This window comes from Sphingomonas insulae, assembly GCF_010450875.1.
In the GTDB taxonomy this organism is placed as follows: domain Bacteria; phylum Pseudomonadota; class Alphaproteobacteria; order Sphingomonadales; family Sphingomonadaceae; genus Sphingomonas; species Sphingomonas insulae.
The window spans coordinates 2,205,001-2,320,343 of the sequence record NZ_CP048422.1 but is presented as its reverse complement, the minus strand read 5'-3'; the positions used below and the strand labels follow the sequence as shown (position 1 = coordinate 2,320,343).

The 115,343-nt window shown below is 66.0% G+C and carries 97 protein-coding genes, 3 tRNA genes, 2 rRNA genes, 1 pseudogene and 1 riboswitch (2 of these 104 only partly in view); of the genes and pseudogenes, 51 read left to right on the top strand and 52 right to left on the bottom strand.

What is annotated here, in order from left to right; translation table 11 throughout:
* From GTH33_RS12655 to hflX, 6 genes are all read left to right on the top strand, one after another.
* A protein-coding gene (locus GTH33_RS12655; protein WP_163958693.1) for a two-component system sensor histidine kinase NtrB crosses the window boundary here: on the top strand, positions 1 to 773 show its 3' portion. The gene continues 271 nt to the left of window position 1, outside the view; 773 of the gene's 1,044 nt are visible here — the last part of the coding sequence; its start codon lies beyond the left edge, outside the window; it ends in the stop codon at positions 771 to 773.
* On the top strand, positions 770 to 2,188 hold the full coding sequence (gene ntrC / locus GTH33_RS12650) for a nitrogen regulation protein NR(I) (RefSeq protein ID WP_163958692.1): 1,419 nt from the start codon (positions 770 to 772) through the stop codon (positions 2,186 to 2,188). The genes GTH33_RS12655 and ntrC overlap by 4 nt, the downstream gene beginning before the upstream one ends.
* Positions 2,189 to 2,279: 91 nt before the next feature.
* The gene (locus GTH33_RS12645; RefSeq protein ID WP_163958691.1) at positions 2,280 to 4,505 is read left to right on the top strand and encodes a sensor histidine kinase; all 2,226 of its coding nucleotides are present in this window, start codon (positions 2,280 to 2,282) and stop codon (positions 4,503 to 4,505) included.
* Positions 4,506 to 4,508: 3 nt separating this feature from the next.
* Entirely contained in the window at positions 4,509 to 5,882 is a 1,374-nt protein-coding gene (gene ntrX / locus GTH33_RS12640; RefSeq protein WP_163958690.1) for a nitrogen assimilation response regulator NtrX, read from the top strand.
* A 123-nt stretch (positions 5,883 to 6,005) separates the two neighbouring features.
* Positions 6,006 to 6,491: an RNA chaperone Hfq gene (gene hfq / locus GTH33_RS12635; RefSeq protein ID WP_163958689.1), complete on the top strand. Its 486-nt coding sequence runs from the start codon at positions 6,006 to 6,008 to the stop codon at positions 6,489 to 6,491.
* Positions 6,492 to 6,493: 2 nt separating this feature from the next.
* The gene (gene hflX, locus GTH33_RS12630) at positions 6,494 to 7,780 is read left to right on the top strand and encodes a GTPase HflX (protein ID WP_163958688.1); all 1,287 of its coding nucleotides are present in this window, start codon (positions 6,494 to 6,496) and stop codon (positions 7,778 to 7,780) included.
* A 3-nt stretch (positions 7,781 to 7,783) separates the two neighbouring features.
* Here hflX and mazG read toward each other — a convergent pair whose 3' ends face one another.
* The 8 genes from mazG to GTH33_RS12590 form a co-directional block, all read right to left on the bottom strand.
* The gene (mazG, locus tag GTH33_RS12625; RefSeq protein WP_163958687.1) at positions 7,784 to 8,512 is read right to left on the bottom strand and encodes a nucleoside triphosphate pyrophosphohydrolase; all 729 of its coding nucleotides are present in this window, start codon (positions 8,510 to 8,512) and stop codon (positions 7,784 to 7,786) included.
* Positions 8,513 to 8,552: 40 nt separating this feature from the next.
* On the bottom strand, positions 8,553 to 9,170 hold the full coding sequence (locus GTH33_RS12620; protein WP_163958686.1) for a retropepsin-like aspartic protease family protein: 618 nt from the start codon (positions 9,168 to 9,170) through the stop codon (positions 8,553 to 8,555).
* Positions 9,167 to 9,931, bottom strand: coding sequence for an MBL fold metallo-hydrolase (locus GTH33_RS12615; RefSeq protein WP_163958685.1), 765 nt, complete (start codon positions 9,929 to 9,931; stop codon positions 9,167 to 9,169). The genes GTH33_RS12620 and GTH33_RS12615 overlap by 4 nt, the downstream gene beginning before the upstream one ends.
* Positions 9,928 to 10,716 (bottom strand): TatD family hydrolase, encoded by a 789-nt coding sequence (locus GTH33_RS12610; RefSeq protein WP_163958684.1) that lies wholly within the window; start codon positions 10,714 to 10,716, stop codon positions 9,928 to 9,930. The genes GTH33_RS12615 and GTH33_RS12610 overlap by 4 nt, the downstream gene beginning before the upstream one ends.
* Positions 10,716 to 12,272: a methionine--tRNA ligase gene (gene metG, locus GTH33_RS12605; protein WP_163958683.1), complete on the bottom strand. Its 1,557-nt coding sequence runs from the start codon at positions 12,270 to 12,272 to the stop codon at positions 10,716 to 10,718. Before metG ends, GTH33_RS12610 begins: the two co-directional genes overlap by 1 nt.
* 40 nt (positions 12,273 to 12,312) lie before the next feature.
* Positions 12,313 to 13,287 carry a DNA polymerase III subunit delta' gene (locus GTH33_RS12600; protein WP_163958682.1) on the bottom strand — a complete coding sequence of 325 codons (975 nt, stop codon included), beginning with the start codon at positions 13,285 to 13,287 and terminating at the stop codon, positions 12,313 to 12,315.
* A gap of 19 nt (positions 13,288 to 13,306) precedes the next feature.
* On the bottom strand, positions 13,307 to 14,473 hold the full coding sequence (locus tag GTH33_RS12595) for a D-alanyl-D-alanine carboxypeptidase family protein (RefSeq protein ID WP_163958681.1): 1,167 nt from the start codon (positions 14,471 to 14,473) through the stop codon (positions 13,307 to 13,309).
* 71 nt (positions 14,474 to 14,544) lie between these two features.
* A complete protein-coding gene (locus GTH33_RS12590) occupies positions 14,545 to 15,573 on the bottom strand; it encodes a lytic murein transglycosylase (RefSeq protein ID WP_243848235.1) in 1,029 nt (342 codons plus the stop codon).
* 108 nt (positions 15,574 to 15,681) lie between these two features.
* Between GTH33_RS12590 and GTH33_RS12585 the strand changes: the two genes are divergently transcribed.
* Positions 15,682 to 15,771, top strand: a tRNA-Ser gene (locus tag GTH33_RS12585).
* Between the two features lie 45 nt (positions 15,772 to 15,816).
* Here GTH33_RS12585 and GTH33_RS12580 read toward each other — a convergent pair.
* A complete protein-coding gene (locus GTH33_RS12580; RefSeq protein WP_163958680.1) occupies positions 15,817 to 17,949 on the bottom strand; it encodes a prolyl oligopeptidase family serine peptidase in 2,133 nt (710 codons plus the stop codon).
* Positions 17,950 to 18,048: 99 nt separating this feature from the next.
* On the opposite strand from GTH33_RS12580, the gene GTH33_RS12575 reads away from it, so the two are divergent.
* Positions 18,049 to 19,446, top strand: a complete 1,398-nt coding sequence (locus GTH33_RS12575; RefSeq protein ID WP_163958679.1) for an MFS transporter — start codon at positions 18,049 to 18,051, stop codon at positions 19,444 to 19,446.
* A 103-nt stretch (positions 19,447 to 19,549) separates the two neighbouring features.
* Here the strand turns inward: GTH33_RS12575 and GTH33_RS12570 are convergent, their stop codons facing one another.
* Positions 19,550 to 21,295, bottom strand: a complete 1,746-nt coding sequence (locus GTH33_RS12570) for a DUF885 domain-containing protein (RefSeq protein ID WP_163958678.1) — start codon at positions 21,293 to 21,295, stop codon at positions 19,550 to 19,552.
* A 126-nt stretch (positions 21,296 to 21,421) separates the two neighbouring features.
* On the opposite strand from GTH33_RS12570, the gene GTH33_RS12565 reads away from it, so the two are divergent.
* The 4 genes from GTH33_RS12565 to GTH33_RS12550 all read left to right on the top strand — a co-directional run bounded on the left by GTH33_RS12565 (position 21,422) and on the right by GTH33_RS12550 (position 26,713).
* Positions 21,422 to 22,249: an alpha/beta fold hydrolase gene (locus tag GTH33_RS12565; protein ID WP_163958677.1), complete on the top strand. Its 828-nt coding sequence runs from the start codon at positions 21,422 to 21,424 to the stop codon at positions 22,247 to 22,249.
* Positions 22,250 to 22,339: 90 nt separating this feature from the next.
* Positions 22,340 to 24,277 (top strand): acetate--CoA ligase, encoded by a 1,938-nt coding sequence (gene acs / locus GTH33_RS12560; protein WP_163958676.1) that lies wholly within the window; start codon positions 22,340 to 22,342, stop codon positions 24,275 to 24,277.
* 193 nt (positions 24,278 to 24,470) lie between these two features.
* On the top strand, positions 24,471 to 26,525 hold the full coding sequence (locus GTH33_RS12555; protein WP_163958675.1) for a carbon starvation CstA family protein: 2,055 nt from the start codon (positions 24,471 to 24,473) through the stop codon (positions 26,523 to 26,525).
* On the top strand, positions 26,522 to 26,713 hold the full coding sequence (locus tag GTH33_RS12550; protein ID WP_338112522.1) for a YbdD/YjiX family protein: 192 nt from the start codon (positions 26,522 to 26,524) through the stop codon (positions 26,711 to 26,713). The genes GTH33_RS12555 and GTH33_RS12550 overlap by 4 nt, the downstream gene beginning before the upstream one ends.
* A gap of 292 nt (positions 26,714 to 27,005) precedes the next feature.
* Here GTH33_RS12550 and GTH33_RS12545 read toward each other — a convergent pair whose 3' ends face one another.
* Positions 27,006 to 27,449, bottom strand: coding sequence for a MarR family winged helix-turn-helix transcriptional regulator (locus GTH33_RS12545; protein ID WP_163958674.1), 444 nt, complete (start codon positions 27,447 to 27,449; stop codon positions 27,006 to 27,008).
* Positions 27,450 to 27,535: 86 nt separating this feature from the next.
* Here GTH33_RS12545 and GTH33_RS12540 point away from each other — a divergent pair, with 86 nt between their 5' ends.
* The 6 genes from GTH33_RS12540 (at position 27,536) to GTH33_RS12515 (ending at position 35,334) form a co-directional block, all read left to right on the top strand.
* Complete coding sequence (locus GTH33_RS12540) at positions 27,536 to 28,726, top strand: HlyD family secretion protein (RefSeq protein WP_163958673.1); 1,191 nt, start codon at positions 27,536 to 27,538, stop codon at positions 28,724 to 28,726.
* Positions 28,723 to 30,315, top strand: a complete 1,593-nt coding sequence (locus GTH33_RS12535) for an MDR family MFS transporter (protein WP_163958672.1) — start codon at positions 28,723 to 28,725, stop codon at positions 30,313 to 30,315. Before GTH33_RS12540 ends, GTH33_RS12535 begins: the two co-directional genes overlap by 4 nt.
* A 7-nt stretch (positions 30,316 to 30,322) precedes the next feature.
* Positions 30,323 to 31,756: an efflux transporter outer membrane subunit gene (locus GTH33_RS12530; protein ID WP_163960009.1), complete on the top strand. Its 1,434-nt coding sequence runs from the start codon at positions 30,323 to 30,325 to the stop codon at positions 31,754 to 31,756.
* Positions 31,757 to 32,002: 246 nt separating this feature from the next.
* A complete protein-coding gene (locus tag GTH33_RS12525; protein WP_163958671.1) occupies positions 32,003 to 32,932 on the top strand; it encodes an intradiol ring-cleavage dioxygenase in 930 nt (309 codons plus the stop codon).
* A gap of 39 nt (positions 32,933 to 32,971) precedes the next feature.
* Positions 32,972 to 34,399, top strand: coding sequence for a cysteine--tRNA ligase (gene cysS, locus GTH33_RS12520; RefSeq protein WP_163958670.1), 1,428 nt, complete (start codon positions 32,972 to 32,974; stop codon positions 34,397 to 34,399).
* Positions 34,396 to 35,334, top strand: coding sequence for a D-2-hydroxyacid dehydrogenase (locus tag GTH33_RS12515; RefSeq protein ID WP_163958669.1), 939 nt, complete (start codon positions 34,396 to 34,398; stop codon positions 35,332 to 35,334). Before cysS ends, GTH33_RS12515 begins: the two co-directional genes overlap by 4 nt.
* Here the strand turns inward: GTH33_RS12515 and GTH33_RS12510 are convergent.
* Positions 35,328 to 36,353 carry a M48 family metallopeptidase gene (locus tag GTH33_RS12510; RefSeq protein ID WP_163958668.1) on the bottom strand — a complete coding sequence of 342 codons (1,026 nt, stop codon included), beginning with the start codon at positions 36,351 to 36,353 and terminating at the stop codon, positions 35,328 to 35,330. The two genes, GTH33_RS12515 and GTH33_RS12510, sit on opposite strands and share 7 nt — an antisense overlap.
* A gap of 121 nt (positions 36,354 to 36,474) precedes the next feature.
* Here GTH33_RS12510 and GTH33_RS12505 point away from each other — a divergent pair, with 121 nt between their 5' ends.
* Complete coding sequence (locus GTH33_RS12505; protein ID WP_163958667.1) at positions 36,475 to 37,848, top strand: class II 3-deoxy-7-phosphoheptulonate synthase; 1,374 nt, start codon at positions 36,475 to 36,477, stop codon at positions 37,846 to 37,848.
* A gap of 77 nt (positions 37,849 to 37,925) precedes the next feature.
* Positions 37,926 to 38,000, top strand: a tRNA-Glu gene (locus GTH33_RS12500).
* Between the two features lie 78 nt (positions 38,001 to 38,078).
* Here the strand turns inward: GTH33_RS12500 and GTH33_RS12495 are convergent.
* Both GTH33_RS12495 and GTH33_RS12490 read right to left on the bottom strand, forming a co-directional pair.
* On the bottom strand, positions 38,079 to 38,921 hold the full coding sequence (locus GTH33_RS12495) for a DeoR/GlpR family DNA-binding transcription regulator (RefSeq protein WP_338054383.1): 843 nt from the start codon (positions 38,919 to 38,921) through the stop codon (positions 38,079 to 38,081).
* The gene (locus GTH33_RS12490; protein ID WP_163960005.1) at positions 38,849 to 40,351 is read right to left on the bottom strand and encodes a glycerol-3-phosphate dehydrogenase; all 1,503 of its coding nucleotides are present in this window, start codon (positions 40,349 to 40,351) and stop codon (positions 38,849 to 38,851) included. The genes GTH33_RS12495 and GTH33_RS12490 overlap by 73 nt, the downstream gene beginning before the upstream one ends.
* A gap of 113 nt (positions 40,352 to 40,464) precedes the next feature.
* Between GTH33_RS12490 and glpK the strand changes: the two genes are divergently transcribed.
* From glpK to uxuA, 3 genes and pseudogenes are all read left to right on the top strand, one after another.
* Positions 40,465 to 41,973, top strand: coding sequence for a glycerol kinase GlpK (glpK, locus tag GTH33_RS12485; protein WP_208404044.1), 1,509 nt, complete (start codon positions 40,465 to 40,467; stop codon positions 41,971 to 41,973).
* An 8-nt stretch (positions 41,974 to 41,981) separates the two neighbouring features.
* A complete protein-coding gene (gene tpiA / locus GTH33_RS12480; RefSeq protein WP_338054382.1) occupies positions 41,982 to 42,725 on the top strand; it encodes a triose-phosphate isomerase in 744 nt (247 codons plus the stop codon).
* 65 nt (positions 42,726 to 42,790) lie between these two features.
* Positions 42,791 to 43,968: pseudogene (gene uxuA / locus GTH33_RS12475) on the top strand (mannonate dehydratase).
* Here uxuA and nhaA read toward each other — a convergent pair.
* Positions 43,965 to 45,353: a Na+/H+ antiporter NhaA gene (gene nhaA / locus GTH33_RS12470; RefSeq protein ID WP_163958665.1), complete on the bottom strand. Its 1,389-nt coding sequence runs from the start codon at positions 45,351 to 45,353 to the stop codon at positions 43,965 to 43,967. The pseudogene uxuA and the gene nhaA overlap by 4 nt on opposite strands.
* Before the next feature lie 318 nt (positions 45,354 to 45,671).
* Between nhaA and GTH33_RS12465 the strand changes: the two genes are divergently transcribed.
* On the top strand, positions 45,672 to 46,184 hold the full coding sequence (locus GTH33_RS12465; RefSeq protein ID WP_163958664.1) for a Ros/MucR family transcriptional regulator: 513 nt from the start codon (positions 45,672 to 45,674) through the stop codon (positions 46,182 to 46,184).
* A gap of 53 nt (positions 46,185 to 46,237) precedes the next feature.
* On the opposite strand, the gene GTH33_RS12460 is transcribed toward GTH33_RS12465, so the two are convergent.
* The 4 genes from GTH33_RS12460 to GTH33_RS12445 all read right to left on the bottom strand — a co-directional run bounded on the left by GTH33_RS12460 (position 46,238) and on the right by GTH33_RS12445 (position 50,593).
* Complete coding sequence (locus tag GTH33_RS12460; protein WP_163958663.1) at positions 46,238 to 46,513, bottom strand: DUF1488 family protein; 276 nt, start codon at positions 46,511 to 46,513, stop codon at positions 46,238 to 46,240.
* Between the two features lie 659 nt (positions 46,514 to 47,172).
* Entirely contained in the window at positions 47,173 to 47,514 is a 342-nt protein-coding gene (locus GTH33_RS12455; protein ID WP_163958662.1) for an SWIB/MDM2 domain-containing protein, read from the bottom strand.
* Positions 47,515 to 47,642: 128 nt separating this feature from the next.
* Positions 47,643 to 49,286: a Na+/H+ antiporter gene (locus tag GTH33_RS12450; protein ID WP_208403990.1), complete on the bottom strand. Its 1,644-nt coding sequence runs from the start codon at positions 49,284 to 49,286 to the stop codon at positions 47,643 to 47,645.
* 53 nt (positions 49,287 to 49,339) lie between these two features.
* Entirely contained in the window at positions 49,340 to 50,593 is a 1,254-nt protein-coding gene (locus tag GTH33_RS12445; protein WP_249054890.1) for a S1 family peptidase, read from the bottom strand.
* A gap of 91 nt (positions 50,594 to 50,684) precedes the next feature.
* Here GTH33_RS12445 and GTH33_RS12440 point away from each other — a divergent pair, with 91 nt between their 5' ends.
* From GTH33_RS12440 to GTH33_RS18435, 3 genes are all read left to right on the top strand, one after another.
* Positions 50,685 to 51,152 carry a DUF3617 domain-containing protein gene (locus GTH33_RS12440; RefSeq protein ID WP_163958661.1) on the top strand — a complete coding sequence of 156 codons (468 nt, stop codon included), beginning with the start codon at positions 50,685 to 50,687 and terminating at the stop codon, positions 51,150 to 51,152.
* A gap of 459 nt (positions 51,153 to 51,611) precedes the next feature.
* Positions 51,612 to 52,187, top strand: a complete 576-nt coding sequence (locus tag GTH33_RS18440; protein ID WP_163958660.1) for a transposase — start codon at positions 51,612 to 51,614, stop codon at positions 52,185 to 52,187.
* Positions 52,088 to 52,522, top strand: coding sequence for a transposase (locus GTH33_RS18435; protein ID WP_420877070.1), 435 nt, complete (start codon positions 52,088 to 52,090; stop codon positions 52,520 to 52,522). Before GTH33_RS18440 ends, GTH33_RS18435 begins: the two co-directional genes overlap by 100 nt.
* Positions 52,523 to 52,548: 26 nt before the next feature.
* On the opposite strand, the gene GTH33_RS12425 is transcribed toward GTH33_RS18435, so the two are convergent.
* From GTH33_RS12425 to GTH33_RS12405, 5 genes are all read right to left on the bottom strand, one after another.
* A complete protein-coding gene (locus GTH33_RS12425; RefSeq protein WP_243848237.1) occupies positions 52,549 to 53,553 on the bottom strand; it encodes a rod shape-determining protein in 1,005 nt (334 codons plus the stop codon).
* Positions 53,554 to 53,747: 194 nt separating this feature from the next.
* Complete coding sequence (locus GTH33_RS12420) at positions 53,748 to 54,137, bottom strand: (R)-mandelonitrile lyase (RefSeq protein WP_163958658.1); 390 nt, start codon at positions 54,135 to 54,137, stop codon at positions 53,748 to 53,750.
* A 26-nt stretch (positions 54,138 to 54,163) separates the two neighbouring features.
* Positions 54,164 to 56,017 carry a glycoside hydrolase family 15 protein gene (locus tag GTH33_RS12415; RefSeq protein WP_163958657.1) on the bottom strand — a complete coding sequence of 618 codons (1,854 nt, stop codon included), beginning with the start codon at positions 56,015 to 56,017 and terminating at the stop codon, positions 54,164 to 54,166.
* The gene (locus GTH33_RS12410; protein ID WP_163958656.1) at positions 56,010 to 56,822 is read right to left on the bottom strand and encodes a glucose 1-dehydrogenase; all 813 of its coding nucleotides are present in this window, start codon (positions 56,820 to 56,822) and stop codon (positions 56,010 to 56,012) included. Before GTH33_RS12410 ends, GTH33_RS12415 begins: the two co-directional genes overlap by 8 nt.
* Before the next feature lie 22 nt (positions 56,823 to 56,844).
* Entirely contained in the window at positions 56,845 to 57,978 is a 1,134-nt protein-coding gene (locus GTH33_RS12405; RefSeq protein ID WP_163958655.1) for a Gfo/Idh/MocA family protein, read from the bottom strand.
* Between the two features lie 161 nt (positions 57,979 to 58,139).
* Between GTH33_RS12405 and yghU the strand changes: the two genes are divergently transcribed.
* Together yghU and GTH33_RS12395 are read left to right on the top strand one after the other, a co-directional pair.
* Positions 58,140 to 59,015, top strand: coding sequence for a glutathione-dependent disulfide-bond oxidoreductase (yghU, locus tag GTH33_RS12400; protein ID WP_163958654.1), 876 nt, complete (start codon positions 58,140 to 58,142; stop codon positions 59,013 to 59,015).
* Positions 59,016 to 59,071: 56 nt separating this feature from the next.
* Entirely contained in the window at positions 59,072 to 59,665 is a 594-nt protein-coding gene (locus tag GTH33_RS12395) for an FKBP-type peptidyl-prolyl cis-trans isomerase (RefSeq protein ID WP_163958653.1), read from the top strand.
* A gap of 24 nt (positions 59,666 to 59,689) precedes the next feature.
* Here the strand turns inward: GTH33_RS12395 and GTH33_RS12390 are convergent, their stop codons facing one another.
* The 5 genes from GTH33_RS12390 to GTH33_RS12370 form a co-directional block, all read right to left on the bottom strand.
* Complete coding sequence (locus tag GTH33_RS12390) at positions 59,690 to 60,265, bottom strand: class I SAM-dependent methyltransferase (protein ID WP_163958652.1); 576 nt, start codon at positions 60,263 to 60,265, stop codon at positions 59,690 to 59,692.
* Positions 60,262 to 60,912 (bottom strand): PIG-L deacetylase family protein, encoded by a 651-nt coding sequence (locus tag GTH33_RS12385; protein ID WP_163958651.1) that lies wholly within the window; start codon positions 60,910 to 60,912, stop codon positions 60,262 to 60,264. The genes GTH33_RS12390 and GTH33_RS12385 overlap by 4 nt, the downstream gene beginning before the upstream one ends.
* Positions 60,909 to 61,898 carry an acyl-CoA dehydrogenase gene (locus GTH33_RS12380; RefSeq protein ID WP_163958650.1) on the bottom strand — a complete coding sequence of 330 codons (990 nt, stop codon included), beginning with the start codon at positions 61,896 to 61,898 and terminating at the stop codon, positions 60,909 to 60,911. Before GTH33_RS12380 ends, GTH33_RS12385 begins: the two co-directional genes overlap by 4 nt.
* Positions 61,895 to 62,932, bottom strand: a complete 1,038-nt coding sequence (locus tag GTH33_RS12375; RefSeq protein ID WP_163958649.1) for a glycosyltransferase family 2 protein — start codon at positions 62,930 to 62,932, stop codon at positions 61,895 to 61,897. Before GTH33_RS12375 ends, GTH33_RS12380 begins: the two co-directional genes overlap by 4 nt.
* Before the next feature lie 108 nt (positions 62,933 to 63,040).
* Positions 63,041 to 64,444 (bottom strand): glycoside hydrolase family 28 protein, encoded by a 1,404-nt coding sequence (locus GTH33_RS12370; protein ID WP_163958648.1) that lies wholly within the window; start codon positions 64,442 to 64,444, stop codon positions 63,041 to 63,043.
* Positions 64,445 to 64,597: 153 nt separating this feature from the next.
* Here GTH33_RS12370 and GTH33_RS12365 point away from each other — a divergent pair, with 153 nt between their 5' ends.
* On the top strand, positions 64,598 to 66,130 hold the full coding sequence (locus GTH33_RS12365) for a L,D-transpeptidase family protein (RefSeq protein ID WP_249054888.1): 1,533 nt from the start codon (positions 64,598 to 64,600) through the stop codon (positions 66,128 to 66,130).
* 68 nt (positions 66,131 to 66,198) lie between these two features.
* Entirely contained in the window at positions 66,199 to 67,308 is a 1,110-nt protein-coding gene (locus tag GTH33_RS12360; protein WP_163958647.1) for an ABC transporter ATP-binding protein, read from the top strand.
* Here the strand turns inward: GTH33_RS12360 and GTH33_RS12355 are convergent.
* The 3 genes from GTH33_RS12355 to GTH33_RS12345 are packed head-to-tail and all read right to left on the bottom strand — an operon-like array spanning position 67,269 to position 70,257.
* Complete coding sequence (locus tag GTH33_RS12355) at positions 67,269 to 68,114, bottom strand: carbohydrate ABC transporter permease (RefSeq protein ID WP_249054887.1); 846 nt, start codon at positions 68,112 to 68,114, stop codon at positions 67,269 to 67,271. The two genes, GTH33_RS12360 and GTH33_RS12355, sit on opposite strands and share 40 nt — an antisense overlap.
* Positions 68,111 to 68,992: a carbohydrate ABC transporter permease gene (locus tag GTH33_RS12350; RefSeq protein WP_163958646.1), complete on the bottom strand. Its 882-nt coding sequence runs from the start codon at positions 68,990 to 68,992 to the stop codon at positions 68,111 to 68,113. The genes GTH33_RS12355 and GTH33_RS12350 overlap by 4 nt, the downstream gene beginning before the upstream one ends.
* Positions 68,989 to 70,257, bottom strand: coding sequence for an extracellular solute-binding protein (locus GTH33_RS12345; protein ID WP_163958645.1), 1,269 nt, complete (start codon positions 70,255 to 70,257; stop codon positions 68,989 to 68,991). Before GTH33_RS12345 ends, GTH33_RS12350 begins: the two co-directional genes overlap by 4 nt.
* Positions 70,258 to 70,432: 175 nt before the next feature.
* Between GTH33_RS12345 and GTH33_RS12340 the strand changes: the two genes are divergently transcribed.
* The gene (locus GTH33_RS12340) at positions 70,433 to 73,375 is read left to right on the top strand and encodes a TonB-dependent receptor plug domain-containing protein (protein WP_249054886.1); all 2,943 of its coding nucleotides are present in this window, start codon (positions 70,433 to 70,435) and stop codon (positions 73,373 to 73,375) included.
* A gap of 49 nt (positions 73,376 to 73,424) precedes the next feature.
* Positions 73,425 to 74,159 (top strand): glycosyltransferase family 2 protein, encoded by a 735-nt coding sequence (locus GTH33_RS12335; RefSeq protein WP_163958644.1) that lies wholly within the window; start codon positions 73,425 to 73,427, stop codon positions 74,157 to 74,159.
* Positions 74,160 to 74,190: 31 nt separating this feature from the next.
* Here the strand turns inward: GTH33_RS12335 and GTH33_RS12330 are convergent, their stop codons facing one another.
* The 3 genes from GTH33_RS12330 to GTH33_RS12320 are packed head-to-tail and all read right to left on the bottom strand — an operon-like array spanning position 74,191 to position 77,146.
* On the bottom strand, positions 74,191 to 74,949 hold the full coding sequence (locus GTH33_RS12330) for a TadE/TadG family type IV pilus assembly protein (protein WP_243848239.1): 759 nt from the start codon (positions 74,947 to 74,949) through the stop codon (positions 74,191 to 74,193).
* 11 nt (positions 74,950 to 74,960) lie between these two features.
* On the bottom strand, positions 74,961 to 75,521 hold the full coding sequence (locus GTH33_RS12325; RefSeq protein WP_212592670.1) for a TadE/TadG family type IV pilus assembly protein: 561 nt from the start codon (positions 75,519 to 75,521) through the stop codon (positions 74,961 to 74,963).
* A gap of 32 nt (positions 75,522 to 75,553) precedes the next feature.
* Entirely contained in the window at positions 75,554 to 77,146 is a 1,593-nt protein-coding gene (locus GTH33_RS12320) for a pilus assembly protein TadG-related protein (protein WP_163958641.1), read from the bottom strand.
* Between the two features lie 289 nt (positions 77,147 to 77,435).
* Here GTH33_RS12320 and GTH33_RS12315 point away from each other — a divergent pair, with 289 nt between their 5' ends.
* Positions 77,436 to 79,508, top strand: coding sequence for a M13 family metallopeptidase (locus GTH33_RS12315; protein ID WP_163958640.1), 2,073 nt, complete (start codon positions 77,436 to 77,438; stop codon positions 79,506 to 79,508).
* A gap of 142 nt (positions 79,509 to 79,650) precedes the next feature.
* On the opposite strand, the gene GTH33_RS12310 is transcribed toward GTH33_RS12315, so the two are convergent.
* The 5 genes from GTH33_RS12310 to GTH33_RS12290 all read right to left on the bottom strand — a co-directional run bounded on the left by GTH33_RS12310 (position 79,651) and on the right by GTH33_RS12290 (position 85,415).
* Positions 79,651 to 79,908: a hypothetical protein gene (locus tag GTH33_RS12310; RefSeq protein ID WP_163958639.1), complete on the bottom strand. Its 258-nt coding sequence runs from the start codon at positions 79,906 to 79,908 to the stop codon at positions 79,651 to 79,653.
* 256 nt (positions 79,909 to 80,164) lie between these two features.
* Positions 80,165 to 82,537, bottom strand: coding sequence for a TonB-dependent receptor (locus GTH33_RS12305; protein ID WP_163958638.1), 2,373 nt, complete (start codon positions 82,535 to 82,537; stop codon positions 80,165 to 80,167).
* A gap of 10 nt (positions 82,538 to 82,547) precedes the next feature.
* Positions 82,548 to 83,504, bottom strand: coding sequence for a FecR family protein (locus GTH33_RS12300; protein WP_163958637.1), 957 nt, complete (start codon positions 83,502 to 83,504; stop codon positions 82,548 to 82,550).
* Complete coding sequence (locus GTH33_RS12295) at positions 83,494 to 84,063, bottom strand: RNA polymerase sigma factor (RefSeq protein ID WP_249054884.1); 570 nt, start codon at positions 84,061 to 84,063, stop codon at positions 83,494 to 83,496. The genes GTH33_RS12300 and GTH33_RS12295 overlap by 11 nt, the downstream gene beginning before the upstream one ends.
* Entirely contained in the window at positions 84,060 to 85,415 is a 1,356-nt protein-coding gene (locus GTH33_RS12290) for a lipopolysaccharide biosynthesis protein (protein ID WP_208403992.1), read from the bottom strand. Before GTH33_RS12290 ends, GTH33_RS12295 begins: the two co-directional genes overlap by 4 nt.
* A 112-nt stretch (positions 85,416 to 85,527) precedes the next feature.
* Here GTH33_RS12290 and GTH33_RS12285 point away from each other — a divergent pair, with 112 nt between their 5' ends.
* Positions 85,528 to 86,751: a hypothetical protein gene (locus GTH33_RS12285; protein ID WP_243848240.1), complete on the top strand. Its 1,224-nt coding sequence runs from the start codon at positions 85,528 to 85,530 to the stop codon at positions 86,749 to 86,751.
* A 70-nt stretch (positions 86,752 to 86,821) separates the two neighbouring features.
* Positions 86,822 to 87,748, top strand: a complete 927-nt coding sequence (locus tag GTH33_RS12280) for a glucosamine inositolphosphorylceramide transferase family protein (RefSeq protein ID WP_163958636.1) — start codon at positions 86,822 to 86,824, stop codon at positions 87,746 to 87,748.
* Here GTH33_RS12280 and GTH33_RS12275 read toward each other — a convergent pair.
* The 4 genes from GTH33_RS12275 to GTH33_RS12260 all read right to left on the bottom strand — a co-directional run bounded on the left by GTH33_RS12275 (position 87,699) and on the right by GTH33_RS12260 (position 90,759).
* A complete protein-coding gene (locus tag GTH33_RS12275; RefSeq protein ID WP_243848241.1) occupies positions 87,699 to 88,802 on the bottom strand; it encodes a glycosyltransferase family 4 protein in 1,104 nt (367 codons plus the stop codon). The two genes, GTH33_RS12280 and GTH33_RS12275, sit on opposite strands and share 50 nt — an antisense overlap.
* Positions 88,799 to 89,890 carry a glycosyltransferase gene (locus tag GTH33_RS12270; RefSeq protein WP_163958635.1) on the bottom strand — a complete coding sequence of 364 codons (1,092 nt, stop codon included), beginning with the start codon at positions 89,888 to 89,890 and terminating at the stop codon, positions 88,799 to 88,801. The genes GTH33_RS12275 and GTH33_RS12270 overlap by 4 nt, the downstream gene beginning before the upstream one ends.
* Before the next feature lie 325 nt (positions 89,891 to 90,215).
* Positions 90,216 to 90,497 carry an avidin/streptavidin family protein gene (locus GTH33_RS12265; RefSeq protein WP_163958634.1) on the bottom strand — a complete coding sequence of 94 codons (282 nt, stop codon included), beginning with the start codon at positions 90,495 to 90,497 and terminating at the stop codon, positions 90,216 to 90,218.
* A complete protein-coding gene (locus GTH33_RS12260; RefSeq protein ID WP_163958633.1) occupies positions 90,487 to 90,759 on the bottom strand; it encodes a hypothetical protein in 273 nt (90 codons plus the stop codon). Before GTH33_RS12260 ends, GTH33_RS12265 begins: the two co-directional genes overlap by 11 nt.
* A gap of 314 nt (positions 90,760 to 91,073) precedes the next feature.
* On the opposite strand from GTH33_RS12260, the gene GTH33_RS12255 reads away from it, so the two are divergent.
* The 7 genes from GTH33_RS12255 to GTH33_RS12225 all read left to right on the top strand — a co-directional run bounded on the left by GTH33_RS12255 (position 91,074) and on the right by GTH33_RS12225 (position 101,724).
* Entirely contained in the window at positions 91,074 to 94,139 is a 3,066-nt protein-coding gene (locus GTH33_RS12255; RefSeq protein WP_163958632.1) for a family 78 glycoside hydrolase catalytic domain, read from the top strand.
* A gap of 110 nt (positions 94,140 to 94,249) precedes the next feature.
* A riboswitch (cobalamin riboswitch) is annotated at positions 94,250 to 94,471 on the top strand.
* Between the two features lie 128 nt (positions 94,472 to 94,599).
* Entirely contained in the window at positions 94,600 to 95,586 is a 987-nt protein-coding gene (locus GTH33_RS12250) for a DUF1852 domain-containing protein (protein WP_163958631.1), read from the top strand.
* A 29-nt stretch (positions 95,587 to 95,615) separates the two neighbouring features.
* A complete protein-coding gene (locus tag GTH33_RS12245; RefSeq protein WP_163958630.1) occupies positions 95,616 to 96,644 on the top strand; it encodes a methionine synthase in 1,029 nt (342 codons plus the stop codon).
* 527 nt (positions 96,645 to 97,171) lie between these two features.
* Positions 97,172 to 98,566: a serine hydrolase domain-containing protein gene (locus GTH33_RS12240; RefSeq protein WP_249054883.1), complete on the top strand. Its 1,395-nt coding sequence runs from the start codon at positions 97,172 to 97,174 to the stop codon at positions 98,564 to 98,566.
* A 69-nt stretch (positions 98,567 to 98,635) separates the two neighbouring features.
* On the top strand, positions 98,636 to 99,064 hold the full coding sequence (locus GTH33_RS12235) for a DUF2147 domain-containing protein (protein WP_163958628.1): 429 nt from the start codon (positions 98,636 to 98,638) through the stop codon (positions 99,062 to 99,064).
* A 58-nt stretch (positions 99,065 to 99,122) separates the two neighbouring features.
* Entirely contained in the window at positions 99,123 to 100,709 is a 1,587-nt protein-coding gene (locus GTH33_RS12230) for an alpha-L-arabinofuranosidase C-terminal domain-containing protein (protein WP_163958627.1), read from the top strand.
* 541 nt (positions 100,710 to 101,250) lie between these two features.
* The gene (locus tag GTH33_RS12225; RefSeq protein WP_163958626.1) at positions 101,251 to 101,724 is read left to right on the top strand and encodes an aromatic-ring hydroxylase C-terminal domain-containing protein; all 474 of its coding nucleotides are present in this window, start codon (positions 101,251 to 101,253) and stop codon (positions 101,722 to 101,724) included.
* On the opposite strand, the gene GTH33_RS12220 is transcribed toward GTH33_RS12225, so the two are convergent.
* On the bottom strand, positions 101,700 to 102,602 hold the full coding sequence (locus tag GTH33_RS12220; RefSeq protein ID WP_163958625.1) for an SDR family oxidoreductase: 903 nt from the start codon (positions 102,600 to 102,602) through the stop codon (positions 101,700 to 101,702). The two genes, GTH33_RS12225 and GTH33_RS12220, sit on opposite strands and share 25 nt — an antisense overlap.
* 96 nt (positions 102,603 to 102,698) lie before the next feature.
* Between GTH33_RS12220 and GTH33_RS12215 the strand changes: the two genes are divergently transcribed.
* Positions 102,699 to 103,532, top strand: a complete 834-nt coding sequence (locus GTH33_RS12215) for a helix-turn-helix transcriptional regulator (protein ID WP_163958624.1) — start codon at positions 102,699 to 102,701, stop codon at positions 103,530 to 103,532.
* A 21-nt stretch (positions 103,533 to 103,553) separates the two neighbouring features.
* Here GTH33_RS12215 and GTH33_RS12210 read toward each other — a convergent pair.
* A protein-coding gene (locus GTH33_RS12210) for an IS3 family transposase (protein WP_163957038.1) occupies positions 103,554 to 104,719 on the bottom strand; the annotation gives its coding sequence in 2 pieces (ribosomal slippage) (positions 103,554 to 104,458 and positions 104,458 to 104,719; 1,167 coding nt in all).
* A 200-nt stretch (positions 104,720 to 104,919) separates the two neighbouring features.
* On the opposite strand from GTH33_RS12210, the gene GTH33_RS12205 reads away from it, so the two are divergent.
* The 6 genes from GTH33_RS12205 (at position 104,920) to GTH33_RS12180 (ending at position 110,578) form a co-directional block, all read left to right on the top strand.
* The gene (locus GTH33_RS12205) at positions 104,920 to 105,267 is read left to right on the top strand and encodes a lysozyme inhibitor LprI family protein (RefSeq protein WP_163958623.1); all 348 of its coding nucleotides are present in this window, start codon (positions 104,920 to 104,922) and stop codon (positions 105,265 to 105,267) included.
* Between the two features lie 201 nt (positions 105,268 to 105,468).
* On the top strand, positions 105,469 to 105,684 hold the full coding sequence (locus tag GTH33_RS12200) for a glutathionylspermidine synthase family protein (RefSeq protein WP_208404291.1): 216 nt from the start codon (positions 105,469 to 105,471) through the stop codon (positions 105,682 to 105,684).
* A 332-nt stretch (positions 105,685 to 106,016) separates the two neighbouring features.
* Positions 106,017 to 108,386, top strand: coding sequence for a TonB-dependent siderophore receptor (locus tag GTH33_RS12195; protein ID WP_249054881.1), 2,370 nt, complete (start codon positions 106,017 to 106,019; stop codon positions 108,384 to 108,386).
* Between the two features lie 59 nt (positions 108,387 to 108,445).
* Entirely contained in the window at positions 108,446 to 108,697 is a 252-nt protein-coding gene (locus GTH33_RS12190) for a hypothetical protein (protein WP_249054880.1), read from the top strand.
* Positions 108,694 to 110,151 carry a PepSY-associated TM helix domain-containing protein gene (locus tag GTH33_RS12185; RefSeq protein ID WP_249054879.1) on the top strand — a complete coding sequence of 486 codons (1,458 nt, stop codon included), beginning with the start codon at positions 108,694 to 108,696 and terminating at the stop codon, positions 110,149 to 110,151. Before GTH33_RS12190 ends, GTH33_RS12185 begins: the two co-directional genes overlap by 4 nt.
* A gap of 139 nt (positions 110,152 to 110,290) precedes the next feature.
* Positions 110,291 to 110,578, top strand: a complete 288-nt coding sequence (locus GTH33_RS12180; RefSeq protein ID WP_163958621.1) for a DUF3325 domain-containing protein — start codon at positions 110,291 to 110,293, stop codon at positions 110,576 to 110,578.
* A gap of 289 nt (positions 110,579 to 110,867) precedes the next feature.
* Here GTH33_RS12180 and GTH33_RS18020 read toward each other — a convergent pair whose 3' ends face one another.
* Positions 110,868 to 111,224, bottom strand: a complete 357-nt coding sequence (locus tag GTH33_RS18020; protein WP_212592669.1) for a transposase — start codon at positions 111,222 to 111,224, stop codon at positions 110,868 to 110,870.
* Positions 111,221 to 112,297, bottom strand: a complete 1,077-nt coding sequence (locus tag GTH33_RS12175) for a transposase (protein ID WP_208404282.1) — start codon at positions 112,295 to 112,297, stop codon at positions 111,221 to 111,223. Before GTH33_RS12175 ends, GTH33_RS18020 begins: the two co-directional genes overlap by 4 nt.
* Positions 112,298 to 112,572: 275 nt before the next feature.
* Between GTH33_RS12175 and GTH33_RS12170 the strand changes: the two genes are divergently transcribed.
* Complete coding sequence (locus GTH33_RS12170; RefSeq protein ID WP_163957062.1) at positions 112,573 to 112,812, top strand: hypothetical protein; 240 nt, start codon at positions 112,573 to 112,575, stop codon at positions 112,810 to 112,812.
* Here GTH33_RS12170 and GTH33_RS12165 read toward each other — a convergent pair.
* The 4 genes from GTH33_RS12165 to GTH33_RS12150 form a co-directional block, all read right to left on the bottom strand.
* Positions 112,809 to 113,003, bottom strand: coding sequence for a hypothetical protein (locus GTH33_RS12165; protein WP_243848541.1), 195 nt, complete (start codon positions 113,001 to 113,003; stop codon positions 112,809 to 112,811). The genes GTH33_RS12170 and GTH33_RS12165 overlap by 4 nt on opposite strands.
* Positions 113,004 to 113,152: 149 nt before the next feature.
* Positions 113,153 to 113,229 (bottom strand) — tRNA-Met (locus GTH33_RS12160).
* A 145-nt stretch (positions 113,230 to 113,374) separates the two neighbouring features.
* A 5S ribosomal RNA gene (gene rrf, locus GTH33_RS12155) occupies positions 113,375 to 113,489 on the bottom strand.
* A 242-nt stretch (positions 113,490 to 113,731) separates the two neighbouring features.
* A 23S ribosomal RNA gene (locus GTH33_RS12150) occupies positions 113,732 to 115,343 on the bottom strand (it continues 1,206 nt past the right edge of the window).

Below are 115,343 nucleotides of genomic sequence, written 5' to 3'. Positions count from 1 at the left end.
CAATCGCGGACCATCCCGGCTGGCGAGCGATCACGCTCCACACCGCCGCCAGCACGCGGGCGTTGGGCCCGAGCGCGCGCGGGGCCAGCGCGCGCGCCGCAAGTGGTGCGGCGGCGATGCTGGCGCATGAGATCAAGAACCCGCTGTCCGGCATCCGCGGCGCGGCGCAGCTGTTGGGCGCGGGCGAACTCACCACGCTGATCGTTACCGAGGTCGACCGGATCGCCGCCTTGATCGACCGGATGCAGGACTTCAGCGATACCCGTCCACTGACCATCGCGGCGGAGAATATCTACCCGCTGATCGGGCATGCCCGCCGGCTCGCGCTCGCCGGCTTCGCGCGGGGCGTGACGATAGAGGAGCGGTTCGACCCGTCGCTGCCGCCCGCCGCGGTCAATCGGGACGCCCTGCTGCAAATCCTGATAAACCTTCTGAAGAACGCTCGGGAGGCGGCGCGGCTCGAACGCAATCCGCGCATCGTCATCACCACCGCGTATCGGCACGGCATGTCGGTGGCCGCCGCACCGGGCAAGCCGCGGGTGCCGCTGCCGATCGAGATCTGCGTGCTGGACAACGGTCCCGGCGCCCCCGTCGACATCGCCGATCACCTCTTCGACCCCTTCGTGTCGGGGCGGCCGGAGGGGCAGGGGCTCGGCCTCGCGCTGGTCGACAAGCTGATGCGCGACATGGGCGGCATCGTCCAATACGCCCGCGAAGGAAGTCCCGAGATGACGACGCTGCGCCTATTGCTGCCGCGGGCGACCGCCCCATGACCAGAATCCTCGTCGTTGACGACGATGCCGCGATCCGCACCGTCGTCGCCCAGGCGCTGCGCCGCGCCGGTCATGAGGTGCAGACGGCCGAGACGCTCCAGCAACTCGACCGGGCGCTGGCGACGCGCGTGCCGGACGTACTGGTCACCGATGTCATCCTCCCCGATGGCGACGGCATCGATCGGGTGAAGGAGATCGGCCAGCGACTGCCGCAACTGCCGATCATCATCCTGTCCGCGCAGAACACCCTGACTACGGCGGTACGGGCGGCGGAGGTCGGGGCCTATGAATACCTGCCCAAGCCCTTCGATCTGGACGATCTGACGCGGGCGGTGACCGGGGCGCTGGCGCGGGGCGCGATCATGCCGCAGCCGGAGGCGGGCGAGGATCCGGAGCTGCCGCTGATCGGCCGTTCGCCGGCGATGCAGGACGTCTATCGTATCATCGCGCGGGTGCTGTCGAACGACCTCACTGTACTGATCTCCGGCGAATCGGGAACGGGCAAGGAATTGGTCGCTCGCGCCATCCATGATCTCGGTGCCCGGCGGTTGGCACCGTTCGTGGCGATCAACATGGCCGCGATCCCGCGCGAACTGATCGAGGCGGAGTTGTTTGGCCATGAACGGGGAGCATTCACCGGGGCCGCGGTGCGGAATGCCGGGCGGTTCGAACAGGCTGCCGGCGGCACGTTGTTCCTGGACGAGATCGGCGACATGCCGATGGAGGCGCAGACGCGGCTGCTCCGCGTGCTCCAGTCGGGCGAGTTCACCACGGTCGGTGGTGCCCGCACGATGCGCGCCGACGTGCGTGTCGTCGCGGCAACCAACCGCGACCTGACGCAGCAGGTCGCCGCAGGCCACTTTCGCGAGGACCTGTTCTATCGGCTCAACGTCGTGCCCATCGCTTTGCCTGCCTTGCGCGAACGGCGGCAGGATATTCCGCTGCTCGCCCGCCACTTTCTGGAAAGCGCCGCCGCCCAAGGGTTGCCGCGGCGGCAATTGAGCAACGCCGCGCAGGCCTCGCTCGCCGCCCACGATTGGCCCGGTAACGTACGCGAGCTTGAGAACCTGATGCGCCGGCTCGCGGTGCTGGCCCGCGATGAACTCATCGATGCGCCGACGATCCGCGAGCTGCTGGGCGCGCCGAGTGCCACGCCCCCCGATCATGCGGACGCCGGCATTGCCGAGGCGGTTCGCCATCTGATCGAACGAATCGCCCGCGAACGCCCGGACGCGCTGGACGACGGCAGCCTCTACGATCGCGTCATCGGTGAAGTCGAACGGCCGTTGATCGAAACCATGCTTGCCCGCCACGGCGGCAACCAGCTGCGCGCCGCCCGCGCGCTGGGGCTGAATCGCAACACCTTGCGCAAGCGGCTGGATACCCTGGGCATTGCGGTTGGCGGCGACGACTGATCCCGCCACTCACCGGACTGTTACCACAAACCATCGCTAGCGACGAATTATGTGGTTTCCGTGCAACAATCCACGTTGTACGTAAGGGGTAATGACCGCGGGACCGACGCCCGATCTGTTCGACACCACACCGGAACGCCGCCTGCGCATCACGCCCGCGGTGGAAGCGCTGGTGGTGGCGCTCTGCATCGGTATCGCGGCAACGACGTATTTCATCATCGCCGGTACCAGCAAGCCGCAGGTACCGCTGTCGCCGCCGACCATCGCATCGTTGCTGGTCGCCAATCTGGTACCGGGCATCGCGCTGCTGATGCTGGTCGGGCGGCGGATCGCACGCCGCCGTGCCGCGGCCTCGCTGGTCGGGGGCGAGGGGGTGCTGCACGTGCGGCTCGTCGCGATCTTCTCGATCATCGCAGCGGTTCCGGCCTTGCTCGTCACGATCTTCGCCTCGCTGCTTTTCCAGATCGGGGTGGAATTCTGGTCGTCCGATCGCGCCAGCGGCATGCTGGAAAATGCGCGGACGCTCGTCGGCGAGAATTACCAGCGCGAAGCCGATCGCGTCGTCGCGCAGGTGCAGGCCATGAGCGGCGATCTGTCGGCGGAATTGCAGACCCACGCCGTGGACAGCAAGTTCTTCCAGCAATTCCTGGTGTTCCAGACCTACCGGCGCGAACAGTCGGAAGGCATGATCATCGGCCGGGGCGAGGCCGATCCGCTAATCGTCCTCAACCCCTATGACAAGCCGTTGCAGAATATCGTGACGCCGGCGATGGAAAAGGCGCTGGACGGGGGCAAGCCGTACGTCCTGATCCGCAGCGACGATCGCATCGGCGCGGTGGTGCCGCTCGCCTATGGCAAGGGTGCCTATCTCTATTCGGCGCGGATTTTCGACCCGCAACTCGCCAGCCAGATCCGGCGTGGCGATGCGATCATCCGCGACTATCAGAGCCTGCAGAGCCGGTCGCGTGCGTTGCAGCTCAAGTTCAACGCCGCGCTGCTGCTGGTGTCGCTGTTCATCGTCGCGGTCGCGGTGTGGGCGGCGCTGGCGGTGGCGGACCGGCTGGTGCGACCGGTCGCCGAACTCGTCGACGCGGCGCGCAAGGTCGCGACCGGCGACCTGACCGCGCGCGTCCCCGATCCCCGCCGCAGGGACGAGGTCGGCACGCTGGCCAACGCCTTCAACCAGATGACCGGCCGGTTGCAGGAACAGACGAGCGCGCTGGTGACGGCCAACGATCAGCTCGACAACCGCCGTGCGCTGATCGAGGCGGTGATGGCGGGCGTGTCCGCCGGCGTCATCGCGGTCGCCGAGGATGGCACGGTGCGGATCGCCAATCGCTCCGCCACCGAACTGATCGGCACGGGAGAGGATGGCCTAGTCGGTCGGCCGCTCACCCTGGTGGCGCCCGAATTCGCCGATCTGGTCGGTGGCCGCGAGCGCGAGGCGATCGTGCAGGTCGCGCGGGGCGGCGAACCGCGCACGCTCGCGGTGCGGATCGCGCGTACCGATTCGGGTCCCATCCTGACGTTCGACGACATCACCCAGCAGCTGCTGGATCAGCGGCGGGCCGCCTGGTCGGATGTGGCGCGGCGGATCGCGCACGAGATCAAGAACCCGTTGACCCCGATTCAGCTCGCCGCCGAACGGCTGCAACGTCGCTACGGCAGCAAGGTCGATGCCGACGATACGACGTTCTCACGGCTGACGGACACGATCGTGCGGCAGGTCGGCGATCTGCGGCGGATGGTGGACGAATTCTCGTCCTTCGCGCGGATGCCGAAGCCGGTGTTCCGGGAGGAATCGCTGGTCGATATCGGCCGCCAGTCGCTGTTCCTGCACGAGGTCGCCCACCCTGCCACGCGGTTCGAACTCGACCATTCCGAACCCGCGCCCATATTGGTCTGCGATCGCCGCCAGCTCAGCCAGGCCTTCACCAATATCGTCAAGAACGCGGTGGAAGCCATCGAAAGCAAAGGCAGCGGCGGTGGTGTGATCACCATGTCCGTACGCGAGGATGGCGACAGGATGATCGTCGAGGTCGCGGATACCGGCGTCGGCCTGCCACCCGATCGCGACCGCATCGTCGAACCCTATATGACGACGCGGGCGAGGGGGACCGGCCTCGGCCTCGCCATCGTCAAGAAGATCGTCGAGGACCATCACGGCTTCATGACGTTCGCCGATCGCGATGGCGGTGGCACCGTCGTTCGCATGACCTTCGACGCCGCAGCGTTGGCCGCACTCGACCAGGGCGCCGATGCGCCCGAACCGGTCGAGGACCGCCAGCTCGCAGCACTCACACGCAATCGGAATTAACTTATGGCGCTCGACATCCTCGTCGTCGACGACGAACACGATATCCGGGAACTGGTCGCCGGCGTCCTTGAGGACGAGGGCTATGATACCCGTACCGCAGCGGACAGCGACGCGACGCTGGAGGCGATCGCCACCCGCCGCCCGTCGCTGGTGCTGCTCGACGTCTGGTTGCAGGGGTCGCGGCTGGATGGCCTCGAACTGCTCGACGAGATCAAGCGGCGCGATCCGTCGATCCCGGTGCTCGTCATCTCCGGTCACGGCAACCTCGACACCGCCGTCGCCGCCATTCGCCGCGGCGCCAGCGACTTCATCGAAAAGCCGTTCGAGGCGGAGCGCTTGCTGCTGCTCGTCGCCCGCGCCACCGAAACCGAACGCCTCCGCCGCGAAGTCGCCAGCCTGCGCGTTTCGGCGGGGCGTGAAAGCGACCTGACCGGCAGTTCCGGATCGATCAACGGCGTACGCGCCACGCTGAAGCGCGTCGCCGCGACGGGCAGCCGTGTCCTGATCATGGGGCCGGCGGGCGTCGGCAAAGAGGTCGCCGCGCGCCTGCTGCACGGGTGGAGCAGCCGGGCGCAGGCGCCATTCGTGATCGTCAGCGCCGCGCGGATGACACCCGAACGCGTCGAGGAAGAGTTGTTCGGGGTAGAGGAGGGGGGCGATCTCGTTAGGCCCGGCCTGCTGGAACAGGCGCATGGCGGTACGTTGTTCCTGGACGAAATCGCTGACATGCCCGTCGCCACCCAGGCGCGCATCCTGCGCGTGCTGACCGACCAGAGCTTCAGCCGGATCGGCGGCACGCGGATCGTCAAGGTCGACGTCCGCGTCGTCTCCGCCACCTCGCGCGACCTGACGCACGAGATTGCCGAGGGGCGATTCCGCGAAGACCTGTACTATCGGCTGAACGTGGTCCCGGTGCTGATCCCCGCACTGGCAGAACGCCGCGAGGACATCCCCGCGCTCGTCGAGCATTTCATGGCCCATTATGCGACCGACCGCCGCGTCCCCACGCCCGAGATCGCCGCGGATGCGATGGTGGCGCTGCAATCCTACGACTGGCCGGGAAACGTCCGCCAGTTGCGCAACGTCGTCGAACGCACGATCATCCTCGCCCCGGGCGATCGCATCGGTCGTATCGACCTCGACCTGCTGCCTGCCGAAGTGCTGGGCGACCAGGGTGACCTGGGCGGGGGCGGGGGCGCGATCATGGGGGCACCGCTGCGCGAGGCGCGCGAGACGTTCGAGCGGGAATATCTCCGCGTCCAGATCCGGCGTTTTTCGGGCAACATCAGCCGCACCGCAAGCTTCATCGGCATGGAGCGTTCGGCGCTGCACCGGAAGCTGAAGTTGCTCGGCATCACCGACATGCGAGAGGATTGACCGCTGGACGTAGCCGGTCATCGTTCATAGATGGGGATCGTCCGTCCGGTCAGGGCGGGATCCGACGCCGGGAAACGGCGCGATAGCGGGCAAACGGCTCGCCAATAACACGAAAGGCTTTCCATGGCCGACAAGCAAGGGTCCCTCCAGGACCTGTTCCTGAACGCGCTCCGCCGTTCCAAGACCCCGGTCACCATGTTTCTGGTCAAGGGCGTCAAGCTGCAGGGCATCGTCACCTGGTTCGACAATTTTTCGGTGTTGCTCCGCCGCGATGGCCAGTCGCAGCTGATCTACAAGCATGCCATTTCCACGATCATGCCATCGGGGCCGATGGATATCGCCGCGATCGTCGATTCGGTGGGCGAAGCGCAGCGCAAGCAGCCGTTGTTGCAGGAAATCTTCCTGAACGCCGTGCGCAAGTCCGAAGATTCGGTGACGATGTTCCTCATCAACGGCGTCATGCTGCAGGGCCATATCGCCGGGTTCGACCTGTTCTGCATGCTCCTCCAGCGCGAGGGTATGGCACAGCTCGTCTACAAGCATGCCGTGTCGACCATCCAGCCGGCGCGCGCGCTCAATCTCGCCGATGAAGGCGAGACGGAAGAATAAGCGTGAGCACCGGATTCAACCGCGATCGGGATGAATTTGCCCGCGGGGGACGGGCGCTGATCGTCTTGCCGGACCAGGGTGACGCGCACCGCGACGCCGAGGCCCGGCTGGACGAGACCGCGGGCCTGGCTGCGGCGATCGGCCTGGTCGTCACCGACAAGGTGGCGGTGCGGGTACGCGCGCCCAAGCCTGCCACGCTGGTCGGCAGCGGGCAGGTCGAGCAGCTTGCCGTCCAGGTTCGGCAGGACGAGGCGGATCTGGTCGTGTTCGATGCCAGCCTGACGCCGGTACAGCAGCGCAACCTGGAAACCGCGCTGGAGGCCAAGGTCATCGACCGGACCGGGCTGATCCTCGAGATCTTCGGCGAACGGGCAGCGACGGCCGAGGGGCGGTTGCAGGTCGAACTCGCCCATCTCGATTATCAGGGTGGCCGGCTGGTGCGCAGCTGGACCCATCTGGAGCGGCAGCGCGGCGGTTTCGGGTTTCTGGGCGGCCCCGGCGAAACGCAGATCGAGGCCGATCGACGATTGATCCGCGATCGGATGGCGCGCCTGCGCCGCGAACTGGAGCAGGTCAGCCGCACCCGTGGACTGCATCGCGAACGGCGCCAGCGCGCACCATGGCCGGTCATCGCGCTCGTCGGCTATACCAACGCCGGCAAGTCGACGCTGTTCAACCGGCTGACCGGCGCGCACGTGATGGCCGAAAACCTGTTGTTCGCCACGCTCGACCCGACGTTGCGACAAATCGCGTTGCCGGGCATCGACAAGGCGATCCTGTCGGACACCGTCGGCTTCGTGTCGGACCTGCCGACCCAGCTGGTCGCGGCGTTCAAGGCGACGCTGGAAGAGGTCGTTTCCGCCGACCTGTTGATCCACGTCCGCGACATCGCGCACCCCGACACGGAGGCGCAGCGCAGCGACGTCGAGGCGGTGCTCGCCGAGATCGGGGTGTCGGAGATGACGCCGCGGTTCGAAGCGTGGAACAAGCTCGACCTGCTCGACCCGGAACGCCACGATGCGATGCTGGCGGAGGCCGAACGGCGCAACGACGTCGTCGCCTTGTCGGCGTTGAGCGGGGAAGGGGTCGATGCGCTGATCGATCGGGTCGCTGGCAAGCTGACGGCCGGTCATCGCCGCTACTGGATCACGCTCGATGCCGGCGACGGCGCCGGGGCCGCCTGGCTGCACGCGCATGGCGAAGTGCTCGGCCAGGTCAGCGAAGGTCTTGAAACGCAATATGAAGTGCGGCTGGCCGAGCGCGATTACGAACGCTTCCAGCAGCGCTGAGGTCTAACCCGCCTTCACGCGCTGCCAGAGCGCTTCCTGCTGCTCCAGATCCAGCGTCGGGAAATCGCCGCCTGCCAGCTCCTCCATCGCACGGAAACGGCGTTCGAACTTCGCATTGCCAAGGCGCAGCGCCGTTTCCGGGTCGATGCCCAAATGCCGCGCCCAATTCACGACCGCGAACAGCAGATCGCCGACCTCTTCCTCGACGTGGTCCGCGGAAGCGTCCTTAACCTCTTCCATCTCTTCGATAATCTTGGCGCGAGGCGCTTCATTGTCGGGCCAGTCGAAGCCGACGCGGGCGGCACGGTTCTGAAGCTTCACCGCGCGCATCAATGCGGGCAGACCCGCAGCGACCCCGGCCAGCGCGCTTGGATCATCCTTGACCGTACGTTCCGCGGCCTTGATCTCTTCCCAGCCGGGGCTGCGGTCGGCGGTGCCGAAGATATGCGGATGGCGACGCTCCATCTTGTCGCTGATCGACGCGACGACGTCCGCGAGCGTGAACGCACCGGATTCCTCGGCGATACGGCTGTGGAAGACGACCTGGAGCAGAAGGTCGCCGAGTTCATCTTTCAGATCGTCGGCATCGTTTCGGGCGATCGCGTCGGCGACCTCATAGGCTTCCTCGATCGTGTACGGCGCGATCGTCGCCCAGCTTTGCGCCGCGTCCCATTCGCAGCCATGCCGCGGGTCGCGCAGTCGCGCCATGATCGCGACGATCCGCTCGATCATCGACGCCCCCTCTTCGCATCCGCAAGATCGATAATATACATTATGTAAAATCCTGATGGTGGTGAGGTTCGAGGATCAGCGTGCTGCCCTCCACCCGCCACGATTTCAGTTTGGATAGAAAATTCATGCCGAGCACGTCCGTCTCGCCGAATGCCGGCGACACGACCACGGCCAGATCGCGGGCCGCGATGTCGCCCAGTCGCAATTCACGCACCGTCGCGGTCTGCGCACTGATCTGGCCATTCGCCGTGTTGAGGACGACCGGGAACATACTCTGGCGCGTATCGAGCGCGGCCGCCTGCGCGGTCCGGGTCGACACGGCGGTGACGGTCGCACCGCTGTCCACCAGCATCCGGCGTGGCACGCCGTCCAGCGTGACGCGCGCCCAGAAATGGCCGTCCGGCGCCATGCGGATGCGCGTTTCCCGGCCGACGACATTCTGGTCATCGAGCTTCAGCAGTCGCGCCACCCGCTGCAGATACGGGTCGAACGCCTGCCGCTGGGTGATGACGATGAACAGCAGTCCGGCGATGATGGCCCAGCTCGCGAGCGAAAGCAGCACGCGCAGGATCGGCACGCGGCGGGCGATGAGCGCCGAAACCGGCAGGATGAGTAACAGCAGATAGAGCAGCGCATGGCCGCCCAGATCGATGGTCATGGCGTGAATTCTAGCCCGTCGTAACCTGGTTCGACGCCCGGCGGCAGCTTTGCCACCAGCGTCGCATAATCCATGCTATGGTCCATGTGTATGAAGGCTGACCGACGCGGACGCAGCTCCTCGATCCAGCCGAGCACCGCCGGCACGTCCGGGTGCGTCGGATGCGGCGCATAGCGAAGGGCATCGACGATCCAGACGTCCAGCCCGGCGTAGAGCGATCGCATCGCCGGCGTCAGCTCATGGAAATCCGTGGCATAACCGACGATCAAGCCACCGGCCGAAAAACGCAGGCCGGCGGACTGGATGCTGCCGTGCGGCTGGTCGACCACGTCGATGGTGATGCCGCCGATCGTCAGTCGATCCGGCAGCGGGGCCGCGTCTACCGTCGGGGGATAACCCTGCCGTCCTGCGAAGACGTAGGTGAAGCGGTCCCGCAGCGCATCCAGCGTCGCCGGACGGGCAAAGCCCCGCACCGGATACCCCAGCGCATGGAAAATCTGTCGGACGTCATCGATGCCGTGGCAGTGATCGGCATGATCGTGCGTCCAGATGATCGCGTCGACCGCCGCGACATCGGCGGCAAGCAGCTGCTCGCGCATGTCGGGGCCGGTATCGACGAGGATCCGGGTTCCCTCGTGTTCTACGAGAAGGGACACGCGCGTACGGCGGTTGCGCGGCTCGTCGGGGTCGCAGGCGCCCCAGTCGTTGCCGATCCGCGGCACGCCGGACGATGTGCCGGAGCCGAGGATACGGACCTTCACTGCGCGCGGCTCCGATGCGCCTTGTCGAACAATGTGAAGAAGTTATCCACAGTTCCTGCCGCCAGCACCTCGATCGGCTCGCCGCGCAATCTGGCGAGGAATGCGGCGGTGTCGGCGACGAAGGCGGGTTCCCCCGGCTTGCCGCGGTTCGGCACCGGGGCAAGGAACGGCGCATCGGTTTCGATCAACAGCCGATCGATCGGCAGCCGGGCCGCCGTTGCCTGAAGGTCGTGCGCGTTCTTGAACGTCACGATGCCGGAAATGGAAATGTAGAAACCGAGGTCCAGCGCCGCATCGGCAAATGCACCGCTGGCGGTGAAACAGTGGATGACGCCCTTATAGGCCCCCTTCCCCATCTCCTCGCGCAGGATCGCCAGCGTGTCGTCCTCGGCATCGCGCGTGTGGACGATCAGCGGCAGGCCGGTCGCGCGACAGGCGGCGATATGGGTGCGGAAGCTGGCCTGCTGCCTGGGCCGGTCGGAATGATCGTAGAAATAATCGAGGCCGGATTCACCGATGCCGACGATCCGCGGATGTTCGGCGCGTTCCACCAGACGCGCGGTGTCGATGTCGGGATGCTGGTCGGCCTCGTGCGGATGGATCCCGATGGAGGCCCAGACGTCCGGCTCGCGTTCGGCGGTGGCGACCACCGCATCCCATTCGCTCTCCCGCGTCGAGATGTTGAGCATCGCGCCGACGCCGCGGGCGCGGGCACGGGCGAGGATATCGCCCTGTTGCTCGAACACCCCCTTGTAGTTGAGGTGGCAATGGCTGTCCGCGAACATCACGCCTCCACCGCCGCCGGCAGCTCCAGCCGCGGAAACACCGGCGATGGCGGTGCGATGGTGACGCCGGACGCCACCTGGCGCGCGTACCAGCCGTCGTCGTCGACCGCCGCATGGTCCCGCTCCGTCGCGCCGATCTGGTCGAGCACCCTGGCCGCCGAATCCGGCACGACCGGCAGGATCGTGATGCCCAGCATCCGGATGGCGCGCACCAGCGTGCCGAGCACGGCATGCATCCGCTCGGGATCGGTCTTGCGCAGCGCCCAGGGGGCCTGCGCGTCGATATATTGGTTGCAGGCGAACACACCGCGCATCCACGCCTCGATCCCCTGGCTGAGCAGCAGGTCGTCGAACGCGGTCTTGAAGCCGGCGCAGGCGACGACGACCTCCTCGATCAGCATCGCGTCGGCCGGGTCGGCGCGACCGGCGTCGGGGAAGGCGCCGTTCAGGTTCTTGGCGATGAACGACAGCGTCCGCTGCGCCAGGTTGCCGAAGCTGTTGGCGAGTTCGGCGTTGACGCGGGTGACGATCGCCTCGGCCGAATAGCTGCCGTCCTGACCGAAGCTGACCTCGCGCAGGAGGAAATAGCGCACGGCATCGACCCCGAAGGCATCCGTCAGCTCATCGGGGCTGACCACGTTGCCGACCGATTTCGACATCTTCTCACCCCGGTGGAGCACGAAGCCGTGCGCGAACACCTGTTTGGGCAACGGCAGGTCGGCGGACATCAGGAACGCCGGCCAATAGACGGTGTGGAAGCGGGTGATGTCCTTGCCGATCAGGTGCAGGTCCGCCGGCCAGACGCGTGCCATCGTCGCGGCATCGTCGGGATAGCCGGCGCCGGTCAGATAGTTGGTCAGCGCATCGACCCACACGTACATGACATGGCCGGGGCTGTCCGGCACCGGCACGCCCCAGTCGAAGCTGGTGCGCGATACCGACAGGTCGGACAGGCCGCCCTCGACGAAGCGCATCACTTCGTTGCGCCGCGCTTCCGGACGGATGAAGTCGGGATTGGCCGCGTAGAGATCGAGCAGCGGCTGCTGGTATCTGGACAGGCGGAAGAACCACGTCTCCTCCGCCGTCCATTCGACCGGCGTGCCCTGAGGCGAGAGTTTGACGCCCCCTTCCCCCTCGACCAGTTCCTTCTCGTCGTAGAACGCCTCGTCGCGGACCGAATACCAGCCTTCATAACGGTCGAGGTACAGGTCGCCCTTGTCGCGCATCGCCTTCCAGATCGCCTGGCTGGCGGTATAATGATCGGGCTCGACCGTCCGGATGAACCGGTCGTACGAGATGTTCAACGTGTCGGCCATCTGACTGAAATGGGACGACATTTCATCGGCGAAGGCTCGCGTATCGACGCCGCGGGCGCGCGCCGTCTGCGCCATCTTCAATCCGTGTTCGTCGGTACCGGTCTGAAAACGGACCTCGCGTCCCGCCTGTCGCTGGAACCGGGCGATGGCGTCGGCGCAGATCATCTCATAGGCATGGCCGATATGCGGGCGCCCGTTGGGGTAGTGGATCGCGGTGGTGATATAATAAGGATCGGCCATGCGCGGCGTCCTAGTCGATCACCATGGCAAGGTGAAGCCGCTAGCGCAGCGTCGCGACGATCGCCGCCATCTCGAACACCGTCGCCTGCGCATCGAGCGACAGGCCCCGTGCGGCGCCGGCAAGGTCGCGCGCGGCGACCTGCGCATCCAGCGCCTGCTTCAGCCGTGCGCCGGAACGCGTTCGCGCCTCGCGCGCGATCACCGCCGGCACGCGATCGAGAAACGCCTCGTATCGCGCTGCATTGCCCTTCCCCGCCAGCGCCCGCGCCAGCGCGGAGCGGCGGGCGTTCATCGGATCGCCGTCCGCGGCGATGGCCGCGATCGCGCTGTCGAGGCCATCGATATCGAGCCCCGCATAGCGGATCGCCCGACCGGGCGCGCCCTCGCCCTTCCGGACCAGGGCGCCGATCTCATCCTCGTCCGCGTCCGGCAATGCGCCGCGCAACGCACGCGCCATGTCATCGTCGTCGAGCGCACCGAACCGCAGCACGCGGCACCGCGAGCGGATCGTCGGCAGCAACCGGCCCGGCGCGTGGCTGACCAGCAGGAATATCGTGCCCGCGGGCGGCTCCTCCAGGTTCTTGAGCAGGGCGTTGGCGCCATTGCGCTCCAAATCGTCGGCGGCATCGAGAATTACCACACGCCGCCCCCCCATCGACGGCGTAGTCGCGAACATCGGCTGGAGCGATCGGACCTGCGCGATCGTGACGCTGCGTGCGATGTCTTGATCCGGCTTTTCCGGATCTTTCGGTAGTCTTCGGAGGATACGGAGGTCGGGGTGCGACCCGGCATTGACCAATGCGCGCGTCGGATGGCCATCCGGCACGGACAGACCTGGTGCGGAAACGCCGGTGGCGCTCGCTTCGGCAAGTAAACGAAGGGCAGCGGCTTGCGCAAAGCTCGCCTTACCGACGCCCTGCGGCCCGACGAGCAGCCACGCGTGGTGCAGCGCACCGCTGCACAGCGCCGCGGTGAACGCAGCCTGCGCGTCGGATTGGCCGAACAATTCGCTCATGCTGCGGTCCCGCCGCGGATCACCCGAATAGCGACGTCAGCCCCGCCCAGGCGCGACCGAAGAAACCTGCCTCCGTGACATCCGCCGCCGCCACCAACGGCAGGCGCTGCTCCGGCATCTCGGGTGCGCGAATGACGAGGTCAGCGATATGCTGGCCCGCCTTGATCGGCGCGCGGACCGGTCCTTCGTAAACCACCTTCGCGCTCATCTGCGGTACGGCGCCGGCCGGCAGCGTCACGGTCAATTGCTTGGGCGCGATCAGGCCGACGCTGCTCGCGCTGCCCATCTGCACTTCGGCGGTCGACACCTGCTTGCCCTGCGCGACGACCGGCTTCGCCTGCCACGCGCGAAAGCCCCATTCCATGAAGCGAACCGACTCCTCGGCGCGTCCTCTGAACGAATCCAGGCCGGCGACGACCATGACCAGCCGGCGGCCATTCTGTTCGGCCGAGCCGGTGAAGCCGTAACCCGCCTCGTCGGTATGGCCGGTCTTCAATCCGTCGGCGCCGGCGACACGGCCAAGCAGCGGATCGCGATTGGCCTGGGTGATGTCCGCGCCCGCCCCGAGCGTCTTGCCCCAAGTGAAGTTCGGGAGCGAATAGAAGCGCTTGTAGAGGTCGGGGAAATCCCTGATCGTTGCGGAGGCGAGATGCGCCAGATCGCGGGCGGTGACAAAGGTGACGCCATTGTCGGGCCATCCATTCGACGTGCCGAAATGGCTGTTGGTCAGGCCAAGCTTTTGCGCCTGCTGGTTCATACGGTCGGTGAAGGTCTGCTCGGTCCCCGAAATCCCTTCCGCCAGTACGACGCAGGCGTCGTTGCCCGACAGCGTGACGATGCCCTTCAGCAGATTCTCGACGCTGACGTTCTCGCCGGTCGACAGGAACATCGTTGATCCCGCCTGCGGGCCATGCCAGCGCTGCCACGTTTCGGGCCGCACCTGGAACGTCTGGTCGAGCTTCAACTCGCCCTTCTTGATCATGTCGAACGCGACATAGACCGTCATCATCTTTGCCATCGACGCCGGCGGCATGCGGCGGTCGGCATCGCGCTGGTACAATACGGCACCCGACGACAGGTCTTCCATGAATGCGATCGGAGCCGTTCCCTGGAACTGGGGTGCGGCGGCGACCGAGGGAACGGCCAGCGCAGCTATAGCGAGCGGAGCGGCGATCAGCTTGTTCATGACGTCGTCTGTGACTTTCGGGGGAATTGGAACGGGAACACGATCAGGCATAGCGCCGCAACGCGGCGCCGTCAGCCCTCAACCGCATCGGCCAGCAGCCCGACCGACAGCGCGTAGAAATTCGAGCAATTGTAATCGAGGATGACGCGATAATTGCTCGTCAGCAGATAGGCGGTGGCACCGGGACCATCCGGCTCGATCAACGTCGCCAGCACCGAATCGGCAGGCCATGCCCTGCCCTGCGGTATCAATCCCGCCGCGCGCCATTCGGCCATCGTCCGCCAGCGACTGTGGCGTTCGAAGACGCGCGGGCAGCGGGGGGACACCATGCGGTTGGTGACACTCGACCGGTCGAGCCCAGCGGGCACCGTCACCGCTACGCCCCATGGCTGGCCAGGGCGCCACCCGGCGTTCTGGAAATAGTTGCCGATCGAGGCGAGCGTATCGGCGGGGCTGGTCCAGATATCGGCACGCCCGTCGCCGTCCCCGTCGCGGGCAAGGCGCAGGTACACCGACGGCAGGAATTGCGGGTTGCCGGTCGCCCCGGCCCAGCTACCCACGAGCCGTTCGCGCGGGAAGCCACGGTCGAGTATCTTGAGCCCGGCGATGAATTCCCCTGCGAACAGGCTGCGGCGGCGCCCTTCGTATGCAAGGCTGGCAAGACTGCGCAACAGGTCGAAGTTGCCGGTATAAGCGCCGTAATTGGTTTCGTGACCCCAGATCGCAACCATGATCGATTCGGGAACGCCGGTTTCCCGTTCGACGCGCGACAGGCGAGCACGCTGCGCCTGATAGGTCGATCGGCCGCGGCCGATACGCGCGGCATCGACGTGGCTCGCCTTGTACGGCGCAAACGGCGGCGTCGCGGTGCTGCCCGGATTGCCCGGCTGGGCGCGGTCCAGCTGGATGGTACGCTCGCTCAGCGTCAGGGTGGGAAAGACGGCATCGATCGTCCGCTGCGTCACGCCCGCCGCCACCGCCTGCTGGCGCAATGTCGGCAGATAGGCCTGAAACCCCGCCTCGTCCTGCGCCACCGCCGGACTTGCCGATGCAAGTGCCACCGTCGTCGCCAGAATACCGGCCCGCAAGCCCCGTGTCATTTGCCCCCACATGTCCATCGTGGTGCCACAGGGGGGCAACGACGTGAACCTCTTATCGTCGCAGGGCTTGCACGGGCAGCCGCGAAGCGACTATCCGGGGCCTACCACGGAGAGATGGCCGAGTGGTTTAAGGCAGCGGTCTTGAAAACCGCCGTGGGTGGAAGCCTACCGTGGGTTCGAATCCCACTCTCTCCGCCACCGGCCCGTCATCGCGGGGGTCGCGCCCCGCGATGACGCCGCGGCTTACTTCGCGGCGGTCTGCTGCCGGGGCGGCCCCATCAGCTTCTGGGCGAAATAGGTCATCTGCAACGCCTGCAGACGCGCGCCCTGCTCGATGTCGGCATCGCCCGAATGGCCACCGGCCGTATCCTCGTAGAACAGGTACGGCATGTTATATTCCTTCAGCCTGGCGGCGAACTTGCGGGCGTGCTGCGGACCGACGCGATCGTCCTTGGTCGTCGTCCAGATATAGGGTTCCGGATAGGCCACGCCCTTCTTGATGTTCTGATAGGGCGAGATCGTCTGGAGAAAGGCCTTCTCCTCCGGCACGCTGACCGAACCATATTCGTCGACCCAGGACGCGCCCGCCGCGATATGTTCGTAGCGGATCATGTCGAGCAACGGCACCTGGATGGTGACCGCCTTCCACAGATCGGGATGCTGGTTGAACTCTACGCCCATCAGCAGGCCGCCGTTGGACCCGCCATAGATGCCGAGCGTCTGCGGACTGGTCAATTTGCGCGCGAACATATCCCTGGCGACGCTGGCGAAGTCGTCATAGATCACCTGGCGCTTCGTCTTGCGGCCGGCATCGTGCCACTTGGGGCCGAATTCGCCGCCGCCACGGATGTTGGCGAGCACATAGGCGCCGCCGCGTTCAAGCCACAGCTTGCCGGTCGATGCGTTGTAGCTCGGCAGCATCGGCACCTCGAACCCGCCGTACGCCGTCATGATCGTCGGCGTCGTTCCATCGAGCGCGATGCCCTTGCGATGCACGACGAAATACGGGACCTTCGTCCCGTCGGTCGAAGTCGCCTCATGCTGTTCGACGGTCAGATTGGCCGCGTCGAATTTGGCGGGCAGCGTCTTGACCGGCCTCGCCGCGGTCGCCGCCGCCGCGTCGAGGGGCAGCAGCGTCGTCGGTGTCAGGAAACCGGTGACCGTCAGATAGGCGTGGTCGCTCTTGTCGTCGGCGCTCGCCACGCCGAGCGACGCATTGTCCGGCAGGGCCACCGGCCGCGACGTCCAGCCGCCCTTGCCCGGCGTATAGATCGCCGCACGGCCGCGGACGTTGTCGTTATAGATCAGCACGACGTCGTTCCTGGTCGTCACCACCTCGTCGACGGACTGGCGCGGCGTCGGCGAGAAGATCACGGTCGGCTTGATCGTATTGGCCACCACATCGGCGAGCGGTGCGGACGCCACCGCCCCCGCGGGGATCGCGCCCCACGGATCGCTGGTCTGAAACAGCACCTGCCCGGCGACCATGCCGGCGGGCGATGTGCGGGCGGGAATGTCGAGTTTCCTGGTTCCCTGGGGTGTCCAGACGTGCGTCTCGCCGCCGAAGAAGGTCGTGCGCCGCTGGATTGCGACGAGGCGGTTGCCCTGCCCGTCGGTGATGACGCCGGCATAGGTGCCAAGCTGGTCGGTCGGCTGGCCGCGGAATACCTCCTGCGCCTGATCCAGCGGCTGGCCGCGCTTCACCAGCTTGACCACGAAGGGATAGCTGGACGCGGTCATCGTCCCCGCACCCCAGTCGCGGCTGACGAGCAGCGTATCCTTGTCGAGCCAGGACGCACCCTGCTTGGACTTGGACAGCGCGAACCCGCCCTTGACGAACTGGCCCTGTGCCAGGTCGAATTCGCGATAGCTGATCGCGTCCTCGCCGCCCTCGGACAGTGCGACGAGGCACAGGCGTTCGTCGGGCTGGAGGCAGGATGCGCCCTTCCATACCCATTTCTTGCCTTCCGCCTTCGACAGCGCATCGAGGTCGAGTACGGTCGTCCATTGCGGCTGCGCGGCGGCATAGCCGACCTCGGTCGTCCAGCGCCAGATGCCCTGCGGATGATCGGCATCGCGCCAGAAGTTGTAGATGCGGCCGAACAGCTGGTTCGGCATCGGAATGCGATCCTTGGCGGACGCGATCGCCAGTGCCTCAGCATAGAAGGTCTTGTAGCGCGGATCGTTCTGCAGCCGCGGCAGCGTCCGGGCATTCTCGGCCTCAACCCAGGCAAGGGGCTTCGCGCCATCCTTGTCCTCAAGCCAGATATAGGGGTCGTTGTCGGTGGTCATGTCGGTCATAGGCGCCTTCACTTGGGCGACGGCAGGGGCAGCCGCAAGGAGGGTCGAGGCGAGCAGCAGGCTACGGAGGATCATCGGCATCGTATCTCCCATGGATGCGCCGTTTGTGCCGTCCAATGCGTTGGTGCGCAATGCGAAGCATGACGAGCATGTCGTTATGAATGTGAGAAATGCATGACCGACGGCCTGCCCCTGCCCCGCCGCTATGTCGCGATCGGCGCGATTTCTGCCGGGACCGCATTGGTGATCATCGATGGCGGCATCGCCACGGTGGCGCTGCCGACGATCGCGCGCGACCTGAACGTCGGCAACAGCGCGGTGGTGGCGGTCGTCACCGTGTATCAGCTGATCCTGGCGATGATGATCCTGCCGTTCGCCGGGCTCGGCGACCGGTTCGGGCTGAAGCGCACCTACCAGTTCGGGCAGCTGGTGTTCACAATCGCCACAATGCTGTGCTTCTTTGCCAAAAGCCTGCCGTTCCTGCTCGTCGTGCGGGCAGCGCAGGCGCTGGGGGCGGCGGCGGCGTTGAGCGTGTCGTCGGCGCTGATCCGGTCGATCTACCCCGGCAGGCAGCTGGGTCGCGGCCTCGGCATCAATTCGGTGGTCGTGTCGAGTTCGGCCGCGCTGGCTCCGACGATCGGCGGGCTGGTGCTGGGCATCGCGCCATGGCCGTGGGTGTTTGCGAGCGCGGTGCCGTTCGCACTGCTCAGCCTAGCACTCGGTCGCGCCCTGCCCGCACCGCAGCCGCGCGACGAGCCGTTCGACGTACTCGGCGCGGTCATTTGCGCGAGTATGATCGGGCTGGTCATCTCCGGCGCCGAAAGCGCGGTGCACGGCGACAGCCCGGTCGTGTCGGCGGCGATCGTGGCGTTGGGCGCGGGTATCGGCTGGTTCTTCATCCGGCGTGAACGGCGGGAAGCAAAGCCCATCCTGCCGATCGACCTGCTGGCCAAACCGGTGATCGCGCTGTCGGCGGTCGGCGCCTACACCGCATTCACCGCATCGATGACCCTGCTGCTGTCGACGCCGTTCCGGTTGCAGCACGGCTATGGCTTCACGGCCGCGGAAGTCGGCGCGGCGATCGCGCCATGGCCGCTGACGAACATGATCGTGGCGCCGTTGGCGGGCTGGTTGTCCGATCGCGTGCCGGCGGGCATCCTGGGCGGGGTCGGCATGGCGGTGTCGATCGTGGCCTTATTGCTGATCGCGACGCTGCCCGCCGATGCGGCCTATGTCGATATCACCTGGCGCATGGCGCTGTGCGGATCGGGGTTCGGCCTGTTCCTGCCGCCCAATGCCCGCCTCATTATAGGGTCTGCACCGCGCGAACGGGCGGCGGCGGCGGGCGGCCTAGTCGGCACGGTGCGACTGGTCGGACAGACGACGGGCGCGACGATGGTCGCCGCGCTGCTGGCGATGGGTGTGGGCGGCGGCATGGCGCCACCACTGGTCGCCGCCGGGCTGGCGCTGGTGGCGGGATTGTGCAGCCTCGCGCGCCTCAGGCCATCGATCCGCAATCCGCGCAGCGACGAGGCTGAGGACGAGCAGCCGGGGACACAGGTGTCGCGCTGAAGGGGCAGCCACGGGCACGATGCCTGGAGGCTACCCCATCGTCACCGACGCGCGGCGCACACGCCTTGCCCGGGAGGATGCCGGTGGCTCCATGCGCAGTCCGTCAGAATACCGCCTTGGCCTCCGGTTCACCCATCATCTGCTGGCGGACCAGCGGAATGGCCGGGCCGCCATAGCTGAGGAACTGGTCGTGGAACGCCTTCCACGCCTCGCGACCGCCGCGGCTGGCAGTCCAGTCCTCGCGCAGCTTGCGGATCAGCAGCTTGCCGAGGGTATAGTTGAGATAGGCCGGGTCATAGGTCCCGCGCGCCGCCTGTTGGCGCGAATTGCCTTCGTCCTGATAGCATTGCTCGCGGAACATCTGCAGGCTCTGCTCCTGCGTCATCCCGCGCGCGTGCAGGCCGATGGCAGACAGGAAGCGGCAGTCGCGCAGCAGCGCATTGCTGATCTGGCCGACGTGGGTCTCGGCATCGCCTTTGTTCAGCCCGGCCTCCCACATCATTTCCTCGGTATAGTGCGCCCAGCCTTCGGCGAAGGCGTAGCCGACGAAGATGCGGCCGAACATCGACCTGGACCGGTTGGCGTGCAGGAACTGGAGGAAATGCCCCGGCATCACCTCATGGATCGAGGTGAACAGCAAATCCTTCTTGCCCGGCACGAAAGCGTCGCGGGTTTTCTGGTCCCATGCCGGGTCCGGCGGCGAGATGTAATAGACCGACGGGATATTCTTCTCATAGGGCCCGGCAGGGTCGATATAGGCCGAATTCTGGCGGTTGTAGGGCGGACTTTCCTCCACCTTCGCCTCTTCCGTGCCGGGAATGCTCACCAGGTCGTTCTTGACCACGAACGCGCGCAGCACCGGGATCTGTCGGCGTGCCTCGGCCACCGGACCGTCGGCGGCCTTGTTCGCGTTCATCTTGTCGATGCATTCGGGGATCGTCCTGCCCTTGGCGAACAGCTTGCATGCCGCTGCCAGCGCGTCCTGATTGCGCTTCAGGTCGGCGCGCCCCGCCGCTTCCAGCGCGTCGAGCGAGGTGTCGACGCCTTCGGTGGCACGTACCATCCGCTGGAACCGATCCGCGCCCAGCGCGAAATCGCCGGTCGCATTCGCGCGCTGCCCCGACAGCCACGTGCCAAGATCGCGCATCGCCGCGCTCGCCGCGGTGGCGGCCTGCGTCAACTGGTCCTGCAGGGCCGGATCGGCGACGTCGGCGAACGCCGTCTTCGCATCACCGACATAATAATCGGCAAAGCCATTGAAACCTGCGACCCCATAATCGACGAACGAACGCGGCATGGGGGTCTTCAGATTGGCGCGAATGTTCCCCGCCGCCGCCGGTACGCGTTGCAGGAACGCGATCAGCGCCTTCATCCGCGTCGGCGCATCGGCATAGGGCCGCGCGATATAGACGTTGGGATCCAGCCCCCCGCCGACGTAATAGGCCGGGTTGCTGTGCGGCTGGTCCGCATCGTCCAGCCAGAACAGCTTACCCTCGGCGACGCGGATCAGATAATCGCGTTCGAATTTCTCCTGCGGCGCCAGGTCGCCATCGCCGAACGCCCTCGCACGGTCGATCGCCTGGTGCAGAAATTCCGACTGGCGTTTCAGCCCTGCCGCGCTCCAGTCGGGCAACTGCCCATCGAAGTCGTGCCGGCCCTGGTAGACGGCATTGGCGGGATCGAGCTTGAACCAGCCCTCGACAAAGCCGTCCCGGAACTGCGCCCAGTTGCTGGCCTTCGTCGGTGCCACCGCCGGCGCGGCGACGCCTTCGTTCGACGCCGCCGGCTTGCCGGACGAACAGCCCGCCACGGCGATGGCCAGCAGCGATGCCGCCAGGATGATACGCATACCCTACTCCTCGATTCGCGTGTTTTCCCGATGCTGGCAGGCACGCTTCAGGAATGCCACCCCACGAGGAACGGCAGCCCGCCGCCATCGTTGACCGGCAGCAAATGCCTGAAAGGATTTCGCATCATGCCTTATGTCAAAACGCGCGACGGCACCGACATCTACGTCAAGGACTGGGGATCGGGTCGTCCGGTGATCCTGCTGCACGGCTGGCCGTTGTCCGCCGACAGCTGGGATCCGCAGATGATGGCACTGGCGGATGCGGGGTTTCGCGCGATCGCCTATGATCGGCGCGGCTTTGGACGCTCGGGCCAGCCGTGGAGCGGCTACGACTATGATACGCTGGCCGACGATCTAGCCGACGTCATGGCAGCAACCGGGGCAGACAGCGACGCGGCGGTCATCGGCTTTTCGATGGGCGGCGGCGAGGTCGCGCGCTACATGAGCCGGCACGGCGGCAAGGGCGTGATCGCCGCCGGCCTGATCGCATCGGTCGTGCCGTACATGCTGAAGACCGAGGACAATCCGCACGGCACGCCCGAGGAAAAATTGCAGGAGATCGGCGCGAACATCCAGAAGGATCGCGCTCACTTCTTCCGCGACGCCTTCTTCAAGCAGTTCTTCGGCGTCGGCGTCATTAGCCATCCGGTCAGCGACGACGTCCTCGATTGGGCGACGGCGACGGCGATGCAGGCGGGACTGAAGCCGACGCTGGCCTGCGCGCAGGCGTTCGGGCACACCGACTTCCGGCCCGACCTCGGCGCGTTTTCCGTACCCACGCTCATCATCCACGGCACCGCCGACGCCACCGTGCCGATCGACGCTGCCGGCCGCGCCGCATCGGTCGGGATCGCAAACAGCCAGCTGGTGGAATATGACGGCGCGCCGCACGGCCTGTTCGCCACCCACGGCGACCGGCTGACCAGCGATCTGCTGACCTTCCTGGGTCGATGACGTTGCGGCGGCTGGCATCGCGCTCGCCGCTTGGCTAGGTCCTCCCGCGGGTGTCGCCCGGCACCCGCGGTTCCCTGTCGAAGGTGCGTGATGACCGATCCAGAAATCTATCCGATCAGCGGCGATTGGACGAATGCCAGCCTCGATGCGAAGGGCTACGCCGAATTGTATGAGGCGGCGGCGAGCAACCCCGGCGGTTTCTGGCTGGATCAGGCGGCCAAGCGGCTCGAATGGATCAAGCAACCCACGATCGCGGGCGACTGGTCGTTCGCCCAGGCGGACTTCCACATCAAATGGTTCGCCGACGGTCAATTGAACGTCGCCGCCAATTGCCTCGACCGGCATCTCGCGAAGAACGGCGATACCGTCGCAATCATCTGGGAGCCCGACGAGCCGGGTGAGGACGCGCGCCACATCACCTATCGCGAACTGCACGCTGAAGTGTGCCGCTTCGCCAACGTGTTGAAAGCGCAGGGCGTCGGCAGGGGCGACCGCGTGACGCTCTACATGCCGATGATCCCCGAGGCGGCCTATGCGGCCCTCGCCTGCGCACGGATCGGCGCGATCCATTCGGTGGTGTTCGGCGGGTTTTCCGCCGACGCGCTCGCCGGCCGGATCGAGGATTGCGGATCGCGGATCGTCATCACCGCCGACGAGGGGCGGCGCGGTGGCAAGCGCATCAAATTGAAAGCCTGCGTCGACGAAGCCGCCACCCGCGCGCCGGGACTGGAGCGCGTGATCGTCGTCAAGGCGACTGGCGCCGACGTGGCGATGGGCGAGCGCGACGTCTGGTACCACGAGGCGGTCGCGACCGTGGGCAGCGACTGTCCGGCCGAAACGATGGCGGCGGAAGACCCGTTGTTCATCCTCTACACCAGCGGTTCGACCGGCAAACCCAAGGGGGTGTTGCACACATCCGCCGGCTTCCTGCTCTGGGCGGACTTCACGTTCAAGGTCGCATTCGATTATAAGCCCGGTCAGATATTCTGGTGTGCGGCCGACATCGGCTGGGTCACCGGTCACACTTACATCCTCTATGGACCGCTATCGAACGGCGCGACGACGCTGATGTTCGAAGGGTTGCCGACATGGCCGGATGCCAGCCGTATCTGGCAGGTGGTCGACCGGCACAAGGTCCATACGCTTTTCACCGCGCCCACGGCGTTGCGTGCCCTGATGAAGGAAGGTGACGATTACGTCCACCGGACCGACCGTTCGTCGCTCAAGCTGCTGGGGTCGGTCGGCGAGCCGATCAATCCGGAGGCGTGGCGCTGGTATCACGACATCGTCGGTGACGGTCGCGCACCGATCGTCGATGCGTGGTGGCAGACGGAAACCGGCGGCATCATGATCGCCCCCATCCCCGGCGCCGTCCCGATGAAGCCGGGATCGGCATCGAAGCCGATGCCGGGCGTCGCGCCGCAACTGGTCGACGACAAGGGCAGCGTGCTGGTCGGTGCGTCGCAGGGCAACCTGTGCATCACGCAAAGCTGGCCGGGCCAGATGCGCGGTGTCTGGGGCGACGCCGACCGCTTCTTCCAGACCTATTTCACCACTTATGAGGGCAAGTATTTCACCGGCGACGGCTGTCGCCGCGATGCCGACGGCTATTACTGGATCACCGGCCGCGTCGACGACGTCATCAACGTGTCGGGCCACCGCATGGGCACCGCGGAGGTCGAAAGTGCCCTCGTGTTGCACGAGGCGGTGGCCGAGGCCGCGGTCGTCGGCATGCCGCACGACGTCAAGGGCCAGGGCATCTACGCCTATGTGACGCTGAACGCCGGGCGTGACGGCGACGACGAATTGCGCAAGAGCCTGGTGGCATGGGTGCGGCAGGAGATCGGGCCGATCGCCACGCCGGACAAGTTGCAGTTCGCACCCGCCCTGCCGAAGACCCGGTCGGGCAAGATCATGCGCCGCATCCTCCGCAAGATCGCCGAAGGGGATACGTCGAGCCTCGGTGATACCTCAACGCTGGCGGACCCTGCGGTGGTCGACGATCTGGTCGCTAACAGGGTTAGCTGAGACGTCCGGGGAGATTGGCGCCCAAACCTTACTACAATGCCTCCGTCATCCCGGACTTGTTCCGGAGTGACGGGGTGTTTGGGACCCCCGCGTCAATCCCTCCGCCCCGCATGATTGCCGTCTCGCAAATGGACTGGTCCGGGTTGTCCCTAGCCCCAGCCCCCATTAGGCAGGATGCGAGGGAGACGGATCAATGACCATCGCAGGCCGCATCGGCTGGATCGCGCTCGCCTTGGTCGGCGCCGCCGCGCTCGCGATGATCGCCACCGCGCGTGGAGAGGCGATCAGCGCGATCTGGATCGTCGTCGCCGCGGTGTCCGTTTATCTGATCGCCTATCGCTTCTATTCGCTCTATCTCGCCAGGGTTGTGGTCGGGATCGATCCGTCCCGCCCTACCCCCGCCGTGCGCCATCCCGATGGACTCGATTTCGTCGCCACCGATCGGCGCGTGCTGTTCGGCCACCATTTCGCCGCCATCGCGGGTGCCGGCCCGCTCGTCGGCCCGGTGCTCGCCGCGCAAATGGGGTATCTGCCGGGGATGCTATGGATCCTCGCCGGCGTGGTGCTGGCGGGCGCGGTGCAGGACTTCATGGTGCTGTTCCTGTCGATGCGTCGCGACGGACGTTCGCTCGGCGAACTGATCCGCATGGAGATGGGCGCGGTGCCCGGCACGATCGCGCTGTTCGGCGCGTTCATGATCATGGTCATCATCCTGGCGGTGCTGGCGCTGATCGTCGTCCGGGCGCTGGCGGACAGTCCGTGGGGGATGTTCACCGTCGCCGCAACGATCCCGCTCGCGCTGCTGATGGGCGTCTATACGCGCTGGATCAGGCCGGGGCGGATCGGCGAGGTGTCGTTGCTCGGACTGGTCGGGCTGATCCTCGCGATCGTCTATGGCCAGGATGTTGCCGCGTCGGCCGCCTGGGCGCCGTGGTTCACCTACACGCCCGTGCAATTGTGCTGGATCCTGATCGGTTATGGCGCGGTGGCGGCGCTGCTGCCGGTGTGGCTGCTGCTGGCGCCGCGCGACTACCTGTCGACCTTTCTCAAGATCGGCGCGATCGCCGCGCTGGCGATCGGCATCGTCGTCGTCGCACCGCCGATGCGGATGCCGGCAATGACCCGGTTCGTCGATGGCAGCGGGCCGGTCTGGTCGGGATCGCTGTTTCCGTTCCTGTTCATCACCATCGCTTGTGGCGCGGTGTCCGGCTTCCATGCGCTCATCGCCAGCGGGACGACGCCCAAGCTGATCGCGAGCGAGGGGGACGCACGCTTCATCGGCTATGGCGCGATGCTGATGGAAAGCTTCGTCGCCATCATGGCGCTGGTCGGCGCATCGATCATCGACCCCGGCGTCTATTTCGCGATGAACAGCCCGGCGGCGATCGTCGGCACCGATGCCGCCAGCGCCGCCGCCGCCGTAACCGCGATGGGCTTTCCAATCAGCGCGGAGACGATCGCGAATACCGCGACTGACGTGGGCGAGACGACGATCATCAGCCGCGCCGGTGGCGCGCCGACACTGGCGGTCGGCATGGCGCACATCTTCAGCAAGCTGATCGGCGGCGCTGGCATGATGGCCTTTTGGTATCATTTCGCGATCCTGTTCGAAGCGCTGTTCATCCTTACCGCGGTGGATGCCGGGACGCGCGCCGGCCGGTTCATGCTGCAGGACCTGATCGGGCTGGCGGTGCCGCGTTTCCGCAACGCGACGTCCCTCGTGCCGGGCCTCGTCGGCACCGCGCTGTGCGTATCCGCCTGGGGCTTCTTCCTCTATCAGGGCGTCACCGATCCGCTGGGCGGGGTGAACACGCTGTGGCCGCTGTTCGGCATATCGAACCAGATGCTCGCCGCGGTGGCGCTTGTCTTGGCGACGGTGGTCCTGTTCCGGATGAAGCGTGAACGCTATGCATGGGTGACGATCCTGCCCGCAGGCTGGCTGGTGCTGTGCACGGTGACCGCCAGCCTGATGAAGCTGTTCTCTGCCGATCTGCGCGTCGGCTTCCTGGCGCACGCCGGCCGCTTTGCGGATGCGGCGGCACGCGGCGCGGTGCTCGCGCCCGCCAAATCGCTGGGCGAGATGAACCGGGTGGTGATGAACGACCGTATCGACGCGGCGTTGTGCGCGCTGTTTCTGGCGGTAGTGGTATCGATCATCGGCTATGGCATCCGCACTTGCCTTGCCGCCCCGCGCCTCGATCGACCGAGCGTGAGCGAGATGCCGGCAGATGCGGTAGCGGCGCAGTGACGCTCGGCGGCCTGTGGCGCGGACTGCGTGAGACGGGGCGGCTGATGGTCGGCGTGCCGTCGTATCGCAACTACGTGGAACATATGGCGGCGGCGCACCCGCACGCGCCGGTGATGACCGAAGCGGCATTCTTCCGCGATCGGCAAGAAGCGCGCTATGGCGGGCGCGGCGGGGGCAAGTGCTGCTAAGTCAGGTCAGGTCGGGTCGGCACACCGCGAACCGCACGACATTCATATCCTGCCTGGCGCAAAACGGCGCCCGGCGACAGCCTCCCATCGCGATGTCCGCCGGGCTCAGCCCAGCAGCATGAACGTCATCGCGCAGATCGACAACGCGGTCCCGCTCGCGGCGCACAGCAGGCCAAATCCGCATTGGCACAAGGTCGGTTGATACCGGTCCACAGCACCTCTCCTCTCCGCCACTCTTCGATGGCGTAAGGGAGATGCTAACACAGGCCGGATCGGATGCAATAGCCAAGCGTCAGCCGGCGGGCGTCGCCTCTTGCGCATCCAGCGCCTTCGCCATGCGACCGAGCATGTCCCCCATGCGCGCGCGCTCGTCCGCACTCAGCACGCCGAAGACCCCCTCGATCAGGTCCTGCCGCAGCGGCTCGGTCTCGCCGATCACCCGGCGACCCTCGTCGGTGATCGACACCTGCTTGACGCGGCGATCGCGGGCGTCGGCGGTACGCACGACCAGGCCGTCGCGCTCCAGCCCGTCGATCGCCTCGGTCACCGTGCGCGGTGCGTTATCGAAGAATTCGGCGATGTCCGCCGCGCGTGCGGGCCCGCGCCGGTCGAGGAACAGCAGCAGCTTGGTACGCGCCAGCGATGCGCCGTGATCCGCCATGCGACGGTTCATCAGACGATGCAGGCGCAGGAACACGCTGAACAGGCTGGATGCGAGATGATCGGGAGCGGCCATATGTGAGGACCCTCATTAAATGGTCTTGCACTATGCTGCAAGTGCGAGCATCTAGGCGGCATTCCTGACCGACAAAGATGAAACGCATGGCCGACAACGAACAACAGCCGGACGAGCACATCGACGAGGACGATTCGGCAGACGACAAGGCTGCCAAGCCGTCGCCGTTGAAGAACCCCCGCGTGCGGATCGTCTTGTTCATCGTGCTTGCCGCGGCAATAATCGGCGGGGTGTTGTGGTACGTCCGCTACCAGAGCGTCGGCAAGTTCATGCAAGGGACCGACGACGCCTATATCCAGGCGGACGCGGTGACGATCTCGCCAAAGGTGTCAGGCTACGTCGACAAGGTGTTCGTCGCCGACAACCAGCAGGTCAAGGCCGGCACGCCGCTGCTCCAGATCGACGCCCGCGACTATCGCGCGCAGGCCGCGCAGGTCGAAGCGCAGATCGATGTCGCGCGGGCCAATGCGCAAGGCGTACGCGCGCAGATCCGCGAACAACAGGCTGCGATCGACAAGGCGCGATCGGACCTTACCGCCGCCCGCAGCGACGCGGCGTTCGCGCATGCCGAGGTGACGCGTTACCAGCCGCTGGCCGCATCGGGTGCGGAAACGCGCGAGAAACTGTCGCAACTCGTCAATCAGGCGCGACAGGCCGACGCGCAGGTCGCCTCCGCCAACGCCGCGCTGACCAGCGCCACCCGCCGCGTCGGTACCCTCCAGGCGCAGGTCCGGCAGGCACAGGCGCAGGGCGAAGCCAGTCGCGCGCAATTGCAGGCGGCACAGGTCAATGTCGGCGCGACGATTCTGCGGGCCAGCATCGATGGTCGCGTCGGCGACAAGACGGTGCGGATCGGCCAGTTCGTCCAGGCGGGTACGCGGCTGATGTCGGTCGTTCCGGTCCAGCAACTGTACGTCGAGGCCAACTTCAAGGAGACGCAGCTTGGCTTGATGCGGATCGGACAGCCTGTCACACTGGAAGTCGATGCCCTGCCCGGGGTCGAGATTCATGGCCATGTCGAAAGCGTGTCGCCCGGCACCGGTGCACAATTCTCGTTGCTGCCGCCGCAGAATGCGACGGGTAATTTCACCAAGATCGTCCAGCGCATCCCGGTACGGATCGCGATCGATGCGGGCGAGAAGACGCGCCGGTTGCTGGTCCCGGGCATGTCGGCCGACGTGACGGTCGACACGCGGTCCGCCAAGGGATCGGTGCAGCGCATCAAGGACGAGCAGGAACAGCATAACGAACGGCGCAGCGAGGGGCGCAACCGGTGAGCAGTGCCGCCGCCCCTGGGGGCCGCGCCGCCGCGAAGCCCACAGCTGCGACAAAGGGCGCCGGTACGCCGGAAAAGGCGGACCTTGGCGCCTGGCTGGCGGTCGCGGCCGGCAGCCTGGGCGCCTTGATGGCGACCCTCGACATCTCGATCGTCAATTCCGCCTTGCCGGTGATCCAGGGCGAGATCGGCGCCAGCGGTACCGAAGGCACTTGGATCGCGACCTCGTATCTGGTCGCCGAAATCATCATCATTCCGCTCGCGGCATGGCTGGAACGGGTGTTGGGCCTGCGCACCTTCCTGCTGATCGCATCCGTGTTGTTCACCGCATTCTCCGTCGTGTGCGGCCTGTCGACCACGCTGACGATGATGATCGTCGGGCGGGCCGGTCAGGGGATCACCGGGGGCGCGCTGATCCCCACCGCGATGACGATCATCGCGACCCGCCTGCCGCGCTCTCAGCAGCCGATCGGCACCGCGTTGTTCGGCGTCACCGCCATTCTCGGGCCGGTGCTCGGTCCGCTGATCGGCGGTTACCTGACCGAAAACGTCAGCTGGCATTACGCCTTCTTCCTCAATATCCCGGTGGGGGCGCTGTTGCTCGTGCTGCTGCTCGTCGGCCTTCCGCACCAAAAGGCGCACCTCGGCGAACTGCTGAAGGCAGATTGGCTGGGTATCGCGGGGCTGGCGCTGGGGCTTGGCGGGCTGACGGTGGTGCTGGAAGAGGGGCAGCGGGAACAATGGTTCCAGTCGGCGCTCATCATCAAGCTGACCGTCCTTACCCTTTTCGGCCTCGGCATGCTGTTCGCCGGGCAGTTCCTATCGCGCAAACCGGTGGTGAAGCTGCGCCTCCTGCTCGACCGCCAGTTCGGTAGCGTCGCGACCATGGGATTGGTGCTCGGCATGGTGCTGTACGGCAGCAGCTACGTCATCCCGCAGTTCCTGGCGGCGATCGCCGACTATAATGCACTGCAATCGGGCAAGGTCGTGCTGCTCAGCGGCATCCCCAGCCTGTTGATGATGCCGCTGGTGCCGATCATGATCCGCCGGCTCGACATCCGCCTTGCGGTGGCGACCGGGTTGCTGATGATGGCGCTCAGCTGTCATCTCGATACGACGCTGACCGCCCAGTCTGTCGGCAGCGCCTTCACCGATTCGCAGCTGTTGCGCGGTGTCGGCACCATCCTCGGCTTCGTGTTCCTTAACCAGGCGGCAATCGCATCGGTGCGGCCCGAGGAGGCCGGCGATGCGGCCGGCCTGTTCAGCGCGGCCCGCAACATCGGCGGGTCGTTCGCGCTCGCCGGGATCGCCACGTTGCAGGATCAGCGCAGCTACCTGCACAGCCGCCGTATCGACGAGGTGCTGAATGCCAATTCCGTGGCGCTCCAGGATTATATCGCCGGAACCGCTCGTTCGCTTGGCAGCACTGCCACCGCGTTGCAGTCGCTTGGCGGTACCATCCAGCGCCAGGCGCTGGTGATGACCTACAACGATCTGTTCTGGCTGCTGTCCGTTGGCATCTGCTGCGTCGTGCCGCTGGTCCTGTTCCTCCGCCCGCTGCCGCATGGCAAAGTCGCGGCGATGCATTGAGGCGATAATGCGTACCCTTCCCCTCCTTCCCCTCGCGCTGGCTCTCGGCGCATGCACCGTCGGGCCGAATTACGCCGGACCGCCGAAGACGCTGTCCGGTGCGCCGGGGCACGCCGGTTTCAAGCGCGGCGGCCAAGTTGCGGTGGCGACCGCTCCGGTGGTCGCCGCATGGTGGACGCAGTTGAACGACGCGGTGCTCACCGACCTCGAAACGCGTGCACTCGCCGCCAACCCGAATATCGCGGTAGCGCAGGCGCGGTTACGCCAGGCTCGTTCCTCGCTGCGGCTGGAACGCGCCAACCAGGCGCCGAGTGCCAACGCGTCCGCCACGTACCTGCACGCGCGGCTGCCCGGCATCGATCTTGGCAACGCCGCGGGCGATACCCAGACCGGCGGCGGTGGCGACGCCAGTGCGGTCGACTTCTATAACCTCGGCTTCGATGCGAGCTGGGAAGTTGATCTGTTCGGCGGCCGGCGGCGATCGGTGGAGGCTGCGCGAGCGCAGGCGCAGGCTGCCGAGGCAAACGTCGCCGATGCTCAGGTCAGCCTGACCGCGGAGGTCGCACAGGCCTACGTCAACCTGCGCGACCGGCAACGCCGCATCGCCCTGTCGCGACAGTCGGCGACGATGCAGCAGCAAATGCTGGCATTGACCCGGCAGCGTTTCGACCGTGGGGCCGCATCGGCGCTCGACGTCGAGCGCCTGCAAGGTCAGGTCGAGGCGACAAACGGCCAGATCGTCCCGCTGCAGGCCGAGCTGGAGAGTTACCTGAACGCTCTGGCGGTTCTGGTGGGTGAGGAACCGGGTTCCCTGGATGTGATGCTCACCACGGCAAAGCCTGTCCCGCTGCCCCCCGCGGTGGTCGCGGTCGGAGATGCCACTGCGCTGTTGCAACGCCGCCCCGACATCCGTGCTGCCGAACGCCAGCTCGCACAGCGCACGGCGCAGGTCGGCGTCGCGGACGCCGCGCGTTTTCCGCGCCTGAACATCCTCGGCCTCATCGGATTGGGTGGGACGCAGCTGTCGGACATCAGTCCCGACAAACTGGTGGCAGTGGCCGCACCGATGCTGCAATGGAATTTCCTCGATTTCGGCCGCAACCGGGCTCGCATCAACCAGGCCGAAGGGCAGCGCGACGAGGCGGAGGCCCAGTACCGCGGATCGGTACTGACCGCACTGCGTGACGCCGAGGACGCGCTGTCTCGGTTCGGTCATCGACGTGAGACGGTCGCCAGCCTGATGCGCAGCAAGGCCAGTGCCGATCGAGCAGCGAGCCTCATGCAACAGCGCTTCCGGGCGGGCACCGCTACGCTGATTGATACGCTCGATGCAGAACGCACCCGCGTCGCCGCCGATCAGAACCTCTCTTCGGGAACAGCCGGCCTGACCAGTGATTTCGTCGCGTTGCAAAAGGCCCTGGGGCTCGGCTGGAGCGCTTGACGTCGCGGGCAAGCTCTGTCCACCATGTCCCGCTTATCATAGCCACCTCCGCTTTTCGACGCGTGCTTCGAGCGAGCACCGATAGCGCTACGTGCCTAAAGCGCCCATCGGCGACAATAGGCGATGTGGAATGAGAGCGGGCAGCCGGCGGTTCTGAAACAATCGTGAAACACACCGCTCAGCGTGGGACATATTGGCGCAAATCGGTTGCGACATTCCTCCGGCACCCCACCGGGAGGATCATTCATGAAGCATCACGATACCGACGGCTCCCCCGCGTCTGGCCGGCACGCGCACGGCCATGGCCTGACGGACGATCTGCCTCTGCTCGAGGCGCAAATGGCGCGGCGGCGGGCGTTGCAGTGGTTTGCAGGAGCCGGCACTGCGGCACTGGTCGCCGGCTGTGGCGGCAGCGGAACGGAAAGCGGCAGCGTCGCGGTGGTCGGCAGTACCGCCACGCCAGCGCCGACGCCAGCTACTATGGCCACTGCCACGCCGACCCCTGCCGCCACGGCGAGCGGATGCCTGGTCGATCCGAGCGAAACCAATGGCCCCTACCCCGCCGACGGGACCAACACCGCATCGGGCTCCACCAGCAATGCGCTGACCGCAAGCGGTATCGTACGCAGCGATATCCGGTCGAGCTTCCTCGGCACGACGACCGTTGCGACCGGCGTGTCCTTGACGCTTACGCTGACCGTCGTGAACGTCAATGCCGCCTGCGCGCCGCTCAGTGGCTATGCGGTCTACATCTGGTCGTGCGACCGCCAGGGGCATTATTCGCTCTATACGGTCGCGGCGGAAAGCTATCTGCGCGGCATTCAGGTGACCGATGCCAACGGGCAGGCGACGTTCACGATGATCGTGCCTGGCTGCTACGACGGCCGCTGGCCGCACATTCATTTCGAAGTGTTCTCGAGCCTGTCGACTGCGACCAGCGGGCGCTATGCCTCTCTGGTATCGCAGCTGGCGATGCCGGCAGCGGTGTGCAGCGCCGTCTATGCGGATACGGCGACCTACCCGGCGAGTGCGACCAACTTCGCGCGGGTGTCTCTGTCGAGCGATGGCGTGTTCGGCGACAACAGTGCCGCGCAAACGGCGCAGCAAACGCCGTTGCTGACCGGCAGCGTGGCGGCGGGCTATATCGGGACGGCACTGATCGGCCTGGCGCGTTAGGGTTGGCGGTCGCGCGCGGGGCGGGTTAAGGCTGCGGGCATGACCCCGCTGACGCTCTACAACAGCCTGACCCGCAGCCTCGAGCTGTTCCAGCCCGCCGACCCTGAAAATGTCCGCATCTATTCGTGCGGACCGACGGTCTATCACTACGCGCATCTCGGCAACCTGCGCGCATACCTGTTCACCGACACGCTGGGCCGGGTGCTGACGTGGAAGGGCCATGGCCTGACCCACATCATCAACATCACCGACGTCGGCCATCTGACCAGCGACGCCGACGCCGGCGACGACAAGATGGAGGCTGCGGCCAAAGCGAGCGGTAAGGATATCTGGGCGGTCGCCGAATACTATACGCAGGCGTTCAAGGCGAACCTGAAGGACCTGAACGTACGCGACCCCTCACGCTTTCCACTGGCGACGGATCATGTCGACGGGATGATCGCGTTCGGCGAGGCGATCGCCGAAAAGCATTGCTACCGGCTGTCGGACGGACTGTATTTCGACACTTCGACGGTGCCGGATTATGGGCGACTGGCGGGCACGCGCGACGATGGCCCGGCCGAGGGACGCATCCAGAGCGTCGCGGGCAAGCGCAACGCGGCGGATTTCGCGATCTGGCGGACGAGTGCACCCGGCGAAAACCGCCAGATGGAATGGGACAGCCCGTGGGGCCGCGGCGCGCCCGGCTGGCACCTCGAATGCTCCGTGATGAGCCGGCAGTATCTGGGTGCGCATTTCGACATCCACACCGGCGGTATCGACCACCGCGAGATCCATCACCCCAATGAGATCGCACAGAACCAGGCCTATAGCGGCAGCGCCGACAGCGGTGCGACGCTATGGATGCACAACAATTTCCTGGTCGACCGCGGGGGCAAGATGTCCAAGTCGACGGGCGAGTTCCTGATCCTGCCGGCGCTGGTCGAGCGCGGGTTTCATCCCCTCGCCTATCGCCTGATGTGCTTGCAAGCGCATTACCGCAGCGAGCTGGAGTTTTCATGGTACAATCTGGCGGCGGCGCAGACACGATTGAAGCGTCTGGTGCAGACCGTGGCGGCATTGCGAGCCCGTGGCGAGGCAAAAGGAGCGGCCTCGGCAGCCCCCTATACCGAGCGGCTGGACGCGGCGTTGTCCGATGATCTGAACACGCCCAGGGCGTTGCCGGTCCTTGACGAATTGCTTGCCGACAAGCGGGTGAGTCCGGCCGATCGGCTGGCGGCGCTCGCTGATTTCGACGCGGTGCTCGGCCTGGGCCTGCTGACGTTGTCGCGCGAAGACCTGCGGGTGCGCCCCAAGGCGGCGGGTATCGATGAGGCCGGGATCGCAGAGCGGCTGTCCGATCGGCGCGATGCACGGGCGGCGAAGGATTTTCCGCGATCGGACGCGATCCGGGACGAGCTGGCGACCTTGGGTGTCGAGGTGATGGATGGCGATCCGCTGGGTTGGGATTGGAAGGTGGTGCTATGAAGGCGGTCCTCCCCGGCATCGCCCGTGGCCTGCTCGAACCGCATTTGCCCGCGGAGATCGAGCCGGTATGGTTCACCACGCCGGCCGAGGCGAACGCGATGATTTCGGATGCGACGATCGCCTGGGTCGACATGCAGCCGACGGCACTGGTCGCCGACGCGATCCGGGCTGCAGGGTCGCAACTGCGATGGGTATCGACGATCTATGCCGGGCTGGACGCGTTCCCGCTGGATCTGTTGCGCGAACGGGGTGTGACGCTCACCAACGGCGCCGGGATCAACGCCATTGCGGTGGCGGAATATGCCATGCTGGCCGTGCTGGCCGCGGCAAAGCGGTTCGATACGGTGCTGCGCGCAGCGGACCGACAGGATTGGTTGCGCGATGCGCCCGGCAAGATCGAGCTGGATGGCACGCGGGCGCTAATCATCGGCTATGGCACGATCGGCCGACTGATCGGTCAGCGGCTGACCGCGTTCGGCGTCGGCGTGACCGGGGTCACCCGGTCGGGACGCGATAACACACTGACGCCGGATGGCTGGTTCGCGCAGCTCGGCAGTTTCGATTGGGTGATACTTGCTGCGCCATCGACCGGAATGACCAGGGCGTTGATCGGTACCGCCGAACTTGCCGCGATGAAGCCGTCGGCGTGGCTCATCAATATCGCACGCGGCGACATGATCGACGACGATGCATTGCTCGCCGAGCTGCATGGCGGCGGCATCGGAGGCGCCTTCCTGGACCCCACGAATCCCGAGCCGTTGCCGGTGAGCCACCCATTGTGGACGGCGCCGAATTGCATGATCTCGATGCACATGTCGGGACGTAGCCAGACGACGATGTTTCAGCGCGGCGCGACGCTGTTCTTGGAGAATGCCCGCGCGTTCGTCGCGGGCCGGCCGATGAACAACGTGGCGGACGTCGACGCGGGTTACTGAAGCGGTTGGTCGGCGTCCGCGATCAGCGGCGGTATGAACGGCCGCGAAGCGCCGGCCGGTACGCGAGAGATCTCTCCCTCGATCGCGTTGGCGCGGGCGGCGGAGGACGGATGGGTCCGACTGCGGAACAGGCCACCGTCGACGTCACCGCCATGGTCGCGCCAGAACCGAACGGCGATCTGCGGATCGTAGCCTGCGTTGCGGAGCAGATGCATGCCGAGCAGGTCTGCCTGATCCTCCGTCAGGCGGAACAACCGGCCATTGCGTCCGACTTCCGCCAGCAACCCGCGCTTGACGCCGGCTGCATCCAGTCGGCGGGCATGATGCAGGATATTGTGCGACAGCTCGTGTGCAATTACTACGGCGACCTCGTCGTCGCTGTACCGTTCGAAAAAGCGCACGCCGATCTGCACGATCCGGCCATCCGCAGACGCCTCCATCCCCGGTCCTAACAGCACCTCGAATGCGCTGCGGCAGCCAGGTGATGCGGCGATGCGGACTGCTAGCGATTGCCCGTTGCGGCGCAATACCACGTCGAGTGGACGATCGGCGGGCAACGCCGCGATCGTATCGGTGGCGGCGTCGCGCCCTGCGCTGCTCGAACCTTTCGCCGCGGGGGCGCCGTCGAGAGCATGACCGTTGACCGAAACGATCCCGTCATTGGCACGTACGCCCGCTGCCTCGGCAGGCGAGCCCGGCACCACTGCCTCCACAGCAATGGGTGCGTCGAAACCGAAGCTGCGGCGGGCCTGGTCGCGCAGACCGGCATCATATTGATCGATACCGTGGATCGCCCAGCCCGGCGTCGGCGCGCGATCACGGCACAGCGCGACGTTGGCGGTGGTGAGACGATAGGCGATACCGGCCATGCGGGCATCGACGCTGCGCAGCGCGTCGAAGGTAGCCGCGGTGTCCTGCACGGCGTTCACGCTCCCGTCACCGACCGGGGGCGTGGCGGCGATCAGGGGCGTCGCCGAGGTCGCTGCGAAAATCGCGAGGTGGATCGTCAACTTGCTCATCCAGACCCCTTAGCCCGGCGGGCGCGCCACGGCCATGCCGCCCCCAAGCGTTCCTTCATTGCGCGAAGACCGTTTTCGGCGCATGTCGGCCCGCGTTTACCCCCCGAAGGACGACATGATTATGGCCGCGAACTGGGCCCCCGACAGCTGGACCAAGGCAGAGGCCCGTCAGCTTCCCGACTATCCCGATGCCGCGGCATTGACCCGTGCGACGAATACGCTGGAAACGTTCCCTCCGCTCGTCTTTGCCGGCGAGGCGCGCAACCTGACCGCCGAACTGGCGAAGGTGGCAGAAAGCAAGGCGTTCCTGTTGCAGGGCGGCGACTGCGCCGAATCTTTCGCCGAACACAGCGCCAACAACATCCGCGACACGTTCCGTGTCATCCTGCAGATGGCGGTCGTGCTGACTTATGCATCCAAGCTTCCGGTGGTGAAGCTCGGCCGGATGGCAGGCCAGTTCGCCAAGCCGCGCTCCGCCCCCAACGAGACGATCGATGGCGTCGAGCTGCCGAGCTATCGCGGCGACAACGTCAACGATATCGCCTTCACCCCGGAAAGCCGTATCCCAGATCCGCAACGGATGATCCGCGCCTATTCGCAATCGGCGGCAACGCTCAACCTGCTGCGTGCCTTCGCACAGGGCGGTTATGCTAACCTGCATCAGGTGCACCGCTGGACACACGACTTCATGGGCCGCAGCCCGTGGTCGAAGAAATATGCCGAGACGGCGGACCGCATCGGCGAAGCGCTGGAATTCATGGCCGCGTGCGGGATCGATCCCGAAACGGTGCCGCAATTGGCACAGACGCATTTCTACACCAGTCACGAGGCGCTGCTGTTGCCGTTCGAACAGGCGCTGACCCGACAGGATTCGCTGACCGGCGACTGGTACGACACAAGCGCGCACTTCCTGTGGATCGGCGATCGTACCCGTTTCGAAGGATCCGCGCATGTCGAGTTCCTGCGCGGCATCGGCAACCCGATCGGCGTGAAGTGCGGCCCAAGCCTGGAGCCGGACGATCTGCTTCGGATGCTCGACACGCTTAATCCGGGTCGCATCGCGGGGCGGATGACGCTCATCACACGCTATGGCTATGACAAGATTGAGGCGCATCTGCCCAAGCTGGTGCGCGCGGTGACCCGTGAAGGCCATCCGGTCGTGTGGAGCTGCGACCCGATGCACGGTAACACCGTAAAGGCCGTGACAGGGTATAAGACGCGGCCGTTCGACCGCATCCTGGCTGAAGTTCGCGGTTTCTTCGCCGTCCACCGCGCCGAGGGGACGCACGCCGGCGGCATCCACGCCGAGATGACCGGGCAGAACGTCACCGAATGCACCGGCGGCGCGATCGACGTCACCGAGCAGAGCCTCGCCGACCGCTACCACACGCATTGTGATCCGCGGCTCAATGCGGGGCAAAGCCTGGAATTGGCGTTCCTGCTTGCCGAAATGCTCAACGAGGAGATGGCGGAGCGTCGCCGGGCCGCAGCCTGATGACGTTTAACGGGGCGTCGAGAGAAGACGCTTGACGCCCCACCCCCTCACGCCTAGGAGCCCCCTTCACCGCAAACGGCCCCTTCGTCTAGCGGTTAGGACGTCGCCCTCTCACGGCGAAAGCACGAGTTCGATTCTCGTAGGGGTCACCATCATCATGACCGTGCGGTAGTTCTTAGTACATGGGCCGCGGCTTACCGCTATGCGGCAACCAATTGCGGGAGGACGGACTAACGGGCTTCGGTTTCAACCACCCGTACGCCCGCATCGGTGCAGGCCGCCCGCAAGCTTTCCGACACGCGATCGGTTACCAGCCAGTCAATGTCGTCGAGGTTCCCGATGCGAACCGGTGCCGGTCGATCAAGCTTGGATGAATCGATCGCGAGGATTACCTGGCGCGCGTTGCGGATGATGGTCTGTGACACGCGCACCTCGTCGACGTCATAATCGAGGAAGTCGCCATTGGCCTCTATCCCGGACGCACCGATCAGTGCGATGTCGACCTTGAAACCGCGGATGAAGTCCATGGCGATGCCGCCGATAACCGCACGATCGCTCGCACGAACGCGGCCGCCAGCGGCAATCACCTCGAACCCCGGGCAGTCAGCAAGGATGTCGACGACGTTCAGATTGTTGGTGATGACCATCAACTTGGCGCGATGGATCAGATGGCGGGCGATCGCCTCCGTCGTGGTGCCGATGTTGATGAACAGGCTGGCGCCATCCGGGACAAGCGCCGCCGCAGCGGCCCCGATCGCGGATTTAGCGGCGACGGCCATGTCGCGGCGTTCGGCATAAGCAAGATTGTCGGTGCCGGAACTTGGGACCGCGCCGCCATGAACGCGGGTCAGCAAGCCGCGCCGTTCGAGCAGGGTCAGGTCCTTACGGATGGTCTGCGGCGTGACGTCCAGCATGCTCGCCAGTTCTTCGACCGACACGCGGCCACTCTGTCGCGCAACCTCGACAATGCGCGCATGGCGAACGGGCATATCGGCGTCGCTCACGCCAGATAGGCCGCCAGCCGCTCCGTGGTCCCGGGCGGCACATGCAGACCAAGCTTGCTGCGCCGCCAAAGCACGTCCTCGGCAGTACGCGCCCATTCGCGTGCGACAAGGTAATCAACCTCGGCTTTGTAAAGGGAACCTCCGAAATCCGTGCCTAAGTCGGCGATCGTAGTCGCCGTACCGAAGATCGCCTCCACCCGGGTACCATATGCGCGGGCGAGCCTGCGCAGCAGGGTCGACGGCATTTGTGGATAAAGTGCGGTCAACCCGGCAAGGAAGGCATCGAAGTCGGCATCCGGCATATCACCGCCGGGCAGTGCTACACCCGCGGTCCATGCCGGTCCCGCCCCAGGTAACATTGGCGCGAGATCGCGCAGGGCATGTTCGGCGAGCTTGCGATAGGTCGTGATCTTGCCGCCGTAGACACTGAGCATCGGCGCGCGATCCGCCGCGGCGTCGAGGTCGAGGACATAGTCACGCGTGACCGCCGAGGCATTGGCCGCCTTGTCGTCGTAAAGCGGGCGGATACCCGCATAGCTCCAGACGATATCGTCGGTCGCGACCGGACGTTCGAAATAGCGTGCGATGGTGTCGAGCAGATAGCGTGTCTCATCCATGCTGATCGTCGCTTGGCTTGGGGGAGCGGTCCAGGGTTCGTCGGTGGTGCCGACGAGGGTATATTCGCCTTCATACGGTATTGCGAAGACGATGCGGCGATCGGCGTTCTGAAGCATGAAAGCGTGCTCCCCGTCATACAGGCGCGGCACGATGATGTGACTGCCCTTGACCAGTCGCACCGACCGGTCGTTCCGCGCGCCCGCCGTCTTGCCGAGCACGTCGGCCACCCAGGGGCCAGCGGCGTTGACCAGCGCTCGCGCGCTGACCCGGCGGCTGGCGCCATCTGCTGGTTGAAGTTCGGCGATCCACCCGGCCGCGGTGCGGGACGCGCTGACCAATCGGGTGCGGGTAGCGATCGTGGCACCGCGCTCCGCGGCATCAAGGGCGTTCAGGACGACGAGGCGGCTGTCTTCTACCCAGCAGTCCGAATAGACGAACGCCTTGCCTGCGCGCGGCGACAGGCCGCTGCCGAATGCCGAGCGGGCGAGCGATACGCTCTGCGTGCCGGGAAGCCGTTCGCGCCCGCCGAGATGATCGTAAAGGAACAGGCCAAGCCGCACCATCCACGCCGGCCGCGGCGAATGGGTTTGCGGCAGGACGAAGCGCAGCGGCCAGATGATGTGCGGCGCCATCCCCCAGAGGCGCTCGCGCTCGATCAGCGCCTCTCGCACCAGCCGGAACTCGCCATATTCGAGGTAGCGCAGTCCGCCGTGAATAAGCTTGGTCGAGGCCGAAGAGGTATGGCTGGCGAGATCGTCCTGCTCGACGAGCAGCACCGACAGGCCACGTCCCGCAGCATCCCGGGCAATGCCGGTCCCGTTGATACCGCCGCCGACGATCAAGAGGTCGACGGTCGCCGCATCCACGGGTTCGTCCGTCATTCGATCCATCAAGCTACACCTCCGCTGTTGCCACAGGGTATATCGCATTACATGCGAGAACGAAATACTTGACGTTCGCATGAAAGGAAGCGAACTTTCGAATCGAAAAAATGATGACGGAGGGCGAGGTGGCCAAGACGCATATCCTGGTGATTGATCAGGGAACGACGTCCACGCGTAGCATCGTCTTCGATGGCGAGGCGCGACGGGTCGGCATCGCCCAGGCTGAATTCGAGCAGCATTACCCCGAACCGGGCTGGGTCGAGCATGACCCGGCGGATATCTGGCGTGATGTGCTGGCCACCGCACGGGATGCTCTGCACGCAAGCAACCTCACTGCGAGCGATCTGGCGGCGATCGGTATCACCAACCAGCGCGAGACGGCGGTGGTATGGGATCGCATCACTGGCGAGCCGATCCACCGTGCGATCGTATGGCAGGACCGGCGTGGTGCGCCGCGCTGCCAGGAATTGAAGGCGGACGGCGCGGAGGCGCTGGTGCGGTCGCGGACCGGACTGCTGATCGATCCCTATTTCTCCGCGACCAAGATCGCGTGGATGCTCGACCATGTCGATGGCGCACGAACGCGGGCGGAGCGTGGGGAGCTGGCGTTTGGCACGATCGACAGCTTTCTGCTGTGGCGGCTGACTGACGGCGCCGTGCATGCGACCGATATCACCAATGCATCACGGACGATGCTGTATGATATCCATCGTGCGTGCTGGGACGAGGAATTGTGTCGCCTGTTGCGCGTGCCGGCCGCGATGCTGCCGGTGGTGCATGACAACGCACACATCTATGGCACGACTGCGCCTGACCTGCTCGGCGCGGCGGTGCCGGTGGCGGGGATCGCCGGCGACCAGCAGGCGGCGCTGTTCGGGCAGGCCTGTTTTAAACCGGGTATGGCCAAATCGACCTATGGCACCGGCTGCTTCATGCTGCTTAACACCGGTGATGAAGCCGTGACGTCTGAGCATCGATTGCTCACTACACCCGCCTATCGGCTGGAAGGCAGGACGACCTATGCGCTGGAGGGGTCGATCTTCGTCGCGGGCGCGGCGGTCAAATGGCTGCGCGACGGCATCGGCGTCATCACCCACGCCAGCCAGACGGACGATCTGGCGACGCGCGTTCCCGATAACCACGGCGTGTATATGGTGCCGGCCTTTGCAGGATTGGGTGCGCCGCACTGGGACCCGAACGCGCGCGGCGCGATCTACGGGCTGACGCTGGGTGCGGGCGCGGCGCATCTGGCACGGGCGGCGCTGGAGGCGGTGGCATTCCAGACGATGGACCTGATCGATGCGATGGCGGCGGACGGCGGGGGACGGCCGGCGATCCTTCGCGTCGATGGCGGCATGGCGGCGAACGACTGGCTGTGCCGGTTTCTGGCGGACATGATCGACACGCCGGTCGAACGCCCTGCCGATCTGGAGACGACGGCGCGTGGCGCCGCCTTCCACGCAGGGCTGGCGACCGGCGTCTGGTCGGGGCTGGACCATCTGGCCCGGCTATGGTCACGCGAACGATGTTTCGAACCGACGATGACCAGGGACGCGCGCGCACCCTTGGTCGCCGGATGGCAGGAGGCTGTACGCCGGACGCTGAGACCACACCGATGACGCACCCCTTGATCGTCGGCAACTGGAAGATGCACGGGGATGGCGCGTGGCTGGACCGGGTGGCTGCCATCGCCGGCGCCGTCGCCGTCCCGCAGATCGATGTCGCGCTCTGTGTACCGGCAACCCTCATCCATCGTGCTGCGACGATCGCACCCGGACTGACGATCGGCGCTCAGGATTGTCACTGGGCCGCCACGGGGGCGCATACCGGAGCGATCTCGGCAATGATGCTGCGCGAGGCTGGCGCGCAGGTGATGATCCTTGGCCATAGCGAGCGGCGCGCTGCGGGCGACGACGATGCGCACGTCGCGGCAAAGGTCGCGGCAGCGCAAAATGCCGGCCTGCGCGTTATCTTGTGCGTCGGCGAAAGCGCAGCCGAACGCGATGACGGTGCCGCCACGGCCCGGGTCCGGGCGCAACTGATCGCCTCTCTGCCCGAGCGGCTGACCGCAGGCCTGACCATCGCCTATGAACCGATCTGGGCGATTGGCCGCGGGGTCATTCCCAGTCCCGTGGAAATCACATCCGTCGTCGACGGCATACGGTCGGTCCTTACTGCGCGGAACGTCGCCAATGCTCGCGTGCTATACGGCGGGTCCGTAACCGCTGCGGCAACCCGCGACCTGCTGGCCCGGACCGATATCGACGGATTGCTCGTCGGAGCAGCCAGCCTGAAACCCGCGACGTTCAGCGAGATCATCGGAGCCGCAATTGGCCTTACCAATCTGGACAGGCCGAAGCCCCGGCTTTAACGGTGGGCATCGGGATTTTCCGCCAACGCGTGATACTTCGGAGTGACAGGGTGAATGGCCGACGGATGATGATGACGCAGATGCTGCGCTGGTTCGGCCCGGCCGATCCGGTAACGCTCCGCGCCATTCGCCAGTCCGGCGCGAGCGAAGTGGTCACCGCGCTTCACGAAATCCCCAATGGCGACGTGTGGCCTGAGCACGCGATTGCAGCACGCCGGACGATGGTGCAAGAGGCGGGGCTAGACTGGACCGTGGTCGAAAGCCTGCCGGTGCATGAGGATATCAAGCGCCGCGGTCCGGGGTGGGATCGCCTGATCCACGCCTATACCGACAGCCTGCGCCATCTTGCCGCCTGCGGTATTCGCGTCGTTACCTATAATTTTATGCCGCTGCTCGACTGGACGCGTACCGATCTGGCTTGGCCCCTGCCCGATGGCGCCCTAGCGCTGCGATTCGAGCTCGAGGCGGTGGCGGCTTTCGACCTCCACATCCTGCAGCGTCCTGGCGCGGAAGGTGATTATACACCGGATATCGTTGAGGCGGCCGGACGCCGCTTTGCCAGCCTCGATACGGACGCGCGGCACCGTCTGGAACGCACGATCATCGCCGGACTGCCCGGCAGCGAGGAAAGCTTCACCGCATCTGCGTTCCGCAAATCGATCGACACCTATGCCGGGATCGACGCCGATCGGCTACGCGCCAACCACATCGCCTTTCTCGATGCGGTTTGCCCGATCGCCGACGATGTCGGCTTGCAGTTGGTCGTCCACCCCGACGACCCCCCTTCCCCTTGTTCGGTCTGCCTCGTGTCGTCAGCACCGAAGCGGATGTGGCGGCGCTGTTCGCCCGCGTGCCCAACCGATCGAACGGCCTGTGCCTGTGCACAGGTTCGTTTGGCGTGCGCGCCGACAATGACCTGCCCGGCATGGTCGAGCGACTAGGCGATCGGATAGGATTTCTCCATCTGCGCTCGGTCCAGCGCGAACCTCGGGGTGCGTTTCATGAAGCGGCGCATCTGGCCGGCGATGCGCAGATGCCCGCGGTCGTCGCCGCGGTCCAGCAGCTGCAGAACCGGACGGGGCGGAGCATTCCCATGCGCCCGGACCATGGCCACCAGATGCTCGACGATCTCGGCAAGCGCACCAATCCAGGTTATTCGCTGCTCGGGCGGATGCGCGGCCTTGCCGAGCTTCGCGGATTGGAGGCCGGCCTCGCACATGCATCGGGGACAACGGTGCTCTAGGCCTCCCGCAGTGCGCCGGCAGCTTTCCAGAACATCAGATAGCCGAATACGCCCGACACGATCGAAGCGACGAGAATCGCGAGCGCCGCCTGCTCGGCCTGGATCGGATCGGCAAAAGCGAGTTCGGCGATGAACAGCGAGATCGTGAAGCCGATTCCGGCCACCCCGCCAATGCCGAGGACCATCCGCCACGTGACGCCATCCGGCAGGGTTGCCGTCCCAAGCCGGGTGGCAAGCCAAGTCGCCAGCAGGAATCCAATGGGTTTGCCGACGACCAGACCGGCGACCACGCCGATCGCGAGCGGCGCGTGAGCGGCTTCCGCGATCAACGTAGACGACAGATGGATGCGGACGTTCGACAACGCGAACAGCGGCAGTACGATATATGAGACCCATGGCGTCAACACACGGACCAGCCGCTCGGCGGCCTCATCCGTTGCTGCCGTCATCTCATGAATGTAACCTAGCTGTTGCTGCGCGCTGTCGCGTTGCTCTTCTGCCTCGGTCGGATCGTCGGCTTGCTCGGCCGCCGCATGAGCTTGCTTGAATTCGTCGATCGGATGCTGGACCCGTTCCGCAAATCGCCCCTCGGACAAGCGTGACCTGGTCGGCAGCAGCAATCCCACCGCAACGCCGGCGATGGTCGGATGTACGCCGGAGCCGAAGACGCCGATCCATACGATTACGCCGAGCAGTACGTAGGGGATTGGTGCTACCCAACGCAGCCGGAGCAGCCCAAGGATTCCACAATAGGCCACTTCCGCCAGCGCGAGGAACCACAGATCGATCGACGGCGTATAGGCGAACGCGATCACGGCCAGGCCGAACACGTCGTCGATCGCTGCGAACGCCAGCAGAACGGCGCGCACGGCTGGCGGAAGGCGGGTAGTGAACATCGCCACGATCGCGAGGCTGAAAGCGGTATCCATCGCCGCGACGACCCCCCAGCCGTGCTGCGTCGGCGTGCCGAGGTTGAAGGCGAGATAGATTGCCACCGGTACGATCAGGCCACCAATCGCGCCGGCGATCGGAAACACCCCGGTGCGCAGCGAGGCAAGCGAGCCTTTTACGAACTCCCGCTTCACCTCCGTCCCTATGATAAGAAAGAACAATGGCATCAACGCATCGTTGATCCATTCGGCGGCTGGCCGCGAAAACGACCACGCTCCGTAGCTTATGCGGACAGCCCGATCCCAGAGGCGGATGTAATCCGCGCCGACCGGCAAGTTGACGATAATGAGTGCGAGCACGGTCGCGATCAGGAGAGGACCACCCGAGACTTGTCCGATGGCAAAGAACGGCTCGATCTTCTGTAATGCGGCCGCGGCCGGAGAGTGGTGCGCGCGCGCGGCGACCTGCCCGGAAAGGCGTGGAGTAAGCGCCATGCAATGTCCTGTTTCCTCGGCCCGCCAACTATACACTTGAACGATCGGCCCCGTTCCCCGTGCTGTCTCGGCTTGGGACGATACCGCGATGAACCAACCGCCTACCCCGACTTCACGATCAACTTCGACTAGTCATGATCGATCCTTACACCATGACATGCGGACGCCCACTGATGACAAATTTGCAATTGATCGAACGCGCCGATAATATCGCTGAAAATTGTTATTTTGACTTTATGCCTGTAAAAGTCTTTTAGGACGGCGTCGTCCTTCCCCCAGGCATCGACATCATACCGTCCGACCGAGCGAGAATCCCGAATGAACAATGAGACGAACACCGTCGAGCTTGCCACCGAACTGACCATTGCGTGGCTCAGCAATCCCAACACCCGCACGTCCGCTGACGATGTTCCCGGATTCCTGCAGTCCATGTTTGCTGCGGTCGGGAAACTTGCGAACCCGGCTGCGGCCGAACCCGAGCAACCCGCGCAAGAGCATGTGCCGGCCGTGTCGGCACGCAAGTCTTTGGCATCCCGCGATCACATCATCTCGATGATCGACGGCAAGCCCTATCGCACGCTGCGGCGTCATCTCACGACCCACGGCTTGACCCCTGACGAATATCGCCAGCGTTATGGTTTGAAGTCGGATTATCCGATGGTCGCGCCATCATATAGCGAAAGTCGCAGCGCCATGGCCAAGACCATCGGGCTCGGTCGCAAAGCCGGCCAGAAGGTCGAACAATCGGCGGCCGGTGCCGCGAAGACGGTGCGTAAGGGTGGCAAGGCCGCTCTGCAGGCCGCTAAGGTTACGCTCGGCGCGAGCGAATAAGCATTTGACGGGGCGGCGATCGACGACGCCGCCCTCGTTGTCTCCAGCCTCGATTATTCCAGATCGTTCTCGCTGATGACTACCAACGATTGATCGGAGTTGCGCGCCAATGCGGCAAGCCCGGCCTCGGCGATCTCATCGGAAAAACGATTGAACATTTCGACCGCGTCATCCTCTTCCGGGGCGTCGCCGCTCAGGGCCTCGAGTACGTCGTACTGGACGGCGAACTGCACCTCTTCGGCATCGCATTCACCGGAAAATTCCACCTGCCGCTCGTTCGGATTGTCGAGGATGGTGGCAATGTCGATGTCGAGCTTGTCTGCGGCCATGGGGAAACCTCTTGCATGATGGTGGTCCGCGTGTTGCGGGCAGGACGGCATAGCGCGAAAGAGCGCGTGATGTTCCGCTCCATCCGAAATGCGGTTGCGCCAACGACATTCGCTAGCAACCGCTTCCCTGCCGTCGATGGCGGCACATGGCAATCCTCACGGCGAGAATGACAGCCGATCGTCCAATAACTCGGTACGGCTACTGCGCATGCAAGGCATGTCCATGAGCGGTCATGCACCCCGTTGCACCTGCGTGGGCGCATCAACCGATCTGCGGCGCTGTATCGCTGCGTCCGAACTAACGATCAGCGACCGTTCGCCATAGAACGCGACGTCGTGAAATTCTCTGGCGCTTGGTCGTCGAATGACCAGTTGAACGGCCGCGATGATATTGACCAATGACGCTTGGTACGCCGCAAGGTGCTGATCGTCGGATTTGAAACGGCGAGGCCAACTTCGATGTAAATGGGTCGCGCTCCTTAGATGGGCCTCGCATACGGCGTGGAAGCGGGGATAATCATTCCGCCAAATCGGGGGCGATCAATTTAGTGCGCGATACGTGAGAAAGGTCAGCGAAAAGCAATATACCAATCCAACGACCCGATGCCCAGCTTTGGTGATCCGAGCACCGATGACGTAGGCGATACACCCTCAGGACATTACTTCTTAGGCGCGCTCAGATGCGCACTAAGGTGCTTATTCATTTCAAACATGCTCACCGACGGCTTGCCAAAAATTTTGGCGAGCTTGTCATCTCCGTTGATCTGACGTCGATCCTTGGCATCCTGAAGATCGTTTTTCTTGATATACTCCCAGACCTTGCTCACCACTTCGCTGCGCGGCAGATCTTCGCTACCGACGATCTCCGCTAATTCGGGCGAAGGCGTAACCGGCGCGGTGATGCCGCCACGCGCGCCGGTCGCAGGCTTGCCGGTCGCCTTGACCTTTTTTTCGGCCGCTGCGGTTTCGTCTTTGCCGCGCTTTTCAGCAGATCGTGCCATGATCGTCTTCCTCGTTGTAGCTTTGAGGGGATGCTCCCTTGCGTGATATACGCTGTGCTCTCGTGTTCGTTGCCTTACGTTCGTTGTGAACGCGTTACAGATATCGCACGGACCTTAACCATACCGGGCTACCCACGCGTTCTAACCTCTTGCAGATCGAGTTCGCGGATCAGCTTCTGTGCCGTGGCGCTGCCGATCCTGCGCTCGCGGGCGCTGTTGACGATGGCGCGACGTTCCGCCTTCAGCCCGCGCAGCCGTAGGTCGCGCTCCAACCGGTCCTGCAACCTTGCCGCTGCAGCCACGCGCGCGCCCTGACTGCGACTTTCGATGCGGTCACGATACAGGTCCATTATGCGACTGCCGGCAGCGGAGTAATAGTCTGCATTGCCGTGCGCTTCTGCCAATTCGTGCTGGGCATGCTCGATCTCGCGGATCGCCGCTTCGTAGGCCATGACCCGGGCAGCATCTTCTTCGGCTTGTGACGACGGTTCGGGCGGTAACGTCAGGCCGTTAAGCAACACTGGCAACAGCAGGCTAGCCATGACGAGGGACGCGATGATGACCCCTGCCGCCAGGAAGATCGCAAGGTCGCGGGCGGGGAAAGGTGTACCGTCGTCCAGTGCCAGCGGCAGCGTCAGCACGCCTGCCAGAGTGATTGCACCGCGGACGCCAGCGAGAGACATCGCCGCGACCAGTCGCCATTCGGGGCTCCGTGGTACGGCTGCATCGGCGTCCTTACGCTGGCGAAGGAGAGTTAAACGCAGCGACACCCAGACCCATACAAAGCGCAGAGCGGCGAGGCCGGCGACGATGGCGATGATATAGGCGCCCAGCCATAGTGGGTTGCCGTGACCGGTGATCCGTACCGTTTGCTGCGCGCCTGCAAGTACGCCCGGCAACTGTTCCCCCAAGAGCACGAAGATGATGCCGTTCAAGGCGAACTGCACGGTATCCCACACCGAATTGCGGCGCATCCGGGTCGCTGCCATCGCCTGTCGCGAAATCTCCGCAAAGGTCATCGTCACGCCGGCAGCGACCGCGGCTAGGATGCCGGAGGCGTGGAAATGTTCGGCAAGCAGGTACGAGCCGAACGGAATCAGCAGACTGACAAGGATCTGAGAGGCGGTTTCCTCGCCATAGCGGCGCGACACCCATGCCTTGGCACGAGTGACGGCGACCGTCACCACCACGCCGATCAGGATGCCCGCTCCTGCGACCCAAACGAAATTGGCGGCAGCTGTAGTGGCCGAAAAGCCACCGGTCAGAGCAGCTGCGACGGCGAACCGCAGGCACACAAGCCCGGAAGCGTCGTTGAGTAACGATTCACCTTCAAGAATGTGCATCATCCGCCGCGGTATGGGCACGCGTGCAGCGATTGCCGACACCGCGATCGGATCCGTCGGCGACACCACCGCCGCCAGCGCGAAGGCCACTGCGAGCGGCATGGCGGGGATCACCCAGTGGATCACAAATCCCATGCCCAGCACGGTCAACAGAACGAGCCCTAGCGCCAGTTCCAGAACAACCGTCAGATCCTTGAGCAATTCGTCCTTCGGGATGCGCCAGCCATCCAAAAATAGGAGGGGGGGGAGGAAGAGCAGGAGGAATAGTTCTGGATCGAGGGCTACGCGATACGAGGTGGACAGGCCGATGAGGGCTCCGAGCACGATTTGCACCAAAGGTGTCGGGATCGGCAGCGGCAACATGCGCGAGGCGGCACCGCTGACCACGACGGCCACCAGCAGGAACAGGACGATCGAGATGACTTCCAACGCGTAACTCCGCGATGTGCCGGGGGTGAGGGCCGGCGCACCGACCCAAGCGTCTACGGGACGAGCGGCAAGGTCGCAATCGGCTGGTCGGCGGTGGTCAGCAGCCGCCAGCCGGCAGGCAAATAGTCGGTCGACATGTAGAAATAGAAGGCGCAGCTGCCATCGCTGCGATAGCTGCCGCCCTTGAGGATGCCGTAGGCGGTGCCGCCGAGGAAGACCGGGCTGCCGCTGTCGCCACTCTTGCAGACCGGACCGGCGACCGTCGTCCAGGTCGGCAGGCACGCCCCACCGCACAGGTCGCCCGCCGGCGCGAAATCGGTCAGTTCGACCTGCGAACAGCTGTAGCCGGTGCGTTCGCCGCGGTGGCACACCACGTCGCCGGCGCGCATGCCCGCCCTGCCCCGCGCACCGGTAACCTCCCGGGCGATCGACCGGGCGGTGTCGGCGAAGAACATCGGCGCGAGCGGTTCGGGACTGGCGTTGATCTGCACGTCCTGATGCCCCCAGCCCCATTGCCCGACGAAGGGCAGCGCCACCTCTCGTCCGTCCGCGTCGCGGATGCTGAGGGCGTCCGGGCAGTGCGCCGCGGTGGCCAGTCCCACCCGCATGCCGTCGGTGACGACGAAGCCGCTGGTGCACAGATAATGCCGCGGATCGCCCGGCACCATGCCGACCACGCGGGCACCACCGACGATGCCGCCCATGTCGAGCGCGGGCTGGTCGACGACGCGCAGACGCACCGGCACGCCGGTCAACGCGGCCAGCCGGTCGCGGAGCGCGTCCGCGCCCTCGCGCAGCACGTCGCGACCGGAGACGACGACGACGAGTTCGCCCCGCCGGGGATCGATGCCGATACCGGGCGGCCCGAGCAGGCTGGCGCGGATCGCCGCCTGATAGGCGGTGATCGCCTGGACGAGTTCGGTATGCGTCGCACGCGCGCCGCCGACGAACGTGACGCGGACCGGATAGCCCGCGAGATCGATCGTCTCGTCGGGCTGGTCGGCATCGCCGGTCAGCAGCACGGTGATGCCGAACGCGGGCTGATGGGTGACGGTGATGCCGGCGAGCCGGGTCGCAAAACGTGCCGCGATCGTATCGGTAGCAGCGACGCTCAGGGCCTGCATACGCACCTGCCGCAGCGCTTCGCCGGCAGGGACGCCCAGCAACGCGGCGACCGCATCCGCATCGCGCGCCAGCGCCTGTTCCGGCGCCTCGACCACCATCGGAGCGGCCGTCTGCGCCGTCGCCGGATTACCCCCGACGAGCGCCGACACCGCATACATAATGGCCCAGAATCGCCGCCCCACGCCGGCGTCCTACACCAACGAACTGGCTGGCGACTGAACGATGTCGCACGACGTGCCTTGTCGCCGGCACAATCGCCGGCCACGATGCGGCATGCGCCACCCGCTCCTTCTCGCCGCCCTCGTTCCCGCCGCCCTTGTTCCCGGCAATGCCGACGCGCAGGCCATTCCGGCCGGGCGTTGGGACGTGGTGTCGACCGCCGTCGACCTGGTCATTCCGGGCGCCCCCGGCTTTATCGTGCGCATGATGAAGGGCCGGTCGAAGACCGAACACAAATGCCTGTCGCCCGCCGCCGCGCAGGCGGGCGTGGCGGCCCTGCTGGCGCCCGACCCGAAGGCGAAGTGCCGGGTCGATGCGCTGCAGGTCGGCGGCGGCCGTTACAGCCAGGCGCTGAGCTGTCCCCAGAAGAAGGGCACGCCGATCCAGATCGCGCGGAACGGCAGCTTCGATGCCAGCGGCTTCAGCGGACGGTTGAAGATGGCCGGCCAGACGCCGAAGGGGGCGATGAGCGTGACGATCGACCAGACCGCCCGACACGTCGCGGGTCCGTGCAAAGGCTAGGCGGCGTGGACAAAATGATGACGCGCACGGCGCTGAAACAGGCTGGTAATGAGCCGACGACCCGGTAGCCTGTGCGCATGTTGCCGACCCGTACCTTGACCGGCTTGTTTGTCCTTGATGGGGACGATTACGAGTGGGAGCTACGCCGTGAGCCGCAATGGTGTACGGCTGATGGCTGGCAAGGCATGCAGGTTGCGGTCCGCGCTGCTGATGCAGGCGGCCGTGAGCTTCTCCTTCAATTTCCGATGCCAAAGAAGGCCGCGCAGCGTGCGCGGGGCAACCGACACCGGCCGCAAGTTCACCAAGCCGCGTTGGAGCAGGCAGTTAGGTCCGCCTTGTTGGACGGCTGGGATCCACAAGCGCGAGGGAAGACTTACCATGTTGACGTCCCGACCGGTCGTTGATCCAACGCTGCCTTTTGGAGGCAGGCTTGAGCCGGGGTAACCTCAACGAGGTGGAATGGCGCATCCTGAAAGACTGCTGCCGATTGAGCGCAACAAGCGCGGTCGAGGCAGGCCGCCCGACCAAAGCCGTCTGATCATTAGCGACATACTCTGGCGGCTTCGGTGCGGTGCACCGTGGCGCAACGTCTCGCCACAGTACGGGAGCTGGAATACATTTATCGGCGGTTCCGGCGGTGGGGCGAGGCCGGGGGCTGGGAGATCGTGGCGGCGACGCCAGCCAAGATCATGGCGGACACTGGCCATTACAGCATCGACAGCTGCACCGTCCGTACCCACGTTTCGGCAGCGGGCGAAAAAAGGGCGGGGCCATCGGCGCGCTCTTGGCCGCTCGCGAGGCGGGTTCACCAGTAAACTTCATTGCCTGGCTGACGCCCTCGGGCGACCGCTCGCCTTCCATCTGACGGGCGGCGAGGCGGCAGACTGCGAGGCGTATGATGCCAGATCGCTCTGTCAGAACGCGCACCCAATGCCCTGCTCGCCGACAAGGGCTACGATGCCGACGCGATTCGTGCCGACCTTGCTGAATGGAAGATCGAACCCGTTATCCCCGGCCGGTCAAACCGACGGGTGAAAATTGATCACGAGCGGACACTCTCCAAGCAACGCAACCGCATCGAGCGGATGTTCGGCCACCTCAAGATCAATCGCGCCATCGTCACCCGCAACGACCAGCTCGCCAGCAGCTTCCTCGGCATGACCCATCTCGCCACCGCCCGATACTGGTTCGAATTCGTCCACGCCGCCTGGCGCGGATCGACATTCGGCCTTCCACCTCCCCGGCGGAGGCCGGGGCCCAGTAGGGGCAGGCTGGTGATGAGGCGCAGGCCAGCATCGCAGCTGCTTGCCCTACCGGGCCCCGGCCTCTGCCGGGGAAGCGAGCTGGTCCCAGTGCCGTCGCGCTGTTGAATGTCGATGCGACCCGGGTCGCCCGGTCAGTTGGCGCTGAGCACGCCGGCGAAGCCGGGCTCTTCCAGCGCCCGGCCGGCGCCCAGGGCCACGCACATCAACGGCGCCTCGGCAACGATGACGGGCAGGCCGGTCGCGCGGCTGAGCACGTCGTCGATCCGTTGCAGCAAGGCGCCGCCGCCGGTCATCACGATGCCCTGTTCGACGATGTCGGCGGCCAGTTCCGGTGCGATCTGTTCGAGCGTCTTCATCACGACCTCGACGATCTGCGCGACCAGGTCGGCGATCGCATCGGCCACCTCGGACTGGCCGATCGTCAGTTCCTTGGGAACCCCGTCGACCAGATCGCGGCCCCGCACGCGCAGTTCCCGCTCGTCACCGTCATCCGGACGGCACGCCATGCCGACGTCGTGCTTGATCCGTTCGGCCGTCGCCTCGCCGATCATCAGATTGTGCTTGCGGCGGATGTGCGAGGCGATCGCCTCGTCCAGCTTGTCGCCGCCGACGCGCACCGAATTGCTGTAGGCGAGGCCGCCGAGCGACAGCACCGCGACCTCGGTCGTGCCGCCGCCGATGTCGACCACCATGAACCCGGTCGGCGCGGTGATCGGCAGGCCGGCGCCGATCGCGGCAGCCAGCGATTCCTCGATCAGCAGCACCTGTGATGCCCCGGCGTTCATCGCGGCCTGACGGATGGCGCGGCGTTCGACCTGCGTCGAACCGGCAGGAACGCAGATCACCATCTTCGGCCGTCGCTGGAACCGGCCCGATCCGCCATGCACCTTGGTAATGAAATGCTTGATCATCTGTTCGGCGACGTCGATGTCGGCGATCACGCCATCGCGCAGCGGCCGGATCGTCTCGACATGCTCGGGCGTCTTGCCCATCATCAGCTTGGCATCGGCGCCGACGGCCAGCACCTTTGGAATGCCGTCGCGCGTCTCGATCGCGACCACCGAGGGTTCGTTGAGGACGATGCCCCGGCCCGCGACGAACACGAGGGTGTTCACGGTGCCAAGGTCGATGGCCATGTCTTGGGAGGCGAGCCCGAAAGGCAGAGAAAGCCGCAAGGATGTGCTACTTCGTTGGTGGTGGCACGCGCCCGCAAGGGGAAGCGCGTCCAGCACGGGGATGCGCACGCCTTCGCCCTCCCCGCGTCCGCGTCAATCGGGTTGCGACGAAGGGCATGCGGCGGACGGCGATGTGCGCCGCCGTCTGCCGGCCGCTATCCCAGATAGTCGGCGTCGGTGACCTGCTCCATCCAGGTCACGACCTCGCCATCCTTCGCCTGGGCGATGGCGATGTGGCTCATCGCGCAGTCGGGCGCTGCGCCATGCCAATGTTTCTCATCCGCTGCGAACACGACGATGTCGCCGGGGCGGATATCCTCCACGGGTCCGCCGACGCGCTGCACCCGGCCGCGGCCGGTGGTGACCAGCAACGTCTGGCCGAGCGGATGCGTGTGCCAGGCGGTTCGTGCGCCGGGTTCGAACGTCACCGTCGCACCGCTGACCGCGCCGGCCCCGGAAAACGGCGCATCGATGCGTACCGTGCCGGTGAAATAGTCGGCAGGCCCCTTCGCGGAAGGCCGTGTGCCGCTGCGGATGATGTCCATTGTCCTCGTCCCCTTCGTTCGGTTCGCTAGGGTTGCCAGATCGGCCGGTGGCCGGGATCGAGCCGCCGGTCGATGAAATAGGCGGCGCTGATGAACGCCAGATGCGTCAGCGCCTGCGGGAAATTGCCCAACGGCAATCCGCGTACATCGACCTCTTCGGAGAACAGGCCGAGGGGGTTGGCATATGCCATCCCCTTGGCAAGGATCATCTGCGCATCGTCCATCCGCCCGGCGCGGGCGAGGCATTCGGCATACCAGAAGGTGCAGGTGGTGAACGCCCCCTCGCCGCCCTCCAGCCCGTCGGCATCGCGATAGCGGTAGACCAGTCCGTCGTCGCGCAGCTGGTCGCCGATCGCATCGAGCGTTGCCAGCCACACCGGATCGGTGGCCGAGACGAAGCGCACCAGCGGCATCATCAGCAACGCCGCGTCCAATCGGGTGCCGCCGCGCTCCTGAACGAAATAGCCGTGATCGGGATGGCGGAAGTTGGCCCACACATCCGCGACGATCGCATCGCGGCACCCGGCCCATTCGACCAGCGGTGCGGACAACGATCGCTTGGTGGCGAGGCGCATCGCCCGGTCGATCGCGACCCAGCACATCACGCGCGAGTGGAGGAAGTGCCGCGGTTCGGATCGCATTTCCCAGATGCCCGCATCCGCTTCCTGCCAATGCGCCATGACGTAGGCGATGATGCCGCAGACATGTTCCCACCCGTCGTGGGTGATCGCGGCGCCGTATTTATTCGACAGATAGATGCTGTCGAGCAGTTCGCCGAAGATATCGAGCTGGCTTTGCGCATGGGCGGCATTGCCGATGCGCACCGGCCGGCTGCCCGCATAGCCGGCGAGGTGATCGAGCGTGTGCTCGTCCAGCGCTTCCGACCCGTCGATCGCATACATGACGCGAATGGGGTGATCGACGTCGGATGCCGTCACTCGTTGCCCCGCCCAATCGCGGAAATGTTCGGCCTCTGCGATGAAGCCGAGGCGCATGAAGGCGTAGACGGTGAAGGACGCATCGCGGATCCATGTCGCGCGATAATCCCAGTTGCGGCCCGCGCCGGTCGCCTCCGGCAACGAGAAGGTCGCCGCGGCGGCCACCGATCCATGCTGCGCCGACGTCAGCAGCTTCAGCGCCAGCGCCGAACGGAGCACCTGTTCGCGCCAGCGCCCCTTGTAGCTGGCCTGCGACAGCCATTGCCGCCACGCGTGGATGGTCGAGGCGACTTCGGCCGCGATCGCGTCGTCGTCGGAGCGCACGAGCGTGTCGTCACCGAGCATGAACCAGGCGCTCTCACCCTCGGCAAGCGTCACCGTCGCGGATGCCGTGCCGTCCCCGTGCGCGAGCGGAACCGAGGCGAACAGGCGCATGGCAAGTTCGCGGCCGGCAAAGCGAACGCCGCCTTCGCTGGCGGTGACCTGCGGTAGGTCGCGCGCATAGTCGAAACGGGGGGCGCAGGTGGCGGTGAGGACGACGTTGCCACGCGTTGCGGTGATGCGCCGGATCAGGCAGCGCGCACCATGATCGGGGTGGATGCGGGCATCCGGGTGGGGCATCAGGTCGACCATCTCGACCGCGCCGTCCTCCCCCATCCAGCGGGTGACGAGCACGTTCGTATCGGGGACGTAGAGCTGGACGATATGCGGATCGTCGAGTTGCGGGCGGATCGAGAATGCGCCACCGTCCGGATCGAGCAGGTCGGCGAACACCGACGGACTGTCGAGCGAGGGCCAGCACAGATAATCGATCGTGCCGTCGGCCGCGACCAGCGCCGCGGTTTCCAGATCGCCGATGATGCCGTGTTCGCCGATGCTGCGCCGCGGCGGTACGCCCCTGCCCTGCGGATCGGCATCCGCCCCGTCGCGGCGGTCAACCATTGTCGCGGAATTCGGGATAGAGCGACATGCCGCCATCGACGAACAGCGTCGTGCCCGTCACGTAATCGGCGGCGTCGGACGCCAGCCAGACTGCCGCGCGCGCGACATCCTCCGGCTCGCCGATCCGGCCGTAGGGAATGAGGCGCAGCAGCCTGGCGAGCGCTTCGTCGCTGTCCCAGGCATCGGCGTTGATCGGCGTGCGGATGGCGCCCGGTGCGATGGCGTTGACGCGGATGCCATCGGCCGCCACCTCCTGTGCCAGCGACCGGGTGAGCATGCGCACGCCCCCCTTGGCGGAGGCATAATTGACGTGCCCCGCCCAGGGGATCACCTCATGCACCGAACTCATCGCGACGATCGTCCCGGCGCTGCGGGCGGGGCGGCCCGCGGCCGGCTGGGCGCGAAACCGGCGGACCGCTTCGCGCGCGCAGAGGAACTGGCCGGTCAGGTTGACGTCGATGACGCTGTTCCAGTCTTCCAGCGTCATGTCGGCGATCGCCGCATCCTTTTGAATGCCGGAATTGGCGATGAGGATATCGATCCGTCCGAACGCGTCGGCGCAGGCGTCGAACAACCGGGCGACCTCGTCCTCCACCGACACGTCCGCCTCCACGGCGATGGCCCTGCCGCCGCGATCGGTGATCCGGGCGACCAGATCGTCGGCCGGACCGGCGCTGGAGCGATAGTTGACGACGACCGCCGCGCCCGCATCGGCGAGTGCGGCGGCGACGCCAAGGCCGATGCCGGAACTCGCTCCGGTGACGATGGCGGCGTGACCGGCGAGTGCGGCATTCTGGGTGGGCATGGCGTCGGTTATCCCCGGGCGATCAGTCGCGGGTCGGCGACGAGGCGTTGACGGGCGTGGGCACCGACACGGGGCGCAACGTCTGTTCCTGATGATCCGGATCGATCCGCCGGGTGCGGCCGAGCGGCGCCACCGTCACCGGCGCCTTCGTGCGCAGCGCCTCGACGATCGCCTCGATCACCAATAGATCGCCCAGCCCCTCCTCCCCGTCGGGTTCGGGGCTGCGATCGTGCAGGATACAATCCGAGAAGTATTGCAGCTCGCCGCCGAACTGGTCGGTCGCCTTGAACGTCTCGTGGCTCTCCTTGTCGCCGATCCGGCGCCGGTGGACGAGACCCTGACCGAAGCCATAGGCCGGGTCCATGTGGATCGACCCCTTGGTGCCGGCGATGGTGAGGCTGTCGACCTGATTGGCGTAATAGCTGACCGTGAACTGGGCCAGGCGGTTGCCCGGCATGCGCAGCGTCACCGCAAAGGTGTCGTCGAGATCGCCCAGCCCCGCTTCGGGATGCCGGGTCGCGGCGGCGGACACCACCTCCAGCGGCTCCGCGCCGAACAGATAGCGGATGGCGTTGATCGGGTATGGCGCCATGTCGAACAACGGCCCCGCCTCGATCCCGTTGCTGGCGCGGTGGTTGGCGGGATCGACCATCTGCGCGAAGCACGAGGTGAAGGCGATCAGATCGCCGAGTTCGCCGGCGCGGATGCGCCGGATCGCATCCAGCGTCGCCGGTTCGAAGTGCAGGCGATAGGCGGTCATCAGCTGCGCCTTGCCCCGGGCGGCGGCGGCGATGATCTCGCGCGCCTTGGCCGACGAGACGTCGAGCGGCTTTTCGGACAGGACGTGGATGCCGGCCTCCAGCGCGGGCACCGCGAATTCGGCATGGCGCCAGTTGGGAGTGGCGAGGTAGATCGCGTCGATCTCGCCCGAGGCTAGCAAGGCGGCGAAGTCGTCGTAGCCGTAGAGATGCTTGACGCCGTATGTCTTGCCGAGCTTCGCGAGTTTCTCGGGATCGCCCGACACCAGCGCGGTGATCTCCGAATTGCCGGTGTGGGCGACGCCGGGCATCAGCGCCTCCTGCGCGATGTCGCCGAGGCCGACGATGGCGTAACGAATCTTGCGGCCGCCGAGGCCGAGCGCCGACGCGATGCTCATGCAGATCTCCTGAGGATGTATGCCTGTCGCAACCGAACGAACGGACGGGAGGTTCCGGCGCGCGATGCACAATGCGGTCGATGGACTGGCGGCGGGTGTGCGCTGCCGATTGCACCGGTCGTGCGTCGTGCCGATATCGCGCGCCGAACAGGAGATTTGAGATGGCCGACACCACCAGCGCCGACAATCAGCCCAGCGGCTATGTGCCGCCCGACGTCTGGACCTGGGAACCGGGCAACGGCGGCCAGTTCGCCAGCATCAACCGGCCGGTGTCCGGCGCGACGCGGCAGCAGGACCTGCCGGTCGGCGAACATCCGCTGCAACTCTATTCGCTCGGCACGCCCAACGGGCAAAAGGTGACGATCATGCTCGAAGAGCTGCTCGCCGCGGGTCATTCGGGCGCGGAATACGATGCCTGGATCGTCGAGATCGCCAAGGGCGACCAGTTCGGCAGCGGCTTCGTCGAGGTGAACCCCAATTCCAAGATCCCCGCGCTCGTCGATCGATCGGTGGAGCCGAGCGTCGCATTGTTCGAAAGCGGTTCCATCCTCTTCTATCTGGCGGAGAAGTTCGGCGCGTTCCTGCCGACCGAGCGGCATGCGCGCGCGCAGGTAATGAACTGGCTGATGTGGCAGATGGGATCGGCGCCGTTCCTGGGCGGCGGCTTCGGCCATTTCTTCGCCTATGCGCCGTTCAAGATCCAATATGCGATCGACCGCTATGCGATGGAGGCGAAGCGGCAGCTGCACGTGCTCGACACGCAGCTGTCCCGCAGCGACTATGTCGCAGGAGACAGCTACTCGATCGCCGACATGGCGATCTGGCCGTGGTACGGCGGCCTGTTCGACGGCATCTACAAGGCGCAGGCGTTCCTGGGTCTGGAGGACTATCCCAATCTAGAACGGTGGTATCGCCTGGTCGGCGGGCGCGAGGCGGTCCGCCGGGGGCGGATCGTCAATCGTGCGACGGGGGAGCCCGGTACGATCCTGCGCGAACGCCACGATGCGGCGGATTTCGAGGGCCTGACGCTCGGCTGACGCGGGCTTCACGCGAGCGGGTGGCGTCGATCGCGCGGCATGCCTATAGCCACGCGATGATCGCCGTTTCCCGCACCCTGTGCCGCCTCGCCTGTGTCGCCGTCCTGCCGCTGATGGCGCCCTCGATCGCCGACGGTGCGACCGCCCGCAAGGCGAAGCCGCGCGCGGGCGTGCCGGCGGTGGTCAAGCCCGATACCGCCGTCATACCCCTGCCGCTCAACCCGATCGTGCCCGCCGGGCAGCGGGTATGCGCCAGCCGGACGCCGGGCGGCCTGGGCTATGTCATGTTGCGCGCAGGCCCGGGTGCGAAGCCGACCGCGACCGACGTGGTGCTGGTCAATTACATCGGATATCTCGCGTCGACGGGGGCGGTGTTCGACCAGGGCATGCGGACGCCGATGCCGGTCGGCGGCGTGATCCCGGGTTTTTCGCAAGGGTTGCAGATGCTGGGCAAGACCGGGATCGGCCGGTTCTGCATTCCGGCCGCGATGGGTTACGGCGCGCAGGCGTCCGGGCCGATCCCCGCCAATTCGGACTTGGTGTTCCAGGTCGAACTGCTGGATTACAAGACGGCCGCCGAGATCGAAAGCATGAACAAGGCGGCATCCGCAGCGGTGGATGACGCGAAGGACGCAGGCGCCAAGCCGTGAACCCGTCGGCGGTGCGACCGCCGATCAGCGGCAGGTCGCGACCACGACCTCCCATCGACGCAGCGCCCGTACGCGCCTGACGGTCCATGACCGGCCGGTCCGTTGCAGGAACCGCAGATGAATGCCGCGGGCGTGCTGGGCGAAATCGTAGAAATCGATCCGGTGGTGCGCCAGAACCAGCCTGCCGCCGGGCCGCAACGCGGCGGCGACGTCCGCCGCCACCCGCGCCATGTCGCGCGGGGACAGATAATAGAGAAGCTCCGCGACGACGATCGCATCATAGACCGGTCGCGGGAATGGCGCCGGCAAAGCCAATTGCGATGCACGAGCGCGGGGATAACGCGCCACGGCCTGCGCGGTCAGCCGCGTGCCCTCCGCCGTTCCTTCCGTCGCGTCGAGGCGTAGTGCCCTTGGGGAGATCGCGGCGCTGTTCGAGCCGTTGCCGCTGGCGAGTTCCAGCACGCGGCCAAGCGGGCCGGGACCGAGGGCGTGGAGGATCGCCTGTCGCTTGATGGCCTCGTCATGGTTGCTCAGCGTGCGCCATGGGTCGCTGTCGGTCGCGAACTTGGCCGCGAAGCCGCCGAGATCGATCGTCGTCATCGGCAAAGCTCCACGAATGCCTCGAGCGGATAACAAAATGCGTCCAGTTCGTGCCGGGCGATGGCGAACCCCGCCGGATCGTCGCTGATCGCACCGAGTTGCGTCCGGTGAAGGCGGATCAGCGATCGCTTCCCCGCCGACCCGCCGGGCGCCGCGAGCGTGCGGCCGCGGCCGCGGCCGCGGTCCAGCGACCGCGGCGGCCAGACCTGATAGGCAAGGCGGCGTGCGCCGCCCGGGACCCGGCGCAACGCCATCGCGACGGCACGATGATCGGGATGCGCATCGCCGATGGCGGGCGCGACGATCAGGTCGGCATCGGCGACGATGCGGCGCAGCGCCAGCGTGCAGGCCGGCAGATGTGCGCTCACCGCTCCATCCGGCAGGCCGAGAGTCCGTACGGCACCCGCCGGCACGCCGAGACGCCGTAGCGCGCGACGGGATTCGCGATACCGCTCCGCAATCAGGCGTGCGGCCGGCCAGCGCCGGCTGCCGGGATGCGATGCGGCGCCGTCACTGACGATCACGATGGTCACCCGGCAGCCGCGACGGCGCAGCGCGCCGATCAACGCGGCGGCGCCGATCACCTCGTCATCGGGATGGGGCGCGATGACGACGGCATGCCGCGGTCGCCCGAGCCGGAGCCTCACAGCGATGGCACGAGGTGTCCGGCGGCAACCGCCGCGCCGACCCGCAGGCGCTGCCCGTCGGGCGCCGGCTGGCGCAGATAGACCGCCAGGTCGGTCAGCATCGCCGCCAACGGGTGATCGAGGAAGTGGCCGGTGAGGCCGACGGACTGCTGCGCGAGGGCAAGCGCCCGTTCCGCCGCATCGGTGACCGCAAGCCGGGCGGCCGCCACCCGCGGCAGTCGAGCGGCGTCGTCCTGTTCGAACCAATCCACCGCCGTGCGCCGGACGATGCTGGCGGCGGTGTCGGCCAGACAGAATATCTCGGCCAGTCGCGCAGCCTGAAAGGGATCGCCGACCCGGTCCGTCGCGATCAGATGGTCGCGCACCCGATCGCACAGGCCCGCGATGCCGCCGGCGTGGACCGCGACGAAGCGCAGCGCCCCGCCGCCGAAAAACGGTTCACGCGCATAGTCGCCGGGTGCGCCGATGAGGGCATCGTCGCCGACCGCGGCGTGCGACCAGCGGACGCGATGGGTTTCCGATCGCTGCATGCCGGTCATGCGCCACCAGTGGCGATCGACCATCGGCGGCACGTTCGCCAGATCGACCAGCAGCAATCGCGCGCCGTCAGCCGTATCGGCGGTGACCAGCGCATGGGTGAGGACGCCCGCACCCGACGCATAGCTCTTGCCGCCACGCAGCCCATCGTCGGCGAGCACCAGGGGTTCACCCGCGAGCCCTGCGTTCCAGACGCCCAGCATCGCCCCCGCGGCAAGCGCCGCGAGCAAGCGGTCGACTTGCGCCGCCGTGCCGTAGCGGCGAACGATCTGTACCGCATCGACATGCCCCTCCAGCAGGCGACCGAGCGGCAGGTCGCGCCGGCCCATCGCGTACAATACGGTGAGGAGCGACAGATAGCGGCCCGGCGTGTCGGGATCACGCGGCGCATCACGGTCCCAACCGGCGGTCGCGATCGCCGCGCGCAGCAGATCTGCCGTGTCGGTCATGCCGCCACCCCCTCGCCCGCCGCCATTTCCAGCGATGTCAACGCATCCTCGGCGGCCTGTAGCGTCACGAGATCGGCGGCACCCTGCGGCGCGGGTACGATGCGCATCGCGAACGCTTCCGCATTCGGGCAGTCGCGGGCAACGCCAAGGACATGGTCGCCGGACAGGCCCAGCTGGCTACCGAGCTGTGCACGCATATCACCATCGTCGATCCTGGCGAATCCCGCCCGCATCGCCGCGTGCGCCTGCCATTGGCCGACGAGGATGCGGGGATGGACGAACAGCGGCGGTTCGCCGGCGTCGAGCGCCTGCAACGCGCTGGCCAGCCCGGCGGGCGCGCGGCCATGTCGCCGCGATGACGTTTCAACGATCATCGCGCCGTCCCGCCGCACCCGAAACCCCGCGCGTGCCGCATCGTCGAGCAACGTCGCATCCTCTGCCGACGGCAGGGGCCTGAAGCCGCCGAGCGCCCGGTAGACGGAGGATCGCATCGCCATATTGGCGCCGCCGCTGAAATGATGGGTATCGTGAGCCTCCCAAGGAACCGGGTCGATGCGCCGGCGATAGGCGTATAGCCGGTCGTAATACCATTCGATCCGCGACTGCGTTCCATCGGCCATGCCGTTTCGACGCATGATCCTGCCGGCGACGATGTCGGACCGGGCAAGGGCCGCGGTTCCGCTGGTGATCCAGTCGCGCCGTGGCCACGTGTCTGCATCGGTGGTGAACAGCAGGCCTTCCGCCCCCGCCAGTCGCGCGACGCCCATCGCCATCGCCGCATGCCGCGCCACGCCCGCGTTGGACGCCCGGCCGGCGGTGCCGACCTGGACCTGCAAGGCGAACGGCATGGTCGATGCGGCGCGGTCCAGCACCGCCACGCTGTCGTCCGTGCACGCATCCAGATAGATACAGACGGCAACCGAGCGATCGATACCGTCAAGCCCTGCCAGCGCGGCGAGCAAGCCCGGCAGTGCGCGTTGTTCGTTGCGCGCGGGCACGCAGATCACCACGGATAACGCGTCGGTCAGGGGCATTCTCCGGCCAGTTCCCCGCACCTTTTGCGATGATGGCAATCTATCGATGTGCTTCAACCTCTTAATCGAGATGGCTGCATTCGCCAACCGACTTGACGGTTCGGACGCCTAGGGGGCAGTCGTGAAATCCAGCACGTTTTCGGTGACGATCCGCGGTCCGGTCGCCTCGGCCACGGCGACGCGGTTCATCGACACGTGGCGGACCGGCATGTCGCGTTCCGCCCGGATCAGGCATTCGAACTTCGCCTTGCCGACGGTGACGTCGCGGACGTGCAGACCCTCGATCGGGGTCAACCGGCGCACGTAGGTCGGCAGCAACGTCTTCCACTGGTACAGCACGTCCGTTTCCACCGCGAGCACGCCGCCCGCGATCGTCGTCGCGCTGACGCTGGTCATATGGATATTCTTCACGAACCCGCCGCGCCGTTCGTTGGTCTTGACGTAGAGCAGGTTGTTGATCGGCACCGCGTGATCGTCCGCGCCCTTGCCGTCGCCGACGAACTGGCAGTCGTCGACCAGCACGTTTTCTATGCCGGCGGACAATTCGCTGCCGATCGCCATCAGCTGATGGCCGTTGAGGATCCGGCAGTTGCGGACGACGACGTTGCGACATGGCTCGGCGAGGCGCCAGGCATCCATGTCGCGGCCCGACTTGACCGAGATCGCATCGTCGCCCTGATCGAACTGGCAATCCTCGATCAGGACGTTGCGGCTCATTTCGGGATCGATGCCGTCGTTATTGTGGCCGTGCGCCCGCACCTTGATACGGCGGATGACCACGTCGCGGCACATCAGCGGATGCAGCGTCCAGAACGGGCTGCCCTCGATCTGAATATCTTCGACCAGGACGTTGCGGCAGCGGTTGAACTGGATCAGCTGCGGGCGAAGATTGTTCGCGCCGACCGCCATCTGCCGTTCGCTGACCGGAACGTTGCGATAGGCCATGTTATACAGCGCGATCAGGGCATCCATGTGGGGTTTGGGCCGGGCGGACCAGATCTTCCACCGGTCCATGACCGGTTGCAGCCGCCCCGGCCCGGTGATGGCGACGTTCTCGCAGCCGAACGCATAGACGAGCGGGGAGTAATTGAAGCATTCGATCCCCTCCCACGACGTTTGCACCGCGGGCAGGTAATCGGCGGGATCGTCGGAGAACAGCAGCGTCGCGCCCCGGGCGACGTGCAGGTTCACGTTGCTTTTGAGGTGGATCTTGCCCGTCGGCCACGCGCCCGCAGGAACGACGACGATCCCCGATCCGGCGGCATTCGCAGCGTCGATCGCGCGGGCGATGGCCGCGGCGGTCCGCGCCCGATCACCCTGCGTCGCGCCGAAGTCGGTGATCGGAAACCGCCGGCTACCGCGGAAATCCGGTATGGCGATGGTCGGCATATCGAACGGCGCTGGCACGGACACCTGCCGCCGTGGCAATGTCGCCGCCGTCGCGCCGATCCCGAGCAGCGGCAGAGTGCAGGCGCTGCGGATCAGCGAGCGGCGATCGAACAGCGTCGTCATAGCGTGACTCCTCCCTTTTGGAATGCAAACCTGCCCTGATCTGAATGGCTTCGCAATGTGGAACGGGCCTCGAACAGTTGAAAGTCCGTTCGTCAGCGGATGGCGCGATGCGGTCGGACTGGCCCATCTTGCCGGGTGGAACGTTATGAGGGCATGATGTCGAAAAGCCGGCTCGTCCGCCGCATTGCCCCGCTCCTTCCCTGGCTGGTCCTGCTGCCCGCCGCCGCCGACGCCCAGCATGCCGCGGACGTCGTGGCCGACGGAGCGGCCAGGATCGATCCGTCCGCGGTCACGGACCCCGCGATGCGGTCGCTATACGCCAAGGCGCAGTGGCGGATGCTCTGGACGGCCGCGGCTGCGGACGCCCTCGACACGGCGCTTGCCGCCCGCGATCGGCACGGGCTCGATCATGTCCGGTTCCAGCCCCTCGCCGCTCCGGATGCGACGGCGGCGGACCGCGATGTGGCGCGTACGCGGACCGCGCTGGACTATGCCCATGCGCTCGCCAGCGGCCGGACCGACCCTGCGGCGCTGCATCAGGTCTATACCTTGCCACGCCCGAAGGCGGACGTGGCCGCCGGGTTGTGGACGGCATTGCAGGCCGGCACGCTGGCGACCTGGTTCGACACGCTGGCGCCCGGCGATGCGGAATACCGGCAGCTGTCCGACGCCTATGTGCGCTTCAGCCGCGCCGCCGCGGCAGCGCCGCCGGGACCGGCGATCGCGGCCGGCCTCATCCACGTCGGCGATACCGATGCACGCGTGCCGGCGGTTGCGGGCCAGCTGGCGGACAGCGGCTATCTGACGGCGCCTGCGGCGGAGCCGGCGACGACCGCCACGCTCTACACGCCGGCGATGGCAGAGGCATTGAAGGCGCTGCAAACCGATTATGGCATCGCTGCGGACGGGGTGGTCGGCCCCGCCACGCTGAAGGTGCTGAACCTTGGCGCCGGCGATCGGGCGCGGGCGCTCGCCGTCGCGCTGGAACGGCGACGGTGGCTGGCGCGCAATCCGGCGGCGACGCGTATCGACGTCAACACCGCGGCGGCACAGCTGCGCTATTACCGCAACGGCACGCTGGTCGACACCCGCAAGGTCGTCGTCGGCGAGCCCGGACGGGAGACGCCGCCGCTGTCCTCCCCCATCTACCGCCTGGTCGCCAACCCGACCTGGACCGTGCCGAAATCGATCCAGAACGGCGAGATGGCGAATGTCGGCGCCGACTATCTGCAGGCGCACAATATGGTCCTGCGCGACGGCTGGATCGTCCAGCAGCCGGGGCCCGACAATGCGCTGGGCCTCGTCAAGTTCGACATGGCGAACGACCAGGCGATCTACCTGCACGACACCTCCGCGCCGGCGCTGTTCGAGCGGAGCCAGCGTCATTTGAGCCACGGCTGCGTGCGCGTCGAGGATGCGTTGGGCTTCGCGCAGATGCTGGCGGAGGACGAGGGCGTCACCGATGCGTGGCAGGCGGCGCAGGCGAGTGGCGAGATGACCTTCGTCCCTCTGCCCACCCGCATCCCCGTCAGGCTGTTGTACCATAACGTCTTCATCGGCGATGACGGCGCAATCGCATTCCGGACTGATCCCTATGGCTGGAACGATGCGGTGGCCGAACAGCTCGGCTTTGCCCGGGCATCCGCCAGACGGGCGGAGGCGAAGGCGATCGACATCGGGCCGTGATGCGCGGCGGCACGGCGGTGTTGACAGACGCGCGCCGCCGCTCGCACGGATCGCATCGAGGAGATGGCATGGCCGCAGTCGAAATCACGCAGCTGACCAAGCGGTTCGGCGACAGCGTCGCATTGCATCCGACCGACCTTGCCGTCGAGGACGGTGAATTCCTGGTCCTCGTCGGCCCGTCGGGATGCGGCAAGTCGACGCTGCTTCGGATGATCGCCGGGCTGGAGGAGCCGACCTCGGGGCGGATCACTATTGGCGGGCGCGACGTGACCGATGCGGCGCCATCGGACCGGGGCGTCGCGATGGTCTTTCAATCCTATGCGCTCTATCCGCAGATGACGGTCGCGCAGAACATCGCCTTTCCATTGAAGGTCGCACGGGTCGCCAAGCGCGAGATCACCGATCGCGTCGCCGCGGTCGCCGCCATGCTCGACCTTGGCGAATTGCTCGATCGGCGTCCGCGTGCGCTGTCCGGCGGGCAGCGCCAGCGCGTCTCGATCGCCCGGGCCGTGGTGCGCAACCCGCGCGTCCTGCTGCTCGACGAGCCGCTGTCCAATCTGGACACCGCGTTGCGCGCACGGATGCGCCATGAGTTCGCCCGGCTGCATCAGCAGTTGGGCAGCACGATGATCTACGTCACCCACGATCAGCTGGAGGCGATGACGCTCGCCAACCGCATCGTCGTGATGAGCGAAGGCCGCATCGAGCAGGTCGGCGCGCCACTCGACGTCTATCGCCGTCCCGCCAGCCTGGCGGTCGCCGCCGCCATCGGATCGCCGGGCATGAACCTGTTGCCGGTGACGATCGTCGCCGCCAGCGACGAAGGCGCGACGGTGCGGCTGCCCGACGGCGGAACGGTGCACGCCGCGGTCCGCGTTCCCGACGGGGCGATCGGCGCGGCCGCCACGCTGGGCGTCCGGCCCGAACATCTGTCGCCTGCCGATGACGGTCCGTTCGCCGGTGCGGTCGAGCTGTTCGAGCGGCTCGGCCCCCTCTCCTTCGCGCATCTCGGCGCGCAAGGCGCGATCGGCACGATCGTCGCGCAGCTGCCCGGCGAGCGGGCGGTGACGCTGGGCGAAACGTTGCGCTTCGCGGTTGCCGCCGCCGACACGCACCTGTTCGGCGCCGATGGCCGCGCCTATCCCTTGATGCTGCCGCCCAGCAGCCCGGTCAGATAATAACGCTGCAGCGTCAGGAACAGCAGCAGCACCGGGATCGTCGTCACCACCGCCGCGGCCATCATCAGCTCGCCGTCCGCGGCATGTTCGCGGGCGATGGCGGCGACGGCGACGGGCAGCGTGTAGAGATGCTGGTCGGCCAGCACGATCAACGGCCACAGGAAGTCGTTCCAGCTGCCCAGGAACATGAACAGCGCCAGCGTGACGACGATCGGCACCAGCAGCGGCAGGACGATATGGACGAAAACGCGCCCCTCGCTGGCGCCATCGATCCGCGCCGCGTCGATCATCTCGTCCGGGATCGCCAGCGTCGCCTGCCGGACGAACAAGACCGCGAAGATCCCCGCGAGGCTAGGCAGGATCAGCCCGGCATAGCTGTTGACCAGCCCCAGTTCCTTGAAGATCAGGAACAGCGGCAGCATCGCGACCTGCCCCGGCACCACCAGCGATGCGATCAACAGCTGCAGCAATCGCTCGCGGCCCCGGAACCGCAACTTGGCAAAGGCATAGCCCGCCGGGACGGTCAGCAGCAGGCCCAGCACCGTCGAGATCGCCGCCACCCCCAGGCTGTTGAGCAACGCGGGGACGATCCGATAGTCGAACCACCCGCCATCGACCTGGCGCCGAACGAGCAGTTCGTAATAATTCTCGCCGGACCAGCGCGACGGCCACAACGGCGTCGGCAGCGTCGTCGATTCTCCGCGCGGCATGAACGACACGATCACCATATAGGCGAGTGGCGCGATTGTCAGCGCGGTCAGCAGGGCCGCCGCCGTGGTCGTCACGACCGTCCGCAGCCGTTTCACAGCCATTCCTGCCGCCTCCCGATCCGGGTCTGGACGATCGTCACCGCCAGGATCATCAGGAACAGGATGAACGCGACCGCGCTCGCCTGTCCCAGGTTCCACCATTTGAAGCCTTCGTCGAACATGAAATAGAGCACCGTCGTCGTGCTCTGCGCCGGTCCGCCGAGCGTCATCACATAGGGTTCGGCGAAGATCTGCAGGAACCCGGCGACACTCATCACCGTCGCGAGCAGCAGGGTCGGCCCGATCGCGGGCAGCGTCACATGGCGGAAGCGGCCCCAACGCGACGCGCCGTCCAGCCGCGCCGCCTCCATCAGATCGCCCGGCACCGCCGACAGCGCGGCGGTGAACACGATCATGTTGTAGCCGAACACCTTCCACGTCACGAAGATCAGGATGGCGGGGATCGACGTATGCGGATCGCCCAGCCAGTCGACCGGCGCCACGCCGAGCGCAGCCAGCGCGCGGTTGATGAGGCCGAAGCGTTCGTTGAACAGGAACCGCCACACCACCGCGGTCGCAACGATGCTGGTGACATAGGGCGCGAAGAGCAAGACCCGCCACAGCGGTTTCCACCGCACGGTCGCATCGTTCAGCAACAGGGCGACGAACAACGAGGTACCGATCGCCATCGGTACGCCGAGGGTGGCGAACAGCATGGTGTTGCCAAGCGCCCGCCAGAACAGCGGTGTCGACAGCAGTTCGTTGAAATTGCCCAATCCGACGAAGCGCAAATTCGCCCAGTCGGCAAGCGCGTAGATCGAATAATCGGTGACCGACAACCCCAGCGCAAGGATGGTCGGCAACACGAAGACGAATGCGATGATCGCCAGTACGGGCCCCGAAAACAGCCAGCCGGCGCGTTCCTGCCGGGTCATGAGATCTTCCCTGCCTCGACCAGCGCACGACGCTTGGCCAGCAGGCGGTCGACCCGCCGATTGAGCCCTGCGAGCGCCCCGTCCAGCGTTTCGACCTTGCGAACGATGCGTTCGGCGGCGAGCTGGATTTCGATCTGGATGCGTTCCCACTCGATCACCCGCGGCGCGGCGGCGGGCTGGCGCATCTGTTCGGCGAACGGGCGCAACACCGGGTCGGCAAGCTGGGGCCCGTGCCAGGCATCGCGGCGTGCGGGCAGATTGCCGATCAGCCGCTGATATGTCAGCTCGCTGTCGATCGAGGTCAGATGCCGGACCAATGCCCATGCCTCGCGCGGTCGGCGGGTCTGGGTGGACACGCACAGACTGGCGCTCAGTCCGGATACCGGACCCAAGCCGTGCGGCCCGGCGAGGCGGGCGGTATCCCAGCGATCGCGCGGGATCAGGTCGGCCCGCCGGGCGAAATCCTTCAGCGTCGGCGGACCGCTCGGCCAGACCGAACAATAACCGGTCGCGAACGCCGCCACCGGGTCCTGGATCTCGGTCGACAACGCCATCGGGGCGAAGCCGTCCGTGTAGAGCGAGGCATAATAGGAAAAGGCGGCCCGCGCCTCCGGTGTCTGGAACGCGCCGCGCGTGTCGTTGTCGCGCAGCATGGTCGCGCCCGCCTGCGACAGCATCGTGACGAGCCCGGTCGGCCAGTTGAGCAGCATCAGGAAAACGTAATCGTCGGGCCGGCGCCGCTTGATCGCCGCTGCCATCGTCCGCCAGCCGTCCCAATCCTCCGGCGGACGCTCGTAACCCGCCTGAGCCAGGATATCACGGCGGTAGAATTGCACCTGCGGCGCGACCGACCACGGGACCGCATAGTCGCGCCCGGCGACCCTGGTCGATTCCAGCACGCCGGGAAACATGTCGCGCACCAGCGCCGGTGACGTCACCGGCGCGATCGCACCGATCGTCGCGAATTCCTGGACCCAGCCGTTGAAGAGCATCAGCACGTCCGGCATCGCGCCGCCGGCAAATGCGGTCAGCAACTTTTCGTGGCTGGCAGTGGTCGGCAGCGATTGCACGTCGACATCGATGCCGGTCGCGGCGGTGAAGGCGGGCATGAGCAGCGGCGAATAATCGCCCTCCCAGCTCATCGCCCACATCGCCAGCGGCCGGTTCGATGCCCGGCGTGGCGCACAGCCGGCGGCGGCCAGCGCAGGCAGCAGCCCCAGCGCGCGCCGCCGCGTCCATTCGTCGACCGTCCTGTCGTCCCCCATCGCGGCGACGATGGCGCATCGGCGCGGCGCGCACCAGACGTGGGCCGATTAAATCACGCGGAAACAGACATTTCTTAACCCTGATCGGTCCGGTTCCGATTGAACCAGCCTGACAGATGGCTCTAAGGATCGGGCAATATCGCCGGCGGGGCCCAGGCCGGCACACAGGGAGAGTATGATGTCGCGTATCGATCGCCGCCGCGTGTTGCTTGCGGGCGCGACCTTGTTCGCGGCGTCTGCTGCGCATGCCCAGACCGTCCCGCCCGCCGCGACGCCCACACCGGACGCGCCGATCGCCGCCACACCCACGCCGGTGTCCGATACGGCATCCACGGGCGATGACATCGTGGTCACCGGATCGCGCATCCGCCGCCCCGATTACGAGGCGCCCAATCCGATCGTGTCGTTCGGTGCTGCCGACCTCCAGCAATCGGGCAACACCAACGTCACCAATTTCCTGCAGCGCGTGCCGGCGCTGACCAACTCGCTCGACAACACGCGCACCGCCGGCAGCAACCAGGTCGACGGCAGCTTCGGCCAGGTCGGGCTCAACCTGCTCGACTTGCGCGGGCTCGGCCCGACACGGACGCTGGTTCTGGTCAACGGCCGCCGCCACGTCGCCGGGCAGCCGGATACCGCCGCCGTCGATATCAACGCCATCCCCACCGACCTGATCGAGCGCGTCGACGTGCTGACCGGTGCCGCATCCGCCGTATATGGGGCGGATGGCGTATCGGGCGTCGTCAATTTCATCATGAAGCGCGATTTCGACGGCCTGTCCGCCCGTTCCCAGTTCGGCATTTCCGATCGGGGCGATGCCGCCAACCGCTTCGCCTCGCTCATCGCCGGCCGCAACTTCGCCGGCGGCCGCGCCAATGTGACGCTGGCATACGAATATAACGCCGACCAGCCACTTGCCAACGACGATCGCGGATACCTGTCGAACGGCGAGCGCCAGTTCTTCGTCAACGTCGACGGATACGACCCGACCCGTGCCGGCAGCTATCAAAAGGCACCGCTGGGCGACCTGCGCTATCCGTACAGCTCGAACCAGGGCATCGTGTATATCGGCGACCAGACGTTCCGCGGCGACGGCGCCGTCTATACGCCGGGCCGCTTCCTGGCGAACGATGGCTATACCGTCGGGGGCGACGACACGCCGGTCGCGGGCTATATCGGCGACATCTATCCGCGCACCCGCCGCCATGCGGTGAACGCACTCGCCCATTTCGATGCCTCGGACGCGTTCAAGGTCAGTGTGGAGGGCAAGTTCGTCCAGTCGACCGTCACCAGCTTCAGCGGCTATGGCGGCAATTACCCGGCCACGATCGCGCTCGACAATCCGTTCATCCCGACGAGCATCCTCAACGCCGCGCGTGCCGCCGGCCTGACCTCGGTCGAGGTCAACCGCAACAATTTCGACATTCCCCGCCGCGGTGAAACTGACCGCCGCCGCACCTGGCGCGGTGTTGTCGACATCACCGGGCGGCTGACCGACCACGCCAGCTACGACGTCTCGTATACCTATGGTCAGACCGACGTTCGCGCGACCAAGCTGAACGATCGCCTGAGCGCCAACTTCGTCGAGGCGCTCGACGCCGTGCGCGGGCCCGGCGGCACCATCGTCTGCCGCTCTGCTACGGCCCGTGCGGCGGGGTGCGTGCCGGTCAACACCTTCGGGGGCAACACCGTCGATTCCGCCTCGTTCGCCTATTACCTGCGCAATCCGGAAAGCAATGCGCGCATCACCCAGCATGTCGCCAACGCCTCGCTCAGCGGCGATTTCGGCCAGTTCCTGACGCTGCCCGGCGGCCCCGTCGCCTTTGCCGTGGGCGGCGAATACCGGCGCGAGTCGAGCCGCTTCACACCTGCGCAGGCGCTCGTCGACAATCTGTTCTATCAATATGACGAATACATTATCCCGACCCCGTCGACCGGCCGCTTCGACGTGTGGGAGGCGTTCGGCGAATTGAACGCGCCGCTGATCAAGGACCGGCCCTTCTTCCACTTGCTGTCGGTCGGCGCGGCGGGGCGCCATTCGGATTATTCAACGGTCGGATCGACCCGTGCCTATCAGTTCAACGGCATCTGGGCGCCGATCCGCGCGATCAGCCTCCGCGGCTCCTACGGCCGGTCGGTGCGCGCGCCCAATATTGGCGAATTGTTCCGTCCGACGACGGGGTCCAGCGCCTTCTTCTCCGATCCGTGCTACGTCGGCAACCGCAACCTCGGCAGCGCGACGCGCGCCGCCAATTGCACGACGCTGATTTCGGGCCTCGGCGGCAATCCCGCCACGTTCACGGCCCAGAACAACCCCGATGCGACGATCTTCATTCCCGGCTCGGTGTCGGGCAATCCCGACCTGAAGGCGGAGGTGGCGCGGACCTGGACCGCCGGCGTGGTACTGCGGCCCGACTTCGTGCCCGGCCTGTCGATCGGCGTCGACTGGTATGACATCAAGCTGCGCGGCGCGATCAACAATCCCGACGGCAACGCCGCCAACAGCATCGCCGAACTCTGCGTCGACCAGCCAACGCTGGACAATCCGTTCTGTAGCCAGATCAGCCGCCGACAGGGAACCGGCTTCATCAACGGCTATACCATCCGTCCGGCCAACGTCGCGGCGTTCCGCACCGCCGGGGCCGAGCTGAACGTCGCCTATCGCGTCCGTACGGCCGGCATCGGCACGTTCGACCTGCGGCTGGTCGGCGGTTACCTCGACACCCTCGAACAGATCGCAACGCCGGGCGCGGAGATCGAGAACAACGTCGACCAGATCTTCCGCCCGAAATGGAACGCGACCTTCTCGCCGACCTGGATCAACGGCGCGTTGACCGTCAGCTATAATCTGCGCTGGCAAAACGGCGTGCGCCGATTCAGCCGGTTCGAGACCGACGGCAATGCGACGCTCGTCGATCCGCGGTATTTCCGTTACAAGGCGCTCTGGCAGCACGACCTGCAGGCGCAGGTCGCGGTGGGCGAGGACTTTGCGTTCTATGGCGGCGTCAACAATCTCGCCAACCAGAAACCCGATATCGGCTTTCAGACCAACGTGCCGATCTCGCCGGTCGGCCGCTATCTTTACGCCGGCGCAAAGCTGCGGTTCGGTGGCCGCTGAGCGCGATCGACGCGCTTGATATCGAGCGCGAAACTGGCATGGAGCAGCGATGCTCCATGCCCCGATCCTGTTCACGCCGCTCGCGACGTATGACGTCATCATTCCCTGCCACAACCGCGCGCACGTCGTCGCCGACGCCGTGGCCAGCGTCCTTGCGCAGGACCCCGCGCCCGCTCGCGTGATCGTGGTCGACGACGGATCGTCCGACGACAGTGCCGCGGTGATCCGCGGGCTGGCGGCAGCTCATGACACCGTCGAGGCGATCGTCCTGCCGCGCAACGTCGGTGCGTCGCAGGCGCGCAACACCGGGGCCGGCCTGTCGGGAGCGGACTGGATCGCGTTCCTCGATAGCGACGACGTCTGGCTGCCGGGCGCTGCCCGCGCCCTGCTGGATGGCGCCGGTCATGGCACGGCGGATATCGTCGTCGGCCATTTCGCGCGGGTCGAGAGCGACGGCGCCCCGCAGGCGCCCGAATGCGGCTGGGACGGCGGGTGCATTCGCCGCGGGCTTGCGAGCGGCGGCGTGATCGGGCCCAGCTGGTCGATCGTAGCGCGTGCGGCGGTCGAACGCGTCGACGGCTTCGATCCCAGCTTCCACAATTGCAACGACTGGGACTTCTACACGCGCGTCGCGGCGGCGGGTGCCCGCTTCGCGCGCATCGATACCTGTGTCGCGCTGTACCGGACGGTCGCCGGCAGCCGCCTGGTCAACGACACCGCGATCGGCGCACGCAACGCGCAACGGGTCCTGTCGCATCCGTATCTTGCCGACCTGATGGCCTGACCGTCCGCGCACCCGCCGTTGGCGTGGACGATCAGCTCGGCACGGTCGGCGAGAACAGCCGGCAGTCGGAGCGCGCATTGCCCGACGCGCCGCTGTCGTTGCGCACGATATAGTCCGTCCGTTGGCGGACGTTGAACGCCTGCAGCCGCCGGATGGTCCAGCCCCTGAACAGGCCGATCGGCGTGATCGGTTTGTAGGTGTACACGACCTCCGCCACCATGACCGCAGTGCCCGTGGAGGCGGCGATCATATTGTCCGACGGCCCCATGCCGAGGATCATCGACTTGGTCTCGACGGCGCCGTGGTCCGTGTTGGCGGTGCTGTCCAGGTTCGTCACCGCGGCTCCTGCGGCGTCGAGGGGAAGACCGTAGCTGGACGTGACGTTCAGGGCACCGGCACACCGCTGCCAACGGATCCACTGGCGATATCCGTTGGGGTTGGCGGTCGTGACGCTCGTGGCGCCGCCCGTCGTATTGGTCCGCTGTTCCAGGTCCGACAGGATGATCCGGCCATTGGCGGCGAAGGCGATCGGCTCGCCGATCTTCTTGGCACCCATCATCAACTCATTGATGTCGGTTTCATCGATCGACGTTCGGACCCGTCCGGCATTGTCGGCAACCGTCATCGCGATCTGCGACATACGAAGACTGGCCGACATGAAATTGGCCGTTTCCAGGCCGCCAACCCCGAGCAGCAGGATCAGCGGCAAGGCGAACGCAAATTCGACCAGCGCGACCCCGGAACGATCCCCTGACAGCCTTGCGGCCCGACTGATGGCGGTGTGCGCCAACCGCGCGGATATCACGTGCATTTGATCGCCGGTTCGGCTTGCGAGGCATAAGGCTGATTTTTCATCATGGTCGTACCGGTGACCGTAGCGGTCGACGAAAAGCCGAAGAGTTTGGCGGCCGGCAGCAGATCCGGATAGGTGACCGTCGCCGTGTAATAGACGATATCCTCCGATCCCCCCGTCCCGCTCGATCCCGCGTCCGCATCCCATACGCCGTTGCCGTTCAGGTCCTGAAAGCAGTCCCCCTGATTAAACGTCCCCAGCGGTGCCGTATCCGTGGTGATGGGTTCGGGCTTTCCGACGTTGGCGAAGTCGTAATAACTCGTCGGCACGACCGACACCGACGCTTTCGGGACGATCTTGACGATTTGCGTCTTCACCAGACTGGTGAGTGCAGCTGTGGTCGTCGAGGTCCCCACCGTCACCTGCCGAGCGGATTGTTCGAGGGCCCCCTGCAACTGGATCCCGACGTAGGCCTTGAAGCCCAGATCCAGCAGACCGATCATCAGGAGCACGAGGCATGGCGCAACGATCGCGAATTCGACGATCGTTATGCCCTTGTCGTCGCGCAACGACGCGACGACGGCCGACCGCATCGACAGCCTCACTGCGTAAGCCTCAAGGCGCCGATGTTCTTGCCGATCTCCACGAACTTCGCCAGCAGCGCCGCGGAGTTCGCCGATGTGGAGGCCTGGCTGGCATTGCTGGCGCAGTTCGTCAGGCTTGCGTCGAGTGTCGTCGCAAAACCGATCACCCAGACCGAATAGCCCATCGTCTTCGCCTTCGAGCAAAGCAGGTTGAAGCGTTGTTTGTGGCGAGCGAGCTGATCGGCCTCATTGGACGAGCTGCCACCCGGGGTCACGCGCGCATCGAGCTGTTCCACCCCATAGCCGGAATAGAGGGTGCTGTAGCCGGTATCGAACAGGCCATCCGTCATGAAGATGATGTACTTCTTGACGGGCATGCTGTTGTAGGTCGCCGGGTTGGCGGAACCGAAGATGCCGTTGGCCGACGCCCAACGCGCACCCCACATCATGCCGAAATCATGATAGGTGCCGCCGTCGGGATCAAGGGTGTCCAGGTAATCGGATAGATTCGCACGCGTCCAGGCCTTCATCGGTGCTGCGGCCGTGGGACACGCATATTGCGGCTTCATGTAGTCGGATGAATAGATGCGATCCTGATAGGACGTATATTCCACCTCTGGCCAATACGGCTTCCACTTCTGTGCGTCCGTTGCGGGGATGAGGTCGATGTCGAGATCATAGGCGCCGGTCGGTATGCTGGTCGAGGATGCGGGCATCTGCGTCGTCTGGCGCTCTTCGATGCAGCCCTTCCAGCTCGTCTTGTTCGAGACCTGCGTCGTCGGGGTAAGCCCGTAATAGGTGCCCGTCCCGACGAGTGGCGCGACATCGACATTCGCGCCGGACACGAAGTTCGTCGTGTCGAACGACCGCGCGCTATATTTGAAGTAGGTGCATTTATTGTTGTTGTAGGTGCCGTACTGGTCGAGACAGGCATAATAACCGGTATTGTCGGTGACGACCTGTCGCGACTGATACGCCCATTGGCCCTGATACATGTAATTGGGGCTTACCGCCTTGATCGCGGCACCGACGTTCACCGTACTGGCATAGGGCACGATGCCGTAGCGCAAGCGCATGCCGGCCGCTTCCAGATTGGTCTGCACCGTTGCGAGCTGATCGTAGAGCGCCAGCACCGCCGCGCGCAACGCTACGATCTTGGTAGACGTATCGCGGGAGGACGCTTTCGCAGCCATCGAACCGGTCGTATCCAGAACCAGAACGATGTCCGTGTTCACGAAATCCTGTTTCGCGTTGCAGGTGACGGACAGCGGGATCGCGGAAAAACCGAAGAACTTCATCATCAGCGTCGGCGAGGTCGTCGCCGCACTGATGACCACCGTCTGCGTCGATCCCGACAGGCTCGACACCGACGGCGTGAAGGTCGACGTACCGAACGCACCCTGCGGGAAATTGAAATTGAAGAACTTCAGCGCCTCTGCCCTGACGGTATCGTCGACGCTGCTCGTCGTCATCGCACGTCGTCCCGCCAGAGATGCGGCGTCGCACGCATGTTGCAGGCGCGTACGGGTGGCGTGCGCTCGTCCCAGGTCGACGGCAGAGCCCACCACGGCAAGCAGTACGATGGTAAAGATCGCTGTCAGGAACGTCACGTTCCCGCGCACATCGTGGTATAGCGCCGATGCGAGGTGTAACGCTTGGCGATACCGTCGGCAACTCGCCCGGAACAATGCTCGTGCCGCCATCGAAACTCTACACAACAGGGATGTTCTACGGCTAAAGTCAAAACGTTAGCTTCTGCTTAAAGCGATGGGGATCGGCGGGAACGCGAAGCCCGTCCCCGCCGACCCAATGGCAGAATGTGCAGACGTCGTTGCGTGATTTCGCTAGCGCTGCATCGCGGCACAGGTAAGATGCCATGTCCTTTATCGGAGAAGATGGTTGATCAAGAAGCATCTGCCGCTCGTTGCCTTGCTCGGTGCCGCGTCGATCGGAAGTTCCGTCGCGGGCCAGATGGCGCGCCCCGTGGCGGCGAATCCCACCGGCGATGCCGCCGTCACCAGCTATGGCAGCTGGGGTTTCGATACGACGGGCATGGATCGCAGCGTCAAGCCGGGCGACGACTGGTTCCGCTTCGTCAATGGCGCCTGGGCGGACCGGACGCGGATCCCGCCCGACCGTTCGTCTTACGGCGCCTTCGCGGTGCTGCGCGACGTGTCCGAACAACGCCTGCGCAGCCTGATCGGCGGCTATAGCGCGACCGATAGCGCGCATCCCGACCGGATGAAGGCAGCGATCCTGTACGCCGACTTTATGGACACCGCGACCGCGGAAAAGCTGGACGCGGCACCCCTGACCCAGCGCCTCGCGCCGCTGAAGGCCGCCACGTCGAAGGACGACATCGCGCGGTTCATGGGCCGCTCGCTCGGCGGCTTCGGCGCCAGCTTCTTCGCGCCCGGCGTCAACGATGACGCGAAGCGCCCCGACGTATACGCCTTGTACCTGCGTCAATCGGGGCTGGGCCTCGGCGATCGCGATCTGTACCTCGACCCCAAGTTCGCGCCGCAGGTGACGCGGTATCGGCAATATGTCGCGCAGATGCTGACGTTCGCCGGTTGGCCGGATGCCGATGCCGCGGCGGGGAACGTCGTTGCGATGGAAACCAAGCTTGCCGCGGCTCACTGGACGCGCGCGCAAAGCCGCGATCGCGACAAGACCTACAACCCCACGACGCCCGCGCAACTGGCACAGCAGGCGCCGGGATTCCCCTGGGCGACGTTCTTCAAGGCGGCCGGAGTCGATGCCGCCGACCGCGCGATCGTCGCGCAGAACACGGCCTTTCCTGGCATCGCCAAGGTGTTCGCCGATACCGATCTGCCGACGCTGAAAGCGTGGGAGGCGTTTCGCATCACCGATGACGTCGCGCCGCTCTTGTCGAAACGCTTCGTCGACGCGCAATTCGATTTCCGGTCGAAATTCCTGAACGGCCAGCCGCAGCAACGCGAACGGTGGAAGCGGGCGGTGGCGTTCACCGAGAACGGCGTCGGTGAAGGCATCGGTCGAGACTATGTCGCCTTGTATTTCCCGCCCGCGTCCAAGGCCAAGATGGACCAGCTCGTCGGCAACCTTCGCGTGGCACTGGCCGGCCGTATCCGCAATCTCACCTGGATGGGCGCGGCAACCAAGCAGCAGGCGCTAGAGAAGCTGCAGGGCTTCAACGTCAAGATCGGCTATCCCGACAAGTGGCGGGATTATTCCGCGCTGCAGGTCAAGCCGGCCGACCTCGTCGGCAATGCGGAGGCGGCGCAGCGCTTCGAATGGGACTATCGCCGGCGGCGGATCGGCATCCCGGTCGACAAGGCGGAGTGGGGCATGACCCCGCAGACGGTCAACGCCTATTACAATTCGGTCAAGAACGAGATCGTCTTCCCGGCCGCGATCCTGCAGCCGCCATTCTTCGATCCGAAGGCCGACGACGCGGTGAATTACGGCGGGATCGGCGGCGTGATCGGCCATGAGATCAGCCACGGCTTCGACGATCAGGGGCGCAAGTCCGACGGCCACGGCGTCCTGCGCGACTGGTGGACAGCGGAGGACGCGACCAAGTTCGAGGCACAGGCGGCGCGACTGGGCGGTCAGTATGAAGCGTACAGCTTTGACGGCCTGCCCGGTATCCACATCAATGGCCGCGCATCGATGGGTGAGAACATCGGCGATCTCGGCGGCGTGCTGATCTCGCTCGACGCCTATCATACATCGCTGGGCGGCAAGCCCGCACCCGTCATCGCCGGCTTCACGGGCGATCAGCGCTTCTTCCTGGGTTGGGGGCAGGTGTGGCGGACGCTGTTCCGCAACGAAGCGCTACGCCAGCAGCTGGTCAGCGACCCCCATTCGCCGGGGCAGATCCGGGCGGTCAATCCGCTCCGCAACGTCGATGCCTGGTATGCGGCGTGGAAGATCGACCCGAGCCAGAAACAATATCTCGCGCCGGCAGACCGCGTGCGGATCTGGTAACGGTCGCGTCGCCAGGCGCTGGTCGATGTTGCCGGAACGGTGGTCGGGCGAAAGCGCCGCGACCACCGTTCGCGGCGGCACCGGCATCGACTGCGAAGAACGATTGCACCCGCGGCCAATCCGCGGTCCAACGGGGCCTGCCCTACAGACCCGCCTGATCGATCATCGACGCGACCTCGCTCGGCAAGGTGGTTTCGGACTTCGGCAGAACCCGGTTCAGTGCGGTCTGCACCCGTTTGCTCGCGACCTGATATGCCTTGTGGCGGATCGCACGCGTCGCGTTGGTCCGCCACGACGGACTCTCGCCGAGCAACGCTTCCCATTTGGCCTCTTCGGCCGCCAGGATGGACAGCGCCAGGCGCAGCCCGTCGCGCCGCCCACGTGCATAATCGTCGGACATTCTCGCCCTCCCCATGATGTCCGCGTCCTTGTTCCCGTGCCGGACGATTGGCAAGGCGGGCATCCTGCATGGATGCCCTATCGCGCCCGGCGATTAGGCCACCATGAACGGCACGGCGCGTGACGGCACCATCACCGATGTCTTACGGCAGCAGGATCGCGCGTCTCCGGACGCGGCTCGACGGGTCGTGGCTCGGGGCTGCGCCATTACGCGAACACCGTACTGCCCCCGCTTCCTGTCGGCCGGGACGATGGCCTTACCATCGTACCGCGCCACCGATACGCACGGTGCGCGGTTGCAGGGGCGTGTATTCGTCCCGCATGGCCTGGGCGAACGGATTGCCGCCGGCGAAGCGATCGCCGGTAACATCGAATACATTGTCGATCGTCGCGGTCAGGCGGACCCTTCCTTCCCGCCACTCCCCACCCAATTGGGAAACGCCGTAGCCGCCCTGCGCGACGTCGAACGGCGCCCGCGTCCCGATGGTGGATTGGCCGACATAGCGCCATCCGGCACGGACGCCTATCTCGCGATTGCCGGCGATCGGCAGCGTGTACGCGACGCTCGCCGCCATGGCGAAGGGCGGCGTATTGGGCAGGCGCACGCGGCTGTTGCGGCTGACGGCGGCATCGGGCTCCAGCGCACGTGCGTCGTTAAGGAACAGCGACAGGTCGCCGCGCAGGCTGCGGACCGGAACCCAGTTCACCTCCGCTTCCAATCCGTGGATGCGCGCATTGCCAAGATTGGTGGTGAACGGAAAGCCGCTCCGGTCGACCAGATCGGCCTGAACATGGCGCCAGTCGGCGATCGAGACACCCGCCGATCCGGCGACGCCGGTCGATCCGCGCCGTTCCTTGCGAATGCCCACCTCGACGACGCGGATCGTATCGGGGCGCAGGTCGGCGACGCGGCCGACACCGGGTGCCACGGTGATGCCGCCCGTACGGAACCCGGAATGGAATCGCGCATAGGCGGCAAGGTCCGGCTGCAACGCCCAGGATGCGGCGATGGTCGGATCGATCCGCGTCACGCTGCGGCCGCGGATGAAGGCATTGGCACGCGAACCGGCGGTCGGTTCGCCGTCGCTGCGCTGGTGGGTCAACCGCCCGCCCAGCGTGACCGTCAGTTGCGGCAAGGGCGCCATCCCGGCCTCACCGAACACCGCCGCGTCGATCGTGCGGTTGCTGACGCCGACGATCTCGCGCAACCGGTCGGGCGGGCCATACATCCGCCCGTAGACGTCGCGCGCCTGGATCAGCGACACGCCCACCATCCAGCCGACGCCGTCGCCGCGCGTGCGCGACAGGCGCGTCTCGTGCGACAACAGCCGGCTGCGCTCGGTCGTGTCATAGGCGATCGGCTGTGTCGGCCGGGCGCGCCGCGTCGCGTCGAACCGGCCGCTCGCATCGCGATGGACGACGCCGGTCGCCGAGACCAGCCGCAGGCCATCGTCCCATGCCTTGGCGACGATCAGCCGGCCGAGCGCATAGCGTTGATCGAACGGCTGCGCGAGCAGCGACGCGCGCGACAGCGGCGGCGCGCCGCGTTCGGCATATTGCAGGTCCGCCGATGCGACCGATTGCAGCACGACGCCTGCATCCATCGTCCATCCCGACGCCGGCCGGACGCGAAGGTCCGCGCGCCCGCCCGACGTGATCGTCGTATTGACGTTGCGCAGGGCACGGCGGACATCGGCGATATAGCCGCCCTCGCGCGATCGATACGCCACCGCGCGCAGCCCGGCGGCGCCGCCCGACAGCGGCAGGTTCACCATCGCAGCGATATCGCCCCCCGCCGCGCCGCCGCGGGTCGCGCTCACCCCGCCCGACACGTCGGCGGCAACGGTATCCAGATCGACGGGATGCGGCACCAGCCGGATGATCCCGCCGATCGCACCCGCCCCATAAAGCGCGCCCTGCGGCCCTTCGAGCACCTCGATCCGGTCCATGTCGTACAGGCTGAGACCGGGATCGGGGCCGTTATAGGCGACCGGCACCTCGCCGAAATACACGTTGGTCGTCGCCTGCGTCGGGCCGGTGAAGCTGCTGTCGGCGACCCCGCGGATGAACAGCTTGTTGCGGCCCGCGCCCAGCGCCGTCCCCTGAAGGATCGGGGTCGCCGCCAGCGCCCGCTCCATCGTGTCGCCGGCAGTGTCGCCCAGCCGCAGCCCGCTGCCCGAGCGCAACACGGTGATCGCCCCCGGGAACCGCAGCAGCGATACCGTACGCTTCGATGCGGTAACGACGATCTCCGGCGGCGGCGACGCGGGCGGTTCGATCGGCGCGGGCGGTGACGCTGGTCGCGGTTCGACCCTGGCGGGATTGGCGCGCGACCGCGGCCGGCGGATTACGCGGTAGACGCCGCCACCCAGGTCCTGCGCGGCGAACGGTGTGTCGCGCAGCAACCTGCCGAGCGCCGCAACTCCCGTCAGCCGTCCGCGCACACCGATGACGACGGTGCGTCCCAGATCGGGTTCGGCACTGCCGATATCGCTTGCCGTCTGCCCGGCCAGCATGCTCAGCGCCCGGTCCAGCGGCCCCGCAGGTACATTCACCGGATATCGCCCCGCGCCACGCGGTGCGGCCGCCACCGGCACGCCGAGCGCCGATGCCGCCAACACGATCGTCATGACTGGACGGCTAGGGAACGGGCGTCTCCCGCTGCACCAGCGTCCAGCGTCCGCCGTTGCGAACCGCGCGCGCGCCGATCAGGGCGGCGACCCGCGGCATCATCCGGTCCGCCGGCCCGGCAACACGGATCGATCCCGTGAACGGCACTTCCTGGAGGTTCGGCATCACCGTCACCGCGACGCCCGTGCTACGTTCCAGCGCGGCCGCGACCAGCCGTACCGGCGTTTCGCGGAACGCCAGCCGCTGTCGACGCCAGCCGCCGACATCGTCGACCGCCACGCCCGACATGCGGGTCGATCCGCCGTCGACATGCGACAGCGCCGCGCCCGCGGACAGCATGATGCGGGCGTCCTGCGGCTGGAACAGCACCGCACCCTCGGCAACCTGTACGCTGAGATGGTGCCCGACCCGCGCCACGTCGAAGACGGTGCCGACATCCTGCATCCGCATGTCACCCGACCGGACGACGAACGCATGGGCTTCGTCGTGCACCACATCGAACACCGCTTCGCCGCGCTCCAGCACGACCGAACGCTCGCGCGCATCCGCGATCGCCAGCCGGGTGCCGCCGTTCATGGCGACCCGGCTACCGTCTGCCAGTCTCAGCACCCGCTGCTCGCCCGCCCGGGTTTCGACGATCCGGCCGACGGGAGGCGTTGCGGACTGCGGCACGATCACCGCAGCCGCGACCCCGGCCGCGACCAGCCCGCCCGCCCCCGTATAGCTCCACCGGTTGCGCCAGCGCGCCGGGCGCGGCGCCGGCATGACCGGCGTCCAGTCCGGCGGCACGATCGCGGCGTCCAGGTCGGCGTCCGCCAGCGTCAGCGCGTCATAGGCACGCACGTGCGCCTCGTCCGCTTCCAGCCAATCGGTGAAGGCCTGCCAATCCGCTGCCGTCGCCGTCGGCAACCGCAACAGCCAGTCGATCGCATCGGCATGCGCCTCGTCCTCGCGCTCAACGGCCATCGCAGCGGTCCTCCTCTTGGGTAAGACGCACTGCCTGACCGTCATCCTCACCTGCCGGTCCGCGGCGCAGGTGGATTTTCGCATAGGCACGGTACAACAGCTTCTCGACACCGCTGACCGAAATGTTCATCCGCTCGGCGATGGCCTTCTGCGGAAGCTCCTCGAACCGGTACAGGCGAAAGGCGGTGGCGACGCGTTCCGGCAGGCGCGCCAGGATTGCCTCCACCCGCGCCAGGCGGTCGCGCGCGATCATCATCCGTTCGGCATCGGGGTGTTCGCTGGCGTCCGGCCGGCTGTGCGACCAGGCGCCGTCCCGATCCAGCCGCCGCGCCGCGCGACGGCGTCGGTCGATCGCCATGTTGTTCGCCATCCGATACAGATAGGCGGTCGGATCGGCGATCGGGCCAACAGCAGTGGCGTCCAGCCTGAGCCACAGGTCCTGCAGCACGTCCTCCGCCTCGCCGACATCGCCCAGCCGGGCGACCAGCATGCGCAGAAACAAGGGGCGTTCGGCAAGGAACACCGCCCGCAACCCACCGTCTTGCCCGGCGCCGTTCACGCCGAAACCGCTGCCGGTGCGCGCGCGTCGCGAAGGAACATCGCCGCCAGCGCGAGGATTGCGATCATGTTCTGGAGCAGCGCATGCCAGCCGGCGCCGTCGACCCCGCCGACCCAGAGCAGGACCGGCAGCAGCGGATAGAGCCCAAGGCTGGTCACCAGCCCGACCGCCATCGATCGTTCGGGCAGCCCGAGCGCGGTCAGCCCCGCTGCCAGAGGTGCGCTGGCAAGTCCCGCCGTCCGCGCCGCCGCGACCAGCACCAGCAGCATCGTTCCCCCGGCGAAGCTGCTACCGCCGAATATCGTCAGCAGCCGGTCGCCCAGCACCGCCAGTACCAGCATGATCGGTACGGCGACCGCCAGCGCCAGGCCGGCGCTGCGCCACACGGTGTGACGCAGCGCCGCCCGTTCCCCGCGGGCGACCTGACCGGCCAGCACGGCATAGCTCGCCTGGCTCAGCAGCACCGTCGGCTGCGCGAGCAGCGCGGTCGCCCGCTGGGTCAGCGCGAGCAGCCCGGCCGCGGCGGGGCCGAGCAGCCAGCCCACGGTCAGCGGTGCCAGATTGGGCGCGAGTTCGCGCACCGTGATGTCGAAATTGGTGATGAGGATGAACCGGGTGAACCCCTCGGTCTGGCGCGCGGCATCACGCCACGGCCCGCGCAGCCGCTCGCCCTGCGCCAGTCGCCGCCACGCGACGAGGCCGAAGCCCCACATCGCCAGCCCCTCCGCGACCGCGGCGACCAGCCAGACGGTCAGGAATCCGATCAGGCCGCCACCGGCGATCCACACGCCCAGCGCGCCGACCAGCCGGATCAGCGGCGATACCGCCTGATGCATGCCGATCAGGTCGAACCGCCCGGCGATCTGCAACAGGCCCTGCGGCGTCGCGCGGACGGTGGCGATCACCGCGAGGCTGTAGATCGTGGCGATGCGGATCGTATCCGCCGACCAGCCGAGCCGCGGGCCGACCAGCGGCGCGACGATCGCCGCGACGACGATAGCGACGGCGCCGCAGCCGAGTTCGACGACCGCCATGAAACGGACGATCCGCGCAAATCCCGCCGGGTCGTTGCCCTCCAGCGCGATCCCGCCATAGCGAACCACGCCGTGGAAACCCGAAAATGCCAGCAGGCTGCCGATCAGCACCGCATAGGCGTTGACCAGCACCAGCACGCCATAGTCCGCCGCCCCCAGCCGGTGCGTCACCAGCACGAGGTAGACGAGGCTTATCACCCCCGCCGCCGCCTTGCCGCCGAGCAGGTGGCCGAGATTGGCCAGCACCAGCCACACCCCGCCCTGCCGCGCACGCGGGGCATCGAAGCGGTCGGTGGGGGTGCGAGCGAAAGGGCGCATCGCGCAGCCAATAGGACAGCCACGATCGGCAAACGACCAGAAAGTTCCCTGCGACGGGGCAGATGACAAAATTTTTAGTGAGGGTTGAAGCGGATGTCGGCGTCAGACGGGCATGAAGATCGGTTTCTTGTTCAATCACGACCAGGTCCACCAGGTCGCGCACGCCCTGCCGACCGCGCTCGCCATGGCGCAGGACTATCCGCAGGTCGAGATCGTCGTTGCCACCACCAACGATCGGCTGACCGCAGAGGTCGAGCGGCTTTGCGCCCGCCTGTGCGTCACGATCCCGGTGGTGCAGCTTACGCTCCGCCGCCCGTCGACGAAGGCGCTCGCCGCGACGCTGGAATGGGGCCTGCCGGTGACGAAGATCAGCATCTATCGCGACAATCTCGATTTCTTCCGCTCGCTCGATGCACTGGTGGTGGCCGAGAAGACTTCGCTGCTGCTCAAGACGCGCTACGGCCTGGACGATCTCAAGATCATCCACACCCGCCACGGTGCCGGCGATCGCGCGATCGGCTTCAATCGGCACAGCGCGATGTTCGATCACGTCCTGGTGTCGGGCAGCAAGATCCGCCAGCGGCTGATCCACGACGCCGGCGTCGCGCCCGAACGGATGAGCCTGATCGGCTATCCGAAGTTCGACCTGATGCCCGACCCCGCGCCGCGCCTGCCGTTCCAGGCGAACGGCAAGCCGACCGTGCTCTACAACCCCCACCCCTCGCCGCATCTGTCCTCCTGGTATGCGCAGGGGCGCGCGGTGCTTGACCATTTCCTGCGCGACGATCGCTACAACCTGATCTTTGCGCCGCACGTGATGCTGTTCCACCGCCGCTTCGTCGTCACCATCGACCGATTCCGGATCGATCGCGCCGGCAGCATCGCACAGGCCTATCGCGACGCGCCCAACATCCACATCGACCTCGGCAGCGCGGCGTCGACCGACATGACCTATACCGCCGCCGCCGACATCTACCTCGGCGACGTCAGCAGCCAGGTCTACGAATTTCTCCACCGGCCGCGGCCCTGCCTGTTCCTCGATGCGCATGCCACGGACTGGGCGGGCGATCCCAATTACGCCCATTGGCAGGCGGGCGAGGTCCTGACGACCACGAACGGGCTCGGCGACGCGCTCGACCGCGCGGTGGCGAGCCATGCAAGCTACCGCCCGGTACAGCGCGCCCTGTTCCAGCGCAGCTTCGAACTCACCCACGAACGCTCCGCGACCCGCGCGGCGCGCGCGGTGATGAGCGTGCTGGGCGATACGGGATCGAACGCCCGGCTGCATCGACCGGTCGCCGCGCCGCGTGCCGATGAGGGATTGCGCGTCGCCTGAACCATCGCGACAGGAGCGACCATCGCCGATTCCCGCACTGGGTGCCGGCCCCAGGGACTGATGCACGATCGTGGCCTTACGCAAAGACATCTGGCGCCCGGCGATCGTGCAGGCGACGGCGCAGGAGATCGTCGCCCGTGGATCGATCGAGGGCCTGCCGTGGCACTGGCTGCCGCCGATGGGCAGTTTCCGCTTTCTCGCCGATCCGTTCGGCCTGTGGCGGGACGGGCGCCTGTACGTCTTCGTCGAAACCTATGACTATCGCATCCGTATCGGCGCCATAGAGGTGCTGGTCTACGATGCCGCGCTGCGCCTGGTCGACCGTCATCCGGTGCTGAACGAACCCTGGCACCTGTCCTACCCTCTCGTCTTCGAGGCGGAGGGCGAGACTTGGATGCTGCCGGAAGCGCATCGTTCCGGCCGGCTGACGCTGTATCGCGCCATCGACTTTCCCCGGCGGTGGGAGGCCGCGCACGTCATCGCGCTCGACCATGTCCCGGTCGATGCGACGCCGGTGTTTCACGACGGGCGATGGTGGCTGTTCTACACCTCGGCAAGCCGCGAGCCGGACAAGATGAGTGCCCTCCACGTCGCGTTCGCCGATCGGCTGGCGGGGCCGTGGACCCCGCATCCCGGCAATCCGGTCCGCGTCGATATCGCCAGTGCGCGACCGGGCGGCATGCCGATCGTGGTCGATGGCCGGATCGTGCTGCCGGTGCAGGATTGCAGCCGGACCTATGGCGGGGCGATCCGGCCGCTCACGGTCACCACGCTGACCTCCGACCGGTTCGCCGCCACCGCCGGCCCCCCGCTGCTCGCGCCGCCGGCCGCGACGCCGTTCGTCGAGGGGCTGCATACGCTCGCCGCCGCCGGCCCGGTGACGCTCGTCGACATGAAGCGCACCGAACTGTCGCCGCACGGCCTGTCGATCGAGGCGATCCGCGAGATCAGGAAACTGGCGCGCCGGATCCGAACGTCGCGAGGCGGTCGAGGATAGCGAGGCCCGTCGCGGCGAACCGGTCCGGGCCGAAGCGATCGAGTACGCGAGCTCGTGCCGCCTGCCCCATCTCCGCCAGCGCCCTGGGCTCGGCCAGGCACGCCGACAGCGCCTCCGCCAGCGCCGCGGCATCGCCGGGAGCGACCAGCCTGCCGGTCACGCCCTCGACGACGCTGTCCGCCAGCTCTCCTACGCGCGATGCGACGACGGGCAGGCCGGCCTGCATCGCCTCATGCGCTGCCACGCACAACCCCTCCGATCGCGACGGCTGGACGTAGAGATGGCAGGTGGCGAGGAATTCGGCCGGGTCGGTGGCATAGCCGGCGAAGCGGACGTTGGTGACGGATCGTGCCGCCGCCAGGGCTTCCAGCGCCCCGCGTTCCGCGCCATCGCCGGCGATCACGACGTCGAATGGGGTGGCCGCCGTCACCCGTGCGATCGCCTCGATCAATACGTCATAGCCTTTGACGGGGTGCAGCCGGCCGAGCGTCCCGATCCGCAGCCTTTCGCCCGGTTGCCACGGCTTCGCCTGCCGCGCGGCGGGATCGGTGCGAAAGATCGACCATTGGACCAGCCGCCTCGCCGGCACGTGCAGGCGCGCCGCGGTCAGCCGTGTCACCGCCGCGCTGTCGCCGATCCATAAACGTGAGGCGCGTTGCATCATGCGCAGCAGCACGCGGTTGGCCGGCTTCAGGAACGCCGCATGCTGCCAGCTGACGACCGGCCAGCCCCGGCGCAAACCGATGAGCTGTCCGAGCAGGGTGGCGCGCGTCAACGAAGTCCAGAGGTGTGTCGGGCCCCAGGCGCGCAGTTCGGCGTCCAGCCAGCGCAGTGCCGCGACATGGTCGCCCTCGCCGCCATCGCGCACGTACACCGCTAACCCCGCCGCGCGCATCGCCGCCTCGCCGCGCCGATCGCGCGGCGTCAGGGCGAACACGGCGACATCGGCGCCGCCGTCGCGCAGCACGCCGAGCACCGCCGGCACCGGCGATGCCGCACCGCCCCCTTCGACGGAATTGATGACATAGGCGATGCGCATGCCCGGCTTCGTCATCGCCTCACCGCGGCGAACAGGTCCAGATAGGCGCGCGCAACCGGTCCGATGCGATGCTGCGCGACCGATGCCGCCAGCGACTGCGGATCGGGTGGTGCCCGGTCGAGCAGGTCGCCGATCGCCTGGGTCAACGCGGCCACTCCGCCCACCGGCACGATCGCCCCCGCCCCCGGCGTCGCGGCGAGCAGCCGGGTCGCGGGCGTGCAGTCCGTGGCGACGACCGGCCGCCCCGCGGCCAGCGCCTCGACCAGCACCGCGGGAAACCCCTCAAAATCGGACGGCAGCACGAACAGGCGCGCCCTGTCCAGCCACGGCCGGGTATCCGCGACATAGCCCGGAAAGGTCACGCGATCCGCCACGCCCGTTCGCGCCGCCAGCTCGCGCAATGCCGATGCTTCCGGCCCGTCGCCGACGATCACCAGACGTGCGGTGCGGTGCGGCAGGGCGGCAAAGGCCGCGATCAGCTGCGCAAACCCCTTCTCCGGTACCAGCCGCCCGGCCGCCATGACGATCGGGGTTGCATCCGCCGGGATCGGAGTCGGTGGTGGCACCGCATCTGCCAGTGCCGGCAACGCGATCGTCGTCGCGATCGGTCGAGCGAGGATGCGATCCGACTGACGGCGCGGATCGTCGGATAACGTCGCGACGGCATCGACATCGCGCAACAGCCATCGCATCCGCCGTTCGAACCCCCATTGCCGCACCCGCCCCCGCTGCGGCTTGTCGAGCGCGGCGCTGACCTGTGCGATGACGGCCATGCCCGACCCGGCAAAGGCCGGGGCGACCGGCCAGTGGTAGTTACCCGGTATGAAGACGACCGTACGAGGATCGCCGCCGGCGAACCTCCGCGCGGCCTTGCCCAGTCGCGTGCGCGATCCTCGCCCACGACGGATGCGCGGATCGGCCACCACGATCCTGACATGCTCGCCAGCCATCGCGCGCAGCGCACCGTCATCCGATCCTGCAAAGACCGTGACCTGCACGCCCAGCCTTGCCCACACCTCCGCGAGCCGCAGGGCGACCCGTTCCGTGCCCCCCAATGCGAAATCCTGCAGGACGACCAAAATATGGAATGTATCTGGCGACATCGCCCTGCAACTAGCCGCGTCGCGGCGGCTGCGCCATCGCCGACGGGATCACGCACTGGCGCGAGGATGCCGATCCCGCGCGGAAAGCGATCGATGCCAACGCAGGCGCGGTAGCAGGCCGAATTGGCAAGGGCGGGCGGGATATGGTCCCGCACTCTCCTCTCGAATGGCCGCTAAGACCAGATCATTGCAGCGTGAACGTATCCGCGCCCGCGTTGACCGCAGTCCAGAATTGCGTCGGATCGCCAGGGTTGGCGGTCTGCGTCACCATATACCACAAGGTTTCGATGACGAACCCGGAGCCGTTGCGGACGTATTCGCCGGTCTAGCTCGTGATCGCGGGCGGGTTCGTCGGCCATAGGACGGACCACGCGATGGTATAACCCTTGTAATATCCGGTGATCGCGCCCGAGATCGTGCCGCCGCCACCGCTTACCTTGCTCGTGTACGTTCCCGACAGCATACCATTCGCGCCAAAGGTGAATGTCGCGGTCGAGCCAAGTTCGTTCACCCACGTATTACCGCTGTCGAGTAGCGGCGATGCGGCCGGGTCAGCGTCTTCATGTCCGCCGGCAAGAGTAAGGGCAAGCGCCTTTTCATGCTGCATGTCGGTTTCCTGTCTTTTCGATGGAACGAGCCCGATCTATTGCAGCCACGGCAAGCGGAACAGCGACATCACTTCCATAATGAAAGTAACGGCAGTCGCCCATCATGCCCGGATACGAAAGCGCCCTGCGAAGCGTCGCCGGCTTATGCAAACCGCGACTGACTGGCGCGGCTTTGATGCCGGGCGCGTCGTCGATGCCGAACTCCAACCCGATCGTTACTCCCGCCACCGCCGTGCATTGGTCGAGGGATGGCGCGGACATGCCGATTACTCGTGCGCAGGCAGCAAGGGGCAAGCGACCAGTCCGAATTGCGCTGCGAGATGTGCAAGCACTTGGGACACATCGTCAGTTCTGACATCCCGGCATGGGCGGATGCGATCGGATGATGTCGCCATACACGACTGGAGACGACGTGACGTCTATCCGACGGAAACACCGGTCCGATTCGGATGGATATCCCCCATAATCCCGTCCATGCTGTCCGTCAGGGATCCAAGACGGGTCTTCGGCTGGCCGCGACCGTCCTGGTAAAGCCGGTCATAGCGTCGGCTAAGGACGCGCGAGGAGAAAGAACGATGCCGTCGATCGATCGTCGCGCCCTGATGACGGGGATCGGTGCCGGCACCGCGCTCCTGACATCGTCGGCGGACGCGGCGGATGCGGGGTCTCTGCGTGTATCCGACCTCAGGACCGCGGGGCTGCGCGATCCGTTGGCGGTGGGCGATGCACGACCGATGCTGGCATGGCGGATCACGGGACCCGACACGACGATGCAGGCGGCGTTCCAGATAAGGGTCGCCGGCGATCGCGCGCGACTGATCGCTGGCGACGCGGATCTGTGGGACAGCGGACGCGTGGTCGATACGACATCGACCGGGGTGCGATATGCCGGACGTCCGCTCGGGCCGCGACAGCGCTGCTGGTGGCAGGTGCGCGTGTGGGACGCGACCGGCGCCGTATCGTCGTGGAGCGCGCCGGCAAGCTGGGGAATGGCACTGGCCGACGGCGACTGGCGGGGCGAGTGGCTGGCGGTGGAAAGCGCGGACGAGCGCGACGACCGCCTCGTCCCGCCCCGCTGGAGCCGGACCGACCTTCCCGACGACAAGGGTCCCGCACGCTTCCGTCTGCGCTTCGCCAGCGACGCCGGCGACGGACCGTTCACGATCGACACGCGCAGCCGGCTCGTCGGCCTGTCCCTCGATGGCCGCCCGGTGGCGGTGCCGGTCTGGCACAAGGACGCCTATGGCCCGCCCCCCGCTGCCCGCTTCGTGCTGCCGCTGACGAAAGGCGAGCATGTCCTGATCGCAGAGGTCGCGCCACGGAGGGACGGCGACACCGTGTCGGCCACGCTTGCCGCGCAACTGCGTTCGCCTCATGCCGGTGGCGGCGCCCGGCGCATCGTCGAGGGGTGGGAGGCGGCCACCCCCTACGGCGCTTGGCGTCCGGCGGCGCTGGATGCTCGGCAGGACCACTTCGCCTGGCCTCCGACCCCGGCCCGGTTGTTGCGGCGGCGGTTCGATCTGGCGGCCGTGCCACGGACCGCGCGGCTGCACATCGCGGCGCTGGGCGGCTATCGCATCTTGATCAATGGCCGGCGCGTCGGCGACGACGAACTGCAATCGGAACCCGCCGAATATCGCCGCCGCATACCCTGTCGCACCTACGACGTCGCCGGTCTGCTGCGAACAGGCGAGAATGTCGTCGCGGTCATGGTCGGCGACGGCTTCTATGCCAGCTATCAGGCACCCGATGGCCGCTATGCCTATGGCCCGGCCCCGCGCCGGTTCCGGCTGATGATCGAGGATGGTGCAGGGACGCCGTTCGTGCTCGGCGACGATCGCTGGCGGCATCACGAAGCGCCGATCACGCTGTCGGAGATATACGCCGGCGAGGATCACGACCGGCGCCGCTGGCCGGCGGGCTGGAATGCGCCCGGCTTCGACGATCGCGGCTGGGACGCCGCATGGCCCGCGCCGCCGCCGCCGGCCACCCCCTCCCCTCCACTCGGACCGCCGATCCGGGTCAGCCGCACCATCCGCCCGGCCGCGATCCGCCGGATCGGCGCCAACGCGCATATCGTCGATTTCGGCCAGAACTTCGCCGGCCGCGTGCGCCTGTCGGTGCGGGGGAACCGCGGCGATACGGTCGTGGTCACCCATGCCGAGATCCTCGATCGCGACGGCGCCCTCGACCGCCGCAACCTGCGCGTCGCCCGGGCGCAGGATCGCTACACACTGGCGGGCGGCGGTACCGAGGTGCTGGAGCCGGTCTTCACGTTCCAAGGCTTCCGCTATGCGCAGGTGGACGGCATCGCTGACCTGCCCCCGGACCAGGTGACGGGGCTGGTCGTGTCGAGCGACCTCGACGAGATCGGGACCTTCACCGTCGCGCAACCGCTGGTCCAGAAACTGTGGCTCAACACGCTGTGGAGCCAGCGATCGAACTTCCGCGGCAACCCGACCGATTGTCCGCAACGCGACGAGCGGCTGGGCTGGACCGGCGATGCGCAGGTGTTCTGGGACACCGCAGCGTTCAACATGGATGTCGGTGGCTTCACCCGGTCGTTCACGCGGATGCTGCGCGACGATCAGGCGGCGAACGGCGCCTATCCGATGTGGTCGCCCTCGCCCCGGGGACTGGGATGGGGCAGCGACACGGCGACGCCCGGCTGGGCCGATGCCGGGGTCATGCTGCCCTATGTCGCCTGTCTGCACACCGGGGATCGTTCGGTGGTGGACGACAATTGGGCCGCGATGGCCGCCTATTGCGACGGCATTCTCGGCATGAATCCGGACGGTCTGTGGCGCCACGGGCGTGGTGCCGATCTGGGCGACTGGCTGGCGCTCGACGCCAGATGGCCGGGCGACGAGACGACGCCCAAGCCGCTGATCGCCAGCGCGATGCTGGCGCGATCGCTGGACCAGATGGCGACGATGGCGGCATGGATCGGGCGGGCGGACACCCGGCATTGGCAGGCGAAGGCGGCCCGGACCCGGGCGGCCTTCGCGCAGGCGTTCGTCGCGGCGGACGGCGCGGTCGGTAACGGCAGCCACACGGGCTATATCCTCGCGCTGCGTCTCCGCCTCGTCCCCGATGTGCTGCGGGCACGCGCGGGGCAACGGCTGGCCCGGGAGGTCGACCGGCGCGGGCGGTTGCTCACCACCGGCTTCCTCGGCACCCCACTCGGGCTCGACGCGCTGGCCGATGCCGGCCACGATCGGCTGGCCTTCGACCTGCTGCTGCGCACCGATTATCCGTCCTGGGGCTATATGGCCCGACAGGCGGCTACGACGATCTGGGAACGCTGGAATGGCGATACCGGCGATGTGTCGATGAACTCGTTCAACCATTACGCGCTGGGGGCGGTGTGCTCGTTCCTCTACCGCCGGATCGGCGGCGTCGAGCCGGTCGAACCCGGCTTCCGGCGGTTCCGGGTGGCCCCGCTCTTCGATCCCCGTTTCGCATCGGCCGGGGTGTCGCTCGACAGCGCCTCGGGACGGATCGAAACGGCGTGGCGCAGGACCGGCGGGCAGGTGACGCTCGACCTCGCGGTCCCCGCCAACACCCTTGCGCAGGTTGTGCTGCCGGGCATCGATCGAACCTGCCGACCGGGACGCCATCGTCTGGTGGTTCGAGCGTGACGGCCGCCCCCAGCGCCAGGAATGCGCTGCCCACGTCGATGCGCGACGTCCGCCAGCATCACATATAAAGAAATCTTTATATCATGATTGACAGGTCGGTGCCGGTGGTGTTGAAGACGCGTGTCGAGGTTCCCCGCCTCAGGCGTGACGGTGGGGCTAAGACGGGAAGCCGGTGACGTCCTTCGGGGCGAATTCCGGCGCTGCCCCCGCAACTGTAAGCGGCGAGCAGTGGGCCCATTTCGTGTCACTGAGCCTTCGCAAGGGGCTTGGGAAGGCCGGGACCACCGCATTGACCCGTGAGCCAGGAGACCTGCCTGCGACGCCATAACGTTCCTCGGACGGGGGTTCCTCCGGTGGATCGCGCTTGACGCAATCCCGGTGGCGCGCCTTTGCCGTCGGGCGTGGTCGTGGCTTGCGCGCTCTTCCGTCGGCTCATCCGTCTGCACAGCGCAGGTGAGACATGACGGATACCGGGATCACGTTCACGATCGGCAGCATCCCGTTCGATGAGGATTATCGTCCCGCCGAAAACACGCGCACGACCACCAACTTCGCCAATCTCGCCCGCGGCGACAGCCGGCAGGAGAATTTGCGCAACACGCTGCGGATGATCGACAACCGGTTCAATTCGCTGGCGCATTGGGACAATCCGGCGGGCGATCGCTATGCGGTCGAACTCACGATCCTGTCGGTCGCGCTGCGTATCGACGCCGTCGCCGCGGGCGATGCGTTTCCGCTGATCGAAATCCTTCAGACCACGATCCTCGACACGGGCACCGGCGGGCGTATCGACGGCATCGTCGGCAACAACTTCTCCTCCTATGTCCGCGACTACGATTTCAGCGTCGTGTTGCCCGACCACCTGCGGCGGCATCCCGGCGGCGATCCGCCCGCCGGCTTCGGCGATCTGCACGGCAAGCTGTTCAGGCACTTCCTGCATTCGGCCGCGTATCGCGAACGGTTCGCCAAGCCGCCGGTCATCTGCCTCAGCGTGTCCAGCAGCCGCACCTATCATCGCACCACGAACGTGCACCCCATCCTGGGCGTGGAATATCGCAACGACGATGTCTCGGCGACCGATGCCTATTTCGCCAAGATGGGCATGACGGTGCGCTACTTCATGCCGCGCCATGCCGTCGCGCCGCTCGCCTTCTACCATATCGGCGACCTGATCGGCGATTATACCGCGCTGGAGCTCGCCGGCACGATCAGCACGATGGAGACATTCCAGAAGATCTACCGGCCCGAGATCTACAATGCCAATTCGGTCGCGGCCGCGCGGTATCGCCCCAGCCTCGACTATCAGGACTATTCACTGACCCGCATCGTCTACGATCGGGAGGAGCGCAGCCGGCTGGCGACCGAGCAGGGCCGCTTCGCCGAAGAGCATTTCATCCGGCCCCATCGCGCGGTGCTCCAGCAATGGTCGGCGACCTGCGCACTCTGATGTCCCACGATCCACGAGGTATTTCCGACATGACGACCCTGTTGCCGACCACGACCGCGGGCAGCCTGCCCAAGCCCGCCTGGCTCGCGGAGCCGGGGACGCTCTGGTCGCCATGGAAGCTGGAGGGCGAGGCGCTGATTGCGGGCAAGCGCGATGCGCTGCGCCTCGCGGTGGACGATCAGCGCCGGGCCGGGATCGACATCGTCGGCGATGGTGAGCAGACGCGCCAGCATTTCGTGACGACCTTCGTCGAACATCTGGATGGCGTCGATTTCGCGAAGCGCGAAACCGTGCGCATCCGCAACCGCTACGATGCAAGCGTGCCGACGGTCGTGGGCGCCGTGTCGCGGCCGAAATCCGTGTTCGTCGACGACGCACGGTATCTGCGCTCGCAGACCGACGGACCGATCAAATGGACGTTGCCTGGCCCGATGACGATGATCGACACGCTGTACGACGCGCATTATCGCAGCCGCGAAAAGCTGGCGTGGGAATTCGCGCTCATCCTCAATCAGGAAGCGCGCGAGCTGGAAGCGGCGGGGGTCGATATCGTCCAGTTCGACGAGCCGGCGTTCAACGTCTTCTTCGACGAGGCGAACGACTGGGGCATCGCAACGCTGGAACGGGCGGCGCAGGGGCTGACGGCCGAGACCGCGGTGCACATCTGCTACGGCTATGGCATCAAGGCCAATACCGATTGGAAGAAGACGCTCGGCCAGGAATGGCGACAATATGAGCAGACCTTCCCCAATCTGCAGCGATCGACGATCGATATCCTCTCGCTCGAGTGCCAGAATTCGCGCGTACCGATGGACCTGATCGAACTGGTTCGCGGCAAGAAGGTGATGGTGGGCGCGATCGATGTGGCGACCGACATCGTCGAAACGCCGCAACAGGTCGCCGACACGCTCCGCAAGGCGCTGGAGTTCGTCGATGCGGACAAGCTCTATCCCGCCACCAACTGCGGCATGGCACCGCTGGCGCGCGATATCGCACACGGCAAGTTGAAGGCGCTGGGCGCAGGCGCTGCAATCGTGCGGGCGGAGCTTTCGAGCTGAACGGAGGTGGACGGCGCGCCCCACCGGGCGTCTGTCGAACCCCGTCGTCGATCCGCGCAACCCGCCAACCGGCATGTCCTCGCGCCCGTGTCCGGGGATCGCAGTACCATGCGTCCATCGCCACATAAGCCAGCGTGGCGCCGGGCGTAGCCGCCTAGTCGAAGATCGCGGCCGGCACGGATCCCCGACGTCGAGGCGGGACGCCGTCGGGCGCGGCAAGCTGGCGCTCGGTTGCCCTACAGTTTCGGTGCAGGCCACCCCAGCCGGCTTGGACAGGACATCAGCCTGACAGCTAGCCGTCAGGTCTTACAAATCATTCGTAAAAACGGCGTTCGACATCCCGCCATCGCTGGTCGCCGCCGGTCAATGACAGGGCATAAAGCCGATGTTTGGATCAACCCGCCACCGAGCGCCTGCCTGACCGCAAGGGATTGACTCAATATTACTCCTACAATTACTAGCAGTGAAGAAACGGGGTGTGCCGGTGCAGCCGACCTGCCCACCGTTCGCTGAACGAGGGGATTTCGATGCAATCGGCTGCCGTTTGGATGCTCGCTCTGCTGTTGCTGCCCACCGGCACCGTGACCGCGCAGACGGCGCAAAAGCCCCCGATAGCCCGCACCGACAGGGTGGCCCCCTCCCCGGCCGTCGCCATAGCCGTACCCTCCGCCCCCTCCGCGCTGCCCGCGACGCAGGCGCTGTTCGATGGCTATGTTCGTGCCAACAAGATGCCGGGTATCGTCGCCGCGATCGGTTCGGGCGACCTGCCGGTGACGTACCCGGCCGCGGGCCGGATCGCGGACGAGGCGACTGCGCCGGCCGCGGGACCGGATTCGCTGTGGCGCATCTATTCGATGACCAAGCCGATCACCGGCATCGCGGCGATGATCCTCATCCAGGACGGCAAGCTGCGCCTCGACCAGCCGATCAGCGATATCTTCCCTGCATTCGCCCGCATGCGCGTGCTCACCAGCCCGGACACCAGCCTCGATTCGGTGCCTGCGAAGACGCCGATCACGGTGCGCCACCTGCTCACCCACACCGCCGGCCTCGGCTATAACGTCGTGTCCAGGGGGCCGCTGCTGCAGCAATACGAGCAGAAGGGTATCCTGCCCGGCACCTATAACAGCGATGTCGAGGAGGTGGTGAGGCCGACACGCCCCACGTCGTTGTCCGCCTTCGCCGACCGCGTGGCGACACTGCCACTGATCGCGGAACCGGGCACGCAATGGAGCTATTCGATCGGTCTCGACGTGCTCGCGGCGGTGATCGAGAAGGCGAGCGGAATGCCCTTCGAGCAATTCGTCCAGACCCGGTTGTTCGATCCGCTGAAGATGACGTCCAGCTACTGGACGGTGCCGGCCGCACAGGCCGGACGGCTGTCGACCAGCTACAATTTCGACGGCGACGTGCGCGAACCGATGGATCCCGGCGCAACGTCGGTCTGGCTGCAACCACCCAGCTTCCCCTATGGCGGCGCGGGGCTCGTGACGTCGGCGCACGATTACGACCGGTTCCTGCATATGCTCGCCGACGAGGGCACGTTGGACGGCGCTCGCGTATTGACGCCCGCGACCGTGCGGCTGGCGATGTCGAACCTGCTGCCGGCGGGCGTACCCTTTGGCGCCGTCACGCCCTCCGTCGACGGCAAGCCCGGCGTTCCCGAAGCGGGCTTCGGCGCAGGCGGTGCGATCAGTCTGATCGATGGCCCCGGCGGTTTTCCGGCGAAGGGTACCTACGGCTGGCCCGGCGCGGCGGGTACGTTCGCGTTCGTCGACCCGGTTCGGAAACTGCGGGTCACCGTGATGGTCAATTACTTCCCCGGGGGGAAATACCCGCTGCGTCCCGATATCGACCGGTCGCTCCAGCAGGATCTGGCGTCCCTGCGCCCGGCATCCCCCGCACCTCCGGCACCCCGTTGATCTACCGGCGCGCGAAAAGCGACGGCACCCCGCCACATTATGAAGCCCTGTAGGGAGATTGATCGCGACATGAAGACCATCAAAATACCGACGCTCGCCGGTCTGGCGGCAGCGATGCTCGCCCCGACGCCCGCCATCGCCGCGACGCCGATCGTCGGACGCTGGCTGACCGAGGGGAAGACCGCGATCGTCACCGTCGCCCCATGTGGAGCGACCCTGTGCGGGCGGATCACGACCTTGATGAAGCGCCCTGAATCGGGGCCGCCGGTGGATGCGAAGAATGTTGATCCCGCGTTGCGCGGACGACCGCTTCAGGGTCTGCCGATACTGACCGAATTCAGCGATGCCGGCGATACGTGGCGCGGCAGGATCTACGATCCGCAAACCGGCAAGACGTACAAGTCGGTCGTCTCGCGCGACGCGGACGGGACGTTGAAGGTGCAGGGATGCATCGCCTTCCTCTGCCAGACACAGACGTGGACGGCAGTCAGGAATTGACGATCCCGCCGCGAACGAACGCTTCTGAAACCGCCATGCTGACCATGGGAGACCGATCGTGACACTTCGGACGCCGAACCTCACCCGGCGTGACTTCGCTGCCGGCGGCGCGCTCACGCTGGCGATGGCCGCTCGTCCGGCGGCGGCGCTCGACATGGCGGTGCCGGCCGGGCTCGACGCCGTGGTGACGATCGATCCGACGCGCAAGACGCGCTTCAACCGGATGATCTTCGGACAGTTCCTCGAACATTTCCACCGCCAGGTCTACGGTGGCGCGTTCGAGCCGGGTTCGCCCTTGTCCGACCGCGCCGGCTTCCGTCTCGATGTCGTGCAGGCGTTGCGCGAATTGCGCATCCCGATCGTGCGCTGGCCTGGCGGCTGCTTCGTCTCGGCCTATCACTGGATGGACGGCGTCGGCCCCAAACGCACCCCCGCCTTCAACAAGCCATGGGGCGTCGAGGACCCGAACACCTTCGGCACCGACGAATTCGTGCAATGGTGTCGGCTGATCGGCTGCGAACCCTATATCTGCACGAACGCCGGCACCGGCGGCTTTGAGGAGATGAGCAACTGGGTCGAATATTGCAATCTGCGCGAACAAGGCTCGTTCTCCCGCCTCCGTCGCGCCAACGGCCACCCCAATCCGTTCGATGTCCGATATTGGAGCATCGGCAACGAAAACTACTTTCCGACCGAGATTGGCTCGAAGACCACGGCCGAATGGGGAATGCTGGTCCGTGAATCGGCGAAGCTGATGCGCGCCGTCGACAGCAAGCTGATCCTGCTGGCCGCCGCGACGGTGGACAGCGAATGGACCGCACCGCTGCTGAAGGTCGCCGGCGGCTTCCTCAACTATATCTCGATCCACGGCTATTGGGACGCTTTGTGGGAACAGGGCACCAAGCCCGCCAGCTACATGCAATGCATGATGCGATCCCGACAGCCCGAAGGCCAGATCGAGAAGGCGATCAAAGTCATCGCCGACAACGGGTTTGCGGGCAAGATCAAGATCGCGTTCGACGAGTGGAATTTACGCTCATGGCATCATCCCGGCTTCCCCGGCGGTGGCGCGGATCGCGTCGACCTGATCGGTATGCGCGACGAGAACGACCAGAACGCGACCTACACCATGGCGGATGCGCTGTTCTCGGCATCCTTCCTCAACGGGTGTCTCCGCCATGCCGATGTCGTCGAGATGGCGTGCATGGCGCCGGTCATCAACGTCCGCGGGCCGTTGTTCGTGCACCCGAAGGGCGTGGTGAAGCGGACGACCTTCCACGTCATGCAGATGTACTCGGACCTGCTGCAACCGCATGTCGTCGCCACCCACATCGCCGCGGCGCCACTCGCGTCGGATGGAGCCTCCGTGCCCCAGATCGATGCGATCACCACGGTGAGCGACGATGGTGGCAAGATGGCCATCGCGATCATCAACCGTCATCCGACGCAGGGCGCTCGGCTGCGGATTGCCGGCGTCGGTGGGCGCCAGGGACGGCTGGATATTCTCGACGGCGACTCGCCTGACGCCTTTAACGACGTAGCCCGTCCATCCCGCGTCACGCCGCGCCAGATCACGGCCGATGTGTCGAAAGGCACCGTCATGGTGACGCCGCATTCGCTCTCGATCCTGTCGCTGACGATTTAGCCGGTCGGTAACGCATCAGTCGTGTTGATCAGGTGGTAGCCGATCGCCCCGCGCCAGCGCTGTGACAGCGTCTGCGGCAAACCTGAACGGTTACGTTGAACCACTCCACGCCGACGCAGCGACAGGTATAGCTTCCTAGGCTCAGGACCCATTTATTCACTTGCGCGGACTGTGTCGGATTGGCTCAATGGCGGCACCGGGGGCGTTACCATGAGTGATCTGGTCCTGTTGTCGGTGCCGCAGATGCGTCGGATCGAACTGTATTTCCCGCTGTCGCATGGCATTCCAGGGTCGATGATCGCCAGATCGTGAGCGGCATCATCTTGGTGATCAAGAACGGTCTGCGCTGGTGCGATGTCCCGCGGGTACGAACCGCACAAGACAATCTACAACCGCTTCATCCGCTGGAGCCGGCTCGGCGTTTTCAACCGCATCTTCGGAGCGCTCGCCGCCAAAGGTTGCGGTGGCTCGCACGACACGCGAACGTGGTTTTGGCGAAGTAAGCAGCGTGTTGGGCGCGCACTCCCTCAGCACGGCGGCCGTGCTGCGGCCAGACCCGGGTTCGGCGGCGCTTCGATCGATCGTCCGAAACCTGACGCAAACGCGCGATGGCGCCACCTACTTTGCCGGGCGGGTCTGGGGCGCCGTGCTGCGATCCGAAAACGACGGGGCAGTTCATCCGCTGGTCGGCCGAAGCGCACCCGATGTCGCGCTCGTTAACGGGCGGCGGCTGAACGACGTCCTGCGTGACGGGCGAGCATGGCTGATCGACCTCGACCCCGCTGAGCCCTTGCGAACGGTCGCCGCCGGATGGGCGGACCAGCTCGGCTACCTCGCCGGCACTCCGACGCCGGATGTGGATTCCGCCGCCCTGCTGGTCAGACCCGACGGGGTGGTCAGCTGGGCAGGCCGGGAAGCTGATCGCGCCGCGCCGATACTGGCCCTTGCCCGCTGGCTTGGCGAGCCTGCCCGACAGCGGCCGGAGAAATATCAGGCCGCAGCGTCTGCCGAATAATCCATTGCGGCGAGATCGGTGAGCAAATCAGGGCCTGACGGCTCCCAGCCCAATCGCGCCCGCGTCCAGGAATTGGACGCGGTCATGTCGAGCGCGGCAAACGGTGCCATCCAGCCGAAGTATCGCTCGACGTCATCGATCGCAATCGAACGAACAGGAAGCCCGGCGCCCCTGCCGATTGCCTCGGCGATAGCGCGTGAGGCGATGCCCTCCTCTACCGAAGCATGATAACGCGCACCCGGCTCCCCCCTCTCCAGCGCCAGGACGTAAAGCTTCGCCACATCGCTGACGTGCGCCGCGGACCAGCGCGTCCGCCCTTCGCCTACGTATGCCACCGCTCCGGCACGGCGCGCTTCGGCGACCAGCGGGGTGATCAGCCCGGCCTTCGTAGTATCGTGCACCTGCGGAAGCCGGATGGTGCGCACGTCTATCCGTTGTGCAATCAGTGCGGCGCCGGCGAGTTCGGTCGCGATGCGCGGATTGGCGTGGTGCGGGTTGAGCACATCCTCGATTGCCGGCCCGCCCTGAAGCGGCGTGCCGATGCCGACCCCGGACGTGATGAGGAGCGTCTTGTGCGTCCCCGCCAGAGCCTCGCCCATCGCGGCGATGTTGCGCTCGTCCTTCTTCGTGTTTTCGAAGAAGGTCTCGAAATTGTGGTCGAACGCGCAGTGGATCACCGCATCGGCCGCCGCAGCGCCGCTGGCCAGCGTCTCGGGGCTCTCCAGGTCGCCGCGATGAACCTCGACGCCAGCCGCTTCGAGTTGCCGGGCACCTGCATCGGATCGGGTGAGGCCCAGCACGCCATGGCCGCGGGCGAGCAGTTCGGGGATGATGTGCGAACCGATAAACCCGGTCGCGCCGGTAAGGAACACGCGCATGGAAAGTCTCCTTCTCTTCCCAAGCTATTTCGCAACGCTCCGTACCCTGTTAAAGTAGTGGCGTTATCGTGGTATAACGTTCAACAGGATGCGGTCATGGCCAGCAAGGCACCCAACCAACTCGGCACGTATCTGCGCGATCGGCGCATTCGGCTCGATCCGGCAGCGTTCGGGTTCGGCGGCGGCCGTCGGCGCACCCCCGGCCTACGCCGTGAGGAGGTGGCGAGCCGGGCCAACATCAGCCCCACGTGGTACACCTGGCTGGAACAAGGCCGCGGCGGCGCGCCGTCAGCCGACGTGCTCGATCGCATCGCCAAGGGCCTGATGCTGACCGAGCCCGAGCGCGAGCACCTCTACATGCTGGGCCTGGGTCGTCCGCCCGAGGCGCGCTATCAGCCGGTCGACGGTATCACGCCGCGTCTGCAACGCGTGCTCGACGGGATGGCGCTGAGCCCTGCGATCATCAAGACGGCGATGTGGGACGTCGTCGGCTGGAACCGGGCCGCTGCGATTTTGCTGACCGACTATGCGAAGCTGCCGCGCGAGGGACGCAACATCCTCCGGCTTATGTTTGGCAGCGACCATGTCCGCGCACGGAACGAGGATTGGGACAGCATCGCTCGCTTCGTGGTCGGCGCCTTCCGCGCCGACGTAGCGCGTGCGGGCGCCAACAACAGCGCGGAGGCAACAAAGCTGGTCACCGAGCTCTGCCTGGTCAGTGCCGAATTCGAGGCGTTGTGGCAGGACAATGACGTGGTCGCACACGGGGACGGCGTGAAGCGCATTCATCATTCCGACGCAGGGCTACTTGCAATGGAGTTCTCCTCCTTTGCCGTCGAAGGCAGGCCGGAACTCGGGATGATAATCTACAATCCCGCTTCACCCGACGACGCCGATCGCCTGCGCGCGCTGCTGGACGCGCCAAGGTGAATGTGACGTGACCCCAGTCTTTCATCCAGCTGCGACCAGAGACCGACCGGTGTTGTTGCGCATGAGCGCAGTTGAAGCAATGGGCGGGGTTAACCCCGCCCATTGCTGTTCGAGCCCGGCAGCGAACGCAGCCGGGGTAGCGTAGCCTAGCGACGAGTGCGGCCGCTCGGTGTTGTAGTCGTCGACCCAGCGCGCCAGGATCGAGCGGGCCTGGCGAACCGTGAAGAATAGCGTCTCGTTGAGCAGCTCGTCGCGCATGCGACCGTTGAAGCTCTCGACGAACCCGTTCTGCGTCGGCTTGCCCGGCGCGATGTAATGCCACTCGACGCCCGCGTCGCTGGACCAGGCAAGCACCGCGTTCGACGTCAGTTCGGTCCCGTTGTCGCTGACGATCATCTTTGGCCTGCCACGTTCCGCGATCAGATCGGTCAACTCGCGCACGACCCGCCGGCCCGAAATCGACGTGTCCACCACTGCCCGAAGGCACTCGCGCGTCACGTCGTCGACGATGTTGAGCACGCGGAACCGTCGGCCAGTGACGAGCTGGTCGTGCACGAAGTCCAGGCTCCAGCGCTGGTTGGGGAGCGCCAGCACCGGCGCAGGTGCCCGCGCGCCACCGGCGCGCCTTCGTCCCTTCCGGCGCCTGACCGTCAGCCCTTCCTCACGGTAGAGCCGCTGGGTCTTCTTGCGGTTGATCGTGATGCCGTCCCGGCGCAGCAGGATGTGCAGCCGTCGATAGCCGAACCGTCGGCGCTGCTGCGCCAGCTCGCGCAGACGCGACCGAAGGTCGCCATCATCTGCCCGGCACGAGCGATACCGCATGCTCGTGCGGTCCGCCCCGACGACAGCACACGCCCGCCGCTCGCTCATCCCCAACGTCGCCTGGAGATGCGCAACCGCTTGTCGCTTCGCGGCGGGCGTCACCACTTTTTTGACAGCAGGTCTTTCAACCCCGCGTTGTCCAGCATCGTGTCCGCAAGCAGCCGCTTGAGCCGCGCGTTCTCCTCTTCAAGCGACCTCAGACGCTTCGCGTCAGATACCTCCAGGCCGCCGAACTTCGCCTTCCATGCATAGTAGGTCGCGCTCGACATGCCGTGCTTGCGGCACAGTTCCGTCACCACCGCACCCGCCTCGGCCTCCTTCAGGATGCCGATGATCTGCTCTTCCGAAAACTGCTTCCGCTTCATTCCGTCCGTCCCTTCGAGGGGCCGGTCTCTAGGTCCAGGTGGATGAAGAAACGGGGGTCACGTCAAATGATCCTTACGAGCGCCGCACGGCCTCGCCGATCTCGAGCCCGCGCTGGTCACTCCTTATGGCCGTCTGTTAGGTCAGCGATGGAAGCAACCGTAGCGGCGGCCCGACGTTTACGGCGCAACGGAGATGACCGATGCTAGCCCTCGCACTTGTCCTTGCCGCCACCACTCAACTCGATCGATGCCTTAACGAAGGCGAGGCCGCGCGCGGCGTGACCCCGGCCATGTCAGCCTGTTACGTTGCGGACTACCAACGAGCCGACGCGCAACTGAACGCTACGTATAACGCGGTGATGAAGCGTATTCCGGTCGCCCGTCGGGCCGTTCTGCGCGCATCGCAACGCGCGTGGATTAGAAAGCGCGATGCCGCTTGCCCGATTGACGATCACCCCGGCGTCGGCACGATCGAGACGTTGAACCATCCCGCATGCCTGACAAAGCAGACCACCCGCCGGACTAGCTGGCTGACGCGCTTCCGCTAACTTCGCTGAAGCCCGCCTATGGCCAGACGTGTTGGACCCCCAATCTGCCATTCATGCCCCCCTCCCCGCTTCGCGACTTCGGCCGCTCGTTCATCATGAGCTTTAAAGCGCGAAGTCGCTGTGCTGTCGATGTAGCACACTTAAAGGGACCCTGTCGTTGCTCTTGCTTTTTGCCTTTGCGCAGGTTGGGACATCGAACTGGTGGACAATGCCGCCGTGGAGCGCGGCCCGGAAGGTGGCTACGGCAACGAGGGTGCGATCATCCAGGCGCTAGCGCCGCTACCGACCTTCAGCGACTTACGACCAGTTGTAGGTTCTTGGATCGTCGGCACTGATCCTGTCGCAATGTACATCCGTGAGGACGATGTCGGCATCACCCGCGATAAGGCGCGCTTCATACCCCACGTAATTATCTGAATATAGATGACCCAATGGTGGTCACTCACGCCTGACGCTGCGCTCGCCAACTTCTGCCCTTTATTCATTTTGGCAGCGGCGATAATGGCCAGTCGCCCAGACCCGTTGCGCCAATTTGTAACGTCAGCTCCGATGGTTGCCCGGGCATCGGTTACCCAGCGCAGATAACGAAAATTCGTTGGTGGCGCTGAAAGCGTTTTGATGCCGGCGATCAGTGATGCTGATCGTGGCTCGCCTCATGGGTCAGCAAGCGTAACGCAGTGATGCATTATTGATAGTGACTTGCAATTGCGACCCTGTTAGCTGACCCCGAAATCGAAGGGGAAGTGACAGTGCGTTTTTCAACGATGCTGCTCGCCACCACGGCCGTGGTGGCGATGGCGCCTACGTGTGCATTCGCGATGGGCAAGGACGAGCCTGTGGGCGCAGCCGCTCATGCGGTCGATGCCGAACCGGTGGCGACCGATGAGGTCCGGACCGACGAGCGCGACGAGCGCAACCAGAGCGAGATCGTCGTCGTCGGCAAGAGCTATGGCCGGGAAGTCGGCAAGACGGTCACGCCGCTGAAGGATGTCGCTAACACTGTCACCGTGATCGAACGCGAGCAGATCGAGGCGCAGAACCTGTTCACGTTGGAAGACGCGCTGACCGCGACCAACGGCATCACCGTCAACGGCATCGGAAGCGAAGACCCGTCCTATTTCTCGCGGGGGTTTGCCATCTCGAACTATCTCGTCGATGGCGTCCCGACGCTGTCCTTCAACTTCCCCGGCGTGGTGCCGGACCTCTTCGCCTATGATCGCATCGAGGTTTTGCGGGGCCCTGCCGGACTGTTCAGCGGCTCGGGCAATCCCTCTGGTAGCATCAATCTCGTCCGCAAGCGGCCGCTTGACGCATTCAAACTGCAAGGCTCCGCCGGCTACGGCAGCTACGACAACCTTCGGCTCGAACTCGATATGTCCGCCCCCCTCGGCGACCGGGCCGGAGCCCGCATGGGCATGATGGCGCAGGACCAGGATCAGTTCTTCGATTACGCCCATCGCAACCGCGTCAACGCATTCGCCGTGGGCAGCGTCGAGATCGGCGATCGCACGACGGTCACCGTCGGTGGCTCCTACGACCGTTTCCGCCCGTCGATCCAGTCGGGGCTGCCGGGCTATGCCGGCGATAGCGCAGGCAACGATGGCCGACTGCTCGACGTCCGCCGTTCAACGTATCTGGGTGCCGATTGGAACCGATTTGAATCGAAGACTTGGACGGGCTTCGCCGAAATCGCGCACCGGATTAGCGACCGCTGGACGCTGCGTGCAACGGGCCTGTTCACGGACGTCGATCGCATCGACATCTACAGCTATGTCGGGAATGCGGCGATCACCACGGCTGCGAATGCGGTGACGCCGGCGCTCGCCAACAACGGTACGACGACGCAGATCGCTTATCGCGGCGACAGCTTTTCCAAGACGCGGTCGTTTGACGTCAACGGGGTCGGCAGCTTTCCGCTGTTCGGACGGGACCAGACGCTGATCCTGGGCGCCGATTATCAGGCGCAGGATTACGACAGCTATTATACCCGCCTCAGCGGCTATGCGCGGATCAACGTCTTCAATCCCGTATCGCCGACGGAACCGCCGCTCACCCCCTATGCCGCCTCGCCTTATTACCCGGTGCAGGGAACGAACGCGATCTGCCCCAACCGGACGACACCCGTCACCCCCGCGCCGGCCAATTGCGTCCTCCAGAGCTACGGCGGCACCAACACCGTCATCGAACAATATGGCATGTACGGCCAGCTACGTCTGCAACCGGTCGCCGGCCTGACGCTGGTCGGGGGCGGTCGCCTGACTTGGTGGGAGCAGACGATCGACACGCTGCTGCCGACCCCCGCCCGTGGCCAGCCGCAGAACATCGACAACCGGTTCACGCCCTACGCGGGCGTTGTCTGGGACGTGACGCCGAACCTGAACATCTATGGCAGCTATGCCGACAGCTTCACGCCGCAAGCCGCACCTGCCAACCGCGTGCGCGAAGATGGCGGCAAGGTCCAGCCTCTGATCGGCAGCCAGTATGAGGTCGGCAGCAAGTTTGCGCTGATGAACGACCGGCTGTTGCTGTCGGCGGCCGTCTACCAGATCGAGCAGACCGGCCGCATCTTCAATCCACCGGAATTGACTACCGTCTACCTCCAGGTCGGCAAGGTTCGTGCCCGCGGCATCGAAGCGGAGGCGACCGGCGAGATCCTGCCGGGGTGGCGCGTCAACGGCGGCTATACCTTCACCCGCACCAAATATCTCGAGGACACGCAGCCCCAGTATGAGGGCCTGTCGCTGACGCCGATCATTCCCAAGCATATGATCAAGGCGTTCACCAACTACACCGTCCGGAACGGGGCACTGCAAGGTGCGAGTGTCGGCGGCAGCGTCACCTGGTTCAGCGAGACCTCCGGCGGCACTCCGTCGATCATCGTGCCGGTCACCTCCGCCACGCCTAATGGACGGTCAATCTCGTCGGTGGTCCGCCAGCCGGCCTATGCGGTCGTCGACCTGCGCGCCGGCTACAAAGTCAGTGAGCAATTGTCGCTTTCGGTCAACGTCGCCAATGTTCTCGACAGAAATTACTACGCGCGCATCTCTTCCACCGGCCGCGGCAATTACTACGGCACGCCGCGGACGGTGTTCGCGACGCTGCGGTTCGCCTACCCATGATCGCGCCGGCAATGGGTCGGGCCGTGCTGTGGCGAAGGCGTGGTGACAATACTCTGCGCTTGATCGCTGCCGTGCCGCTCGGCTATGCCGTTGCCAGCCTGTGGGCGGCCGCGCTAGCACGAACCCTGCCGATGGCCCGGTCGGAGGCGACGGTGACCGGTACGCTAGTCGCCCTGCTGCTCTGCGCGCTGTTCGCGATGTACGCTTATGGCGCTCGAAGCGGATGGCGGGCGACCTGGGTTATGTGTCTTGCCGGCCTGGTCGCCGGCGGGATCGTCTATGCGTCGATCGAGACGGCGGGGCGGATATGAGCAAAGGCCTTCGGCAATCGCAATCGACGCTGCATACCTGGTCGGGCCTGTTACTCGGCTGGGTCCTGTTCCTGGTGTTCGTGACGGGGACCCTCGCTTTCTGGCGCGAGGCGCTCAACCGCTACATGCGGCCCGAGCTGGCGCGCATCGAACAGCCGATGCATGTCCTCGACGGGGCGCAACGCTTCCTGGCGAAGAAGGCGCCCGACGCGAAGAGCTGGTTCATCACCATGCCCAATCCTGCCATGCCCGGGGCTCAGGTCTCCTGGCAGCCGCAGCCGAAGAAGGGCGAGCATGGCGGCCGCCGCGGCGGGGGACGCGGCCGGCGCGACAATCAGGCGCTGATCGGCGCCGACGGCATGCCGACGCACGCTCGCGACACCCGCGGGGGCGAGTTCTTCTACCGCTTCCACTTCGATCTCTATTATCTGCCAGTCGTCTGGTCGCGATGGCTGGTCGGCGTCGCCGCGATGATGATGCTGGTCGCGATCCTCACAGGCATCGTCACACACAAGAAGATCTTCCGCGATTTCTTCACGCTGCGCCGGCGCAAGGGCCAGCGGTCCTGGCTCGACGGACACAATGCCACCGCGGTGCTCGCCCTGCCCTTCCACCTGATGATAACCTATACCGGCATCGTCACCCTGATGGGCTTGCTGATGCCTTGGGCGACCGTCGCCAATTATGCCGACGAAACCACGATGTTCGCCGACCTGTTTCCCGAAGCGCCGGTGGTGGAGCGCATGGGGCAGCCGGTACCGATCCTAGCGTTGTCGGCGATCGCCACAGATGCGGAACGTCGGCTCGGCGGCCCGATCGGCTCCATCCAGGTGAGCCAGCCCGGCGATGCCGCCGCGCGCGTCACCCTCCATCGCACGCCAGCCTCGCTGCTCAATACGCGGGCACCGTCGATCACCTATGACGGAACCAATGCCACGCCCGTCTGGCGATCGCCACCGCCCGGCGGGGCAGCGGCGACCGCCGGCGTGATGATCGGACTACATGCGGGCCGGTTCGCCGACCTCCTGCTACGCTGGATATACTTCCTCTGCGGCGTCGCGGGGACACTGATGGTGGCCAGCGGATTAGTGCTATGGACGGTAAAGCGTTGCGAGAAGCTTTCCGATCCTGCCCGCCCGCATCTCGGCTTCCGCATGGTCGAGCGCCTCAACGTCGCGGTTATCGGGGGATTCCCGCTCGGCATCGCAGGGCTATTCTGGGCGAACCGGTTGCTGCCGGCAGCTCTGCCAGGAAGGTCACAATGGGAAGTCCATGTCCTATTCATCGCTTGGGGCGGCGCGGTGATTCTGTCGCTGCTGAGGCGACCTTCCGCGGTCTGGCCAATCCTGTTCGGGGCGACCGGCATGCTTTTGGCCGCGCTGCCGATCTACAACGTGTTCGGCACACAGTGGAATGCCGTCAGTTCGATCAGCGCGGGCGACCTGCTGCCCTGAGCGTCGATCTCACCATGATCGTCTTCGCTGTCGCATTCCTCTGGCTCGCCCGTCGCGTGGCGCGTTACCGCCCGCCCGTCCGTGCGGGTCGCCTTGCCCGTACAAGAGCAGATGCTCTGTCTAAGTTGGAGGCAGTGGCATGACATGGCTGACCCTTATCCTAGCGGTGCTGGCGTTCGGGTGCCTCGGCTCCGCCACCGATGACCACCAACAGCGCTTGACGGGGCGGCGGCTTGCATCCGCGACCAAAGCCGGATGGCGCGCAGGCGCATGGGTTGCTCTGGCTGTTGCGTTGGGTAGCGCCGTGGCGGCACGTGGCTGGGTGTTTGGCCCTGTGCTGTGGTGCGGAGTGGTAATGCTGGCGGCGGGCATTGTGTTCGTCGCGCTCAACTTCATTCCCCGGCGAACATCTGCAACAGAAAAGTGAGGGTATGCGGGACCACCATGCGGATAGGCTATGGTTTGAACCCTATTTCTAACATGCTTGGCCTCGTTTTAGTCCGGCGCGACCCAATCGCGGACATTGAGCGCCGCCTGAGAGCTGCTGAAAACCGGTCGCAGACCGTGCGGAAACTCACGGGCTGGCCGCCATCTGACGCTTCTCGCGTCCGGGCGGGTCAGAGACCGGTCTTATTTGGATTTGCGGCCGTGCTGACGCCGGGATGGCTTGATGGCCCGCATGTCTGGCGTTGTGCCGACGCAAATGGCGCGCCGGATCAGGCCTGCATCGCCCGGATCAGCCCCGGCACTCCGATGAGGGTGATGGCTCGCCTGAGATTGTAGGCGAGCGCGGTCAGGCTGAACTCGGCACGCACCTTCTCCAGCCCGCGCATCAGGAACGCGCCCTGGTTCATCCATTGCTTGATCGAGCCGAAGGGATGCTCGACCGTTTTCCGACGGACGTTCAGGATACCGGGCCTAGCGGCGAGCCGCGTCGCCATGCGGTCCAGCACCGCCTCGTTCTCCCAGCGGTTGATGCGCCGCCAGCGGCTGCTCGTGCAGCGCGGCTTGATGGTGCAGGCGGCACAGGCGGCGGGGTTGGAATATTGGATGTTGGCGTGGCCGCGTGTCACCGCGCGATAGCTGATGTCGAGCGTCCGGCCACCCGGGCAGTGGTACGCGTCCGCTTCGGCGTCGTAGCGAAAAGATCCTTAGGAAAACGGCCGTTGGCGATAGCGCTGCCCCGTTTCGGCCGGGCGACATAGGGCGTGATACCGTTCGCCTCACACGCCTCAATGTCCTCGCCTTTGTAATAGCCCATGTCGGCAACCGCATCGATTTGCTCGACACCAAGCGCCTCCTTGGCCGCACCGGCGGTAAGTGCCAGCAGGCCCATGTCCGTGGCGGCGTTGGTGATGTGCTGCTCGACGATGAGCTTGTGCTTGGCATCGACCGCGACCTGCGAGTTGTAGCCGACCGTGATCTTTTGACCCGTGACCATCGCGCGCGCATCCGGGTCGGTCAGCGAGATCTGGCTCTCACCGCTGGCGGTCAGCTGGTCCAGCATCGCCTCCTGCGCCTGCCGCCGCTCGCGCACCCTGGCGATCTTCGCAGCCAGGACCTCGCCACGACCAGGCCCATGGCCATCCTCGCCGCGGTCGATGGCGTCCAGCTCGACCAGATATCCCTCAAGCCGCTCGTCGGCTGCGGCGATATACCTAGCCAGCTTGTCGCGGGAAAAGTTGCGTCCAGGGCTATTCACCGCCTTCAGCCGCGTGCCGTCCACCGCCAGCAGCTCGCGCCCGAACAGGTCGAGCTTGCGACACAGGATGACGAAGGCACGGAACACCGCCTTAAACGCGCTCCGGTTGTCGCGACGAAAGTCGGCGATGGTCTTGTAGTCCGGCCGCAACCCGCGCAGCAGCCAGATCAGCTCGAGGTTGCGCGTCGTCTCCGCTTCCAGGCGCCGGCTCGACCGCACCCGGTTGAGATAGCCGTACAGGTACAGCTTGAGCATGTCGGCCGGATCGTAGCCGGGCCGCCCGGTCGCCTTCGGTTGCGACCGCACGAAGCCAGCATCGCCCAGGTCGAGGTCGTCGACGAACGCGTCGATGAACCGCACCGGGCTATCCGCCGCCACATAGTCCTCGACCGATGCCGGCAGCAGCAGTGCTTGGTCCCGAGCATGACCCTCGATGTACGCCATGGACGCAGCATACGCCGGTCAGCGACCCGATGGAATCAATTGCCGAGTTTCCGCACAGTCTGGATCATTATTGAGAACGGAAGCACGAGCTTGACTTGACCGACGTGAAACCGGACGCTTGGGCCATGCGAAGCGATGCGCGATGGTGGAAACCGCCGGCGCAGGCGGGAAAATATCCCGGCATAAGGAGTACTCGTCCAACGCATCGACGATCCCGCTCCCGCCTTGTGGACGGAAGATCAGCTCACGGAACAGCGGACAGGCTGCTTGTTCTGATGACGACGCGCGAGGCGCTTGCGGGCGCCAAGCGACCTTTCGACGTCACCTGGTTCCTGCCATTCCTCGTGAAGTATCAGCGGCCCCTCATCCAGGTGCTGGTCGCATCGTTCGTCATCCAGATCGTGGCGCTGATTTCCTCGATCTTCTTCCATCTCATCATCGATAAGGGTCTGGTCGACGGCACGCTGAGCACGCTCGACGTCCTCGCGGTCGGCCTCAAGGCCATTTTCATCTAGGACACACTGCTCAACAGCACCCGCCAATGGCTACTGAGCCATACGACATCGCGGTTGGATGCGGAACTTGGCGCGTCGCTCTTTGAGAAGGCATGTTCCATCGTGAACGCGGTGCCGAGCAGTCCGACCGTCTTGAAGCCGACCGCGTTGACGCGTTCGGCCGTGGGATCGGCGATGTGGAGGAGCGGCACGCCAACCACTGCCTGAGGCTCGTGCTGTTGAGGATGGTGATCTCACCATCGAACTACGTGGTGAGCTTGCGTCGATGCTGTCGCTATGCGCTGGCGCGAAAACGCAAAAAGCCTCCGCAGGTATTCCCCGGAGGCGATATAAATCAGGCTGGTTGCGGGGACAGGATTTGAACCTGTGACCTTCAGGTTATGAGCCTGACGAGCTACCGGGCTGCTCCACCCCGCGATGAGGTCCATCAAAGTGGTACTTTGATGGATGAGGGTCCAGGGAGACACGAACGCCCCCGCGTGTGTGCGGGGGTGTTGGTGGTCCAGGGACCGGAGACGTTGTGATGGGTTCCAAGCCTTGATCTGCACCCGCCGGCTGCAATGCCTGGCGACGACCTACTCTTCCATCGCTTGAGCGATAGTACCATTGGCGCAGTCGGGTTTCACGGCCGAGTTCGGGATGGGATCGGGTGGGACACCGACGCTATAGCCACCAGGCAATGAAGCGGGCGGATGCGGGTATCACATCGAAGTGGTACTTCGATGCGGTTTGGGCTTTTGGGACCCACCGCGTTTCATTGCGATGGGCTCCTTAAAATCGATGCACCTTGTCTGCCAGCAACCCGGAACACCGGGCGCTGGTTGTGTGAAGGTTTATTCTGGCGTCGAGCTATTGGTCATCCACGTACATCGCTGACATTTGGGCCGAGACCCAGGATTGTCATTGATGGTGTGCAACTCTCAAGCGCGAATAGGACAATTAGTATCGGTTAGCTCCATGCGTTACCGCACTTCCACATCCGATCTATCAAGGTCGTGGTCTCCGACCGTCCTGTGAAATCTTATCTCGAGGGAGGCTTCCCGCTTAGATGCTTTCAGCGGTTATCCCGTCCGTACATAGCTACCCTGCTGCGCCGTTGGCACGACGACAGGTACACCAGAGGTACGTTCAACCCGGTCCTCTCGTACTAGGGTCAACTCCTCTCAAATTTCGACGCCCACGGCAGATAGGGACCAAACTGTCTCGCGACGTTCTGAACCCAGCTCACGTACCACTTTAATTGGCGAACAGCCAAACCCTTGGGACCTGCTCCAGCCCCAGGATGTGATGAGCCGACATCGAGGTGCCAAACAACCCCGTCGATATGAGCTCTTGGGGGTTATCAGCCTGTTATCCCCGGCGTACCTTTTATCCGTTGAGCGATGGCCCTTCCACGAGGGACCACCGGATCACTATGACCGACTTTCGTCTCTGCTCGACTTGTCAGTCTCGCAGTCAGGCGGGCTTATGCCATTGCACTCTAACAGCCGGTTTCCAACCGGCCTGAGCCCACCATCGCGCGCCTCCGTTACTCTTTAGGAGGCGACCGCCCCAGTCAAACTACCCGCCACAGAGGGTCCCTGTTCCGGCTTACGGAACGAGGTTAGACATCAGAAAACAACAGGGTGGTATTTCACCTATGGCTCCACATCAGCTGGCGCCGATGCTTCAAAGCCTCCCACCTATGCTACACAGTTCTTTCCTAATGCCACTCTGAAGCTGCAGTAAAGGTGCACGGGGTCTTTCCGTCTAACCGCGGGTACTCCGCATCTTCACGGAGAATTCAATTTCGCTGAGCATGTCCTGGAGACAGTGGGGAAGTCGTTACGCCATTCGTGCAGGTCGGAACTTACCCGACAAGGAATTTCGCTACCTTAGGACCGTTATAGTTACGGCCGCCGTTTACCTGGGCTTCATTTCAGAGCTTGCACCCCTCCACTTAACCTTCAGGCACCGGGCAGGCGTCAGGCCCTATACGTCGTCTTGAAGCCGACTTAGCAGAGCCCTGTGTTTTTGCTAAACAGTCGCTACCCCCTGGCCTGTGCCCCCTCATAACGCTTGCGCGCTGTGAGGGCCTCCTTCTTCCGAAGGTACGGAGGCAATTTGCCGAGTTCCTTCAGGACACTTCTCTCAAGCGCCTTGGTATACTCTACCTGACCACCTGTGTCGGTTTCGGGTACGGTCTATACGGTGGGGCTATTTCCTGGAACAGTTTCGAAGCACGTCCAATCCGATAAGGACGTACAACACACACCATCCGTCACACACCACCAGGCCCACGAATATTAACGTGGTTCCCATCGACTACCCCCTTCGGGCTCGTCTTAGGGGCCGGCTCACCCTGCGCGGATTAGCCTTGCGCAGGAACCCTTGGTCTTTCGGCGAGAGGGCATCTCACCCTCTTTATCGCTACTCATGTCTGCATTCGCACTTCCGATACCTCCACGACCCATTACCAGATCGCTTCAACGGCCTACGGAACGCTCCGCTACCGCGTGGCTTACGCCACACCCTAAGCTTCGGTGCATCAC

Bases quoted from the DNA above. Each gene is read 5' to 3' on its own strand.
- mazG (WP_163958687.1), bottom strand. From the start codon at position 8,512: ATGATCGAGCGGATCGTCGCGATCATGGCGCGACTGCGCGACCCGCGG.
- GTH33_RS12215 (WP_163958624.1), top strand. From the start codon at position 102,699: ATGGCCAGCAAGGCACCCAACCAACTCGGCACGTATCTGCGCGATCGG.
- cysS (WP_163958670.1), top strand. From the start codon at position 32,972: ATGACCCCGCTGACGCTCTACAACAGCCTGACCCGCAGCCTCGAGCTG.
- GTH33_RS12300 (WP_163958637.1), bottom strand. From the start codon at position 83,504: ATGGCCGTTGAGCGCGAGGACGAGGCGCATGCCGATGCGATCGACTGG.
- ntrC (WP_163958692.1), top strand. From the start codon at position 770: ATGACCAGAATCCTCGTCGTTGACGACGATGCCGCGATCCGCACCGTC.
- GTH33_RS12555 (WP_163958675.1), top strand. From the start codon at position 24,471: ATGACCATCGCAGGCCGCATCGGCTGGATCGCGCTCGCCTTGGTCGGC.
- GTH33_RS12255 (WP_163958632.1), top strand. From the start codon at position 91,074: ATGCCGTCGATCGATCGTCGCGCCCTGATGACGGGGATCGGTGCCGGC.
- GTH33_RS12465 (WP_163958664.1), top strand. From the start codon at position 45,672: ATGAACAATGAGACGAACACCGTCGAGCTTGCCACCGAACTGACCATT.
- GTH33_RS12410 (WP_163958656.1), bottom strand. From the start codon at position 56,822: ATGCCCACCCAGAATGCCGCACTCGCCGGTCACGCCGCCATCGTCACC.
- GTH33_RS12260 (WP_163958633.1), bottom strand. From the start codon at position 90,759: ATGTCCGCGCCATCCCTCGACCAATGCACGGCGGTGGCGGGAGTAACG.
- GTH33_RS12540 (WP_163958673.1), top strand. From the start codon at position 27,536: ATGGCCGACAACGAACAACAGCCGGACGAGCACATCGACGAGGACGAT.
- GTH33_RS12360 (WP_163958647.1), top strand. From the start codon at position 66,199: ATGGCCGCAGTCGAAATCACGCAGCTGACCAAGCGGTTCGGCGACAGC.
- GTH33_RS12390 (WP_163958652.1), bottom strand. From the start codon at position 60,265: ATGACGACGATCGATCTCGGCGGCTTCGCGGCCAAGTTCGCGACCGAC.
- GTH33_RS12335 (WP_163958644.1), top strand. From the start codon at position 73,425: ATGCTCCATGCCCCGATCCTGTTCACGCCGCTCGCGACGTATGACGTC.
- acs (WP_163958676.1), top strand. From the start codon at position 22,340: ATGACCGATCCAGAAATCTATCCGATCAGCGGCGATTGGACGAATGCC.
- GTH33_RS12600 (WP_163958682.1), bottom strand. From the start codon at position 13,287: ATGAGCGAATTGTTCGGCCAATCCGACGCGCAGGCTGCGTTCACCGCG.
- GTH33_RS12345 (WP_163958645.1), bottom strand. From the start codon at position 70,257: ATGGGGGACGACAGGACGGTCGACGAATGGACGCGGCGGCGCGCGCTG.
- GTH33_RS12510 (WP_163958668.1), bottom strand. From the start codon at position 36,353: ATGAGCAAGTTGACGATCCACCTCGCGATTTTCGCAGCGACCTCGGCG.
- GTH33_RS12220 (WP_163958625.1), bottom strand. From the start codon at position 102,602: ATGCGCGTGTTCCTTACCGGCGCGACCGGGTTTATCGGTTCGCACATC.
- GTH33_RS12525 (WP_163958671.1), top strand. From the start codon at position 32,003: ATGAAGCATCACGATACCGACGGCTCCCCCGCGTCTGGCCGGCACGCG.
- GTH33_RS12235 (WP_163958628.1), top strand. From the start codon at position 98,636: ATGAAGACCATCAAAATACCGACGCTCGCCGGTCTGGCGGCAGCGATG.
- GTH33_RS12530 (WP_163960009.1), top strand. From the start codon at position 30,323: ATGCGTACCCTTCCCCTCCTTCCCCTCGCGCTGGCTCTCGGCGCATGC.
- GTH33_RS12440 (WP_163958661.1), top strand. From the start codon at position 50,685: ATGCGCCACCCGCTCCTTCTCGCCGCCCTCGTTCCCGCCGCCCTTGTT.
- hfq (WP_163958689.1), top strand. From the start codon at position 6,006: ATGGCCGACAAGCAAGGGTCCCTCCAGGACCTGTTCCTGAACGCGCTC.
- GTH33_RS12425 (WP_243848237.1), bottom strand. From the start codon at position 53,553: ATGGCCATCGACCTTGGCACCGTGAACACCCTCGTGTTCGTCGCGGGC.
- GTH33_RS12240 (WP_249054883.1), top strand. From the start codon at position 97,172: ATGCAATCGGCTGCCGTTTGGATGCTCGCTCTGCTGTTGCTGCCCACC.
- GTH33_RS12250 (WP_163958631.1), top strand. From the start codon at position 94,600: ATGACGGATACCGGGATCACGTTCACGATCGGCAGCATCCCGTTCGAT.
- metG (WP_163958683.1), bottom strand. From the start codon at position 12,272: ATGGCCGATCCTTATTATATCACCACCGCGATCCACTACCCCAACGGG.
- GTH33_RS12175 (WP_208404282.1), bottom strand. From the start codon at position 112,297: ATGGCGTACATCGAGGGTCATGCTCGGGACCAAGCACTGCTGCTGCCG.
- GTH33_RS12340 (WP_249054886.1), top strand. From the start codon at position 70,433: ATGATGTCGCGTATCGATCGCCGCCGCGTGTTGCTTGCGGGCGCGACC.
- GTH33_RS12595 (WP_163958681.1), bottom strand. From the start codon at position 14,473: ATGAACAAGCTGATCGCCGCTCCGCTCGCTATAGCTGCGCTGGCCGTT.
- GTH33_RS12455 (WP_163958662.1), bottom strand. From the start codon at position 47,514: ATGGCACGATCTGCTGAAAAGCGCGGCAAAGACGAAACCGCAGCGGCC.
- GTH33_RS12305 (WP_163958638.1), bottom strand. From the start codon at position 82,537: ATGACGATCGTGTTGGCGGCATCGGCGCTCGGCGTGCCGGTGGCGGCC.
- GTH33_RS12420 (WP_163958658.1), bottom strand. From the start codon at position 54,137: ATGGACATCATCCGCAGCGGCACACGGCCTTCCGCGAAGGGGCCTGCC.
- GTH33_RS12275 (WP_243848241.1), bottom strand. From the start codon at position 88,802: ATGACGAAGCCGGGCATGCGCATCGCCTATGTCATCAATTCCGTCGAA.
- GTH33_RS18440 (WP_163958660.1), top strand. From the start codon at position 51,612: ATGGCGCATCCTGAAAGACTGCTGCCGATTGAGCGCAACAAGCGCGGT.
- GTH33_RS12570 (WP_163958678.1), bottom strand. From the start codon at position 21,295: ATGCGTATCATCCTGGCGGCATCGCTGCTGGCCATCGCCGTGGCGGGC.
- GTH33_RS12380 (WP_163958650.1), bottom strand. From the start codon at position 61,898: ATGACCGACACGGCAGATCTGCTGCGCGCGGCGATCGCGACCGCCGGT.
- GTH33_RS12170 (WP_163957062.1), top strand. From the start codon at position 112,573: ATGACGACGCGCGAGGCGCTTGCGGGCGCCAAGCGACCTTTCGACGTC.
- GTH33_RS12270 (WP_163958635.1), bottom strand. From the start codon at position 89,890: ATGTCGCCAGATACATTCCATATTTTGGTCGTCCTGCAGGATTTCGCA.
- GTH33_RS12645 (WP_163958691.1), top strand. From the start codon at position 2,280: ATGACCGCGGGACCGACGCCCGATCTGTTCGACACCACACCGGAACGC.
- GTH33_RS12460 (WP_163958663.1), bottom strand. From the start codon at position 46,513: ATGGCCGCAGACAAGCTCGACATCGACATTGCCACCATCCTCGACAAT.
- GTH33_RS12620 (WP_163958686.1), bottom strand. From the start codon at position 9,170: ATGACCATCGATCTGGGCGGCCATGCGCTGCTCTATCTGCTGTTACTC.
- GTH33_RS12265 (WP_163958634.1), bottom strand. From the start codon at position 90,497: ATGCAGCATGAAAAGGCGCTTGCCCTTACTCTTGCCGGCGGACATGAA.
- GTH33_RS12565 (WP_163958677.1), top strand. From the start codon at position 21,422: ATGCCTTATGTCAAAACGCGCGACGGCACCGACATCTACGTCAAGGAC.
- GTH33_RS12180 (WP_163958621.1), top strand. From the start codon at position 110,291: ATGACATGGCTGACCCTTATCCTAGCGGTGCTGGCGTTCGGGTGCCTC.
- GTH33_RS12285 (WP_243848240.1), top strand. From the start codon at position 85,528: ATGAAGATCGGTTTCTTGTTCAATCACGACCAGGTCCACCAGGTCGCG.
- GTH33_RS12375 (WP_163958649.1), bottom strand. From the start codon at position 62,932: ATGCCCCTGACCGACGCGTTATCCGTGGTGATCTGCGTGCCCGCGCGC.
- GTH33_RS12505 (WP_163958667.1), top strand. From the start codon at position 36,475: ATGGCCGCGAACTGGGCCCCCGACAGCTGGACCAAGGCAGAGGCCCGT.
- GTH33_RS12370 (WP_163958648.1), bottom strand. From the start codon at position 64,444: ATGACGACGCTGTTCGATCGCCGCTCGCTGATCCGCAGCGCCTGCACT.
- glpK (WP_208404044.1), top strand. From the start codon at position 40,465: ATGACGGAGGGCGAGGTGGCCAAGACGCATATCCTGGTGATTGATCAG.
- GTH33_RS12490 (WP_163960005.1), bottom strand. From the start codon at position 40,351: ATGACGGACGAACCCGTGGATGCGGCGACCGTCGACCTCTTGATCGTC.
- GTH33_RS12515 (WP_163958669.1), top strand. From the start codon at position 34,396: ATGAAGGCGGTCCTCCCCGGCATCGCCCGTGGCCTGCTCGAACCGCAT.
- GTH33_RS12350 (WP_163958646.1), bottom strand. From the start codon at position 68,992: ATGACCCGGCAGGAACGCGCCGGCTGGCTGTTTTCGGGGCCCGTACTG.
- nhaA (WP_163958665.1), bottom strand. From the start codon at position 45,353: ATGGCGCTTACTCCACGCCTTTCCGGGCAGGTCGCCGCGCGCGCGCAC.
- GTH33_RS12290 (WP_208403992.1), bottom strand. From the start codon at position 85,415: ATGCGCCCTTTCGCTCGCACCCCCACCGACCGCTTCGATGCCCCGCGT.
- GTH33_RS12205 (WP_163958623.1), top strand. From the start codon at position 104,920: ATGCTAGCCCTCGCACTTGTCCTTGCCGCCACCACTCAACTCGATCGA.
- GTH33_RS12610 (WP_163958684.1), bottom strand. From the start codon at position 10,716: ATGTTCGCGGACAGCCATTGCCACCTCAACTACAAGGGGGTGTTCGAG.
- GTH33_RS12365 (WP_249054888.1), top strand. From the start codon at position 64,598: ATGATGTCGAAAAGCCGGCTCGTCCGCCGCATTGCCCCGCTCCTTCCC.
- GTH33_RS12575 (WP_163958679.1), top strand. From the start codon at position 18,049: ATGACCGACGGCCTGCCCCTGCCCCGCCGCTATGTCGCGATCGGCGCG.
- GTH33_RS12580 (WP_163958680.1), bottom strand. From the start codon at position 17,949: ATGATCCTCCGTAGCCTGCTGCTCGCCTCGACCCTCCTTGCGGCTGCC.
- ntrX (WP_163958690.1), top strand. From the start codon at position 4,509: ATGGCGCTCGACATCCTCGTCGTCGACGACGAACACGATATCCGGGAA.
- GTH33_RS12545 (WP_163958674.1), bottom strand. From the start codon at position 27,449: ATGGCCGCTCCCGATCATCTCGCATCCAGCCTGTTCAGCGTGTTCCTG.
- GTH33_RS12185 (WP_249054879.1), top strand. From the start codon at position 108,694: ATGAGCAAAGGCCTTCGGCAATCGCAATCGACGCTGCATACCTGGTCG.
- GTH33_RS12590 (WP_243848235.1), bottom strand. From the start codon at position 15,573: ATGACACGGGGCTTGCGGGCCGGTATTCTGGCGACGACGGTGGCACTT.
- GTH33_RS12405 (WP_163958655.1), bottom strand. From the start codon at position 57,978: ATGAGCATCGCGTCGGCGCTCGGCCTCGGCGGCCGCAAGATTCGTTAC.
- yghU (WP_163958654.1), top strand. From the start codon at position 58,140: ATGGCCGACACCACCAGCGCCGACAATCAGCCCAGCGGCTATGTGCCG.
- GTH33_RS12415 (WP_163958657.1), bottom strand. From the start codon at position 56,017: ATGGTTGACCGCCGCGACGGGGCGGATGCCGATCCGCAGGGCAGGGGC.
- GTH33_RS12395 (WP_163958653.1), top strand. From the start codon at position 59,072: ATGATCGCCGTTTCCCGCACCCTGTGCCGCCTCGCCTGTGTCGCCGTC.
- GTH33_RS12310 (WP_163958639.1), bottom strand. From the start codon at position 79,908: ATGTCCGACGATTATGCACGTGGGCGGCGCGACGGGCTGCGCCTGGCG.
- GTH33_RS12245 (WP_163958630.1), top strand. From the start codon at position 95,616: ATGACGACCCTGTTGCCGACCACGACCGCGGGCAGCCTGCCCAAGCCC.